Annotated in this window: 98 protein-coding genes and 1 pseudogene (2 of these 99 running past the window's edge); 43 read left to right on the top strand and 56 right to left on the bottom strand. The window is 62.1% G+C overall.

The genetic code is table 11. The features are described from left to right. On the top strand, window positions 1–98 hold the 3' portion of the coding sequence (locus ACJJVH_RS25375) for a ribbon-helix-helix domain-containing protein (protein ID WP_112798589.1). It extends 253 nt beyond the left edge of the window; only the last 98 of its 351 coding nucleotides appear in the window; its start codon lies off the left edge, out of view; its stop codon occupies window positions 96–98. 9 nt (window positions 99–107) lie between these two features. On the opposite strand, the gene ACJJVH_RS25370 is transcribed toward ACJJVH_RS25375, so the two are convergent. After that, on the bottom strand, window positions 108–725 hold the full coding sequence (locus tag ACJJVH_RS25370; RefSeq protein WP_412065472.1) for a TetR/AcrR family transcriptional regulator: 618 nt from the start codon (window positions 723–725) through the stop codon (window positions 108–110). 61 nt (window positions 726–786) lie between these two features. Between ACJJVH_RS25370 and ACJJVH_RS25365 the strand changes: the two genes are divergently transcribed. Continuing rightward, window positions 787–1704, top strand: a complete 918-nt coding sequence (locus ACJJVH_RS25365) for an alpha/beta fold hydrolase (protein WP_412066223.1) — start codon at window positions 787–789, stop codon at window positions 1702–1704. Between the two features lie 80 nt (window positions 1705–1784). Here ACJJVH_RS25365 and ACJJVH_RS25360 read toward each other — a convergent pair whose 3' ends face one another. Next, window positions 1785–2843 (bottom strand): NAD(P)-dependent alcohol dehydrogenase, encoded by a 1059-nt coding sequence (locus ACJJVH_RS25360; protein ID WP_112798585.1) that lies wholly within the window; start codon window positions 2841–2843, stop codon window positions 1785–1787. Between the two features lie 296 nt (window positions 2844–3139). On the opposite strand from ACJJVH_RS25360, the gene ACJJVH_RS25355 reads away from it, so the two are divergent. From ACJJVH_RS25355 to ACJJVH_RS25330, 6 genes are all read left to right on the top strand, one after another. Beyond that, window positions 3140–4147 carry an aldo/keto reductase gene (locus tag ACJJVH_RS25355; RefSeq protein ID WP_412065471.1) on the top strand — a complete coding sequence of 336 codons (1008 nt, stop codon included), beginning with the start codon at window positions 3140–3142 and terminating at the stop codon, window positions 4145–4147. A gap of 102 nt (window positions 4148–4249) precedes the next feature. Continuing rightward, window positions 4250–5752, top strand: coding sequence for a helix-turn-helix transcriptional regulator (locus ACJJVH_RS25350; protein WP_112798581.1), 1503 nt, complete (start codon window positions 4250–4252; stop codon window positions 5750–5752). 192 nt (window positions 5753–5944) lie between these two features. Next, entirely contained in the window at window positions 5945–6124 is a 180-nt protein-coding gene (locus ACJJVH_RS25345; RefSeq protein ID WP_112798579.1) for a CsbD family protein, read from the top strand. A 40-nt stretch (window positions 6125–6164) separates the two neighbouring features. Continuing rightward, window positions 6165–6500: a BON domain-containing protein gene (locus ACJJVH_RS25340; protein ID WP_112798577.1), complete on the top strand. Its 336-nt coding sequence runs from the start codon at window positions 6165–6167 to the stop codon at window positions 6498–6500. Next, complete coding sequence (locus tag ACJJVH_RS25335; protein ID WP_113357773.1) at window positions 6497–7015, top strand: DUF992 domain-containing protein; 519 nt, start codon at window positions 6497–6499, stop codon at window positions 7013–7015. The genes ACJJVH_RS25340 and ACJJVH_RS25335 overlap by 4 nt, the downstream gene beginning before the upstream one ends. A gap of 326 nt (window positions 7016–7341) precedes the next feature. After that, complete coding sequence (locus ACJJVH_RS25330) at window positions 7342–8367, top strand: acyltransferase family protein (RefSeq protein WP_412065470.1); 1026 nt, start codon at window positions 7342–7344, stop codon at window positions 8365–8367. A 44-nt stretch (window positions 8368–8411) separates the two neighbouring features. Here ACJJVH_RS25330 and katG read toward each other — a convergent pair whose 3' ends face one another. Further along, window positions 8412–10610 (bottom strand): catalase/peroxidase HPI, encoded by a 2199-nt coding sequence (gene katG / locus ACJJVH_RS25325; RefSeq protein ID WP_112798571.1) that lies wholly within the window; start codon window positions 10608–10610, stop codon window positions 8412–8414. 341 nt (window positions 10611–10951) lie between these two features. Here katG and ACJJVH_RS25320 point away from each other — a divergent pair, with 341 nt between their 5' ends. Further along, window positions 10952–11974 (top strand): LysR substrate-binding domain-containing protein, encoded by a 1023-nt coding sequence (locus ACJJVH_RS25320; protein WP_113452000.1) that lies wholly within the window; start codon window positions 10952–10954, stop codon window positions 11972–11974. A gap of 613 nt (window positions 11975–12587) precedes the next feature. On the opposite strand, the gene ACJJVH_RS25315 is transcribed toward ACJJVH_RS25320, so the two are convergent. The 5 genes and pseudogenes from ACJJVH_RS25315 to ACJJVH_RS25295 form a co-directional block, all read right to left on the bottom strand. Continuing rightward, window positions 12588–13769 carry a M20 aminoacylase family protein gene (locus ACJJVH_RS25315; RefSeq protein ID WP_412065469.1) on the bottom strand — a complete coding sequence of 394 codons (1182 nt, stop codon included), beginning with the start codon at window positions 13767–13769 and terminating at the stop codon, window positions 12588–12590. A gap of 75 nt (window positions 13770–13844) precedes the next feature. Continuing rightward, window positions 13845–14633 carry an amino acid ABC transporter ATP-binding protein gene (locus ACJJVH_RS25310; RefSeq protein ID WP_113394198.1) on the bottom strand — a complete coding sequence of 263 codons (789 nt, stop codon included), beginning with the start codon at window positions 14631–14633 and terminating at the stop codon, window positions 13845–13847. Next, a pseudogene (locus ACJJVH_RS25305) lies at window positions 14630–15582 on the bottom strand (amino acid ABC transporter permease). Before ACJJVH_RS25305 ends, ACJJVH_RS25310 begins: the two are co-directional and overlap by 4 nt. Then, the gene (locus tag ACJJVH_RS25300; RefSeq protein WP_412065468.1) at window positions 15579–16472 is read right to left on the bottom strand and encodes an ABC transporter substrate-binding protein; all 894 of its coding nucleotides are present in this window, start codon (window positions 16470–16472) and stop codon (window positions 15579–15581) included. Before ACJJVH_RS25300 ends, ACJJVH_RS25305 begins: the two are co-directional and overlap by 4 nt. A gap of 45 nt (window positions 16473–16517) precedes the next feature. Then, window positions 16518–17495, bottom strand: a complete 978-nt coding sequence (locus ACJJVH_RS25295; protein WP_412065467.1) for a nitrate ABC transporter substrate-binding protein — start codon at window positions 17493–17495, stop codon at window positions 16518–16520. A gap of 100 nt (window positions 17496–17595) precedes the next feature. On the opposite strand from ACJJVH_RS25295, the gene ACJJVH_RS25290 reads away from it, so the two are divergent. After that, window positions 17596–18924 carry a PLP-dependent aminotransferase family protein gene (locus ACJJVH_RS25290; RefSeq protein WP_113357766.1) on the top strand — a complete coding sequence of 443 codons (1329 nt, stop codon included), beginning with the start codon at window positions 17596–17598 and terminating at the stop codon, window positions 18922–18924. A 195-nt stretch (window positions 18925–19119) separates the two neighbouring features. Here ACJJVH_RS25290 and ACJJVH_RS25285 read toward each other — a convergent pair whose 3' ends face one another. The 4 genes from ACJJVH_RS25285 to ACJJVH_RS25270 all read right to left on the bottom strand — a co-directional run bounded on the left by ACJJVH_RS25285 (window position 19120) and on the right by ACJJVH_RS25270 (window position 23349). Continuing rightward, entirely contained in the window at window positions 19120–19935 is an 816-nt protein-coding gene (locus ACJJVH_RS25285) for a galactosyl transferase (RefSeq protein WP_412065466.1), read from the bottom strand. Window positions 19936–20016: 81 nt separating this feature from the next. Further along, window positions 20017–21507, bottom strand: coding sequence for a lipopolysaccharide biosynthesis protein (locus ACJJVH_RS25280; protein WP_412065465.1), 1491 nt, complete (start codon window positions 21505–21507; stop codon window positions 20017–20019). A gap of 329 nt (window positions 21508–21836) precedes the next feature. After that, a complete protein-coding gene (locus ACJJVH_RS25275; protein WP_113357825.1) occupies window positions 21837–22466 on the bottom strand; it encodes a DnaJ domain-containing protein in 630 nt (209 codons plus the stop codon). A 187-nt stretch (window positions 22467–22653) separates the two neighbouring features. Next, on the bottom strand, window positions 22654–23349 hold the full coding sequence (locus tag ACJJVH_RS25270; RefSeq protein WP_412065464.1) for an NUDIX hydrolase: 696 nt from the start codon (window positions 23347–23349) through the stop codon (window positions 22654–22656). 124 nt (window positions 23350–23473) lie between these two features. Here ACJJVH_RS25270 and ACJJVH_RS25265 point away from each other — a divergent pair, with 124 nt between their 5' ends. After that, on the top strand, window positions 23474–24487 hold the full coding sequence (locus tag ACJJVH_RS25265; protein WP_412065463.1) for an SPFH domain-containing protein: 1014 nt from the start codon (window positions 23474–23476) through the stop codon (window positions 24485–24487). 3 nt (window positions 24488–24490) lie between these two features. Next, complete coding sequence (locus ACJJVH_RS25260) at window positions 24491–25444, top strand: sugar kinase (protein WP_113391975.1); 954 nt, start codon at window positions 24491–24493, stop codon at window positions 25442–25444. Window positions 25445–25500: 56 nt separating this feature from the next. Here ACJJVH_RS25260 and ACJJVH_RS25255 read toward each other — a convergent pair whose 3' ends face one another. From ACJJVH_RS25255 to ACJJVH_RS25235, 5 genes are all read right to left on the bottom strand, one after another. After that, window positions 25501–27003, bottom strand: coding sequence for a DegQ family serine endoprotease (locus tag ACJJVH_RS25255; protein WP_112798549.1), 1503 nt, complete (start codon window positions 27001–27003; stop codon window positions 25501–25503). A gap of 261 nt (window positions 27004–27264) precedes the next feature. Continuing rightward, window positions 27265–27921, bottom strand: a complete 657-nt coding sequence (locus ACJJVH_RS25250) for a DUF2161 domain-containing phosphodiesterase (RefSeq protein WP_412065462.1) — start codon at window positions 27919–27921, stop codon at window positions 27265–27267. Between the two features lie 268 nt (window positions 27922–28189). After that, on the bottom strand, window positions 28190–31450 hold the full coding sequence (locus ACJJVH_RS25245; RefSeq protein WP_412065461.1) for a GH36-type glycosyl hydrolase domain-containing protein: 3261 nt from the start codon (window positions 31448–31450) through the stop codon (window positions 28190–28192). Window positions 31451–31626: 176 nt separating this feature from the next. Beyond that, complete coding sequence (locus ACJJVH_RS25240) at window positions 31627–34095, bottom strand: glycoside hydrolase family 2 protein (RefSeq protein ID WP_112798543.1); 2469 nt, start codon at window positions 34093–34095, stop codon at window positions 31627–31629. A gap of 28 nt (window positions 34096–34123) precedes the next feature. After that, window positions 34124–34825 carry a FadR/GntR family transcriptional regulator gene (locus ACJJVH_RS25235; protein ID WP_113370847.1) on the bottom strand — a complete coding sequence of 234 codons (702 nt, stop codon included), beginning with the start codon at window positions 34823–34825 and terminating at the stop codon, window positions 34124–34126. Between the two features lie 116 nt (window positions 34826–34941). Between ACJJVH_RS25235 and uxuA the strand changes: the two genes are divergently transcribed. From uxuA to ACJJVH_RS25220, 3 genes are all read left to right on the top strand, one after another. Next, window positions 34942–36120: a mannonate dehydratase gene (gene uxuA, locus ACJJVH_RS25230; protein ID WP_412065460.1), complete on the top strand. Its 1179-nt coding sequence runs from the start codon at window positions 34942–34944 to the stop codon at window positions 36118–36120. A gap of 184 nt (window positions 36121–36304) precedes the next feature. After that, entirely contained in the window at window positions 36305–38395 is a 2091-nt protein-coding gene (locus tag ACJJVH_RS25225) for a putative bifunctional diguanylate cyclase/phosphodiesterase (protein WP_412065459.1), read from the top strand. A 137-nt stretch (window positions 38396–38532) separates the two neighbouring features. Then, a complete protein-coding gene (locus ACJJVH_RS25220; protein ID WP_113357824.1) occupies window positions 38533–38964 on the top strand; it encodes a VOC family protein in 432 nt (143 codons plus the stop codon). Window positions 38965–39027: 63 nt separating this feature from the next. On the opposite strand, the gene ACJJVH_RS25215 is transcribed toward ACJJVH_RS25220, so the two are convergent. The 5 genes from ACJJVH_RS25215 to ACJJVH_RS25195 all read right to left on the bottom strand — a co-directional run bounded on the left by ACJJVH_RS25215 (window position 39028) and on the right by ACJJVH_RS25195 (window position 43948). Then, a complete protein-coding gene (locus ACJJVH_RS25215; RefSeq protein WP_412065458.1) occupies window positions 39028–39858 on the bottom strand; it encodes an alpha/beta hydrolase in 831 nt (276 codons plus the stop codon). A gap of 37 nt (window positions 39859–39895) precedes the next feature. After that, window positions 39896–41143 carry a kynureninase gene (kynU, locus tag ACJJVH_RS25210; RefSeq protein ID WP_412065457.1) on the bottom strand — a complete coding sequence of 416 codons (1248 nt, stop codon included), beginning with the start codon at window positions 41141–41143 and terminating at the stop codon, window positions 39896–39898. A gap of 19 nt (window positions 41144–41162) precedes the next feature. Further along, the gene (locus tag ACJJVH_RS25205) at window positions 41163–42086 is read right to left on the bottom strand and encodes an ABC transporter permease (RefSeq protein ID WP_113357823.1); all 924 of its coding nucleotides are present in this window, start codon (window positions 42084–42086) and stop codon (window positions 41163–41165) included. 7 nt (window positions 42087–42093) lie between these two features. Beyond that, window positions 42094–42873, bottom strand: coding sequence for an ABC transporter ATP-binding protein (locus ACJJVH_RS25200; RefSeq protein ID WP_112798533.1), 780 nt, complete (start codon window positions 42871–42873; stop codon window positions 42094–42096). An 88-nt stretch (window positions 42874–42961) separates the two neighbouring features. After that, entirely contained in the window at window positions 42962–43948 is a 987-nt protein-coding gene (locus ACJJVH_RS25195) for an ABC transporter substrate-binding protein (RefSeq protein ID WP_112800122.1), read from the bottom strand. Window positions 43949–44132: 184 nt separating this feature from the next. On the opposite strand from ACJJVH_RS25195, the gene ACJJVH_RS25190 reads away from it, so the two are divergent. Next, a complete protein-coding gene (locus tag ACJJVH_RS25190; protein WP_113357753.1) occupies window positions 44133–44879 on the top strand; it encodes a GntR family transcriptional regulator in 747 nt (248 codons plus the stop codon). Window positions 44880–45022: 143 nt separating this feature from the next. Next, window positions 45023–45976, top strand: a complete 954-nt coding sequence (locus ACJJVH_RS25185; RefSeq protein ID WP_412065456.1) for an NAD-dependent epimerase/dehydratase family protein — start codon at window positions 45023–45025, stop codon at window positions 45974–45976. Window positions 45977–45998: 22 nt separating this feature from the next. Here the strand turns inward: ACJJVH_RS25185 and ACJJVH_RS25180 are convergent, their stop codons facing one another. Further along, window positions 45999–47210 (bottom strand): TIGR03862 family flavoprotein, encoded by a 1212-nt coding sequence (locus ACJJVH_RS25180; RefSeq protein ID WP_412066222.1) that lies wholly within the window; start codon window positions 47208–47210, stop codon window positions 45999–46001. Between the two features lie 285 nt (window positions 47211–47495). On the opposite strand from ACJJVH_RS25180, the gene ACJJVH_RS25175 reads away from it, so the two are divergent. The 4 genes from ACJJVH_RS25175 to ACJJVH_RS25160 all read left to right on the top strand — a co-directional run bounded on the left by ACJJVH_RS25175 (window position 47496) and on the right by ACJJVH_RS25160 (window position 51533). Further along, window positions 47496–48203 carry a TetR/AcrR family transcriptional regulator gene (locus ACJJVH_RS25175; RefSeq protein ID WP_112800115.1) on the top strand — a complete coding sequence of 236 codons (708 nt, stop codon included), beginning with the start codon at window positions 47496–47498 and terminating at the stop codon, window positions 48201–48203. 128 nt (window positions 48204–48331) lie between these two features. Continuing rightward, a complete protein-coding gene (locus ACJJVH_RS25170) occupies window positions 48332–49486 on the top strand; it encodes a Gfo/Idh/MocA family protein (RefSeq protein WP_412065455.1) in 1155 nt (384 codons plus the stop codon). A 15-nt stretch (window positions 49487–49501) separates the two neighbouring features. Continuing rightward, a complete protein-coding gene (locus tag ACJJVH_RS25165) occupies window positions 49502–50677 on the top strand; it encodes a dihydrodipicolinate synthase family protein (RefSeq protein WP_113357750.1) in 1176 nt (391 codons plus the stop codon). A 31-nt stretch (window positions 50678–50708) separates the two neighbouring features. After that, window positions 50709–51533, top strand: a complete 825-nt coding sequence (locus ACJJVH_RS25160) for a sugar phosphate isomerase/epimerase family protein (protein ID WP_113391985.1) — start codon at window positions 50709–50711, stop codon at window positions 51531–51533. 84 nt (window positions 51534–51617) lie between these two features. On the opposite strand, the gene ACJJVH_RS25155 is transcribed toward ACJJVH_RS25160, so the two are convergent. Next, window positions 51618–52724 (bottom strand): branched-chain amino acid ABC transporter substrate-binding protein, encoded by a 1107-nt coding sequence (locus ACJJVH_RS25155; protein WP_113357748.1) that lies wholly within the window; start codon window positions 52722–52724, stop codon window positions 51618–51620. Window positions 52725–53134: 410 nt separating this feature from the next. Here ACJJVH_RS25155 and ACJJVH_RS25150 point away from each other — a divergent pair, with 410 nt between their 5' ends. Further along, complete coding sequence (locus ACJJVH_RS25150) at window positions 53135–53959, top strand: aminoglycoside phosphotransferase family protein (RefSeq protein WP_412065454.1); 825 nt, start codon at window positions 53135–53137, stop codon at window positions 53957–53959. 61 nt (window positions 53960–54020) lie between these two features. On the opposite strand, the gene ACJJVH_RS25145 is transcribed toward ACJJVH_RS25150, so the two are convergent. The 7 genes from ACJJVH_RS25145 to ACJJVH_RS25115 form a co-directional block, all read right to left on the bottom strand. Continuing rightward, window positions 54021–55406 (bottom strand): FGGY-family carbohydrate kinase, encoded by a 1386-nt coding sequence (locus ACJJVH_RS25145; protein WP_412065453.1) that lies wholly within the window; start codon window positions 55404–55406, stop codon window positions 54021–54023. Further along, the gene (gene rhaM / locus ACJJVH_RS25140; protein WP_412065452.1) at window positions 55403–55729 is read right to left on the bottom strand and encodes an L-rhamnose mutarotase; all 327 of its coding nucleotides are present in this window, start codon (window positions 55727–55729) and stop codon (window positions 55403–55405) included. Before rhaM ends, ACJJVH_RS25145 begins: the two co-directional genes overlap by 4 nt. Beyond that, window positions 55726–56739: an ABC transporter permease gene (locus ACJJVH_RS25135; protein WP_113370677.1), complete on the bottom strand. Its 1014-nt coding sequence runs from the start codon at window positions 56737–56739 to the stop codon at window positions 55726–55728. The genes rhaM and ACJJVH_RS25135 overlap by 4 nt, the downstream gene beginning before the upstream one ends. After that, window positions 56736–57740 carry an ABC transporter permease gene (locus ACJJVH_RS25130; RefSeq protein ID WP_112798510.1) on the bottom strand — a complete coding sequence of 335 codons (1005 nt, stop codon included), beginning with the start codon at window positions 57738–57740 and terminating at the stop codon, window positions 56736–56738. Before ACJJVH_RS25130 ends, ACJJVH_RS25135 begins: the two co-directional genes overlap by 4 nt. A 112-nt stretch (window positions 57741–57852) precedes the next feature. Beyond that, the gene (locus tag ACJJVH_RS25125) at window positions 57853–59388 is read right to left on the bottom strand and encodes a sugar ABC transporter ATP-binding protein (protein ID WP_412065451.1); all 1536 of its coding nucleotides are present in this window, start codon (window positions 59386–59388) and stop codon (window positions 57853–57855) included. Window positions 59389–59462: 74 nt separating this feature from the next. Next, a complete protein-coding gene (rhaS, locus tag ACJJVH_RS25120; RefSeq protein WP_112798506.1) occupies window positions 59463–60458 on the bottom strand; it encodes a rhamnose ABC transporter substrate-binding protein in 996 nt (331 codons plus the stop codon). A gap of 54 nt (window positions 60459–60512) precedes the next feature. After that, window positions 60513–61325 carry a DeoR/GlpR family DNA-binding transcription regulator gene (locus ACJJVH_RS25115; RefSeq protein WP_112798504.1) on the bottom strand — a complete coding sequence of 271 codons (813 nt, stop codon included), beginning with the start codon at window positions 61323–61325 and terminating at the stop codon, window positions 60513–60515. Between the two features lie 207 nt (window positions 61326–61532). On the opposite strand from ACJJVH_RS25115, the gene ACJJVH_RS25110 reads away from it, so the two are divergent. Both ACJJVH_RS25110 and rhaI read left to right on the top strand, forming a co-directional pair. Next, window positions 61533–63629, top strand: coding sequence for a bifunctional rhamnulose-1-phosphate aldolase/short-chain dehydrogenase (locus ACJJVH_RS25110; RefSeq protein ID WP_412065450.1), 2097 nt, complete (start codon window positions 61533–61535; stop codon window positions 63627–63629). Window positions 63630–63689: 60 nt separating this feature from the next. After that, a complete protein-coding gene (gene rhaI / locus ACJJVH_RS25105; RefSeq protein WP_113399990.1) occupies window positions 63690–64982 on the top strand; it encodes an L-rhamnose catabolism isomerase in 1293 nt (430 codons plus the stop codon). A gap of 151 nt (window positions 64983–65133) precedes the next feature. Here rhaI and ACJJVH_RS25100 read toward each other — a convergent pair whose 3' ends face one another. Further along, the gene (locus tag ACJJVH_RS25100; protein WP_412065449.1) at window positions 65134–65580 is read right to left on the bottom strand and encodes a VOC family protein; all 447 of its coding nucleotides are present in this window, start codon (window positions 65578–65580) and stop codon (window positions 65134–65136) included. 113 nt (window positions 65581–65693) lie between these two features. Further along, window positions 65694–66410 (bottom strand): helix-turn-helix transcriptional regulator, encoded by a 717-nt coding sequence (locus ACJJVH_RS25095; RefSeq protein ID WP_112798499.1) that lies wholly within the window; start codon window positions 66408–66410, stop codon window positions 65694–65696. Window positions 66411–66508: 98 nt separating this feature from the next. Between ACJJVH_RS25095 and ACJJVH_RS25090 the strand changes: the two genes are divergently transcribed. Both ACJJVH_RS25090 and ACJJVH_RS25085 read left to right on the top strand, forming a co-directional pair. Next, window positions 66509–66907 carry a VOC family protein gene (locus tag ACJJVH_RS25090; protein ID WP_113384044.1) on the top strand — a complete coding sequence of 133 codons (399 nt, stop codon included), beginning with the start codon at window positions 66509–66511 and terminating at the stop codon, window positions 66905–66907. A 442-nt stretch (window positions 66908–67349) separates the two neighbouring features. Beyond that, window positions 67350–68144: an aldolase/citrate lyase family protein gene (locus ACJJVH_RS25085; RefSeq protein ID WP_112798495.1), complete on the top strand. Its 795-nt coding sequence runs from the start codon at window positions 67350–67352 to the stop codon at window positions 68142–68144. Between the two features lie 141 nt (window positions 68145–68285). Here ACJJVH_RS25085 and ACJJVH_RS25080 read toward each other — a convergent pair whose 3' ends face one another. Next, window positions 68286–68432: a hypothetical protein gene (locus tag ACJJVH_RS25080; protein ID WP_412065448.1), complete on the bottom strand. Its 147-nt coding sequence runs from the start codon at window positions 68430–68432 to the stop codon at window positions 68286–68288. 230 nt (window positions 68433–68662) lie between these two features. Between ACJJVH_RS25080 and ACJJVH_RS25075 the strand changes: the two genes are divergently transcribed. From ACJJVH_RS25075 to ACJJVH_RS25045, 7 genes are all read left to right on the top strand, one after another. Next, window positions 68663–69724: a LacI family transcriptional regulator gene (locus ACJJVH_RS25075; protein ID WP_412066221.1), complete on the top strand. Its 1062-nt coding sequence runs from the start codon at window positions 68663–68665 to the stop codon at window positions 69722–69724. A 254-nt stretch (window positions 69725–69978) separates the two neighbouring features. Then, complete coding sequence (locus tag ACJJVH_RS25070) at window positions 69979–70908, top strand: sugar phosphate isomerase/epimerase family protein (RefSeq protein WP_162751633.1); 930 nt, start codon at window positions 69979–69981, stop codon at window positions 70906–70908. 11 nt (window positions 70909–70919) lie between these two features. After that, the gene (locus tag ACJJVH_RS25065; protein ID WP_412065447.1) at window positions 70920–72041 is read left to right on the top strand and encodes a Gfo/Idh/MocA family protein; all 1122 of its coding nucleotides are present in this window, start codon (window positions 70920–70922) and stop codon (window positions 72039–72041) included. A 207-nt stretch (window positions 72042–72248) separates the two neighbouring features. Further along, window positions 72249–73496: an ABC transporter substrate-binding protein gene (locus ACJJVH_RS25060; RefSeq protein WP_412065446.1), complete on the top strand. Its 1248-nt coding sequence runs from the start codon at window positions 72249–72251 to the stop codon at window positions 73494–73496. A 73-nt stretch (window positions 73497–73569) separates the two neighbouring features. Next, the gene (locus ACJJVH_RS25055) at window positions 73570–74508 is read left to right on the top strand and encodes a carbohydrate ABC transporter permease (protein ID WP_112800109.1); all 939 of its coding nucleotides are present in this window, start codon (window positions 73570–73572) and stop codon (window positions 74506–74508) included. A gap of 5 nt (window positions 74509–74513) precedes the next feature. Beyond that, a complete protein-coding gene (locus ACJJVH_RS25050; RefSeq protein ID WP_412066220.1) occupies window positions 74514–75416 on the top strand; it encodes a carbohydrate ABC transporter permease in 903 nt (300 codons plus the stop codon). Between the two features lie 3 nt (window positions 75417–75419). Beyond that, complete coding sequence (locus ACJJVH_RS25045) at window positions 75420–76505, top strand: ATP-binding cassette domain-containing protein (RefSeq protein ID WP_113370686.1); 1086 nt, start codon at window positions 75420–75422, stop codon at window positions 76503–76505. A 17-nt stretch (window positions 76506–76522) separates the two neighbouring features. On the opposite strand, the gene ACJJVH_RS25040 is transcribed toward ACJJVH_RS25045, so the two are convergent. From ACJJVH_RS25040 to ACJJVH_RS25000, 9 genes are all read right to left on the bottom strand, one after another. Further along, window positions 76523–77071 carry a glutathione peroxidase gene (locus ACJJVH_RS25040; RefSeq protein ID WP_113357735.1) on the bottom strand — a complete coding sequence of 183 codons (549 nt, stop codon included), beginning with the start codon at window positions 77069–77071 and terminating at the stop codon, window positions 76523–76525. Window positions 77072–77151: 80 nt separating this feature from the next. Next, window positions 77152–79002 (bottom strand): ABC transporter ATP-binding protein, encoded by a 1851-nt coding sequence (locus ACJJVH_RS25035; protein ID WP_412065445.1) that lies wholly within the window; start codon window positions 79000–79002, stop codon window positions 77152–77154. A gap of 58 nt (window positions 79003–79060) precedes the next feature. Next, complete coding sequence (locus tag ACJJVH_RS25030; protein WP_412065444.1) at window positions 79061–80848, bottom strand: gamma-glutamyltransferase family protein; 1788 nt, start codon at window positions 80846–80848, stop codon at window positions 79061–79063. 23 nt (window positions 80849–80871) lie between these two features. Then, a complete protein-coding gene (locus ACJJVH_RS25025; RefSeq protein WP_112798481.1) occupies window positions 80872–81750 on the bottom strand; it encodes an ABC transporter permease in 879 nt (292 codons plus the stop codon). Next, complete coding sequence (locus ACJJVH_RS25020; protein WP_112798479.1) at window positions 81747–82694, bottom strand: ABC transporter permease; 948 nt, start codon at window positions 82692–82694, stop codon at window positions 81747–81749. Before ACJJVH_RS25020 ends, ACJJVH_RS25025 begins: the two co-directional genes overlap by 4 nt. Window positions 82695–82765: 71 nt before the next feature. Next, window positions 82766–84274 (bottom strand): ABC transporter substrate-binding protein, encoded by a 1509-nt coding sequence (locus ACJJVH_RS25015; RefSeq protein ID WP_112800104.1) that lies wholly within the window; start codon window positions 84272–84274, stop codon window positions 82766–82768. 87 nt (window positions 84275–84361) lie between these two features. Further along, window positions 84362–85099 (bottom strand): FadR/GntR family transcriptional regulator, encoded by a 738-nt coding sequence (locus ACJJVH_RS25010; RefSeq protein WP_112798477.1) that lies wholly within the window; start codon window positions 85097–85099, stop codon window positions 84362–84364. Window positions 85100–85291: 192 nt separating this feature from the next. Next, complete coding sequence (locus ACJJVH_RS25005; protein ID WP_412065443.1) at window positions 85292–86734, bottom strand: M81 family metallopeptidase; 1443 nt, start codon at window positions 86732–86734, stop codon at window positions 85292–85294. A gap of 7 nt (window positions 86735–86741) precedes the next feature. Beyond that, entirely contained in the window at window positions 86742–87875 is a 1134-nt protein-coding gene (locus ACJJVH_RS25000; RefSeq protein ID WP_412065442.1) for an ROK family protein, read from the bottom strand. 382 nt (window positions 87876–88257) lie between these two features. Between ACJJVH_RS25000 and ACJJVH_RS24995 the strand changes: the two genes are divergently transcribed. After that, a complete protein-coding gene (locus tag ACJJVH_RS24995) occupies window positions 88258–89757 on the top strand; it encodes an MDR family MFS transporter (protein ID WP_412065441.1) in 1500 nt (499 codons plus the stop codon). Window positions 89758–89799: 42 nt separating this feature from the next. Here the strand turns inward: ACJJVH_RS24995 and ACJJVH_RS24990 are convergent, their stop codons facing one another. Beyond that, window positions 89800–90594 (bottom strand): FadR/GntR family transcriptional regulator, encoded by a 795-nt coding sequence (locus tag ACJJVH_RS24990; protein WP_412065440.1) that lies wholly within the window; start codon window positions 90592–90594, stop codon window positions 89800–89802. A 417-nt stretch (window positions 90595–91011) separates the two neighbouring features. Between ACJJVH_RS24990 and ACJJVH_RS24985 the strand changes: the two genes are divergently transcribed. Next, the gene (locus tag ACJJVH_RS24985; protein ID WP_412066219.1) at window positions 91012–92466 is read left to right on the top strand and encodes a DHA2 family efflux MFS transporter permease subunit; all 1455 of its coding nucleotides are present in this window, start codon (window positions 91012–91014) and stop codon (window positions 92464–92466) included. A gap of 24 nt (window positions 92467–92490) precedes the next feature. On the opposite strand, the gene ACJJVH_RS24980 is transcribed toward ACJJVH_RS24985, so the two are convergent. Then, complete coding sequence (locus ACJJVH_RS24980; protein ID WP_162751180.1) at window positions 92491–92631, bottom strand: hypothetical protein; 141 nt, start codon at window positions 92629–92631, stop codon at window positions 92491–92493. Window positions 92632–92887: 256 nt separating this feature from the next. On the opposite strand from ACJJVH_RS24980, the gene ACJJVH_RS24975 reads away from it, so the two are divergent. Continuing rightward, on the top strand, window positions 92888–93934 hold the full coding sequence (locus ACJJVH_RS24975; protein WP_112798467.1) for an NAD(P)-dependent alcohol dehydrogenase: 1047 nt from the start codon (window positions 92888–92890) through the stop codon (window positions 93932–93934). Window positions 93935–94080: 146 nt separating this feature from the next. Beyond that, window positions 94081–95823, top strand: coding sequence for a cation:proton antiporter (locus tag ACJJVH_RS24970; RefSeq protein WP_412065439.1), 1743 nt, complete (start codon window positions 94081–94083; stop codon window positions 95821–95823). Between the two features lie 113 nt (window positions 95824–95936). On the opposite strand, the gene ACJJVH_RS24965 is transcribed toward ACJJVH_RS24970, so the two are convergent. Continuing rightward, window positions 95937–96848: an acetamidase/formamidase family protein gene (locus ACJJVH_RS24965; RefSeq protein ID WP_113384034.1), complete on the bottom strand. Its 912-nt coding sequence runs from the start codon at window positions 96846–96848 to the stop codon at window positions 95937–95939. A 141-nt stretch (window positions 96849–96989) separates the two neighbouring features. Further along, complete coding sequence (locus ACJJVH_RS24960) at window positions 96990–97940, bottom strand: GlxA family transcriptional regulator (protein WP_412065438.1); 951 nt, start codon at window positions 97938–97940, stop codon at window positions 96990–96992. An 85-nt stretch (window positions 97941–98025) separates the two neighbouring features. Here ACJJVH_RS24960 and ACJJVH_RS24955 point away from each other — a divergent pair, with 85 nt between their 5' ends. The 3 genes from ACJJVH_RS24955 (at window position 98026) to ACJJVH_RS24945 (ending at window position 101116) form a co-directional block, all read left to right on the top strand. After that, on the top strand, window positions 98026–98715 hold the full coding sequence (locus ACJJVH_RS24955) for a DJ-1/PfpI family protein (protein ID WP_112800099.1): 690 nt from the start codon (window positions 98026–98028) through the stop codon (window positions 98713–98715). Window positions 98716–98887: 172 nt separating this feature from the next. Further along, a complete protein-coding gene (locus ACJJVH_RS24950; protein WP_412065437.1) occupies window positions 98888–99934 on the top strand; it encodes an alpha/beta hydrolase in 1047 nt (348 codons plus the stop codon). A 207-nt stretch (window positions 99935–100141) separates the two neighbouring features. Next, complete coding sequence (locus tag ACJJVH_RS24945; protein ID WP_412065436.1) at window positions 100142–101116, top strand: alpha/beta fold hydrolase; 975 nt, start codon at window positions 100142–100144, stop codon at window positions 101114–101116. Between the two features lie 82 nt (window positions 101117–101198). On the opposite strand, the gene ACJJVH_RS24940 is transcribed toward ACJJVH_RS24945, so the two are convergent. From ACJJVH_RS24940 to ACJJVH_RS24900, 9 genes are all read right to left on the bottom strand, one after another. Beyond that, window positions 101199–101372 carry a hypothetical protein gene (locus tag ACJJVH_RS24940; RefSeq protein WP_412065435.1) on the bottom strand — a complete coding sequence of 58 codons (174 nt, stop codon included), beginning with the start codon at window positions 101370–101372 and terminating at the stop codon, window positions 101199–101201. A 125-nt stretch (window positions 101373–101497) separates the two neighbouring features. Then, a complete protein-coding gene (locus ACJJVH_RS24935; protein WP_113357720.1) occupies window positions 101498–102004 on the bottom strand; it encodes a hypothetical protein in 507 nt (168 codons plus the stop codon). Between the two features lie 64 nt (window positions 102005–102068). Next, window positions 102069–103100, bottom strand: coding sequence for a CorA family divalent cation transporter (locus ACJJVH_RS24930; RefSeq protein ID WP_113357719.1), 1032 nt, complete (start codon window positions 103098–103100; stop codon window positions 102069–102071). Between the two features lie 207 nt (window positions 103101–103307). Then, window positions 103308–104360 (bottom strand): DUF2218 domain-containing protein, encoded by a 1053-nt coding sequence (locus tag ACJJVH_RS24925; RefSeq protein WP_412065434.1) that lies wholly within the window; start codon window positions 104358–104360, stop codon window positions 103308–103310. After that, window positions 104357–106333, bottom strand: coding sequence for a Fe(3+)-hydroxamate ABC transporter permease FhuB (gene fhuB / locus ACJJVH_RS24920; protein ID WP_412065433.1), 1977 nt, complete (start codon window positions 106331–106333; stop codon window positions 104357–104359). The genes ACJJVH_RS24925 and fhuB overlap by 4 nt, the downstream gene beginning before the upstream one ends. Window positions 106334–106340: 7 nt before the next feature. Beyond that, the gene (locus ACJJVH_RS24915) at window positions 106341–107231 is read right to left on the bottom strand and encodes an ABC transporter substrate-binding protein (protein WP_412065432.1); all 891 of its coding nucleotides are present in this window, start codon (window positions 107229–107231) and stop codon (window positions 106341–106343) included. 187 nt (window positions 107232–107418) lie between these two features. Then, window positions 107419–109605 carry a TonB-dependent siderophore receptor gene (locus ACJJVH_RS24910; protein WP_412065431.1) on the bottom strand — a complete coding sequence of 729 codons (2187 nt, stop codon included), beginning with the start codon at window positions 109603–109605 and terminating at the stop codon, window positions 107419–107421. 167 nt (window positions 109606–109772) lie between these two features. Continuing rightward, on the bottom strand, window positions 109773–110657 hold the full coding sequence (locus ACJJVH_RS24905) for a helix-turn-helix domain-containing protein (protein WP_112798446.1): 885 nt from the start codon (window positions 110655–110657) through the stop codon (window positions 109773–109775). 279 nt (window positions 110658–110936) lie between these two features. Next, on the bottom strand, window positions 110937–111587 hold the full coding sequence (locus ACJJVH_RS24900) for a hypothetical protein (RefSeq protein WP_412065430.1): 651 nt from the start codon (window positions 111585–111587) through the stop codon (window positions 110937–110939). A 319-nt stretch (window positions 111588–111906) separates the two neighbouring features. Here ACJJVH_RS24900 and htpG point away from each other — a divergent pair, with 319 nt between their 5' ends. The 3 genes from htpG to ACJJVH_RS24885 all read left to right on the top strand — a co-directional run. Next, window positions 111907–113796 (top strand): molecular chaperone HtpG, encoded by a 1890-nt coding sequence (gene htpG, locus ACJJVH_RS24895; RefSeq protein ID WP_112798442.1) that lies wholly within the window; start codon window positions 111907–111909, stop codon window positions 113794–113796. 271 nt (window positions 113797–114067) lie between these two features. Beyond that, window positions 114068–114841 (top strand): siderophore-interacting protein, encoded by a 774-nt coding sequence (locus ACJJVH_RS24890; RefSeq protein WP_412065429.1) that lies wholly within the window; start codon window positions 114068–114070, stop codon window positions 114839–114841. A 336-nt stretch (window positions 114842–115177) separates the two neighbouring features. Next, window positions 115178–115343, top strand: the start of a protein-coding gene (locus ACJJVH_RS24885) for a type I secretion system permease/ATPase (RefSeq protein ID WP_412065428.1). 1574 nt of this gene lie beyond the right edge of the window; 166 of the gene's 1740 nt are visible here — the first part of the coding sequence; the start codon lies at window positions 115178–115180; the stop codon falls past the right edge of the window.

Here is a 115343-nt window from a genome sequence, read left to right as displayed (position 1 = left end):
TGCAGCTTGCCGGCGATATTTCGAGAGATCTTTCCAAACCTATCGCCGGCGTCGACGCTCCTGCCATTCTGGGGCGGGAGCGTTTGAAATATCATTGATCGCGCCGGTCATGCCGCGCCTTTCGGGCTGCCCCCGTTTGCTTTTGCATCCGGCAATCGCTCGGCAATGAGCCGCACCACGGCCTCTGCCGCAGTTTCCATATAGCTCGGATCGCGATGGAGCAGGACGGCGGCAAACGAGCCGTCGAGGAGCAGCATGACCTGGCGTGCGAGTGACGAAGTGTCGCCATTCACGCCTGCTTCGGCAAGGACCGAACACAGCCAGTCCTCCACACGCTTCTTGTGGGCGCGGGCCGCAACCAGGGCCGGATGTCCGGGCAGGTTGACGAGCTCCACCGAGGTCCGCAGGAAGCCGCAACCCTTCCATCTGGCATTCCGTGCCGATTGCGCCAGATGGCGAAAAATGCCGGCAATCCTCTCGGCGGCATTGCCTTCAGCCTCATCGAACCAGCGTTTGAAGAGGGCAAGGTTCGGCTCGTCGCGCGCTTGAAGATGGGCGGCGATCAGATCGTCCTTGCTGCGGAAATGATAGTAGAGGGTGCGCTTGGTGACGCCGGCCTTCTCGGCGATGGCATCGACGCTGATTGCGCGGATGCCGTCGCGATGGAAGAGTTTTCCGGCGGCCTGAAGAATGCGCTCGCGTGTCGGCTGGGAGCTGTCTCTCATGGTTCAACGTATACCGGGTAGTGAATATACACAACGCGGCGATCGTTCCATCTTGTCGGCCATGAGCCGGCAACCTCTCCCATCTTCGAACGCAAGCAACCCGACGGTTTCCATCCGCTGCGAGGATGGGGTCGTTCTCGGCGGTCACTTCTGGCGGTCCGAGACGGAGAGGCCGGACGGCAGCGTGATCGTCAATCCGGCCACGGGCGTTCTCGCGCGTTATTATCATCGCTATGCGCAATTTCTCGTGCGGCATGGATTCGATGTCCTGACCTTCGACTATCGCGGCATCGGCCAGTCGCGCCCGCCGCAGCTGCGCGGTGCCGGCTATCGCTGGCGGGATTGGGGAGAGCAGGATTTCGACGCCGCGCTCCGGTGGATGGCCAAGCATCGACGCAATGGACCGCTTACGGTGGTGGGTCACAGCATTGGCGGCTTCCTTCCGGGACTGGCCGAAAGTGCCCCGATGATCGACAGAATGCTGACGGTCGGCGCTCAATATGCCTGGTGGGGTGATTATATGGCAAGCAGGCGGCTTGCCCTGCTGTTCAAATGGCATGTCGCCATGCCGATGGTCACGGCGGCTTGCGGTTATTTTCCGGGCCGGCGGCTCGGCTGGCTGGAAGATCTTCCGAAAGGCGTGGCAAATGAGTGGAGCTTTCGCGGCCGCTGCTTCGAGCGCAGCCATCCGGCCGGCGAGCGGCAGGCCGCGCTACGGCGCATGGCGGCGGTCAAAGCCCCGATTCTGGCCGTTGTGGTTTCGGACGACGAACTCGGCACGATCCCGGCAGTTCACCGCGCCCTGAATTATTACAAAGGCGCGCAACGCATGTCGGTGCTGCTGCACCCGGCGGATTTCGGCCACGATGCGATCGGCCATTTCGGCCTGTTCCATGACCGCTATACGGACAGTTTCTGGGCCGATACGCTTTCCTGGCTGCGGGAGGGCCGTAATCCCTGGCCCTCCCGTATTTCCTGAGCATCGGCCCGGAACGTCTCTCGACGCAAGAGAAATGCGGCGCCGAGACATTCGTCGGGCAAGCTCCGTCCGGCGGCCTCTCAGGCCGCGGCGGATACGGAGAGCGACGCCATGTCGATCACGAAGCGGTAGGGAATATCCGCACGCTGCAAGGTGGCGAAAGCGTCGTTGATTTCTTCCGGCCGGATGATCCGGCATTCGGGGAGAATGCCCTTGCGCGCGCAGAAATCGATCACTTCCTGCGTTTCGCGCATGCCGCCGATCGGCGAGCCGGCAATCCGGCGTCTGCCGACGAGGAGGGGAAGGCCGTTCACCTCACCCCAGGGGCCGACCTGTCCGACCACGACCAGCGTGCCGTCGACATCCAGAAGCGGCGTGTAGGTATCGAGATCGTGCTTGACGGGAACCGTATCGATGATCAGGTCAAAGGCGTTGGCGGCGGCATTCATCGCGCCCGCATTGGTCGAGATCAGGAAATCGTCCGCGCCGATGTCGCGGGCGATCTTCTCCTTGTCGGGCGAGCGCGAGATCATCGTCACCCTGGCGCCCATGGCAGCGGCAAGCTTGACGGCCATGTGGCCGAGGCCGCCCATGCCGATGACGCCGACCCGGCTGTGCGGACCGACATTCCAGGTGCGAAGCGGCGAATAGGTGGTGATGCCGGCGCACAGTATCGGCGCGGTGCGGGAGAGATCCATGCCCTCGGGCACGGTGCAGACGAACTCCTCGCGCACGACGATATGCTTGGAATAGCCGCCTTTTGTGATCGACCCGTCGATACGGTCGGGAGCGCTGTAAGTGCCCGTGTTGCCTTCGCGGCAGAATTGCTCTTCGCCGCGGCGGCATTGGTCGCAATGCTGGCAACTGTCGACCATGCAGCCGACCGCGCCGTGATCGCCGATCCTGAACTTGGTGACGTCGCTGCCGACCTCGATCACGCGGCCGACGATTTCATGGCCCGGCACGAGCGGATAGCTCGAAAAGCCCCAATCGTTGTGCGCCATGTGGACATCCGAATGGCAGATCCCGGCGTAGACGATCTCCATTACGACGTCGTTCGGGCGCGGCGCGCGCCGCTCGAAGGAATAGGGCTCCAGCGGAGTCTCCGCAGAAGTGCACGCATAGCCAATGGTCTTCATGTTCCGTCCGCCTTTTGTGTGTTGGGGAGCGCCTCTGCGCCACCCATTGATTTTCGGGAGAGAAACTAGCCGAAGCCAGCTTCCACGTTAAGACAGGCAATTGCGACCGATGTCATTCCGTTCTTCATCAACGGCATGAAGGCGCCCGGGCAAGCGAACGCGGAAGGCCGGTCGGTAAACCCCCATTATCCGGATTCGCGAATTCTAAAATCACAAATCTGTGCTTAATTCCTTTGTTTGACAAACTTACATATTGGGGTGGATATATGTCGCTTGAGCCGGTCGGGGGACCATACATGCATCTTGATGATTATGTCGCACTCGGCCGCTCGCAGTTGCGCGTCAGTCCGCTCGGGCTCGGAACGATGACTTTCGATGCGGATGCGAGCTGGCATTTGCGCGACAACGGGTATGCGGCAATTCTGGATCGCTATCTCGGTCTCGGCGGCAATTATCTCGATACCGGCAGCGGAGAGGTCAAAGCGGCTGGCCAGACGGTTGTCGGCAATTATCTTGCCCAGAGACCGGCCCAGCGCGACCGGCTTGTGATCGCCGCCAAATTCAGCATCGATCGGCAGGGCGTTGAGCCCGGCCGCAAGGCCGTGATCGCCGGCGTCGAGCAGGCATTGCGACGGCTGCGCACTGATCGCCTCGATCTCTATTGGCTGAACAACTGGGATATCCGGACCCCGCTGGAGGAGGTGCTGGCGGCTCTTCACGATCTCACCCAGTCCGGGAAACTGCGTTACTTCGGCATCGCCGACACACCGGCCTGGAAGGTTGCGCATGCGCAACTGCTTGCGCAATGCAACGGCTGGGCTCCGTTCATTGGTCTGCAGATCGAATATTCCCTGGCGGCACGGCTGTTTGAAATGGAACTCGTGCCAATGGCGCGAGGATTGGGGCTGGGCGTAGTTTCGCATTCGCCGTTGAGCGGCGGCCTCATCAGCGGCCAGTATACTCGCGCCGCCAATCGGGACGTAAAGGCGGGTCATGCGGCGCAGCTGGCGCGACGGCCCGACGAGCAGGACCTTGAAATCGTCGACGCCTTGTTGCGTATTGCCGGCGAGCTCGGCACCACCACCGCCCGCGTAGCCCTTGCCTGGGCAATGGCCCGGCCGGGAGTGGCTTCAACCGTCATCGGCATACATACGTTGGAACAGCTCGATGACGATATCGGCGCGCTGCTGGTCCGGCTTTCGCCGGAGCAGACGGCAACGCTCGACGCGCTCACGCTTCCAACGCATTCCGCTGCCCTGCCGCTACCCTTGCAGGATGCCGCGCCCTTGTGCTGCGTGGACTGAACCGCAGCCGGCGATCCTTGCGAGCGTCTGCCGGCGAAAGCAATGGGTTCTTTTCTCGCGCGGCCCTCCTATCTAAGTTGCCAGTACCAAGCGAGGCAAAAGATGAGCGATGGGCCACAGCCGCCGAATGTGAACCGAAACGTCCTGCGGGAACTCATTTCGGGATTGAGCGACGGCATCATCCTGCTCGATCCCGCCGGCACGATTTCGTGGGCGAACGGTGCGGCGCTGCAAATGCATCGGGTTTCGGCCATCGAAGATCTGGGCGGCGATGCGACCGGCTATCGGCAGGCTTTCACGCTGCGCTACCGCAACAACCATCTGCTCGAAGAGGGGCAATATCCGATCGAGCGCCTGCTGAAAGGCGAGACGTTCGAAGACGTGACCGTCGAGATATCGCCGGCCGCCGACCTGGATCTCGTCTGGGTACATACCGCCCGCAGCCTGGTCATTGCCGATTCCGGCAACCGCCCGGACGTGCTTGCTCTCATCATTCGCGACGAGACGCCGCTGTTCGAGGCGGAAGAGCGTTTCGAGCGGGCTTTCAATGCCAATCCGGCGCCGGGTCTCATCTGCCGCCTCGATGATCTTCGCTTCATCCGGGTAAACCAGGGCTTCGTCGAGATGACGACCTATGCCAAGGATGACATCATCGGAAAGACCATCGAAGAGATGAGGCTTTTTGCCAATTGCGATACCGGCGAGGACGCCTTGGCGAAGCTTGCGGAGGGTCGGCTGATCCGTCAGCGCGAGACGTTGATTCCATTGCCCGGCGGCGGCGACCGGCTCGTCATCATCGCCGGCGAGCCCATCGCCGTCGGCGAGGAGCCATGCATGCTCTTCACCTTCGCCGATCTCGACGCGCGGCGGAAAGCTCAGAACGCGCTTCGGCAAAGCGAGGAGCGTTTCTCGAAATCATTCCGGCTCTCGCCGGCGCCGGCGGCTATTTCGCGTCTCGACGGTTTCGTCTTTACCGAGGTCAATGACGCCTTCGTCCAGCTTTCGGGCTACGGCCTTGAAGAGATCGTCGGAAAGACGGCCAGCGAGCTGCGGCTGTGGGACGATGTTGCCGCCCGGCGCGGCATGGAGCGGAAGCTGATCGACAACATGCCTATTCGGGACGAGACGATGCGGATGAAGCAGAAGGACGGCGGGAGCGCGGATTGCCTCGTCTCGGCCGAGCGTGTCGAAATCAACGATCAGCAGTGCGTCATCTGGTCGTTGCAGGATGTGACCGAGCGCATGCGCAGCGAAGCCGAACTTGTCGAGGCGATCGAGAGCGTCATGGCCGATACCTCGTGGTTCAGCCGTTCCATCGTGGACCGGCTTGCGACCTTGCGGCAGGTATCCGACGGCAAGGTGCCGTCGGCCCAGATCCTTGATCTCAGCGAGCGCGAGAGGGAAATCCTCGCCTTGATCTGCCGTGGCCAAAGCGACGCCGAAATGAGCGAGACGCTACATCTGTCCAGAAATACGATCCGCAACCATGTGGCGTCGCTCTACGCCAAGATCGGAGTCAATCGGCGTTCGGCCGCCGTGATATGGGCGCGCGAGCGCGGATTCACAGGCATGCCGGGTGTTTCGAAGGGCCGGAAACCGAAATAGAGCGGTATTCGATGGGCCGAGCTGCGGCGGACGGTGGGCAATCGTGGCATCGAGCCTCAAAAAGGCTGTTTTCTACCAGTACAAATAGTAGTTTCTGCTCTGCAAGCACATGCATTGCCGCCCTACTTCATTGTTCATGGCCTCGGTCGATGACTGGCGCCTCCTCTTTTGAAAAGCTCAGGGAGATAAGACATGGACAAGAATCGCGTCAAAGGCGCAGTCAAGGAAGCAAGTGGCTCCATCAAGGAGGCCGCCGGAAAGCTGACCGGCAATGACAAGCTCAGGGTCGAGGGAGCTGTGGAAAAGGCCGAAGGCAAGATCCAGTCGCAAATCGGCAAGGCCACGGACGCCATCAGGAAGACGCTTCGCTGACGCCGCAAGGCGCGCGAACTTTGCTAGTCGAGGCTTTCCGATGCTCTTCCTGGCCAAGCTGTCATCGCTGACGACATCATCGAATAGCTGCGCCACCTGCGCGGCGATCCGATGCCTGATTGCCTATGCCGACGGGCTCGCGGATTGCCGCATCGACGCTGCGGTCGCGGAAGGCGCGATCCTGCTGACGGGGACCGCGCCGAACGACCAGGCACGCCAGCGAGCCATCGAGATCGCCGGTGAGTATGCCGGGACCCGTATCATCAGCAACATCGTGATCCAGGCCGATATCGAGCTGTCCACCCAGCCCGAAAACGGTCCGTCGAGCTCAACTGCGCCGACAGTGGCGCTCAAACCGCCGAAGGAGACGTCATGAAAAAGACCATCGTTGCAGCCGCGGCCATCGCCATGGCTTTCGGTTCTGTGGCTTCCGCCGCCAGCACCCATCATCATCCCAAGAAGCAGTCGGCGCAGGTCGCCTCCGAGCCCAAGCAGCGTCTCGGAACGCTTTCCTGCGAAGTTGCCGGCGGCGTGGGCATGATCATCGGTTCCAACAAGCAGGTCAGCTGCACTTTCAAGCAGCGGACCGGCAGGATCGAGCGCTATACGGGGACGATCGGCAAGCTCGGCATCGACATCGGCGTTACCCGCAAGACCTATCTGAGCTGGGTCGTCATCAATACCGCGCCGACCCGTGTCGGTGACGGCGCCCTGGCCGGCACCTATGTTGGTGCTTCCGCGGGTGCTTCCGTCGGTCTTGGCCTCGGAGCCAACGCGCTCGTTGGCGGTAACGCCAAGAATTTCGCCCTTCAGCCGCTGAGCGCGGAAGCAGGAACCGGCCTGAATGTCGCGGCCGGCGTTTCGCGCCTGCAGTTGCGCCCAGCCGGCTGACGCGACGTGAAGGCGGCGGCATAGCCGCGCTTTAGGCGTGCCGTCGCGGCGTGAGCCGGATGTTTCCGGCCAGCAAATGCGCCGCCCGCACCCGCAGGGGTGGGCGGTATGGAGTTGCGTCTGAAGCAATTGCCCTGTCACCGATCATCGGCTCCACAGCGGGGCTTTTCCCGGCATTGCTTCGGGTGAGGCCTGTCCAACATTTAAGAAGACGAACGATGATCAGCTGTGCGGTCTTCTGCCTCTCTTGATTGCATTAGCTATCGTTTTTATTAACGCATACATCCTAAAATGGTGGCCGTGGGGAAATACACCAATGGTCATCAATGTCGGAAACTGAAAAGCAAGCTCGTATTCCTGCCCTGGACGGTTGGCGGGGAGTAGCCGTCCTGCTGGTTCTTATGGGGCATTTCGGTGGAGATCGCCACCTTCCGCATCTCGGATCGGCCGGTGTCGATCTCTTTTTTGTTCTCTCCGGCCGCCTGATGGCTGATATCCTCTTCGTGAGGAGGATGCCTCTCGGCACTTTCTTCTTCCGCCGCTTCAGCCGCGTCTATCCGGCGTTGTTCGTATTCGTTTTGGTCAATGCGGCCATTTTCTCGCTGACGCCGCTGGCTCCCGGCGCCGTGGGCGTAATCTCGGCGCTTTCCTTCACATTGAATTACGTGATCATCGAAAGCCGTAGCTTCATACCGATATTCGATCACATCTGGTCATTGTGTGTGGAGGAGCACAGCTACGTTTTGCTTGGCCTGCTGGCTTTGCTGCTTCGTGGTGCCGCCAACAGGTTCATTGGATTTATAAGCCTGGCTTTGGGGGCTGCCGCGCTTGCCTATGGGATCTTGCAATATGACGTCTATGGAGAGAATCCATTCATCGTCTTTTGGCCGACGCATGCGGCAGCCGCGCCGATATTGATTTCAGCCACGTTCTTCCTGCTGATCGGTCGATATCGCGATTGGCCGGCTATGGAATGGCTGGTGCCTTTGGCGTTTTTCTGTGGTCTGACGGCGCGGCTGGCCGGCGATGCCGCCTGGTTGTTCTTCGGTGTAAAAACATTGCTGCTGGCGATCGCCGTCAACGCAATCGAGCGCGCCACCTATTTCTCCAGAATGCTGTTCGAGGGGAGCATTATCCGGCAAATCGGGCGGATGTCGTTTTCAATTTATTTATGGCAACAGCCATTTTACATCCTGGCCCAGCAAGGTTGGCTGCCATTGCCTGCCGCACTGGCTTTGGGACTCAGCCTTGCGGTGCCGAGCTATTATCTGGTCGAGCGACCGACCCGCGCAGGATTGAATGCGTGGCTGGATAGAGGCAAACGGCAAGGCGTCCTGTTGAAGGTCGGCTGAACCGGACGCGACCGAAACAGGTCGCGTCCGATGTCTTTAGAATATCAAGCGATGTCGAAGCGGTCTGCGTTCATCACCTTGGTCCAGGCGGCGACGAAGTCGTTGACGAACTTCTGGCCGGCGTCGGCCTGGCCGTAGACTTCGGCGATCGCGCGCAGCTGCGAGTTGGACCCGAAGACGAGGTCGAAGCGTGTCGCCGTCCATTTGACCTCGCCGGTTGCGCGGTCGCGCCCTTCGAACACGTCCTTCGCATCCGAAACAGCCTTCCACTCCGTAGCCATGTCGAGCAGGTTCACGAAGAAGTCGTTGGTCAGTGTTTCCGGACGCTTGGTGAAGACGCCGTGCTGGGTCTGGCCGACATTGGCGTTCAGCGCACGCAGGCCGCCGATGAGGGCCGTCATTTCCGGCGCCGTCAACGTCAGCAACTGCGCCTTGTCGATCAGCAGCTCCTCGGAAGAGACGCTGTAGGCTCTCTTCTGATAGTTGCGGAAACCGTCGGCCATCGGCTCAAGGACGGCGAATGCTTCGACGTCGGTCTGTTCCTGCGACGCATCGGTGCGACCCGGAGCAAAGGGAACGATCACATCATGGCCCGCTTTCTTGGCAGCCTGTTCGATGCCGACCGAGCCGCCGAGAACGATGAGATCGGCAAGCGATACCTTCTTGCCGCCGGTCTGGGCGTCGTTGAACTTCTGCTGGATGCCTTCCAGTGTCTGCAGCACGGACGCGAGTTGAGCCGGCTGATTGGCCTCCCAGTCCTTCTGGGGAGCAAGGCGGATGCGGGCGCCATTGGCGCCACCGCGCTTGTCGGAGCCGCGGAAGGTGGACGCGGAAGCCCAGGCGGTCGAGACCAGCTGCGGAATGGTGAGGCCGGATGCCGCAATCTCGCCCTTGAGCGCAGCGATATCGTTGGCATCGATCGGCGCGTGATCCGCAGACGGGATCGGATCCTGCCAGATCAGCTCCTCAGCCGGAACTTCCGGGCCGAGATAGCGGGCGCGGGGTCCCATATCGCGATGGGTCAGCTTGAACCATGCGCGGGCGAAGGCATCGGCGAACTCGTCCGGATTTTCGAAGAAGCGCCGGGAGATCTTCTCGTAGGCGGGATCGAAGCGAAGGGCGAGATCCGTGGTCAGCATGGACGGTACATGACGCTTGGACTTGTCGTGCGCATCCGGGATCGAGTTGGCGCCAGCGCCATGCTTCGGGATCCATTGATGCGCGCCGGCCGGGCTCTTCGTCAGTTCCCAGTCGTAACCGAACAGGTTCCAGAAGAAGTTGTTGCTCCACTTGGTCGGCGTCGACGTCCAGGTGACTTCGAGGCCGCTGCCGATCGTGTCGCCGCCCTTGCCGGTGCGGAAGGTGCTCTTCCAGCCGAGGCCCTGCTCTTCGATGCCGGCTCCTTCCGGTTCGGGTCCGACGTTGGCTGCGTCACCCGCGCCGTGTGTCTTGCCGAAGGTGTGGCCGCCGGCGATGAGCGCGACGGTTTCCTCGTCGTTCATCGCCATGCGGGCGAAGGTTTCGCGGATATCGCGCGCCGCCGCGATCGGGTCCGGATTGCCGTTCGGGCCCTCCGGGTTGACGTAGATGAGGCCCATCTGCACGGCTGCCAGAGGATTTTCCAGATCGCGATCGCCGGTGTAGCGCTTGTCGCCGAGCCAGGTTTCTTCCGCGCCCCAGTAGATGTCCTCTTCCGGCTCCCAGACGTCCTCGCGGCCGCCGCCGAAGCCGAAGGTCTTGAAGCCCATGGATTCCAGCGCGCAATTGCCCGTGAGGATCAGCAGGTCGGCCCAGGAAATGCTGTTGCCGTATTTCTGCTTGATCGGCCAGAGCAGGCGGCGAGCCTTGTCGAGGTTGACGTTATCCGGCCAGCTGTTGAGCGGCGCGAAGCGCTGCGTGCCGGACGAGGCGCCCCCGCGGCCGTCGCCCGTGCGATAGGTGCCGGCGCTGTGCCAGGCCATGCGGATGAAGAGGGGGCCGTAATGACCGAAGTCGGCCGGCCACCAGTCCTGCGATTCGGTCATGAGGGCGAAGAGGTCCTTCTTCAGCGCCTCCAGATCGAGTTTCTTGAACTCTTCGGCATAGTTGAATGCCTTGCCCATCGGATTGGACAGGGCGGAATTCTGATGAAGAATCTTGAGATTGAGCTGGTTCGGCCACCAGTCGCGGTTCGAACGGGCCGAAACGCTCGTGTTTCCATGCGGAAACGGACACTTGCCGGCATTTTCGACTTTTGTATCCATAATAATTTTCTCCCTTACGATGTCTTGAATTGTGATGGCTGGAGGAAGGGCTCTGCAAGCCCTTCAGGAAATGATCCGATTGTATGATGGGCGTGACGGCGGCATGTCAAGCACATGAAATCTCTCGTTGTTCTGGCTTCGCGCGAAACGGATCGACGAGAGCGGGCGGCGCATGCCTCGCTTTCCCAAAGATCCGCGCATCGATGAATTGAGCGCTGTCGATGCTCCCGGCGGGAGCGGCGTGTGACAGGCGGCCGCATCTCATTTTTGCTGCTGCACTATAGCCAAGCCCATCCATTAATTTAAGTTGGATTTCCTGATTGATGCGATAAGATAAACTTATGACGAACTTCACCCTCAAGCAACTTCGCTATTTCGAGGCACTGGCCCGGCATGGCCACTTTGGGCGTGCCGCCGACGTATGCGCCATTTCGCAGCCTGCCTTGTCGATGCAGATCAAGGAATTGGAGGAACAGCTCGGCACCGACCTCTTCGAAAGAGGGGCGCGTCAGGTCCGGCTGACCAATTTCGGCGAGGCATTTGCTGTCCGGGTTCGTGATATCCTGCGCTCGGTCGACGAGCTCGGCGATCTTGCCCGCGCCTCACACAATCAACCTGTGGGCCGGCTGCGGATCGGCATCATCCCGACGGTCGCGCCCTATCTGCTGCCGAGCATCATCGGTAATCTGACGCGGATATATGACGGGCTTGATATCCATGTGCGCGAAACCTTGACGTCGAAGCTGGTCGAGGAACTGGAGGAGGGGCGCCTGGATACGGCCATCGTCGCCTTGCCCATCTCCGAGCCGTCCCTGACGGAGGTGCCGCTGTTCGCCGAGAATTTCGTATTGGTGCGGCCGGGCGAGGATGAGGGCAAGCCTGTACCCAACCGGGAGGCGCTTCGAGAGATGCGGTTGCTGCTGCTGGAAGAGGGGCATTGCTTCCGCGATCAGGCATTGTCCTTCTGCAACATACAGTCCGCGCTGCCGCGGGAGCTCATGGACGGCAGCTCGCTGTCGACGCTGGTGCAGATGGTCGGTGCCGGTATCGGCGTCACCCTGATACCGGAGATGGCCGTGGCTGTGGAAACCCGTTCCGCCTCGGTGTCGACCGTCCGCTTCCAAAGCCCGCAGCCCTCGCGAACGATCGGCATGATCTGGCGCAAGACGAGCCCCCTGGCCAAGCAGCTCCTGCAGATTTCCGAAGTGGTGCGTGAGGCCGCAGACGCAATGCGCGAGCAACACGACCTGATGTGGCGCGCGCAGGATCTGGAATTTGACGGCCGCTTAGCGCGGCCTGCGGCCAGCCGAACCGCTCGAAGCATCTCGCCCGGAACTGCCGACGGTGAGGCACCGGGCTCGTAGCCGGCGAAGCTCGGCATTAACGCTGCTCCAAACTTTTCCACAGCTGCGGATATTTCAAACGATTGAAAGTATTTTAATCGTTTAAATAGTTTAATGCGTTGATTTACAAAGAAACTCTTCCATGGCATGCCATCGTTGCATGACAATGGAGGTCGTGATGCGAGAATTTGAAAACGTAAGAAATGAAATTCCTACGTATGTGATTGACCGGCTGGAAAATGAATGGCGCGTAATGCAGGATCAGGGCTCCCAGCCGAAGACCGGGCTGCGGACGGACATCCCCGCAAGCGACAGGCCCGCAGCATCCGACAGCCTTGGGTCAGCCGACAAATAATCGTTTCCGGACTCCGGATCGTGCCGTTCCCCGGGCCATGATGCTCGAGCGACGGTTATCCCCGGTATCCCTCCCGTTTCCATCATCACCGAAAACGGACCAGCTCCTGCCCTTGGCCAGGGGCTGTCGTTCGTCGTGCGGGCTTGCTCCGAGGTTTCGTGGCCAGCCGGGGAAACGCGCGCGGCGGCTTTCCGTCCGGATTTGCGCAGAAACGGGATCGGGCGGTTCAAGCTTCCATGAAAAAGCGAAACCGCACTCCTCCCACGCAACCTGCTTTCATCAGGCGTCGAGATAGCGCTCAGTGAGCCGTGCCCACATGGCGGCACCGGCGGTAAGGCTTTCGTCGGCGAAATCATATTTGGCGCTGTGCAGGACCGCCGAATTGATGCCGTTACCGAGGCGCAGGAAGCTGCCGGGCCTGTGTTCCAGAAAATAGGAAAAGTCCTCGCTGCCTGGAATGAGGTTGCAGGTGCTGACCTTATCGGCACCGACCAGCTCTTCCGCCACCATGCGCGCGAATTCGGTTTCCTCTTGCGAATTGACGACGACCGGATAGCCGTGGATGTAATCGATATCGGCGCTGGCGCCATAGCCTTCCGCGACGGCGTGCGTCAGCTTGCGGATTCTCGTTTCGAGGAGTTCGCGTATCTTGGGGTCGAAGGAGCGAACGCTCAGCGCCATCCTGGCGCTTTCGGGGATGACGTTCGAGGCCTCGCCGGCGTGGATGGAGCCGACGGTGACGACGGCTGTCTGCGTCGGGTCGATGCTGCGGGAAACGATCGTCTGCAGGCTGACGACGAGATTGCAGGCGACGACGACGGGATCGATGGTCAGATGCGGACGCGAGGCGTGGCCGCCCTTGCCCGTGATGGTGATCTCGACCGTATCGGCTGCGGCCATCATCGGGCCGGAGCGCAACAGAAAGGCGCCTTCCTCCGCGCCCGGGTGATTGTGCAGGCCGAAAATGACATCGATGGGGAAACGCTCGAACAGGCCGTCCTTGATCATCGCCTGCGCGCCGCTGACCGCGCCTGCCTCTTCCGCAGGCTGGAAGATCAGGTTCACCGTGCCGTTGAAACGGCGCGTGCGGGCCAAATACTCAGCGGCGCCCAGCAGCATGGTCGTATGGCCGTCGTGACCGCAGGCATGCATCTTGCCCGGCGACTTGCTGGCATAGGCAGCCCCCGTCTGCTCGACGATCGGCAGGGCGTCCATGTCTGCGCGGATCGCGATGCTCTTCTTGCCGGGTCCGACCGTCATGCGGGCGACGACGCCATGACCGCCGACATTGCGCGTCACCTCGTAGCCCCAGCCTTCCAGCTTCTCAGCGACGAAACGCGCCGTTTCCGCTTCCTCGAAGGAAAGCTCGGGATTGGCGTGCAGGTGCCGGCGGATGCCGGTCAATTCGGCCCTCATCGGTTCGAAATCCGAAAGACGGGCGAAATCGTTGTCGAGGGTCATGGCTATTCCAATGGTTCGCTTGAGCCGCCATCCGCCATAGAGCGTGCAGGCTTCGCTGATGATGGGGCTGCCGCGCTAGATGAAGCGCGACAGGAAGCTTCTGGTGCGGGGATGCTGCGGATTGCCGATGACGTCCTCCGGTTTGCCCTGCTCGACGATCTTGCCGCCGTCCATGAAGACGACGCGGTCGGCAGCCTCGCGGGCAAAGCCGATCTCGTGGGTGACGACGATCATCGTCAGGCCCTGGCTGGCAAGATCGCGCATGGTGGCGAGCACCTCGCCGACCAGCTCGGGGTCGAGCGCCGATGTCGGCTCGTCGAACAGCATCAGCCTCGGCTTGATCGCCAGCGCTCTGGCGATCGCCACGCGCTGCTGCTGGCCGCCGGAGAGTTGCCGCGGGTAGTTGTCGGCCTTGGCCGACAGTCCGACGCGATCCAGCAAGGCAAGAGCGTTCTCCGTCGCCTGCTTCCGGCTTTCGCCGTGGATGCCGATGGGCGCCTCGATGACATTTTGCAGCGCCGTCATGTGCGGATAGAGATTGAACTGCTGGAAAACCATGCCGATCTTGCGCCGCTGCAGCGCGATCGCGTGGTTGGACAGCTTTACCAGCCGGCCCTTGCTCAGCCGGTAGCCGATCTGCTCTCCATCCACCTCGATCGATCCGCGGTTGATCGATTCCAGGTGGTTGATGCAGCGCAGGAATGTCGACTTGCCGGAGCCGGAGGGCCCGAGGATGACGACGACTTCGCCCGGCGCCACGTCGAGATCGATGCCTTTCAGCACTTCGAGATTCTCGAAGGATTTGTGGACGTTGCGCGCCTGTACCAGCGGCGGCAGGGTGGCGGCATTCACTGGGGCGTTCATTGGCTCGCCTCCTGTGCCGGCACCAGCGCCGGCGTAGTGTCCTTTGCCGCCTTCGTCGCGCCGGAACGGCGGTCGGCGCGGTTATAATAGCGTTCGATGTAACCCTGGCCGATGTTCAGCACCGAGGTAATCAGCAGATACCAGATGACGGCGACGAGCAGCATCGGAATGACTTCGAAGGTGCGGTTGTAGATCGACTGCACGGAGTAGAGCAGGTCGGCCATGGCGATGACGCTGACGAGCGAGGTCGCCTTGATCATGCTGATGAGCTGGTTGCCTGTCGGCGGCACGATGGAGCGCATGGCCTGCGGAATGATGATGCGGCGCAGCGCGCGGATGCGCGTCATGCCGAAGGCTTCCGCCGTCTCGAACTGGCCCTTGTCGACCGAGAGCAGGCCGCCACGGATGATCTCGGCCATGTAGGCGGCTTCGTTGAGCGCCAGACCGGCGATCGCGGCCGTCATCGGGCTGATGACCGAATTCGTGTCCCAGCTGACGAAGGTCGGTCCGAAGGGAATGCCGATCGACAGCGTCGGGAAGAGCGTCGAGAGATTGTACCAGAAGATCAGCTGTACCAGCGCGGCGTGCCGCGGAAGAACCAGATGTAGAGCGAGGCGAGCGAGCTTGCCAGCGTATCCTTCGACAGGCGCGCGACCGCCAGAAGCAGGCCGAGCACGATGCCGAAGGCCATGGCGACGACGGTCAGGCCCAGAGAGACGTAGAGACCGTCGATGACGACGGGATCGAAGAAGTACTGGGCGACGACATGCCAGCCGAAGTTCTCGTTCCGGGCGATCGACCAGGCGAAATAGGCCGCGATCAGCAGCGTTACAACCCAGGCCGCGACGCGGCCCTTCGGGAACGGCGCATGGGCATTTGCCACATCGCGCCGCGCCGCGTCTGCACCGCCGCCTGCCGGCGATGCATTTTCTTTGGTAACGCCGGTCATTTGCCTGCCTGCGCGGCCAGGTTGATGCCCGGCTCCTTGATCATGTTGTTCTCGAGCCCCCATTTCTTCATGATGGCGGCATAGGTGCCGTTGTCGATCAATTCCTTGATCGCATCACGCAAGACTGGGCTGAGCGGCGAATTCTTCGGCAGCACGGCGCCCTGGAACAGGTCGTCGAAACCGTTCTTCTGGCCGACGCCTGCAAGTTCCAGCTGTCCGTTGGCCTGCGACACGAAATAGGTCAGCGGCGCCTGTGACGAGAAGAACGCGTCGGAACGCTTGGAGCGGACGGAAAGGATCGATGTCGGCTGGTCGGTGAAGGACTGGACCTGCAGCGCCGGCTTGCCGTCCTTCGTGCATTTTTCCGCCTGGGCCTTGATGACCTTCTCGGCCGATCCGCCCGCCATGACGGCGATGCGATGGCCGCACGCGGTATCGAGCGTGGTGATGCCCTTCGGGTTGCCCTTTTCGACAGCGAAGACGACGAATTCCTGCACGTAGTCGACGAAGTCATTGGCGCCTTCGCGCGAGGTGAAGTCGCCCACCGGGCCTTCGGCATATTGGAAACGGCCCGAATTGATGCCGCTGAGCAGGGCAGGCAGGCCGCCGACGGTCGCATGGGTGATCTCGACGCCAAGGATTTGCCCGATCGCCTTGGTTAATTCCGCACTCGCCCCTGTGACATCGGAGGCGCCGGTAACGATCTCGTAAGGCGGGAAGGAGCCGCTGTTGACGGAGACCATCTTGCCGGATGCGCGGATGTTTTCCGGCAACTTGGCGCGCAGCTGCTCATTGACCGAGAGTTTCGGCAGGCCAGCGTCTTCAGCGAAGGCCGGGCCCGAAATCATCAGGCATGCAGCAGCCATATAGGTTAGTTTTTTCAACGACATGCTCATTCCCCTTTTTGCTTTGCGTCCTTGAATTTCGGTTGATGCTCAGGGTGCGCTCGTCCGGCTGCCGTCGACATCGAGGGGAAACAGCTCCTCCGGCGTCATCAGGCGCGGCAGGATGCCCTGCACATGCAATTCCTCAGCGAAATCGGCGATCATCCTGCGATTGGCGGCAAAGCCGCTCGCATCCCACCCTTCCGGCAGCTCGGAGGCCGATTTCAGCAGCTCGTCGAGCATGAAGGGCGTCGTGTCGGCATATTTGCGCCGCTTGCTCAGCCAGACGCGCTGCGATTCATCGAGCAGTGCGCTCAGCTCCGCCATCACCCAGGGATGCTCCGCGACGAATTCCGCCTTCAATCCGATCAGGTGCATACCCGGTACATAGCCCACTTCGGCAAAATAGCGATGCTCTGCGGCGCGGAAATCCGGCAGAAGCTGGCGGAAGCCGGAATTGCCGGCGAAATAGCCGTCCGGCATGAAAGGGGTGAAAATCGCATCGAGCCGGCCTTCCTTCAGCAGCTCCATCATCGGCCTTTCGCCGGGTGCCGCTTCGATGCGGCCGGGGCGGCCGAAGCCGTCGAGGCGGTCGGTGATCGGATGCGCTTCGGTCAGGCGGCCGGCATACCACATGGCGTCCTCGACGCCGACGCCTTCGCGCCGGAGGGCAGCGCGCGTCCAGGTATTGCCGGAATCACGCCAGCCGGTGACGCCGATGCGCTTGCCGGCCAGCTCGGCGAAGGTGGTGATCGGGTTGTCCTTGGTGGTGATGACGCAGCGATGGCGGAAGCCCCGCATGATGAAGTTCGGCATGCCGACCACGCTGTCGTCACCGTCGATGCGCATCTGCGTGTAGCGGCTGAAGGAGGTTTCCGCGGCATCGTAGGCGTCGCTCTTGCCGACATGCGGGATCAGCGTGCCGACCCGGTCCACCTTGATGTCGAGTTTCGGGGAGGAGACATCGCCGAGGACCAATGGCGTGATGTAGTCCCAGTCGCGAAGGGCAAGGCGGAGAGTAAGGGGCATGAAATTCACTCGCGGGAAAACTTGTTTTCCAAGTGATTAAATGTTCAATATGGGTCGATCAAATGTTATTACGTTATTGAACATTAAAAATGGCGGATAAATGAGCGACGTGCGGGATGCGAACTGGTTTGCCGAAAAACTGAGCGATCGGACGATTCGCGGCATCGCATTGGAGACGAGCGCACTCATCCGCGCCGGTGCGCTTCCGGTCGGCACCAAATTGCCGCCCATCCGCGATCTTGCCTTCGCCCTCGGCATCAGCCCGGCGACCCTGTCGGAAGCCTGGAGCGAGCTCAGGCGCCAGAAGATCATCAGCGGGCGAGGCCGGAACGGCACATGGGTCAGCGGCGATCGCTTCGTCGCCAAGCCTGCGCGGCTCGCGAGCGTCGGGGATTATGGCTATGACGCGCTGAACCTGACGGCAGCCGTTCCCGACGTGCAGCTGCTGCCGAAGCTGGAGGCTGCGATGGCCTATGGCGCGTCGGCCGAAAATCTCAACAGCTACGAGCGCAGCCGCATCCTGCCGGAGTTGGAGGCGGAAGTCAGGAAGACATGGCCCTACGAGCCGGAGGCGTTCCTTGCGACCAATGGCGGCTACAATGCCGTCTATACGCTGATCAATGCCCTGGTCATGCCCGGAGCGCCCGTCGCGATAGAGGATCCGACCGGCATGCGTCTTCTGGATATTCTGGAGGATCGCGGCGCGCGGATCATTCCGGTGAGATGCGATGACGAAGGCCCGCTGCCGTCTTCACTGGAAGAGGCGCTGAAATACCGCCCTGTCGCCTTCATCTTCCAGCCGCGCATCCATTCCGTCACCGGCCAGAGCGTGAGCCCGGCACGCATGGCGAGCATGGCCGAGATCCTTAGGGACAAGGATACGCTCATCGTGGAGGACGACGGCGTCGCCGATATCTCGACGGCGCCGCGACATTCGATGGGACATCTCTATCCCGACCGGGTCATCCATATCCTTTCCTATTCGAAGACGCACGGACCGGATCTGAGGCTGGCGGTCCTTTCGAGCTCGCGGGCAATCGTCGACCAGATCCAGTCCTATCGCAGCTTCAGCGCCGGCTGGACGAGCCGAATTCTGCAGGCTGCCGCCGCCTGGTTGCTGCGCGATCCGGCGACGGCGGCATGCCTCGATCATGCCCGGCAGACCTATGGAGAACGTCGGGCCGGCCTGATCCGCGCTCTCGGCGAACGCGGCGTGGATGCGCTGCACGGCGGCGGGCTGTGCGCCTGGATACCCGTATCGTCGGAACCCTTTGCGGTGGTGACGCTTGCGGCGCGGGGCATCGCCGTGCATCCCGGCGCCAAGTTTTCGATCCTGCCCAGCAGTCATCTGCGCGTCGCTACGGCCAAGCTCTCGGAACGGCTTGAAGAGGTTGCGGACGCCATTGCGCTTGCAGCCGTCCACACCTGATGCTGCCGGCCGGAGCGGTTCCTCGCTTCACGGAATCGATGACCGTTCCATCTTTTTTGTCTTTTACGCGATTCCGGACGGAAAACCGCTGCGCACTTTTCCTGGAGTTGCTCTGCCCTCGCTGGCTTACCTCGGCGCTTTTGAGGGCGTCGGCCGGCGTTGCTGGAGACCTTGTTGGCAGAGGAATGGCGTCCGCTACCCGGCGGCACGCGCGCCGAAGAACTCGTTTCTGAGATTGCGGTCGAGCGGGCGCACGCGCGAAAGGTTGCCCAGAAGCTGGCGGGGATGGGTCAGCACCGACCGGTTCAGGAAATGGGTCCGCAACAGATTGGATGACTTGCTGTGGGCGCCGCTGTGCCCGACGCGGTAGATGGCGCCTCGGAAGGGAAGCGATCCGAGCGGGGAGCCGGCCTCGGAAAGCAGCTTGCCGATGCGAACATGGCTGCCGAGCATGGATTTGATGTAATCGGTTTCCGCCTGCTCGAAGGTTGGGGGCAGCCGGTAGAGATCGGACCGGATGATCAGCGACGTACCGCAAAAATTGGCGAAATCGTTATGATGCAGCAGCAGCCGGCCGCCTTCGCTCCAGAGGTAGCCGCGGTCGATCTTCCAGCCGTTGGCATCGCTGTTTCGGGCGGCGAAATCGACAATATTGGCGCTGACGAAATCGTCGTCGTCGACGATCATGAAGAAGCGCGTGTCGCGCGCGGAAAGCATGCCCGTCAGAATCCGGCGGCCTTTGTCCAGACGCACGGCTTCATAGACCTGTTCGCGCTCGGCGCTATGCAGATCATACAGCGGATTGGGCGGGAACGTCACGCGCTCGGCCGAGAAATTCGGCGGCAGGTCAGGCAGATCGGCCCCTTCATTGGCGACGATGACGCCGCGCCAGTTGCCGTTGGACTGCCCGGAAATCGAGGCGATGGTTTGCGCCAGCCGTCTTTTCAGCGAAGGCCAGTCATTGGAATTGGCCTGATGGCGGACGGGAATGATGAACGTAACCAGTGTCATGATGCGCCTTTCTGACATTCGGCGTTGTTTTCGCGGCGGCCGGGACCTGCGCTCCTCCGCGCGCCCTGTTCACGACGGCTGCTACTGCGCCTTTGCGCGTCGGCCTTGCAGCGTCGTCCGCACGAGGAAGAGAACCCTTTCCCTGCACAGAAGCAGGATGAGGGCCGAATAGGTGATGCCGCCGACCAGGATGTCGCAGACGAGACGTGCAGCCTGCGGCCAGTCGCTCAAGGCCGAGGATGTCGCCAGCACCGCGACCAGCATCCCCAGATAGGCTGCGATCGGGCGCAGGAACTGGCCGAAATATTCCGGAATGCTGAGGCCGATCAATCGGGAGACCATCCACAGCGTCGCCGGCCACAGCATCAGCACTTCGATCATCAGCGCGAACACGATGATCGTGACGCCATATTGATAGAGCAGCAGCACCGTCAGGATCGTGACGATGTTGCGCACCAGCTGATAGTAGAACCACCAGTCGGACTTGCCCTGGCTCGTGATCAGGGAGGCCTGGATGACGCCGATCCCGGCCATCAGGCCGATCACGCAGAAGAAGCGAACCGGCCAGATGGCGGCCGCCCAATGCGGTCCGAAGATCAGCGGAATGGCGTCGTCGGCGACGGCGGCAAGCCCCATGAAAGCCGGGAAAGACACAAGAGAGCAGCCGAAGGTCGCCATGAGGAAGGCTTCGCGCACCTTGTTCTGGTCGTGCTGTAGGGAAGATAGCAGCACATGGCTGACCGATGTCAGGCCGCCCGCCACCACATTGTTGAGCATCTCGTAGAGCCGGCGGGCGAAATTGTAGATACCGAGAGCGGCCGGACTGACCAGCGTGCCGATGATCAGCTGGTCGAGATTCATCGTCTGCAGGAAGCGGTTGCCCGAGGCGAAGATGCCGTAGTGCAAAAGCTCTCGCAGGCTTGCGAGCTTGATGCGGAAGCCCGGCAGCCACCCGGCTCCCCAGAAGGCGGCGATGCAGGCCGCCGCCGGCGCGGCGATCTGGGCGATCGCCAGCGCCCACAGGCCGAAACCGGCGAAAATCAGCGAAAGGCAAATGGCCGCCGAGACGCAGGTGGCGATCGCGGTGCGGGCTGCTGCGAGATGAAAGGACATCGTCCGGCCGATCAGGGCGTTGGGCACGATGATCATCATGTCGAAGAAGATTTTCAGTCCGATGATCGTCAACAGGCTGACGATTTCGTCATGACCCACCCAATGGGCAAGGAATGGCGAAAGCAGAAACAGCGCGGCGTAAAGGATGGCCGCACAGGAAAAGGACAGCCAGAAAACCGTATCGAGATGGCTGCGGCGGATCGACTTCTGCTGGATCAGCGCTTCGCCGAAGGCCGTGGGGCCGAAGCCGGCGGTAAAGCTGACGATGGCGAAGGCGAGAGCCACCAGGCCGAAATCCTGCGGCAGAAGAAAGCGGGATGTGACCACGAAGACCAGACTGTTGAGCGCCGTTGGGATCAGCGTATCCAGCGCCGACCAGAAGGCACCCCGCAGGGCGGCCCGAGACCGGTTTTCGCTCAGATGTTCAAAGACGATTTCATCCGCTTCGGAAGCCAGCAAACGTATACCTCGCCGTCCAGAGCGTTTCCGCTTTTCTTCGAATCGCGAAACCGCTCTGTCCCTTTGTTTTGACGCAATTGCAGGAAAACCGCCGCGCACTTTTCCTGCAATCGCTCCAGATCTTCGTTGGACGCCGAGTTCGGCGCCCGTCAATTGCCGTGCCGTCATCGTCCGCTGAGCGCGACGGCGTACTGGAGGCTTGATCTAGGCCAGGTCTTCGATTTGTCTAGGGATGATTGTTGCATTGCAACATAGCGTTGCTGAAAGTGATTCCGCGATCAAGGCAGACGCGAAATCCGTCCCTTCAAGACGGCAAAACGGCGCGGTAGCTATTGCGCGGCCGACCGAACCCGCGGCTCGTCCCATTCGATTTCGGCTGCGGCGTCCGTCTCATGCTGCAATTCGTCCATCTCATAGAGATAGCCCTCAAGCATGTCGCAGGCGCGCTCGCTGGCGCCGATCTTCGCTTCCGTTTCGCTGATGGCCGTCGCGATCGCCTTGATGCGGGCACGCAGCATGTGGCCGACCACATCCTTGCCGGGGCGTTTGCCAAGCCGGTCGAGGTGAAGGCCGATGCGGTTGGAATGCCGCTCAAGCTCGCTCTTGCTGAAGTTCGCCTTGCGAATTTCCTCAAGAAGGCTCGCGCGCATCTTGGCGACGGGATCGAAGGTCCCCGGTTCGCGCTCGTCCAGCACGATCTCGGTAATAAGCTTTTCGATGGCTACCAGCGCCTGAAGGTCGACGGCATCGGTCAATTCGACATCGTAACCCGTATCGTCGAAAACCTTGCGGCGCACGGGGTCGAGAAGCAGTTCGTAGGCTTTCTGCAATCGGGCGAAAGCGTCCGTATCGCCGCCGGAATCGGGATGAGCCGCCTTTGCGCGCTTGCGGTAAGCCGCTTTGACCTGCTCTTCGTTCGCATCGCGCGCAACGCCGAGAATATCGTATGGATCAGTCACTCCAACTCCTGCCGCCGCCATTCCTGTTTCCGAGGCCCTTTGCCACTGATCGTGCCGGCGGGTTTAAACGTGCCGCCGGGCTGTTTCAATTGGCTCCGGCGCTATTTGTACCATCACAAAGGCAGAGTTTGGACAAAAAGCGACATGTGTCAAAAGCAAACTGCCTCTTCTGTGGTAATGCGCTGCCTCAGATGGTCCGGTCGAAGAAGACGGTCGAGCCTGCCTGCTTGAGCCGGTAAAGCTGGGCAGGGCGGTTGCTGGCGCGACGCATTTCTCCTGCTATCGGCTCGATGAAATCCACCTCCGCGATGCGTTTGCGAAAGGCGGATTTATCGAGAAGGCGGCCGAGAAGCCGTTCATAGACAGCCTGCAATTCGCTGAGCGTGAACGCTTCCGGCAGGAGATGCACGGGCAGGGTCGAATATTCGACCTTGTTGCGCAACCGAGTGATGGCGGCCCTGAGAATGACCGCATGGTCGAAGGCCAAGGGTGCCATCGTAGTATCACCGTCGATCGGATGCCAGGCAACGTCGGTGACATTGCCGCCATGCCGCAGCGTTACGGCGTCCGGCGCGATCAACGCCATATAGGTCACGCTCAGGCTCCAGCCGCGGGGATCGCGCTCCGCATCCCCGAAAATGCCGACCTGCTCGAAATAAGGCGTCGCGACCCCCGTCTTGTCGCTGAGCACGCGCCGCGCCGCGGCTTCGAGGTTCCGGTCCTCATCGACATGGATCCATCCGCCCGGCAAGGCCCAATATCCGGAAAAGGGCTCCGTGCCGCGTCGCGCCAGCAAAACCTCCAGCCCCTCCGGCGCCAAGGCGAAGATTGCGAGATCGACCGACACGATCGGCCTTTGGGGGAGGTCTGCTGGGCTGTTCATATTGTCGACCATAGCGTAGTCATATCTTAGTGTAAAGTTTCAACTAACTTAGTTGACAAAATACAATAAGTCGTGTTTGTTGGCGCCATGACGGTTTGCAACCGTCGCTTTTCAGGAGACAGTCATGTTCGGATTTCGTTTCATCAAGGCCCAGCCGACCCAGTATGTGATCCAGTATCGCGGCGGCCGGCCGCAACGGGAAGGCGCGGGGCTCTCGTTCTGGTATTTCGCGCCGTCGACCTCGCTGGTCGTGGTGCCGACCGCCAGCGTCAACGAGCCTTTCATCTTTCCGGAGGTGACTGCGGATTTCCAGGAGGTGACGGTCCAAGGGCAGATCACCTATCGCATCGCCGAGCCGAAGCGGACAGCGGAGCTGCTCGACTTCTCGCTCAACGCCAGGGGGGTCTACGGTTCGGAAGATCCGCAGAAGCTGTCGCAGCGATTGATCGATCAGGTTCAGGTCGCAATGCGCGCCGAAGTGCATACCCTGTCTTTGAAGGAAGTGCTGGCCGCCGGCGAACTGCTGGTGGGGCGGGTGGCGGGCACGCTGCAGGGGCATCCCGCATTGCAGGCATTGGGCCTTGAGCTTCTGAGCCTGTCGATCCTGGCGGTAAAGCCCAAGCCGGAGACCGCCAAGGCGCTGGAGGCTGGCGCGCGCGAAGCGCTGCTGCGCAGCGCCGACGAGGCGATCTATGCCCGCCGCAACGCGGCCGTCGAGCAGGAGCGAACCATCAAGGAGAATGAACTGGCGACCGAAATCGCCGTCGAAAACAAGAAGCGTCAGGTCCGCGAAGCGCAGATGGATGCGGAACGCTCGGTGCAGGAGCGGCAGTTGCAGATCCGGCAGGAAGAGATGACCGGGAAGATCGCCCTCGAAGAGCAGAACAAGGCGCTCGTCGCCCTTGCTTCGGGCAATGCGCGCGAGGAGGCCGATGCGAAGGCCTACGGCCTGGCCGCCATGATGAAGTCGTTCGGCGATGCCGATCCCAAGATGCTGCAGGCGCTGGCCTCGGTCGGCATGGATCCCGGCCAGCTGATGGCGCTCGCCTTCCGCGATCTTGCCGACAACGCCACCAAGATCGGCCAGCTGAATGTGACCCCCGATCTCCTGCGCGAAATGCTGCAGCCGAGGGGATAAGCCATGCCGGTTTCAAACAGCGGGAAGGCCGAGGACAGGAAGATCGTGCTCATCGTGCGCGATACCCGTCTCGATGAACTCGTCGCGCGCTTCAACACCGTTCAGCAGGCGCAGTTCTATGTCGAGCACCTGGGGGCCGATTTCGGCGATTATCTTGCCGAGCAGCAGCATTACCAGGCGGCGGTGCGCGATGTCGAAGCGCACCTGCGCTCCTTGGCCAGAGTGCAGACGCTCAACCGGCGCTATCTCGGCAATTTCATCTTCGGCGCCGATGACGTGGTCGTCGTGCTGGGGCAGGACGGTCTGGTCGCCAACACGCTGAAATATCTCGACGGCCAGAATGTGCTTGGCGTGAATCCGGATCCGAAACGATGGGATGGCGTCCTGCTGCCGTTCCATGTTGCCGATGTCCGCAAGGTCATGCCCGAGGCCCTGGCGCAGCGCCGGCCGCTCAAGCGCGTGAGCATGGCAAAGGCTTCGCTCAATACCGGTGAGGTGCTCTATGCGGTGAACGATCTCTTCATCGGCCCGCGCAGTCACGTTTCGGCCCGTTACGATCTTCGGGTCGGCGAGCGGCATGAACGGCAATCGTCGAGCGGCATCATCGTTTCCACGGGCATGGGTTCGACCGGATGGCTGAAGAGCCTTTATGCCGGCTGGGCGGGTGCTGCCGCGAGTTGCGGCGTGGAGCTGCCGGCGGGGATCGCCGACGCCTCGTTTCCCTGGGACGCGGAATTCCTGCATTATTTCGTGCGGGAGCCTTTTCCGAGCCGGACGACGGGTGTTTCGCTGGTGTCGGGTGAGATCGGGGCCGAGATGCCAATGTCCATCGTCTCCGAGATGGCGGAACATGGCGTCATCTTCAGCGACGGCATCGAGGCCGATTTTCTCCCCTTCAATGCGGGAACGCTGGCAACCATCGGGCTTGCCGAGCGGCAGGGCCTGCTGGTGACGTGACGGCAACCGGCCCGCTCCCCTTGGGGAACGGGCCGGTTGCAGGGAGTTTCAGGTCCTCAGGCGGCCGAGAAGGGGACGGCGACGAAGGTCTTGTTACCATCGCGCTCGATCAGCAGCAGGACGGACTTGCGGCCGCTCTTGCCGGCCTGGGCGACGGCTGTCTGCACCTCATGGGCGTTGCGCACCGGCTGATCGTTGACCGAGACGATGATGTCGCCGGTCTGGATGCCGGCAGCGGCTGCCGGCTTGTCTGGGTTGACGCTGGCAACGACGGCGCCTTCGACGCCGCGCGGCAGGTTCAGCTGCTGGCGGACATCGGGCGTGAGGTTGGCAAGGCCGACGCCGATGCTCGGCTGGTTGGACGGCTGCACCTTGCCGTCGCCGCTATCGTTTGCAGCCTGCTTGCTATCGTCATTGCCACCGATGGTGACGTTGACGTCCATGTTCTTGCCATCGCGCCACAGCGTAACCGAGCGCTTGTCGCCGGGAGAGAGATCGGCGACGAGCCGCGACAGGTCTTTCGGCGTCTTGACGGACTCGTTGCCGACGGCAGTGACGATATCGCCGCTCTTGATGCCGGCGCGGGCGGCGGGCGTATCGTCATTGACGCTGGCAACCAGCGCGCCTTCGGCCTGCGGCAGGCCCACGGCGTTGGCGACATCGGAGGTCACGGGCTGGATCGCGACGCCGAGATAGCCGTGATCGATCGAGCCGTTCTTTTCCAGCTTGGCGACGATTGACTTGGCCTCGTCGGAAGGAATGGCAAAGCCGACGCCGACGCTGCCGCCGTTCGGCGAATAGATGGCGGTGTTGATGCCGACGACATTGCCTTCGCGGTCGACGAGCGGGCCGCCGGAATTGCCGTGATTGATCGGGGCGTCGATCTGGATGAAGTCGTCATAGGGGCCGCTGTGCAGGTCACGGCCGCGGGCCGAGACGATGCCGGCGGTGACCGTCGTGCCGATGCCGAAGGGGTTGCCGATCGCCAGGATCTGGTCGCCGAGCTTCAGCTTGTCGGAGTCGCCCCAGGCGATGGTCGGCAGTGCCTTTGGTGCCTGGATCTTCAGAACGGCGAGGTCGGATTTTGCATCCGCGCCCAGCAGCTTGGCGGGCAGTTCGGTGCCGTCGTCGAGCGTTACCTTGATGTCGACCGCGTTCTGGATGACATGGTTGTTGGTGACGATGATGCCATCCGGGCTGATGATGAAGCCGGAACCGAGCGCCATGGCGCGCTGGCTCTGTTGCTGATGCGGCATCTGCCTCGGGAAGGGGATGCCCTGATTTTCGAAGAATTGGCGGAACTGCTCGTCCATCGGCGAGTTGCTGCCGTCGGCGCTCGTGTCGGTGGCCTTCATGGTGGTGGTGACGGTAACGACGGCCGGCTTGTCGGCATCGACGATCGGAGCGAAGGAGCCGCCGGGCGCGATGATGCCGGCCGGTTCGGCGGCGGCGGCAACGCTGGCCGAGGTGCTGAAGGCAAAGGGCAATGCGCCGGCGCCGACGATGATGGCGGCGCCTACGATGGCGGCGGTGCGGTGTTTGCGGAGAAGAGATGACATGGCAAAAGTCCCTTACGAGATCGTTGGCAGATTGGCGTCTTGTCCATGTCCGGGACAGGCGTCGAATGGGTCCGCGTCAATTCATTCGGGAGGCTTTGTTTCCCTTTACTCAAGGGGCGCAAAGTATAAATCTGAATTGGCGCTGATGAGTAATATGATCCGCCAATTGACTTTTACAAATTAAATATCGATCATGTTTTTATTGCTAAAAGTTAAGATATTACATGAATTTAATGTTGGTCGACCGGAATTTTTCCATAATTAGCTTTGCGACAGCGGCCATCTCCTGAGAGCCTCCGTTCCGAGTTCGGTCAGCGCGTAAATGCCGCGGTCGATGCGCTCGAACCAGCCGTAGACGTTATCCCTCAGAATTTGCGGGGCCTTTGGCGCCGCGTCGCGCATATCCTTGGGGCGCTGCACGCCGTTTTCGATCGCAGCCGCGCAGGCGAGGGCCTGTTGCCGGTACGCCGTCATGATCGGTTTGCGCGTGCTGCCGCCCAGCGCCGGGTCGCCCTTGCGCCGGCGGTGTTCTTCAACAAGGCGTGATCTGCGACGCGCATTCTTGCGCGGCATCGGCGAGACGGGGCTGACGATGATGTCCACTACGTCGCTATCCGATACGGAAAGCATGCCGAAGCCCAGCCGGCGGCAAAGGTCTCGAAAGCGGCGGTCGCCTTCGCGCCCCTTGCCCTTTGCCGAGACGCGCGCGGCGATCCAGACCTCGTCGCTGGCCGCGGCGCGGTCAACGGCCTGCAGGATCAGTTCGAGATTGAAGCTCATCTTCAGCTCGCAGATGACGACGACCAGCGGCTCGCCATCATTCAGTCCCACGAGGTCGCAGCCGCCGATTTCGCCCTTCACGGCATAGCCGGCGGCTTCGAGAAATGCCTTGATCGGAAGATAGAGCGCCGTTTCCAAATCTGCCTCCGGCCTTTGAACATCCGGATGAGCTTTAACCGATTCGGTTAACCGGAAGGTCGATTACGTGCCGGATGGCAAACTTGGCAAGCTCTGCCGACGTCCAATGACGCCGTTGCGTTCCGATTGATGGAGGGACATTGCTTGTCCGCTTTCCGTCCGGAATCGCGTGTGGACAAAAAGATAGAGCGGTTCCGCGTTCCACGGAATCGCTCTGTTGGGTAAGAGAAAGGAGGCCGTTCAGCGTCTCCTTATAGCGCTTGACAGCTCAGGCCTTGAAATCGAGCTTGACCTCGCAGGCACCGATCGAGGCCGGCAGCAGCGGCTGGCGGATGCGCCGGCCGAACTGCCGCTTGAACCCGAAAATATTGCCGATCAGGCTCTTGGTGTAGAGACCGGGGCCGCTGGAATAGATACGCCAGCCGCCATCGACGGCAATATCGCCAGCCTTGACGCGCGCCCAGTCCGAAGACGCGTGATAACGGTCGGCGAAGGCGGCATCGCTGCTGCTGAAATAGGTATTGCGCTGGCGAAGCGACGCATGCTCCACCCGCCCGCTGACGGCAATCGGGTTGGCGAGCGCCAGCGCCTGCCATACGGCCTCCGCGTCGTCGTCGAGCGCCAGGGCCTCGCAGTAGCGCAGATGCGCATGCACATACATGAGCCCGATCTCGCGCCCGAAGAAGGATGAGGATTCGGCGCGGCGGAACAGCTTTTCCGGGCCGCCGGAATAGGTTGCCGGCTTCTCCATCAGCCGCACGCCGTCCGGAAACAGCAGGTTCTCGCGGATGATCTTCATGTGGGCGTGGCGCTGATCGGGCGTGAACAGGCCGCCGATCATCGGCTGGGTCATCGCGATCAGCGAATAGTGCAGGCCGGTCCTCGTATCTTGCGGATGCAGCAGCAATTCGACGCCGTCATGGCTCGGATCGAAGACGCCGTAGCCGGCGACGACGCCGTCCCGCATCAAGAGCCGGTTGAAATCGGCCCGCATGGCGGTGGCTGTGGCCTGCAGTGCCTGGGCCTCGTCGTTGCGGCTGGCGAGCGTGAGGATGCCGGCGTAGCGCACCAGCTGCTCGTAAAGCAGGGATACGGTCCAGCTGCTGACCATCCAGTCGCGCAGGTGCGGATCGGCCGGCTGCAGGCTGTCGTTCCAGTCGCCTTCGCCGTAGCGGATGAGGCTGGTGCCGGGCACGAAGCGGCTGCGCACGGTTTCCAGCAGCTTTTCGACGTGATCGGAGATCGTCGCATGCTCGGAGGTCCGCTGCATGGTGTCGTCGGCACGCCACGGCACCCTTTCGGCAAGGAAGGTGATGTCGCCTGTCGCCTCGATGTAATCGCAGAGTGCCTTCAGCGGCCAGACGACGATATCGCCATGCGCCTCGCCGGCGCGGATATTGGCGTAGGGCTCCAGCATGAACCATTGCGGCCAGTCGCCGCGATCCCGGTATTGCTCGGAAAAGAGCGTGCTGAGGATCTGGCGGACCTCTTCGTCATGCTCATAGGCGAGCAGGAATTCGATCGGCCCCTGGCAAACGTCGCGCGTCCCCCAGGCCGCTCCCGTATATTGCTCCAATCCGTGCGGCACGCTCAGATGTACGATGGCGTCATGTGCGATCCAGGGCAGCATAACTGCCTGGGCAACCACGTCGCGGCCGTCGCCCTCGATACGCGCGCCGCGCGTCACATGGCTCCAGAAGCGTCGCGCCGGCGCCAGCATATCTTCGCTTTCGACACCGGCGCTGTAGCGCGCAGTGAGAGCCTCGGCCGCATCCGGTTTGGTCATCGAGCCCGTGACGGCAAAGCGCAACTCTTGCGTCGGATGCGATTTCAGCGCGATGAACGGGCCGTTGCGGGCCACGCCATCGCCATAGAGCAGCTCATCGCCGCCAACGGCTTCGAAGGCGTCCGGCGTCGAGGTGACGAGATGATAGCCGGCCTGCGGATAACGATCCCAGAGCCAGGACGGCTGCGGACGGAAGGAAATGCGTTTGGCCGCCTTATCGACCGCGATGTTCGCCACGGCCTCATAGTCGCGTTCGCCGAGCACGATATGGCCGAACACGAGGAAACGGCAGGCTTCGCCTTCCACCGAGACGTTCCATTGCATGGCCGGATCGTCGCCGGAGGCGATTGCCGAAACGGTGATGGTGCGGCCGGGAAGCCAGTAGATCCAACGCGTATCGCTCAAGCCCATTTCGAATGCCGCGGGCACGCCGAGCAGGCGCCAGCCGTCGCCGAGATCGACAAGGATGCGCAAGCCGCTCGACCGCGTCAGATTGTAGGGATCGCGCGAGACGGAAAACAGCTTGTGGAACGATGTGTTGCCGATCGTTAGCTGCGCGGCGAAAATGCCCTGCATCCAGCAGGTCGCGGCCAGGGTCTGGTCGTCAAGCACCATGTTCTGGCCGCTGCGGACGATGGCGCCATGACGGCGCGCCACCAGACGCTCCTTTTCGCGCAGCACGACATGCCTGTTGTGCGGGCCGTCCGGCACGAAGAAGGAGAGCAGCTTCCCGTCGGCATGCTCTTCCAGCATCCGTTCGGGGTAGAGCGCATTGATGGCAGCGTCATCCAGCTCCTCGCTCTCGGCAAGAGGCGCGTCCTGCACGAGGCTGCGCGCCGCTTGCGCGGCCGATATCGTGTCTACGACGAGTTCGCTCTGAAGCTTGGACAGGCCATCGAGATGGGCAAGATCGGCATCGCTGGAGGCCGCCGGATGATCGGCGACGAAGAGGCCGAAGAAGGTGGTCGTATTGGCGTCGCCGGCTGCGAGCGAAAGCGGCTTCGACTGGATCGCCGGGCAGGCGACCTCGTGCTGACGGCGCGTGCTCGGCAGATCGTTGCCGAATTCCGGCACCATGACGCCGTCGCCGCCCTTAGACGGTACGAGGAGCTGGATCGCATCTGTCGCGTAGGCCGCAGCGCCGTCGAGGCAGCCTTGTGCGAGCCACGGATTCCGTCCGCCGCCCTGCTTGAGGTTCTGCCGGTTCATGACGACCGGGCCGAAGGCATCGTGGCTGGCGATGTGATGGTCGATATATTGCGAAGCATAGGCTTCGCTGTTCATCAGGAAGCCGCGATCGCCGAGCCCGACATCCTGAAGCAGGATGAGATCGGCAGAAACTGTGGCACTTGTCGCGTTTTGCAGCGATACCTGCCAGAACCATGCAGGCTGGCTCGGGTGCAGGCGGAGGCTCACCGTATGTCTGACGCCGGCCGTCTCGCCGCTCCAGGAAAAGCCTCCCTTGCCATGGCCGAACTGTACGGCTGCCTTGGGTCCGACGATCTCAGCCGTTGCCGGCTTCGCACCGCCGACGCGCAGATAGAGCCGTCCGATGCCGCCATAGACGGGCGAGCCGAGTACCTGGTTGATCATGACGGCGCCCTGCTGATCGGCGAAGTCGATCGAAAACAGCGTGCCGTTCGGCAGGACCGAAGCCGAAAGCCCGGCGGTATTGCCAAGCGTGATAAGACCGAGTTCTTCGCGACGGGGCGTTTGAAAGCTGCGATTGGAGTCCGAGGACATAAGCGGTGTCTCGCTGATTCATGGGTCGGATAGGCTGCACTAGATCACAAGGCGCTGCCCGATCATAGGAGGCAATTCGCCATTCGCCTGCGCAATCTTTCGTGACGATTTACGGAGGATCTGAGGGCGGATCCGGCGCGATGCGCCGGATATCCTGTTGCAAGCGTTCCGCGTTTTCAGGGATGCGGAGGCTCGGCGACCTGATTGGCCGTGCGGATAATGGTCCGGGGATCGGCATCGTCGAAAGCCTCCCTGGAGATGCCTTTCACCTCGAATGTCCTGCTTTCGCCGGGTGCGAGGTTGACCATCATGTCGTCGACTTCGGCGTTCGGGCTGATGCGATCGACGAACAGGCAGACATCGCGCAGAAGCGACTGGGCGGTGATGGTCACGGTGATCCCGTCGGTCGTCTGGGCGCTCTCGACGTCGAAGCGGGGCTGCGGATATTGCAGCTTCATGTCCTTCTCGAAGAACCACCACGCTTCGGCATCGCCGAGGCGGGCGCGCAGGAATTCCCGGCGCGGATCGCCCGGTGTCGCGACATCGCTCGGTATATCGATATCGGTATTTTCGAAGCGATCGCACAGAATGCGCCAGACGTGGTGGCGGGCAAGCAGCGTGCCGTCGAAATCGAAGCGTTCGACGGTGAAGGGCACGCGCCAGAACAGCGTTGCGTCGTTGACGGCAACGGCAGCCAGACCATCGCCGCGCGGCTGGATTGTCAGAAGATGCGGCGCGTAGCTATGCTTCAAGGCATACCAGAGCGGCTTCTTCCTGCCGGCACCGTCGACGGCGGCCCAGGAGGTGACGGGCCAGCAATCGTTGAGTTGCCAGACGATGGTGCCCATGCAGGTGGGGCGATGCGAGCGCATATGGTCGATGCCGAAGCTGATCGCACGCGCCTGGTTGAGCTGCGTGACGAAAAGCCAGTCGTCGAAATTTTGCGGGTGCGGGAACCAGCCTTCCAGTCCCATCAGCAGCTTGTCGTTGCCGCCGGTTGCCTTCTGGTGGTGCAGTACGCCCGGCGAGGCCGAGGCCCGGCCCTTTTCGCGAACGGACTGGGCAAGCGTCGCGAAGGTCGGCGGCGCCTGCCATCCGAATTCGGAGCAGAAGCGGGGGATATAGTTGCGGTAGGTCTCGTAGCCGACCTCGTTCCAGACATCCCAGATGTGCTTGCAGCCATGCTCGTCCGCGTTCGGCGCGATTTCCATGGAGCCGGAATAGGGGCTGCCTGCCCAATAGGGACGTGTCGGATCGATCTCGGCCACCAGCTTCGGCAGAAGGTCGAGATAGTAGCCGGCGCCCCAGGGGCGATTGCCGAGCACATCCTGCCAGCCCCAGTCGAAATAGCCCCAGATATTCTCGTTGTTGCCGTTCCAGATGACCAGCGAAGCGTAGGGCATGAGCCTTGTGATCGCTTCGCGCGCTTCCGCCTCGATCTCGCTGTAGACAGGTTCCTCTTCGGGGTAGGTTGCGCAGGCAAACAGGAAGTCCTGCCAGACCATGATGCCGGCTGCATCGCATTCCTCGTAGAAGGTATCGGTCTCGTAAATGCCGCCGCCCCAGACACGCAGCATGTTCATGTTGGCATCGCGGGCCTGGGCAATTCTGTCGCGATAGCGCTCGCGCGTCACGCGCGGCAGGAAGCAATCGTCGGGAATCCAGTTGGCGCCGCGGGCAAAGACCGGCACGTCGTTGACGACGAGTGTGAAGGCGGAACCGATTTCATCCGGTGTCGTATCCAGCCGCACCGAGCGGAAGCCGACGCGCCGCTTCCAGCCGTCGAGTGCCGCGCCGTCCGAGCCGAGCAACTGCAGGTCGAGATCGTAAAGCGGCTGGCCGCCCATGCCATGCGGCCACCAGACCTGCGGATTGTCGATGCGGCACTCGATCAGCGCATGGGTCTCGCCTTGCGCGACGCGAACCTCCGCGCGCTTGCCGCCGATGGACAAGACCAGCGCTGCGCTGTCCGTGCCCTTTTCCGCCCATTCGATCTCGACATGCAGGCGGGCAACGCCCTGGCTGCCCTGCAGCGTGATTTCCGGGCGGATCGCCCCGAGCCGGGCCTTCGACCAGCTCTCGATGAGGATCGGCTTCCAGATGCCTGCCGTGACGACGGTCGGTCCCCAGTCCCAGCCGAAATTGCAGGCCATCTTGCGGATGAGGTTGCTCGGGCCGGGATAATTCTGGGGGATATCGGCGGCGCTGCCGAGCTGCTTGCGCACCTCCTCGCCATGCTCGTAGGCCGATTGGAAATCGACGATCAATTCGTTGCGGCCGCTTTTCAGATATTCCCCGATCGCGAAGCGGTAGCTGCGATGCATGTTGCGGGTCTCGCCGAGAAGCGTGCCGTTCAGCTCCAGGCGCGCGGCCGTATCGAGGCCGAGGCAGGAGAGATCGGTGCGCTCGGCGTCCTCGCCATCCCAGTCGAAGGCCAGGCGATAGCGCCAGGCGGAGCGGCCGATCCAATCCTGCGAGATCTCGTTGACGTCGAGATAGGGATCGGTGATCAGCTGTGCGGCCATCAGGTCGAGATGCACGTTGCCCGGCACCGCTGCAGGGATGGAATTGGGCAGCACCGGTGCGCTGGAGGGCGCGCGAAGGCGCGAGATGGTCCAGCCGGTGTCGAGCGTCTGTCTTTTCATGTCATGTGTCCGTTATGAAATGGATGTTTCAAACAGCCTTTGGCGCGATGAATTGCAGGCCCGCCTGCAGGTGACGGTTCATGTGGTAGGCGTAGGCGATTCGATCGCGCAGTTCCAATGCCTCAATGATATCGCGATGGTCGCGATAGGCGCTGTCGACGGCCGTGCGGGAGCGTTTTCCCGCCTCCATGAGCCGCTGCAGCAATGGTTGCAGAATGCCATAGACTTGTGACAGGGTCCGATTGCCGGCGAAATCGACGAGAGCCGCGTGAAACTTGAAATCGAGCTCCGCGGCCTCGGCCAATTCCGGCGCCGCCTGCATTCGATCGTTGATCGAATGCAGGGTCGCGATACCTGCTGCGTCAACGGTTTCGAACAGAAGATCGCTGAGATTGATCTCGATGAGACGGCGAAATCCCTGGATATCGAGAAAATTCTCGGCCGAGATGTCTATGGCGAAGGAGAAAAGCTCCATCAAAGCCTGCTGGCGGCGGTCCGTTATGACCGCGCCGACCTTCTGACGGCTCTCGACGACGCCATAGGCTTTCAGGATGCGGATCGCTTCCCGCACCGTATTGCGGCTGGCATTGAACATGGAGGCGAGGTCCGCTTCCGAGGGCAGGGCGTCTCCGAGGCCGAGATTGCGCTCGCGCATCAGGCGTCGCAGCGCCTCGACCACCTGATCGACTGCCGAGCCTTTGTCCTCGATGTCAGCGGTCTGCACTGCCATGTCTTCCTCCATTGGCGAAACCATATTGTTGGTCAATAAGGCGTGTCAAGCAGCGGCCCGGGATGGACATTTGCCTTTTCAGCGATATTTTGACCGACAAATGGAGGAGATTTGGCATGGAAAGCTGCTGGCGTTGGTTTGGGCCGAAGGATCTCGTTCCGCTGTCGCATGCCCGGCAGGCGGGAGCGACGGGCATCGTCACGGCGCTGCATGACGTTTCCTATGCCCGCGTCTGGTCGCCGGCCGAAATCGAGGCGCGAAAAGCGCTGGTGGAGGCGGCGGGATTGCGCTGGAGCGTCTGTGAATCGATCCCCGTTCCAAGCGCCATAAAACTCGGGGGCTCGGGAGCCAGGGCAGCGATCGGCGTCTGGAAGGACAGTCTCGCCAATCTGGCCCGCTCCGGCATCAGGACGGTCTGCTACAATTTCATGCCGGTGGTGGACTGGACGCGTACGGATCTGCGCTTTGAAATGCCGACCGGCGCGCTCGCCCTGCGTTTCGACATGGCGGAGTTCGTCGCCTACGACGTCTTCGTCCTGCGCAGAAAGGGTGCTGAAGAAAATTATGCGCCGGATCTGGTGCGGCGGGCCGAGGAGCGCCTGAAGGGGCTGACGCCGGAGGACGTGCAGCGGCTGGAGAACAATATCATCGCCGGCCTTCCCGGCGGCGAGGACAGCTATGGCCGGGAAGCCATTCGATCCGCCATCGCCCTTTTCGACGGAATGGCTGCGCAGGATCTTCAGGCCAGCCTCGACGCCTTCCTGCGGGAGGTGGTGCCGGTAGCGGCAGAGCTTGGCGTCAGGCTTGCGATCCATCCCGACGACCCGCCGATTTCGCTTTTCGGCCTGCCGCGCGTCGTCTCGACGGCGGCGGATCTTCGTCGCATCGTCGGCAGCGTCGACCACGTCGCCAACGGCCTGACGCTCTGCGTCGGCTCGCTCGGGTCCCGCGCCGACAACGATGTACCGGCGATCGCACGCGAATTCGCCACGCGCATCAATTTCGCGCATCTGCGAGATGTCGCGATCGAGCCGGACGGGTCGTTCGTGGAGGCCGCGCATCTGGAGGGGCGAAGCGACATGTACGCGATCCTGAGGGCGCTGCTCGCCGAGGAAACGCGTCGCGGCAACGAGGGCCGGCAAGACCATCTGATCCCGATGCGGTCGGACCATGGGCATCTGATCGGCGACGACATCGATAAGCCGACCAATCCCGGCTACTCCCTGATCGGCCGCCTGAAGGGGCTCGCCGAGTTGCATGGCGTCATCCACGCGATCGGCAAAGCCGGGCTTTGAGCGCGGAGGCATCCTGCCCATGCCGTCGGGCTGCTCTACGGACGCGATAAACCGCCCGCTGCATATTCGATAGGCTTTTGCCTAAAGTTTAACCTCGTTATAATTTTGATTTTATTTAGTTTTTTCACCTATCACTAGCTAATCCACCGATCTCTCAACTCGAATTGGCAAGGCCGGCCCGTCCATGAATTCCGTTTGGCTCGACGCCCCGAACGATGATTTTCGGTCGCTTTTCAAGACGCATCCGTCGCCGATGTGGGTCTATGATCCCCACACGCTGAGGTTTCTGATCGTCAACGATGCCGCTCGCGATCTCTATGGCTATAGTCATGCGGACTTCGAGATCATGACCGTGCTCGATATCCGGCCGTGCGGGGAACGCGAGCGTATGCTCGACGCTTTGCACCGCCGCACCGATATGGAGACCGCACAGCGCTGGACGCATCTGAAGGCCGATGGCCGGACGTTCGAGGTCCTGACCTACGGGCGGGAGATCCGCTTCGATGGCAGGGCCGCCATTCTGGCGATCGTGCAGGACCGCACCGAAGTCAATGCGGCGCAGCGGCAGGTCGACGCTACCCAGTCGCTGCTCGACAGCATCGTCGACAATCTTCCAGTCGGCGTCTTCGTCAAGGACATGGAGAGGGATGGCCGCTATATCCTGTTCAACGAGGCATGCGGCGGCATCGTCGGGCAGGCGGCGCAGGAGGTGATCGGCAGATCGGATACGGCCATATTCTCCGATGAGCAGACGGCGATCTTCCGCGAGCAGGACAAGCTTGCCTTCGAGACCGCTGAAACGGTCTATTTCGAGGAAACCATTCATACGGTGGATGGAGCCACCCGCATCCTGAAGACGGCAAAGCGGGCGCTGCCCGCACCCACGGGGCAAGCGCCGCGCTACGTTCTCGGCATTTCCCAGGACGTGACCGAGGAACGCAGCGTCGAGGCGAGGCTTGCGCATCTCGCCATGCACGATTCGCTCACGGGCCTTCCGAACCGGGCTTTCTTTTCCGAGAGCATCGTGCGGCAGGTGGCCGCCGCAACGCCGGAGCGGCCGATCGCGCTGCTTTACATCGATGTCGATCACTTCAAGCATATCAACGACAGCAAGGGCCATGCCGCCGGCGACATGCTTCTGCGCCAGGTCGCCGAGCGCCTGCAGCAGCTGGCCGAGAAGAACGATCTGGTCGCGCGCCTGGGCGGCGACGAGTTTGCGCTTGTGCTGCGGATGACGGATGCCGGGCGAGCCCGGAGGTTTGCCGATTTGCTGCTGCTGTCGCTTTCCGCCCCCTTCGATCTCGATGGTGTCCGCGAACATGTGACCTGCAGCATCGGCATCGCCATGGCGCCGGAACACGGCAGCGATGCCGATGTTCTCATGCGGGATGCGGATCTGGCGCTCTACGCGGCCAAGGGCAGCGGCCGGTCCACCTATCGGTTCTACCAGACCGAGATGCGGCTCGAGGCGGAACGGCGTCACCAACTCACGCTGGAGCTTCGGGAGGCCCTGCAGAACGATGAATTCGAACTCCACTATCAGCCGATCGTCCGGCTGGACAGGGATGCGTTATCGGGCTTCGAAGCGCTGATCCGCTGGCGCCATCCCCAGCGCGGTCTCATTGCACCGGCGGAATTCATCCCCGTTGCCGAGGAAACGGGAATGATCGTGCCGATCGGCGACTGGGTGCTGCGGGAGGCGTGCCGGACTGCCATGGAATGGCCCGGAAACCTGAAAGTGGCCATCAACCTTTCCGTCTATCAGTTCCGCCATGCGAGCCTGCTCGCCACGGTCGTCTCGGCACTGGACGAGACCGGTCTCTGCCCCGGGCGCCTGGAGATCGAGGTTACGGAGTCCGTTCTTCTCACCGAGGTCGAGCAGAGCCTGTCGTTGTTGCGGGCACTGAAGGAGCTTGGCATTCGCATCGCCATCGACGATTTCGGCACAGGCTATTCGTCGCTCAGCTATCTGCGTTCTTTTTCCTTCGACAAGATCAAGCTCGATCGCAGCTTCGTCGCCGGCATGGAGACCGACCCCGGCAATCTGGCGATCGTGCGGGCTGTGGTCGGCATCGCGTCCGGCTTCAAGGCTGCGACATTGGCCGAAGGTATCGAGACGGAGGCGCAACTGGCGAAATTGCGGGCCGAGGGCTATGACGAGGTGCAGGGTTTCCTGCTTGGCCGGCCCATGTCACGCGAGAATGCCCTGGCACGGATCGCCGACGAAACCAGCCCCGCACGGTCTTTTCCTGTCCGCAAATCGGCGCATGGATGAGCGCGAAGGCGCTGCACTGGCCCGAGCGCGGACATGGATGAAAAATTTCGTTTCCCGTTGTCGGAATTCATGATCGGCCAGCGTCCTTGGAGCAGCCCATCGACAAGGGCGTAACGCGCAGAACCAAGGAGATGATCATGAGCGATGCAGCAGATCAGATACAATCCAGGCCGCCCCGTGTGCCGGTGCGCGGCGGTGTTGTGGCTTATCTTACGGTCGACGGCGCTGCAAAGGCGGCCGAATTCTACAAGCGCGCCTTCGGCGCGGAAGAAGCCTTCATGTTTCCGGTCGATGAAAAAGGCCGGACCATGCATATCCACCTCTATATCAACGGCAGCTCGGTGATGCTGGGGGACGCCTTCCCGGAACACGGCTATCCGCTCGAAAAGCCGCAGTCTTTCACGATGCAGCTTGTCGTCGATGATCTCGACGGCTGGTGGCAGCGTGCCGTCGATGCGGGAGCCGAAGTTGTCGTCGAGCCGCAGGTGATGTTCTGGGGTGATCGCTGGGGCCAGCTTCGCGATCCATTCGGTGTGGCCTGGGCGATGAACGCACCCGTGGAAGGCTGACGGGGTGTGCCCCCGGCGTTTGCGATGCGGCGGGGGCCTCATCCCGAGGTGATTGCGCGACCTCTATTCTGCCAGCAGGGTTCGCGTCAGCGAATGCCCGACATCCATAAGGCCGTCCAGCACGGAATAATGATGCTTGTCGGGTTCGATCACCGCTTCCGTCGCCGCGCCAAGTCCCGTCCAGATATTGGCGAGCAGCGCGTTCTGGCGGATGAACTCGGCACGCTCGGCGCCGCCGACCCAGCAGGTGAGGCGGATGGCATCCACCGGCTCCAGCAGGACCGGGCTTTCGGTCTGTGCTTCGGCCGCATCGATACGAAGTTCCTTGTTCATTTTGCGCTTCATGATGGGGCGCAGGTCGTGCACGCCGGAAATGGCAAGCACATGCCGGATACGCCTGAGGATCGTCCCGTCAAGCGGCGACGTCGTCGTCATCATGCGGGCGGCAAGCTGGCCGCCGGCCGAGTGTCCGGTGAGGACGATGGGGCCGTCGACCGACGCGGCAGCCGCCGTGATCGCGGCCGCAATCTCCTTGCCGATGCCGGTGATGCGGTTTTCCGGGCAAAGCGTGTAGGACGGGATTGCGACGGCGTAGCCGGCCGCGATTGAGCCGGCTGCGAAGTGCGACCAGTAGCTCTTGTCGAGCTGCAGCCAGTAGCCGCCGTGGACGAACACCACCAAACCCTTTGGCTGGCCTTCGGGCAAAAACAGATCGAGGCGATTGCGCTGCGACGGGCCATAGGCAATATCGAGCTTTGCGCGTCCCGCCGCGAGCAGATTGTCGCGGAAGGTTTTGGCCGGTTCGACCCAGGCCGATGGCCAGCGATCGCCGTCGACGATATAGGCGCCGTTGGTGTAGGCGCTCTCCCAATCGACGACCTTGAAATAGCTCATGTCCAGTTCCCTCTTTCCGGCCGCCGGCGTTTGCGGATCAGGTCACGGCCGAGCGCACGGCAAAGCGTGCTTCCTTCCATGATCCGCTGCTCAGGATGTCCTCCAGGACTTTTGCGGCCCGCCAGACATCACGATAGCCGACATAAAGCGGCGTAAAGCCGAAGCGCAAGGTCGAAGGCGCCCGGAAGTCGCCGATGACGCCGCTTTCGATCAGAGCCTGCATGATCTCGTAGCTGTTGCTGTGCTTGAAGGAGACCTGGCTGCCGCGCTTCCCGCTGTCGCGCGTCGTCTCCAGCTCTACGCCATATTGGCCGCACGTCGCCTCGACCAGCCGGATGAAGAGATCGGTGAGCGCTATGCTCTTTTGCCGCAGGGCATTCATGTCGACTTCGTCCCAGATGGACAGCGCGCCCTTCAATGCCCTCAGGGACAGGATCGGCTGCGTGCCGCAGAGGAAGCGCTTGATGCCGGCGTCGCCGTCAAAGCTTCGTTCGAACGCGAAGGGGCGGGCATGGCCCCACCAGCCGCTGAGCGGCTGGACGATGGATGTGTGATGGCGTTTCGCCGCATAGATGAAGGCCGGTGCGCCGGGACCGCCATTCAGATACTTGTAGGTGCAGCCGACGGCGAAATCGGCGCCTGCACCGTCGAGGTCCACCGGCAGGGCACCGGCGCTGTGGCACAGATCCCAGATGACAAGCGCACCGGCTGCCTGGATGCGCTTCGTCAGCGCAGCCATGTCGCGCAATTCGCCGCTCTTGTAGTTGACATGATTGATGAGCACGACGGCGACGCTGTCGTCGATGAGTTCCTCTATAGTCTCGGCATCCCGCCCCTCCAGGCGGAGCGTCAGGCCGGGGCGCGTCGAAACGACCCCTTCCGCCATATAGAGGTCTGTCGGAAAGCTTTCACCCTCGGCGGCGATGACGTTGCGGCCAGGCCGCATCGCGAGAGCCGCATGCAGGGTCTTGTAGATATTGATCGAGGTGGAGTCGGTGACTACGGTCTGGCCTTGGGCGGCGCCGACCAACCGGCCGATGCGGTCGCCAAGCTCGATCGGCAGCTGGAACCATCCGGCGCTGTTCCAGCTGCGGATCAGGCCGTTGCCCCATTCCTCCATGGCAGCCTGGCGCACCTCGGCAAAGACTTCGTGCGATGCCGCGCCGAGCGAATTGCCGTCGAGATAGATGACACCGGAAGGCAGGGCAAAGCGGCTGCGAAACGAGCGCAGCGGATCGGCCTCGTCCATGGCCTCGACGGCGGCGAGATCGGGTAGGCTATTCATACTGTTTTGCCTCTTAAGCTTATTCGCGAATGGTTTCTCTGGTGGCCGCTCCGCCACGGCTACGGCGAATGCTCGGCAGCGCCAGCATGATGAGCACGAAAAGGCCTGTTGCGAGCTTCAGGTTCGGCGGCGGCATGCCGGCGGCAAGGCACAGCGATACGAGCTGATAGTAGATGATCGAGCCGACGAAGGGCGCCAGCAGCTGACGCACGACTGTCTGCTTGCCGGTGAAGGCCTCGCCGATCATGAGCGCCGCAAGGCCGTTGATCAGGATGCCGATGCCCATGTTGACGTCGGCAAAGCCCTGCGACTGGACCATGAGGGCACCGCTGCTGGCGGAAAAGGCGCTTGCGATGCCGACGCCGCCGATGGTGGCCGCCCAGACATTGATGCCCTGGGCCTCGGCCATGTCGGGGTTGGAGCCGACGGCGCGCATGGCCGTGCCCTTCTCCGTCTTGAAGTAGAGATTGAGGGCGATCAGCACGACGATGGCGAGCAGGCCGGCGATGACGATCTTGCTGGCGGGAAAGCCGGGCGCCGTGAAGGGCACCCAGTCGAAGACCGTCGGCGAGCCGAAGACGGACAGGTTCGATTTGCCCATGATGCCGAGATTGATGCTGTAGAGCATGGTCGACATCAGAATGCCGGCGAGCAGCGTGTGAATGCGGAAGCGAAGATGTATGAAGGCCGTGCAGCAGCCCGCGGCGAGGCCGACGACAAAAGCCGCGGCGATGGCGAGCGGCGGCGTGACACCGGCAGCCAGCAATATGCCGCAGACGCAGCCGCCGAGCGGAAACGCGCCTTCGCTGGTCAGGTCCGGAAAGCTCAGCATTCGAAAGGGGATCATGATGCCGAGGACGACGAAGCTCAGAATGAAGCTCTGCGCCAGCGTGACCGGGATGAGCGAGATGAAGCTCGATACGGTTGTCTGAATGAAATCCATCATGATGTCAGCTCACCAGCAGCATTCGGTCGGTCTTGACGGCGAAGTGGCCGATCAGCTCGGGCACTGTGATGCGCTGCTTGCCTTCGCCGGAAATTTCGAGATGGACGCGGCCGGCATCGAGCATGATGATGCTGTCGCCGAAATCGACCGCGTGCTGCATGTTGTGCGTCACCATCAATGTCGTCAGCTTCAGCGCCTCGACGGTGCGCACCGTTGCCTGCATGACGATGTCGGCCGTGCGCGGATCGAGCGCTGCGGTGTGCTCGTCGAGCAGCAGCACATCCGGCGAACCGCCCACCGCCATGATGAGCGACAGCGACTGGCGCTGACCGCCCGAAAGCAGCTCCACCTTGGTATCCAGGCGGTTCTCCAGGCCCAGGCCGAGAACGGCGAGGCGTTCCTTGTAGGCGGCGAGGCGGGCGGCGTTGAGGCCCGGCCGAAATCCTCTGCTCTTGCCGCGCAGCTCGGCCAGAAGCATGTTCTCGCCGACGGTCATGCTGGCGGCGGTTCCCTTCATCGGATCCTGGAACACGCGGGCCAATCGTGCCGCGCGCTTATGAACGGGCATGTCGGTGACGTCGTTGCCGTTGATGAGGATCTGGCCGGAATCGAGACTGAGCGCGCCCGAAATCGCATTCAGCATGCTGCTCTTGCCGGCGCCGTTCGAGCCGATGACGACACCGAATTCGCCTGTTTTGAGGGAGAGCGTCAGGCCGTTGAGCGCGATTTTTTCGTCGGGCTGGCCTCTGTAGAAAACCTTGCGCGCGGATTTGATGTCGAGCATCCGTGCCTCCCCTGCAGTGTAGGGTTATAAAATGGCGGCGCTTTCAACGCCGCCATGGATCGGATTGATCCTTGGAAGATGCCGCCAATTACTTCGTGAAGCAATTGCAATCGGCAAGCGATGCGGGCACTTCTGCGCCGAATGCCTTCAGCACGGCCTTGTTGATCAGCGGCGCATGGTCTTCATAGGCGGGGAGCGCGGGCTTGATCGTCTTGGGGTCGGCACCCTTGAGGATCTGCACGGCGATCTTGCCGGCATTTTCACCGACCTGCTCGTAGTTCACGGCAAAGCTTGCCGGCACGACGCCATTGCGAACGGCGGCGTCGTCTGAATTGACGATCGGGATCTGCGCCTGGCGGGCGGCGGCGGCAACGGCGGGGATCGCCGGCTGCAGCAGGTTCGAAGCGGGCGTGTAGATGACGTCTGCCTTGCCGGCGAGCGATGCGATGCGCTGCTGGATGTCGTTGACGTTGTCGACGCCGACGGGCACCACTTCGAAGCCGGCGGCCGGTGCGGCCGCCTTGACCTTGTCGATCAGTGCGACGTCGTTGGCCTCGCCCGGGTTATAAGGCACGCCGATGCGCTTGGCATTCGGAAGCAGCTTCTTGGTGAAGGTCAGGATGGCGGAAATGTCCTGCAGGTCGCTTGAGCCGGTGATGCCGTCGTCGCCCGCATCCCACGATGGAACGAGCTTTGCGGCGACCGGATCGGTCACGGCGGTAAAGACGATCGGGATGCCGGAGCCGGCGAGCGCCTTCTTGGCGATCTGCGATACGGGCGTCGTGACCGTGTACATCAGCTTCGGATGTTCGGACTGCAGCTTGGCGATCATCTGCGGCACCAGCGAGGCGTCGAAGCTGGTGTTGCTTTCCGAGTAGACGACATCCTTGCCTTCGACGAAGCCGTTGTCGGCGAGCGCCTTCTTGAAGCCGGCGATCGATGCGTTGAGCTGGGGATGCTCGCCGAAATTGGCGATTGCGATCTTGATGGGCTCGGCGGATGCCGTGGTGACGCTTGCCATGAAGGCGCCGGCTACAACGAGGCCGGACAGCCACTTGGACGTAGATCTGCTCATATTTTCCTCCCGAATGTCAAAAGGAGCCGTCTTCCATCGGCCCTCTTGGGCAGGGATCATAGCGACTGCTGCAAGCCTGTCAATTTGTGATATATGATATTCACCAGACGAGGCTTTAATATATAATTTCCCGATTTGGGGATTTTATATATAATCTGGCATTGGGAGGATCGGGACGAGCACAATGCAGGACAAGGATGCCTTGAGCAAAACCGAAGCAGCCTACTGGCTGCTGCGACGCGACATCCTCAATACCAGGCTGAGGCCCGGCGCGTCCCTGCGGCTCAGTGCCCTTCGGGACGCCTATGGCGTCGGCTGGACTCCGCTGCGCGAGGCGCTGTCGAGATTGGAGGCGGAAAAGCTTGTCACCGCGATCAGCAATCGTGGCTTTGCGGTCGCCCCCGTCTCGCGCGCCGAGCTGGAGGATCTGACGAGGGCGCGCATGTTCGTGGAACTGCCTCTGCTGATGGAATCGATCGAGAAGGGCGGTCCGGATTGGGAATCGGCGGTCGTGACGGCGCATTATCGCCTGTCGCGCTGCAAGATCGTGGCCGATTCCGCTTCAGAGGAAATGGCGGACGAATGGGATGAGAAGCACACCGCCTTTCATGCCGCGCTGGTGAGCGCGGCAACCTCGAACTGGCTTTTGCGTTTCCAGTCGACCATCATCGACCAGCTGCGGCGTCATCATCGCTTCCTCGGCCTGGCGCCGACCCAGCGCGCGGCGGCGGGCCTGTCGATCGGTTATGAAAAGGCGGTCGCCGCCCTGCAGGACGCCATGGCGATCGAGCACCACACGGCCCTGATGGAGGCCGCCCTCGACCGCGATCTGGAGCGCGCCAAGGCACTGATGACCGAGCATATAGGTTACACGCTGGAGGTCTATATCCGTTCGGAGGACGAGGCTGAGGAGCCGGCGGTATCGAAATAGCGAGCCGCCGGGCGCTCCCGGCAAAATCGAGAGCCTCTTCATTGTTCAGGTGACAAAGCCGCTCGCTCTCCTATTCTTATGGGCAGATCCATCCTCGATTTTCAGTGGCAGGCGATTTCGATCTCGTTTGCCGGGAGACCATCATGACGCGCACAGTGGTTATCGGAGCGACCGGCCATGTCGGCACCTATCTCGTGCCGCGGTTGGTGGAGGCCGGACACGAGGTCGTGGCGATCAGCCGCGGGCAGGCGCAACCCTATTCGCCAAACAGGGCATGGGATGAGATCGAGATACGGACGATGGATCGCGCCGCGATGGAGAGGGACGGCAGTTTCGGACCGGCCATCCGTGCGTTGAAGCCGGATATCGTGATCGACATGATCTGCTTTACCCCCGACAGCGCAAAGCATCTGACGGAGGCGCTTGCCGACCATATCGGCCATTTCCTGCATACGGGCACGATCTGGACGCACGGCTTTCCCACCGTCGTTCCGACACCGGAGGAGGCGCCGAAGCGGCCCTTCGGCGACTACGGCATCCAGAAGGAAGCCATCGAAACATATTTGCTGGAGGAAGCGCATCGTAGCGGATTTCCCGCAACCGTCATCCATCCCGGCCATATTGTCGGACCCGGCTGGGCGCCTCTCAATCCTGCCGGGCACTTCAATCTGTCGGTATTCTCGACCCTGGCCCGCCATGAAACGCTCATCTTGCCGAATTTCGGTCTGGAGACGGTTCACCATGTCCATGCGGACGACGTCGCGCAGATGTTCATGGGGGCGATCGCCAACTGGCGCGCTTCGACCGGAGAGGCATTTCACGCGGTTTCAGGCGGTGCGCTCACGCTCAGAGGCTATGCGGAAGCCATGTCGCGCTGGTTCGGACACGAACCCAGGCTTGAGTTTTTGCCTTACGAGACATGGGCTGAAAGCCAGATGCCGGAGGATGCGCAGGCAACATGGGAGCATATTGCCAGAAGTCCGAATTGCTCGATTGCCAAGGCCGAGCGACTGCTTGGCTACCGGCCTCGCTACACGTCGCTGCAGGCTGTTCAGGAATCGGTCGCCTGGCTGATGGCGAAGGGCCGGATCGGCTGACGGGCCGCGCATCGAGGATGGCTCAATTGTTCATGAGCCAGGAATCCATGCCGTTGGCCGCGGCGCGGCCTGTCGCAAGGCAGGCCGTCAGGAGATAGCCGCCGGTCGGCGCTTCCCAATCGATCATTTCGCCGGCGACGAACATGCCGGGGAGTTTTTTCAGCATGTAGCCGTCATCGAGCTCATCCCACAGGATGCCGCCCGCCGACGAAATGGCCTCGGCAATGGGCCTGGGTCTCAGCAATGGAATAGGTAAGGCTTTGATCAGGCTCGCAAGCCGCTCCGGGTGCGAAAGAGCGGCGGCATCGGCAAGCTCGCGCAGCAGGCCGGCCTTGACGCCCTCGATACCGGCCCCTTTGCGCAGGCGGTTGGAAAAGCTGGCTTTCGGATCCTGCCGCGCCAGATCGCGCATCAGCCGCTGCTCGCTGCGTCCGGGCGCCAGATCGACCACGAGCGAAGCCTCGCCTTTTTTCGTCAAGCGATCGCGCAGCGAGGCGGCATGTGCATAGACGAGGCTGCCTTCGATCCCGGTCGTGGAGATGACGAATTCGCCTGGAAAAGTTCCCGCCTCCGACGTTGCCGTCACGGCCTTGAGCGGCTCGCCGGCGAAACGTTCGCCGAATGTCGCACTCCAGGTGACGTCGAAACCGCAATTGGCCGGCTGGAAAGCGGCGATCTTCACCCCCCTGTCGCGAAGCCAGCTCACCCATGCCGCATCCGACCCCAGCCGGGCATAGCTCGCCCCGCCCAGCGCAAGCAGAACGGCGTCATGGCGGATAAGCCGGCGTCCCCGGGGTGTTTCGAATGCCAGGAGATTGCCATCGAACCCGCACCAGCGATGCCGTGTCAGGATGCCGACGCCGCGTGCCTCCAGCCTTGCGAGCCAAGCGCGCAGCAGCGGCGATGCCTTCATGGCTTTCGGGAACACGCGGCCGGAAGAGCCCACGAAGGTTTCTGTTCCCAGCCCTTCCGCCCATGCCTTGACATCGTCGGGCCTGAATTCATCGAGCGCGGGGCGCAATCGGGCCGAAGTTGCGCCGAAACGACCGGCAAAAAGCCGGTAATCTTCCGAATGTGTGATGTTGAGACCGGATTTTCCCGCCAGCAGAAACTTGCGCGCGACCGTCGGCATACCGTCATAGACGGTGACGCGATGACCGAGCAGGGATAGGGTTTCCGCGGCCATCAGGCCCGCAGGCCCGCCGCCTATGATTGCAATCTGTTTTTCCGTCATGGTCATCCGGTGCCGCTCCCTGTTGTTCTCTAGGGCCGGACCGGCCCGGAAAGCAAGATCGCTGCAATGTCCCGGCCTGTCCGAAGCGCCGGCCGAGGCGGTCCCGGCGAATGCGGCAAGCTGTTTTTCCCGGCGGTCTTTCACGTCATATCCGCATTTAAATCGATATAACCGTATAGTTACTATGGCTCCGGATTCGCCAGGGACTGTCAACTTATGCGATGATCGTTTACTTATCGGCGCGAGAAGGGGCCGCATAAGCTCTGAGAAATGCCGGGAGCCATGATGTCGGAAGCCAAAGCCGTGAAGCGCAGCGCAAAGAGCCCGGATCTTGCGGATGCAGAACAAACCTCTTCGCGCAAGGCTTCGGAACGGCCCCGTCTGCGGGATGCGGAGCGCACCAGCAAGGCGATTCTGGCTGCCGCAACCAGGGAATTTGCCGAGCGCGGCTATGGCGGCGCGCGCGTCGATGCGATAGCCGAGCGCGCCAAGATCAACAAGCGGATGCTCTATCATTATTTTGGCGGCAAGGACGCGCTTTACGTCGCCGTTCTGGAAGGCAGCTATATCGCCATTCGCTCGGCGGAGGCGAAGCTCGATCTTTCCCACCGCTCGCCGGCGGACGGCATGCGCGAACTGGTGGTCTTCACCTGGCAGTATTTTCTGGATCACCCCGAATTCCTCGGGATTCTCAGCACGGAAAACATGCACAAGGCGCGCTTCCTGAAGCGTTCCGCCCGCATTTTCGAGCTGCATTCGCCGCTGGTATCGGAGATTTCGAGCCTGCTCGATCGCGGCGCCGCGACAGGCGTCTTCCGTGCCGGTTGCGATCCGGTCAAGATCTATATGAGCATCGCCGCGCTCGGCTCGTTCTTCCTGACGAACCGCTGGACGCTCTCGACGATCTTCCGCCGCAACCTCTCGGACAAGGCCGAAATCGACGCCTGGGGCGAGCATATCGTCGACGTCATCTTCGCGTATTTGCGTCCGTAAGACTCGCCGTGCGCTAGCATCCGCAACTGCCGATAACTGCCGCTTCGGCCATCGAGGATGGCCGTTGACAGGATGGTTTGGTCATGTCAGTTATGTAACTATATAGTTATTTACGGGAGGAAGAACTCATGGCAACGAAGCCGATCGGCATCATCATGCATGGCATCACCGGCCGCATGGGCTATAACCAGCATCTCGTGCGCTCCATCCTGGCGATCCGCGAACAGGGCGGTGTTTTGCTGTCGAACGGCGACAAGCTGATGCCCGAGCCGGTGCTTGTGGGGCGCAATGCCGAAAAGATCGAGGCCATCGCCCGCAAGCACGGTCTTTCCCGGACGACGACCGATCTCGATGCCGCTCTTGCCGATCCGGACAATACGATCTTCTTCGATGCCGGCTCGACGCAGATGCGTGTCGATCTGCTGGAGCGGGCGATTGCGGCCGGCAAGCATGTCTATTGCGAAAAGCCGATTTCCGAGACGCTTGAGGAGGCGTTGTCGGTCGCTGCTTCCGCTGAGCGCCGCGGCGTCAAGAACGGCGTCGTCCAGGACAAGCTGTTCCTGCCGGGCCTGCGCAAGATCGCCATGCTGCGCGACAGCGGCTTCTTCGGCAAGATCCTCTCCGTGCGCGGGGAGTTCGGCTACTGGGTCTTCGAAGGGGATTGGGGCGTCAAGGCGCAGCGCCCCTCCTGGAACTACCGAAAGAAGGACGGCGGCGGCATGATCCTCGATATGCTGCCGCATTGGCGCTATGTGCTCGACAATCTGTTCGGCGACGTCAAGTCGGTCAGCTGCCTCGGCGCGACGCATATTCCGGGCCGTGTCGATGAGAACGGCAAAGCCTATGCCGCCGACGCCGACGATGCCGCCTACGCCACCTTCGAGCTGGAGGGCGGCGTCATCGCCCATATCAATTCCTCCTGGGCCGTCCGGGTCCGTCGAGACGATCTCGTCACCTTCCAGGTCGACGGCACTCACGGTTCCGCCGTCTGCGGCCTGATGCGTTGCTGGACCCAGCATCGGGTCAATACGCCGAAGCCCGTATGGAATCCAGATCAGCCGCAGCCGATCAACTTCTTCGACACCTGGGACGAGGTGCCGGACACGCAGGTCTTCGACAACGGCTTCAAGGTGCAATGGGAAGAGTTCCTGCGCCATGTCGCCGAGGACGCGCCGTGGAAGTTCACGCTTCGCGAGGGCGCCAAGGGCGTGCAGCTGGCGGAGCTTGCGCAGAAGAGCTGGGCCGAACGTCGATGGATCGACGTGCCGTCCCTCTCCGCTTAGCAGGGGGCGGCTCTGATGACGAAAAGCCTTCGTTTGCCAACGGCCGGTGGCGCCATCGTTGCGTTTACTCCCGCCAGCGAGCCGCTGATAGCGCCGGTAAAGCCTGCCGGCGGCTATCGTTTCAATCGCGTCGCATACGCCGCCGCGCATGTCGTGGTCGATGCGCTTGCCGACAACGATCCCTGGCTCGACCGGAATATCGACTGGGAGCGCACAATCGCCTTCCGCGAATATCTGTGGGGTCTCGGTCTTGGCGTCGCTGAGGCGATGGACACCGCCCAGCGCGGCATGGGTCTGGACTGGACCGGCGCGAAGGAGCTGATCGCGCATGCGCAGTCGGCGGCCCGCGGACGGCCGGATGCGCTGATCGCCTATGGCGCCGGGACCGATCATCTGCAACCGGGTTCCGATGTCACGATAGACGATGTCATTGCCGCCTACGAAGAGCAGGTTGCCTATGTGGAAGGGCAGGGCGGCCGCGTCATTCTCATGGCGAGCCGGGCTCTTGCCGCGGCCGCCAGGAGCGCGGACGATTATGTCCGCGTCTACGACCGCATTCTCGGCCAGGTCAGGGAGCCGGTCATCATTCACTGGCTCGGTTCGATGTTCGATCCGGCTCTCGCGGGCTATTGGGGATCGGCCGACGACACGCAGGCCATGGAGACGGCGGTTGCGATCATCAACCAGAACGCGGCCAAGATCGATGGCGTGAAGATATCGCTGCTTTCGGCGGAAAAGGAAATCGTCATGCGCCGCCGGCTCGATCCGTCGGTCAAGATGTATACCGGAGACGACTTCAACTATGCCGAACTGATCGCCGGCGACGAGCAAGGCTATTCGCATGCGTTGCTCGGCATCTTCGATGCCATTGCGCCGGCGGCAAATGCTGCTTTGGCGAAGCTCGCGCAGAACGATCTCGACGCCTTCCATGCAATCCTGGCGCCGACCGTGCCGCTATCGCGCCATATCTTCAAGGCGCCGACGCGCTTCTACAAGACCGGTGTCGTCTTCCTCGCCTATCTCAACGGCTTCCAGGATCACTTCCAGATGCTCGGCGGCCAGCAGAGCGCCCGTTCGATCCAGCATCTTTCGGAACTGTTCCGCCTGGCGGATACGGCGCGGGTGCTGCGCGATCCCGACCTGGCGGCCTACCGCATGAAGGCAATCCTTGCCACGGTCGGCATCGAGTAGCGGATAAGAGGATCGGGGGAGGATCATCGCGATGGCCATAGAGGGTCTATCCATCAATCTGGCGACGGTGCGCCAGCAATACGACATGCGCCAGGCGGTCGAAGCCTGCCTGAAACAGGATATCGTCGCAATCGCCCCCTGGCGCGATCAGGTGCACAAGATCGGGCTTGCGGAAGCCGCGCGCATCGTTGCCGACAACAAGCTGAAGGTGACTGGTCTTTGCCGCGGCGGCATGTTTCCCGCCGCGAGCGCCGAAGGCCGGGCAGCGGCAATCGACGACAACAAGCGCGCGATCGACGAGGCGGCGGCGCTGAATGCCGATTGCCTCGTCCTTGTCGTCGGCGGATTGCCGGAGGGGTCGAAGGATATTGTTCAAGCCCGCGAGATGGTGGCGGATGGCATCGCCGCGATCCTGCCTCATGCCCGCAGCGCGGGAATTCCGCTGGCGATCGAGCCCCTGCATCCGATGTACGCGGCCGATCGCGCCTGCGTGAACACGCTGGAACAGGCGCTCGACATCTGCGATCTGCTGGGCGAAGGCATCGGTGTCGCCATCGACGTCTACCATGTCTGGTGGGACCCGAAGCTCCACGAGCAGATCGCGCGGGCCGGTGCCGGCGGCCGTATCCTGGCCCATCATATCTGCGACTGGCTCGTGCCGACGGCGGACCTGCTGCTCGATCGCGGCATGATGGGCGACGGCGTCATCGACCTCAAGCGCATTCGCGCCGAGATCGAGAAGGCAGGCTTTTTCGGCCTGCAGGAAGTCGAGATCTTCTCGGAGAACAACTGGTGGAAGCGGCCGGGCGAGGAGGTTCTCGCGACCTGCGTCGAGCGCTTCCGCACCGTCTGCTGAACCACTGCCGCTCCGGTGAAGAGCGGCAAAAAAAGCCGGGCCAGCAAGTGGCCCGGCGCTATTTCACAGCGTTGATGCGACGGCTTATTCGGCCGAAACGATCTTGCCGCCTTCCCACTTGTAGAGCGAGAAGCTCTGCGAGGTCAGGTCGCCGGTTTCGCCGTAGGTGACTTTGCCAATGGCGGTATCGATCGGCTCGCCCTTCTTCAGGGCGGTGCCGACGGCTTCGGCATCGTCTGCCTTGCCGGCCTTTTCGATGCCGGCCTTCAGCACCTGTACGGCGGCATAGGCGTTCAGCGTGAAGGCTTCCGCCGGGATATTGCGTGCCTTGAGGGCTGCAACGGCGCTCTGCGAATCCGGGTTCTTCAGCGCGTCGGATGCGTTGGTGAAGAGCGTGCCGGCAGCCGAATCGTTGGCGATTGCCCAATATTCGGTGTTGGAAAGGCCATCACCGCCGATGATCTGTGCCTTGACGGAGATGTCGTGCAGCTGGCGGGCAAGCAGGCCCGCTTCCGGATGATAGCCGCCGAAGTAGATCACTTCGACGCCCGCCTGCTTCAGCTTCGCGGTCAGGGCGCTGTAGTCCTTTTCACCGGGAGTCAGAGAGTCGTTGACGACCTCGGTGACGCCGCCCTTGTTGAGGGTCGCCTTGAAGGCATCGGCCAGGCCCTTGCCGTAGGCGCCCTTGTCGTTGAGGATTGCGATCTTCTTGTCCTTGAAGTGATTCAGGACGTAATCGGCGGCAACGGTTGCCTGCTGGTCGTCGCGACCGCAGGTGCGCAGGATGTTGGTCAGGCCGCGATTGGTCAGGTCCGGAGCCGTTGCGGTCGGCGTGACCATCAGGATGCCGTTTTCGGCCAGCGCGTCGGAGACCGGGATGGCGACGCCCGAGGTTACCGGGCCGACGACGAAGCGGATGCTGTCGCCGACGAAGCCGTTGGCGACGGATACGCCCTGCTTCGGGTCGCCGGCGTCGTCGCCGAGCTTCAGAACGAGCTTCTGACCGAGAACGCCGCCGCTCTTGTTGATTTCGTCGATGGCGGTCTGCGCGCCGTTCTTGACCTGCTCGCCATAAGCCGCGACCGGGCCGGTCAGCGGCGCGATGAGACCGATGGTGATGTCCGCATGTGCGAGAGGTGCGAAGGCCAGCGAAGCGACGAAGGTCGCGGCCGTCAATGTCTTCAGACTCATGTTAGCTCTCCTTGGATGGGCGCGGCAGCGCCCTTTGAACCCGCCTGCAATCACCTGTCCCGACGCGCAAACTGCCGTGAGGCGTTCTTTTCGAAAGAGACAAAGCTGATATCGAAGCCGATGATCGCTTTCGGACATTTTTTTTGATCTCGAAAGCGCCCATGAGGGTATTTTGTGTAGGAATATTGCGACGATTCCGCAAGAAAATAACCGTTGCGGCGACAATTTTGACGATTTTTCGCAAACTTTCAACGAGGGATGGTTGTTGTATCCGCGCGGCCAATGCCTAAGTGATATGGCGGTCCGCTACGGTGGGTCTAAGAACGGAAATCGTCGCCTGCAGGATCCCGTCCGTTGAGGTGCCAATGCCGCTTGTCGTGGGACGACGTAAGCCGGGGAGCTGATGCCGCGTGAATGAGAACAAAGATGCGGAAATCTATTTCGACCTCTGGCGGCTGATCCCGGACGGCGCCCCGTTTGCGACGCATTCCAGCCGGCTTTTCCCCGTCGGCCGGGACGGCCAGCCTGCCATGCTGAAGATCGCCGTCGAACCGGAGGAGAAACGGGGTGCCGCCCTCATGGTCCGGTGGAATGGCGTTGGCGCGGCCCGTGTCCTTGAGCATCAGGACGATGCCATCCTGCTGGAGCGAGCGCGGGGCCATCGATCTCTCGCTGACATGGCGAGGAATGGCCGGGATGACGAGGCAAGCCGCATCATCTGCGGAGCCGTTGCTGCGCTGCATGCATCGCGCGGCGCATCCTTGCCGCAATTGATGCCGCTAACCCATCGATTTCGTGCCCTCGAAGCCACGGCTTGTCGCGAGGGCGGCATCTTCGTGCGGTCTGCGGCCACCGCCGCCACGCTGCTCTCCGAGCCCCGCGATGTCGTGACCCTGCATGGCGACGTTCATCACGGCAATATTCTGGACTTCGCGGAACGAGGCTGGCTCGCAATCGATCCGAAAGGCTTGCAAGGCGAGCGCGGCTTCGACTATGCCAATCTCTTCTGCAACCCCGATAATGCCGTCGCAATCGCTCCCGGCCGCCTCGCGCGGCAGGTTCACGTTGTCGCCGAAGCGGCGCGCCTCGAACCCCGGCGCCTCCTGCAATGGATTGTCGCCTGGGCCGGCCTTTCGGCGGCGTGGATGATCGAGGACGGCCAGAGCGACCAGGTGCAGTCACCCCTCAACGTCGCGGACATCGCGGCGGCAGAGCTCGACGGGATGAGCGTCTAGAGCAACTCCAGGAAAGGCGCGCAGCGGTTGTTCCTCCGCAATTGCGTAAAAACAAAAGGTTCTAGTCGGCCAAGGCATCGCGCCAGGCTTGCCGATAGGGTCGCATTCCCTGTAGATCTGCGCGAAGCGGGGCCTTTTCCGCAGCCGCGGGCGGGCGAATTCCCGTCAGCAGGGCAGCGCCCTGGCTGGTCCCCGTCGAGCCCGGCAAGGCGATGACATCGCTGCCTGTCACCGCAGCCAACGCGGTGAGATAGGCACGATTGAGAGCAAAAGGCCCCTCGACGAACACCGGTCCCTTGGCGCCGATCAAATCGAGGCAGGCTTCCGTCATCAGGGCGAGGTACAGGTTGACGGCCGCGAGCCGTTCGGCCGCCTCTGCCGCGCTGCCGCCGGCCCATCGCATTTTCCTGCCCGGAAAAGGCCCGGAGCCCTCGACCACGTTGGGCAGCAGCATCAGGCCCTTCCCGATCGCGGTTTCAAGCGCGGCCTCGACGGCGCCGGACGGTGCGTCGCCGATTTCGGCAGCCAGAATCTCGAACTCGCGGCCGCCCATGAAACGGGCCGATGGCACGGCACGGCCATAGGCATCGACATTGGCAAGCGCGTCCCGTTTGGGATCGAGGTGCTCCAGATCGCCGCCGACACCGAAGCTGATGACCCATGTTCCCGTGGAAACCACGGCGAAGGGCGCCTCGTTTTCCACCAGATGCGGCAGAAGCGACGCGTTGGAATCATGGATGCCGCAATAGACGGGGACTGCCTTCGCAAGTCCCATCTCGCCGGCAAGCGCCGGCAGAACCGGCCCGAGCGCATCGAAAGCCGAGCGCACGGGCGCCATCAACGCGCGAATGCCAAGTGTGTCGACCAGGGACGAATAATTTTGGGTGTTCGGGTTCCAGAGATCGGTGTGGCAGCCGAGCGAGGTCACTTCGTTGGCCGCGACGCCGCTCAGGCGGAATGCCCAATATTGCGGATAGGTCAGGATCGTGGCGACGCGGGAGAAGTCTGCGGGAAATGTGCTTTTCAGATAGTGGATCTGCGCACCGACATTGAGCCCCATCGACAGGCGCGGCGAAAACGTCTCGGCAAATTTTGGCCGCAAACGCTCATAGGCGTCCGCTATGGCCCGGGGATAGCCATGCTCATAGTCGAGAACCGGCATGGCAAGACTGCCATCGGCTGCAAGCATCGCCGCCGATGCGCCATGGGTGGTGATCGATATGGCATCGAACCCCGGCGTTTGGGCGAAGTTTTTCAGGGCCGAGACGATGAAACCCCACAGTCCTTCGATGTCGTAGTGCGGGTATGGCCCCGTCTTCAGAACGCCGTTGGCGGTCTTGACGGCGGCAATCTCGGCGCCGGTTCCGGCGTCGAGCACGACCACCTTGGCGTTGGTCTTGCCGATATCGATCACGGCGATATGGCGGTAAGCTTTCGCGGTGCTCATGGCAGATGAAAGACCGTGACGAGATCGCTCTGAATCGGCGAGTTATCGGGATTGGCCGCCATGATGTCGGACATATGCGTCCACCATTTCTTCATGACGGGGTGTTCCGGCAGGCTCGCCATGGTGTGATCCTTCGGCCGTGTCAGCACGCCGAAAAGCGTGTTCGTCTCGCGGTCGAGATGGATGGAATAGTCGCTGACCCCGGCCTGATGCAGCAGGTCGACAAGTTCGGGCCAGATCTCGTCGTGGCGCTTGCGGTATTCCGCTTCCATGCCGGGATTGAGCGTCATCTTGAAGGCGTGGCGTTCGAGAGCCGATGTCATTTGGAGCTCATGGTCTTGATGCGCCTGGCCACGATCGGAAGCGCGATGGTGATGATAAGGAGGAGGCCGATGAAGATCGACATGACGATGCCGGGAACGTTGAGCAGACCGAGGCCGAAGGTGACGAGGCCCATCACGAAGGCGGCGATGACGACCCCGCCGATGGTGCCCGAGCCGCCGAGGATCGACACGCCGCCGAGCACGACCATCGTGACGACCTCCAGTTCCCAGCCGAGCGCTATCGACGGGCGCGTGGAGCCGAGGCGCGAGGTGAGGCACACGGCGGCGACGCCGCTCATGATGCCGGTCAGGAGAAACAGGATGAACTTGACCCGCTCCACCGGGATGCCCGAGAAGCGCGCGGCGAAATCATTGTTGCCGATGGTATAGACCTGACGGCCGAAATTCGTCGCATGCAGCAGGATCGCAAAGGCGATCGCCAGAACGATGAACAGGACGAATTCGAACGAGAAGACCCAGACGACGTAACCCTGGCCGAAATAGGCGAAACTATCCGGGTAATTGCCATAGGCCTGATCGCCGAGCACGATATAGGAGATGCCGCGGAACAGGCTCATCGTGCCGATGGTGACGACGATCGACGGCAGTTTCAGCACGGAGACCAGGAAGCCGTTGAAGATGCCGCAGACGAGGCCGACGCCGAGGCCGATCGCAACGAGGCCGGGCGTGTCGACACCGACCTGCGCGGCGGCCCCCATGGCCGTCGAGGCAAGCGCGATGATCGCGGCGACCGAAAGATCGATCTCGCCCGCGATGACCAGCAGCGCCATGGCAAAGGCGATCATCGCCTTTTCGGTGAAATTGAACGTGGCGTCGGAGAGATTGTAAGGATCGAGGAAATAGGGCGAGGCCAGCGAATTGAAGATGAAGATGGCGATGGCCACACCGAAGAGCAGCATCTCCCAGCTCGACATGATGCGCTTGAAGGGCGTGCCGAGGCGATCTGGAATGGCGCGCTTTTCCGTCGACGTTTGCGAAGGGCTGCTCATGCGCTTGCTCCCTGGCTGGCGGTATCCTTTGCGGCCTGATCCCTGAGAATGATGCGGCCGCGATTGCGTTCGCGCCGGGCGTTGAAGACGACCGCAAGGATAATGACGGTGCCTGATATCGCCATCTGCGTGAACGGCGAAATGCCGATGACCGGAAGGGCATTCTTGATGACGCCGAGGAACAGGGCGCCGAGCACGGCGCCGGCCACCGAACCGACCCCGCCGGCAATCGAGATGCCGCCGATGACGCAGGCTGCGACGCTGTCGAGCTCGAAACCGTTGGCGATATCGACATAGGCGACGGCATAGCGCGACACCCAGAGATAGCCGCTGAGTCCGGCGAGGGCGCCGGAAAGGACGAAGGCGAGGAAGCGCGTCCTGCCGACATCGACGCCGGCATAAACGGCCGCGACCGGATTGCCGCCGCTCGCGTAGGCCGAGCGGCCGAACTGCGTATAGCGCAGCAGCAGATACATGATCAGTACGATGGCGATGCCGATCCATGCAAGCACGGGCAGGCCGAGAAGCGGCGTGCGCGGCACGTTGAGAAAGACCGGGGTGAACTGATGCGCGTTGACCCAGGCGCCGCCCGACAGCACGAAGGCCATGCCGCGATAGATGGTCAACGTCCCGAGCGTCACGACGATGGGCGGGATCTCCAGCACCCAGACGAGATAGCCGTTGATGGCGCCGAGAACCGCCCCCATCACGACGGCGGTGACGACGAGCGCGATCAGCGGAATGTCGGGATAGGCTGCATTCAGCATCGCGACGGCCATGCCCGTCAGCGCCAGGTTGGCAGCGACGGACAGATCGATCGATTTCGTCAGGATGACCGTCATCTGGGCAAGCGCCAGAATGATGAGGATCGATGTGTCGTTGAAGATATTGGCGAGATTGGCCGGCTCGGCAAAGCCGGCAGCACGCGTTGCGAAGCCGGCGATCATCACGACGATGATGATGGCAAGCAGTGTTTCGCGCTTTTTGAGGATGCGTGGCATCCCGTCCTCCCTAAAGCATTCCGCGGCCAGGCGTCCTCACCCGGCGCCGCGTCAATGCGGCAAAAACAAACAGTGAGAGCGTTCTGGCTGATCGAAGAAAAGCCGTTGCGCCCTATGCGTTGCCCGTGGCGGCGCGCACCAGCGTTTCCGGCGTCAGCCCCTCGCGCTCGAACAAGCCTGCCGACAGGCCTTCCTTCATGACCAGCACACGATCCGACATGCCGAGGATTTCGGGCAGTTCGGAAGAAATCATGATGATGCTGAGGCCTTCGGCCGCAAGCTCGCTGATGAAACCGTGGACGGCCGCCTTCGAGCCGATATCGATACCCTTTGTCGGCTCGTCCAGAATGATGATCTTCGGCTGCGTCGCCAGCCATTTGCCGATGACCACCTTCTGCTGGTTGCCGCCGGACAGCGTGCCGACCGGCACGGAGAGGGCTGCGGCGCGAAGATCGAGCCTTTCGGCATATTTGCGCGCGAGGGCGAATTCGTTGGCCGCCTTCAGGAAGCCTTTCCGCGAGGTGCGCCCGAGCGAGGGCAGCGACATGTTCTGGTAGATCGGCATCGGCAGGGCCAGGCCGTGGCGTCCGCGTTCTTCCGGCACATAGACGATGCCGGCGCCGATAGCGTCCTGCGGCGAGCGGACGTGAATTTCCCGGCCGTCGAGCATCAGGCGTCCGGACAGCGGTCTGGTAATGCCGAAAAGCGACTGGCAAAGCTCCGAGCGTCCGGCGCCGATCAGGCCGTAAACGCCAAGGATCTCGCCGCGCCTGAGCTTGAAGGAAATGTCCCGGAATTCCGTGCGGTGACAGTATTTGTCCACCTCGAGAACGGTGTCGCCGATGGTAACCGCCACTTTCGGAAAGGCGTCCTTGACGTCGCGTCCGACCATCATGCGGACGATTTCGTCCTGCGGCGTCTCCTTGAGCGCCCCGTGGCCGACGGCCTTGCCGTCGCGGAAGACGACGAAATTGTCGGCGATCTCGTAGAGTTCGTCGAACTTGTGGCTGATGAACAGGATAGTCTTGCCCTGCGCTTTCAGCCCCTCGACGATGCGGAAAAGATCGTCGATCTCCTTGCGCGAAAGGGCGGCGGTGGGCTCGTCCATGATGACGATGCGTGCCTCGATCGACAAAGCGCGTGCGATTGCGACAAGGTGGCGCTGCGCGATGGAGAGGTCTTTCAATCGGGTTGTCGGATCGATCGCGCTTTCGAGGGATTGAAGAAGCTCTTTCGACCGGCTGTTCATCGTCTTCCAGTCGATGGTGCGCCAGGATGTGCGCGGGGCATGACCGAGGAAAATGTTTTCGGCCACGGTCAGCTCGTCGAAGAGCACGGTCTCCTGATGAATGGCCGTGACGCCGGCATCGATGGCGGCCTGCGCATTGGCGAAAGTTGTCGGCTTGCCGTCGACGAGGATCTCGCCCTCGTTCGGGCGGTAGATGCCGGTCAGGATCTTGACGAGGGTCGATTTGCCCGCGCCGTTTTCGCCGATCAGGGCAGTGACCTTGCCGGGATAAAGCGAAATGCTGACGCCATCCAGCGCCTTGACGCCGGGAAAGATCTGGGAAATGCCGCGCATTTCCAGAATGGCCTGGTTATTCGCGGCTGGCGCATCCGCCAGGGATCGTTGAAGGACTGTGGTCATCAGCAATGTACCGGATCATTGAAACCAAGTCCGGCGGCTGACGCCGCCGGAGAGCTGCGGATGCTTGTTTTCGATCAGAAAACCTTGGAGAACTGATCGATGTTCGAGGCGTTGTAGACGAACGGATCGGCCATGGCGGCTTCGCCGTTCTTGTCGACCTTGATCTTGCCCATGCGGCCGGCATTGATCTCGCTGCCCGGCTTGCCGTCGGTCTCGCCCTTGACGAGGCGATAGGCGATCTGCGTTGCCGAATAGCCGAGATCGATCGGGTTCCAGATCGCGAACTCCTTCGTCGCGCCGGACTTGATCGCGCCGGCCATTTCGGACGGCAGGCCGAGGCCGGTCACATAGACCTGGCCGATCTTGCCGGCGTCCTTGACGGCCTGCGAAGCGGCGAGCACGCCGACCGTCGTCGGGGCGACGATGACCTTGACTTCCGGATGCGAAGTCAGGAGGCCTTGGGCTTCACGATAGCTCTTGTCGGAGAGGTCGTCGCCATAGACGGTCGTGACCAGGTTGAGGCCGGGGAAATCCTTGAGCTGCTTCTTCATCTCGCCGATCCAGATGTTCTGGTTGGTCGAAGTGGTCGTCGCCGACAGGATGGCGAAGTTGCCCTTGCCGCCGTCGAGATGATCCTTGGCGAGCGTCAGGCACATCTTGCCGATCAGCTCGTTGGACGACGGGTTCAGCTGCAGGATGCGGCCGGCCTTGGCGACGCCGGAATCCCAGGAGATGACCTTGATGCCGCGCTGTGCCGCCTTCTTGAGTGCCGGCACGACCGCATCGGGATCGTTTGCGGAAATCGCGATGGCATCGACGCCCTGTGCGATCAGCGAATTGATCACTTCGATCTGGCCTTCGGCCGTGGTCGAGGTCGGGCCGGTGTAGATCACCTGCACGCCGCCGAGTTCCTTGGCTGCTTCCTGCGCACCCTTGTTGGCGGCCTCGAAGAAGCCGTTGCCCAGCGACTTCACGACGAGACCGATCTTGATGTCCTTCGCACTTGCCGCACCGGCGAAAAGCGTGGCGGCGAGCGCAACGCCGAGCGCCAGTTTCTTTGCTATATTCATGTCACTTCCTCCCAAAGTTGATAGGCTATGCTCACCCCGCCGAAGCTGCGCGTCTCATGCGACCGACGGGGAATCTTCTTCTTCGGCCTGAGCCGAAACGTTTGCGATAACAAGCGATACGCCGGCATCCTCGATCATCCGCACCGTATCGGCAGTCACCCCGTCGTCGGTGATGATTGTCGAGACCTGCTCGAGCGGGCAGAGGATCAGGCTGGAGCGCTGACGGAACTTGCTGGAATCGACCATGACGATCAGCTCATCGGCCTGGCGCATCAGCTTCTGCTCGCTCTGGATCAGCAGCCCGTCGGCCTCCATGATGCCGAGCGGACCGACGCCCTGCGCGCCGAGAAACATGCGGCGTGCGTAGAAGTTGCGGGTCGTGTCGTTGTCGAACGGCGACAGGATCAGGCTCTGCTCGCGATAGATCGCGCCGCCTGGAACCGTCACCGTGTTCTTCGAATGCTTGACCAGATGCTCGGCGATCGCGAAGGAGTTCGTCATCACCTGCAGCCGGAAGGCCGAGATGTAATGCACGAGCTGGAACGTGGTCGTGCCGCCATTGATGATGATGGCGTCGCCGGGATTGCAGAGTTCGGCCGCCTTGCGCGCTATTGCGCGTTTCCTATCGATATTGACGGCTTCTGAAACGCGGAACGGTCGGCCGGCGAGATTACCGAGTTGCGGCGGATGGATCGATTCCGCTCCGCCCCGCACGCGCCTGATCTTTCCCTGTACATGCAGGGCGGCGATATCACGGCGTATTGTCGCTTCCGAAGCCTCTGTCAGCTCGGAAATATCCTGAATCGTCACGACAGGTTTTTCCTGTACGGCGCTCAGAATAATGCGATGGCGTTCACGTTCGTGCATCGGCTCCTCCTTGTCGGCGGTTATTTCGCAAATATGACAATGTGTCAATCACAAACGATCATAAACTTTCATATTGCATCGCAGCATTGTCGAATTTGATCGTTTTCGATTGACAAGATGACTGTACGTGAGCGATACCCTGCTCACAAAGGGCGGTTCCATCATGATCCGGTCCGCTCGCAAGACCTGATTTCAAGGGAGGACGACATGGCGGCTGATGTTCAGCTTCTGAAAAACCGTTGGGATGACGCATATGCTGATGGGCTCGATGAGCCGGGCAAGCTCCTCTATCGGTCGAATCTGCTGGGTGCCGACAAGCGTATCACCAACTATGGCGGCGGCAACACATCGGCCAAGGTCATGGAAACCGATCCGCTCTCCGGCGAAAAGGTCAAGGTTCTCTGGGTCAAGGGCTCCGGCGGCGATGTCGGCACCATCAAGCTCGACGGCTTCGCCACGCTCTATCAGGACAAGCTCGACAGCCTGAAGAATATCTATCAGGGCGTTGCCGACGAGGATCGCATGGTCGGCTTCCTGCCGCATTGCACCTTCAATCTCAATGCCCGCGCCGCGTCGATCGATACGCCGCTGCACGGCTTCGTGCCGTTCACCCATGTTGATCACATGCACCCCGATGCCATCATCGCCATTGCCGCCTCGAAGAATTCCCGCGAGCTGACGCGCGAGATCTTTGGCGACGACATTGGCTGGCTGCCCTGGCGTCGTCCCGGTTTCCAGCTCGGCCTCGATCTGGAAGCTTTCGTCAAGGCGCATCCGAATGCCAAGGGCGTCGTGCTGGAAAGCCATGGCCTCTTCACCTGGGCCGACGATGCCAAGGCCTGCTACGAGCTGACGCTTGCCATCATCAACAAGGCGATCGAATGGTTCGCCGTCAAGACGGAAGGCAAGACCATTTTCGGCGGCGCCGTTGCCCAGAGCCTGCCGCAGGCGGAGCGCCGGGCGATCGCCGCCCGGCTGATGCCGGAAATTCGCGGCCGCATCGGCAAGGCCGAACGCAAGCTGGGTGATTTCGACGATCAGGACGCCGTCCTCGAATTCGTCAACTCGAAGAATCTCCGCCCGCTCGGCGCGCTCGGCACAAGTTGCCCGGATCACTTCCTGCGCACCAAGATCCGGCCGTTGATCGTCGATTTCGATCCGGCAAAACCCGATGTCGATGCGGTCATTGCCGGTCTCGACAAGGCGCTCGAAGATTATCGCGCCGACTACGCGCGCTATTACAATGATTGCAAGCACGACAATTCGCCCGCGATGCGCGATCCGAACCCGGTGATCTTCCTCGTTCCCGGCGTCGGGATGCTGTCCTTCGCCCGCGATAAGGCGACCGCCCGCATCGCCGGCGAGTTTTATGTCAACGCGATCAACGTCATGCGTGGCGCATCCACGGTCTCCGAATATCAGGGCCTGCCGGAACAGGAGGCTTTCGATATCGAATACTGGCTGCTGGAAGAGGCGAAACTGCAGCGTATGCCGAAGCCGAAGAGCCTTGCCGGCCGCGTTGCCTTCGTCACCGGCGGCGCCGGAGGCATCGGCCGTGCGACGGCGGCGCGTCTGGTGAGCGAGGGCGCATGCGTCGTGCTGGCGGATATCGATCAGGCGGCTCTGGAGAACACGCAGGCGGATTTCGCCAGGAAATACGGAGCGGATGCCGTGCGCAGCGTCAAGCTCGACGTGACCAGCGAGGATGCCGTCATTTCCTCCTTTGCCGAAGCCTGCACCGAATTCGGCGGCATCGACATTCTGGTATCGAATGCCGGCATCGCCTCTTCCGCGCCGATCGAGAGCACCGAGCTTTCGATGTGGAACCGCAATATGAATATTCTCGCGACGGGCTATTTCCTCGTCTCGCGGGAGGCATTCCGGCTGTTCCGGCGTCAAAATCTCGGCGGCAACGTCGTGTTCGTCGCATCGAAGAATGGTCTTGCATCCTCGCCGAATGCCGCAGCCTACTGCACGGCAAAGGCTGCGGAAATCCACCTCGCACGTTGCCTGGCACTGGAAGGCGCGGAGGCCGGCATTCGTGTCAACACGGTCAACCCCGACGCCGTCCTGCGCGGTTCGAAGATCTGGAACGGCGAATGGCGCGAGCAGCGCGCCGCCTCCTCGAAGATCGAGGTGGACGACCTGGAGGAACATTACCGCAAGCGCTCGATGCTGAAGCTGAATGTCTTCCCCGAGGACATTGCCGAGGCGATCTACTTCCTGGCTTCGGATCTCTCCGCAAAATCGACCGGCAACATCATCAATGTCGATGCCGGCAACGCGCAGAGTTTCACGCGCTGATTTCAAATGGCCCGCGCCGCATCGTTGCCGGCGCGGGCCTTCATTGTTTGGGAGGAAAGAATGGCCGAATACAGGATTGCGCCCGATCTCGTAGCCGCGGAAAACGACAAGCGTGCCGCCGCGCTGAAATCCGATTATGAGGCGCTAGGCGCCATGCTGGACCGTCGTGGCGTTGATATCGACGCCGTTACGAAAAAGGTCTCCGAATTCTTTGTCGCCGTTCCCTCCTGGGGTGTCGGCACCGGCGGCACGCGCTTTGCCCGCTTTCCGGGAACCGGCGAGCCGCGCGGTATTTTCGACAAGCTCGACGATTGCGCCGTCATCCAGCAATTGACGCGCGCAACGCCCAAGGTCTCGCTGCATATTCCCTGGGACAAGGCCGACGTCAAGGAATTGAAGGCGAAGGGCGATGCGCTCGGCCTCGGCTTCGACGCCATGAACTCCAACACGTTCTCCGACGCGCCCGGCCAGGCGCATTCCTATAAATTCGGCTCGCTCAGCCATGTCGATGCGGCAACGCGCGCGCAGGCCGTCGAGCACAACATCGAATGCATCGAGATCGGCAAGGCGATCGGCTCGAAGGCGCTGACCGTGTGGATCGGCGACGGCTCGAACTTTCCGGGCCAGACCAATTTCACCAAGGCGTTCGAGCGCTATCTCGCCGCGATGGCCGATATCTACAAGGCGCTTCCGGATGACTGGCGGCTGTTTTCCGAGCACAAGATGTACGAGCCGGCTTTCTATTCGACGGTCGTTCAGGACTGGGGCAGCAACTACCTGATCGCGCAGACGCTCGGGCCCAAGGCACATTGCCTCGTCGACCTCGGACATCACGCGCCGAACACCAATATCGAAATGATCGTCGCGCGGCTCATCCAGTTCGGCAAGCTCGGCGGCTTCCACTTCAACGATTCCAAATATGGCGACGACGATCTCGATGCCGGCGCGATCGAGCCCTATCGGCTGTTTCTCGTCTTCAACGAGCTGGTCGATGCCGAGCGGCGCGGCGTCAACGACTTCAACCCGGCGCATATGATCGACCAGTCGCACAATGTCACCGATCCGATCGAAAGCCTGATTTCCAGCGCCAACGAGATCCGCCGGGCCTATGCGCAGGCCCTGATCGTCGACCGCAATGCGCTGGCCGGCTATCAGGATGCCAATGACGCGCTGATGGCGTCGGAAACGTTGAAGCGCGCCTATCGCGCCGATGTCGAGCCGATCCTCGCCGAAGCCCGCCGCCGAGCCGGCGGCGCCATCGATCCGGTTGCGACCTACAGGGCGAGCGGCTATCGCCGCAAGGTCGCCGCCGAACGTCCGGCCTCAGCTGCCGGTGGCGGCGGCATCATCTGACACGACAGGGTGCCGACACGCAACGGCGTCGGCACCCCATGTCCATCATTCCGACTATGCTCGCGTTCGTGATCGATGCTGATCGTTCATGAGCGAAGGACAAACCTCGGACGGGATTGCCGGCATCGGCCGCTCTTCATCATCCGTCTTTCTATTGCTCTCCGCCCAGTTCCTGGGCGAGCCCGATGAGAAGCCCTTCAGGTCCGCGGACGTAGCAGAGCCGATACGCCTCTTTATACTGGACGATTTCGCCCACGAGCTGCGCGCCGTGCGTGCGGAGCCTTTCGAACGTCTCGTCGACATCGTCCACGGTGAACATGACGCGGAGGTAGCCCAGGGCGTTGACCGGGGCGTTCCGGTGATCTGCAACGACAGGCGGCGCCAGGAAGCGGGAAAGCTCGAGCCGGCTATGGCCGTCCGGTGTGCGCATCATGGCGATCTCGACATGCTGATCGCCCAGTCCGGTAACACGTCCGGCCCATTCTCCTTCGATCGTGGCCCGCCCTTCGAGCTCAAGGCCGAGTTCGCGAAAGAAATCGATCGCCCCTCCAAGGTCCTCGACGACGATTCCGACGTTGTCCATCCGCTTGAGCGTCATGTTTGCGATCTCCAGGGTGTCGTTCCGATTCTACAGGGTGTCGCCCGGTCTAACAACGGATGCTCGAAACACCCTGCCGTTGGCGTGAGCCGGAGGCTGCTTGGCGCCATTGATCAGCGAGGAGCGGGCAGCCCGGATACGCCGAGCTGGGATTCTCGCCACGCAGACCAGCGACGACGCAACTCGCCCGGCCGCAGGCCATGGCCTTCGCACAGCATATCGGCCTCGATAATCCGGTCCGTGCGGAAATGTCGGAAGCCTTGCCGCAGCTCGCACCACGCCACCAGAATTCGGCTGGTGTCGGAATAGCCGAGGATGACGGGCCACACGGTTCGCGCGGTTTCCTCGCCGATATCGGACCGATAGCGCAGCCGAAGTTTTCGCCCTTCACGGACGGCTGCCCGCAGCATCTGCGCGTCGATATTCTCCTCTTCCGCTCGCTGGACCACCGGTCTGGCGCCCACGCTCGGCTCGGCGATGAAGGGGCGCAGGTGCGCCGGAACAATCGCGGCGATCTTAGCAACAACGTCGCGTGCGGCATTGGCGAGGGTCTTGTCGGAGCGGCCCGCAACCCACTGCGCTCCGAGCACCACCGCCTCGATCTCTTCGGGGGTCAACATCAGCGGCGGCATCGAATAGTCAGGCGATAACAGGTATCCGAAGCCGGCCTCTCCCTCGATCGGGACCCGCTGGCTCATCAGGTCGGCGACGTCGCGATAAACCGTCCGCTTCGATACTTCGAGTTCGTCCGCCAGTGCGGCGGCGGTGATCGGCCGGCTCGAACGACGCAATATTTGTATGATCTGAAACAAACGGTCGGCGCGGCGCATTCGTACTGACTCCTGCTGCCAGTATGCTGGCAACAGCGTCATGCGACAAGAGCCTTCCAGCAGTCGGCAATCGGCCGGCCTCGTGAAGGAGTATCCTGGTGAAACTAGCATCCACGCGTCTGATCGTTGCCGACGTCAAAAAGGTCGTCGGTTTTTATGAGATGGTTACCGGCCGGGCAGCCGAATGGCTGGCCCCGGTCTTTGCCGAAATCGTCACCCCCGCGGCAACGCTGGCCATCGGAAGCGCCGAGACGGTCGCCCTGTTTCGCGAGGGCAGTGCGGAACCCTGTGCCAATCGCTCGCTCGTCCTAGAATTCCAGGTCGACGACGTCGATGCCGAATTCGCCCGGCTGAGGGACAAGGTGGAGGTCGTGCACGAACCGAAGCTGATGCCATGGGGCAACCGGGCAGGCCAGATTCGCGACCCTGAGGGAACGCTCGTCAGCCTCTACACGCCCGTCACCGACATGGCGAAACAGCGCTTTGCCGGTCGCTGACCGTTCCGGTCCCGCCGAGATGCTACAGGGGCATCCAGCGCGGTCCGAGAGCCTCCCTTCTTGAACAGCTTGGAAGAGGCTTCCGCCATGTTCCGCCGCGCGCTTGTGCATGAAGAGCGCCTGGCGGACTGATGTTGCCGTCCGGCGCGGGGCAGCCGTTTGCCGGCAGCCATATCTTCGTCGCATTGGCAGCGAGGCCGATCGGCTAAGCAACGACGATGCCTGCATATTTGTCATGTTTGTCCGGCAGATTGGAAATCGGCTTTCGGCCGGATAACCGGAGCCGGCGATGCCGCATTTTCGTGATTTGGGTGTGTCGGCTGTTCACTTTCGAGTGGTTCGGCAATCAGAATTGAGTATTGTCGATTGCAACGGCTCGCCATGATTTGGCGGCCGAGGCTGCCTTGAAGCAGGGCCTGTTCTTGATAGGTGAGGATACACGATGACGACTGACATTAACGGTTTTGCCGGACGCCTGAAGCGCCGCGAGAGTGGCGGCATGATTTCGGCCTGGATCGGTACGCCCGACCCGATGTTCGTCAATCATCTGGCGCAGGAAGCTTTCGATACCGTCGTGCTGGATATGCAGCATGGCATGTGGGACATGGCGTCGGCCGCCAGCGGCATCGCCCACGTCAGGCTTGCCGGCAAGCCGGCGATCGCCCGCATTCCGGTCGGCGACTTCGCATCCGCCTCGCGGCTTCTGGATGCCGGCGCTTCCGCCATCATCGCTCCGATGATCAATTCCGCAGACGATGCGCGCGCGCTGGTGAAGGCGACGAAGTATCCGCCGCTCGGCGAACGCAGCTGGGGGCCTTCGCTCGCTCTCAATCATTTTGGCATTCCTGCCGAAGACTATCTGCAGAGTGCCAACAGCCTGACCGTTACCATCGCCATGGTGGAAACTCGCACGGCGCTCGATGCGATCGACGAAATCCTGGCCGTTGACGGGATCGACGGCATTTTCGTCGGCCCGTCCGATCTTTCCATCGCGCTTTCGAACGGCGCGCGGCTTGCGCCCGACAGCGCCGCCATCGATCAGGCGCTTGCGACCGCGCTCGCGCGTTGCCGCGCCCACGGCAAGGTCATCTGCGCCTTCGGCGGCGATGGCGACCGTGCCGGGCAATATCTGAAGCTCGGCCTTGATCTGGTCATAGCCGGCACGGAAACGGCACAGCTGCGCGCCGGCGCGCGCACTGCCATTCAGGCTGCGCGCAGGATCGCAGACCAGCACTGACGCCTTATCGGCTTGCCCAGGAAGTTATCGGGCAAGCCGATAATCACTCTGCGATATTGAACGATGGTCTTGGACCCGCCGCCATCAGCACGGCGGCAGATCCAAACATTGAGGATCTTGAGCGATGAGCGCTATGCCCTGTCAGTTTACGAGCTTCACGTAGCAGGGATTATACGACTCTTCGCCACAGCTGCCGCGGGCCTTTGCCGGTGTAATCGTATTCTGCGTTGCGATCAGCACCAGCGCGACGGCGATGACGGTCAATACGGTCTTGGTATACTTGTCCATGAGTTCCCCCAGTGATGGAATAATCAACGATATGCATCTTAAGATTGCTTTTCTGAATGCTGGCTGAATATTTGTGCTTAAGGTTGCAATCCTGATCCCGCATAACCGTTGCTGGAGCGGCGTCCAATAGGCGACTGCCTATCTCATTTTGACCGGCGCCCGCGCTTGCATCATCGGTCGCCTGCGGGCATTCTCGCGCCGACATGGCGGAGCGGAATGATTTGTCGAAGGTGCAGGGATTGGCCGCAGGACGCAGCTTGCGGCGCGAGGCAGGTCAGCGCGTGACCTTGCGAACGGTTGCGACGGCGCTCGGCCTTTCGGTCACTACCGTCAGCCGCGCCCTGAAGGAAGGCCCCGAGGTCAATCGCGAGACGATCGAGCTCGTCAAGCGTGTGGCGGGCGAGCTTGGCTATCGTCCCAATCTCGGCGGCATCAACCTGCGCACCGGCAAGACCCATGCCATCGGCATCGTGCTGCCGTTCGGGCGCGAGGGCGAGATGAACATCGTCGTCGCCTCGCTGATCGAGGGCGCCTCGCGCTACATGAAGGCGCGCGGCTACCGGACGACGATCGTGCCGCAGCTGCAGGCGGACGATCCGTTGGCGACAGTGCGCGATATCGTCGAGGAGGGATCGGTCGACGGCATCGTCATCACCCACACGACCCCGCAGGACGATCGCGTCAAATATCTGCTCGAAGTCGGCATGCCTTTCGTCACCTTCGGGCGCACCGAGCTTTTGAGCGTCCATCCGAGCATCGATCTCGATCACGAGGAAATCGGCGCGGAGGCGGCGCGTCTGCTTCTCGATGCGGGCCATCATATGCCGTTGCTGATCGCGCCCAGCGATCAATTCACCTATAGCCTGCAATTCGTTCGGGGCTGGCGCAGGGCCTTTTCCGAACGCCATCTCCACGTCCCGGACGATTGCATCCATTTCACGGCGGCAACACCGGACAATGGCCGCGAGACGGCAAAGCGCATAGCGGCCCGCAATCCCGAAGCGACCGCCGCCTTCGTGGCGAGCGAGGAGGCGGCTCTCGGTTTCCTTGCGGGTCTGCGTGATGCCGGGCGGCAGGCCGGCAGCGATTTCGCGCTGATCACCTATGGCGGTACCGCGCTGCCGGATTTCTTCAACCCGCCGCTCAGCACCTTCTATTATTCGAACCATGCCATAGGCGAGCGATTGGCCGCCTTCCTGCATCGCGCGATCGCCGGCGAGGATTGCGCCGATCTGCGTGAAATCGTCCGTGCGGCGTTCGTCGATCATCAAAGCCAGATCCTTCGCAGGTGAGTGACGCGGCAGCTCGCAGCAAGAGCGAGTATCCGGCAAGTAATTCGTAACGTTACGAATTCCGTAAATTCGCGACGATGATGCTGCAAGGCAGCGAAAAATATCGCATTGACAGCCGCCCAATTTTCCATAATCGTAACGTTACGAATTGCTGGCCGAGGCGGGGAGGCCTTCGGCAAATCTCTAGAAGCCTTAATCTGTGCAGGCGCGGAGCCATGCCGCGGGCAGGCAGCCGCATTCCAAGGGAGGATGACGTGAGCGACGGCTCGCTTTTTTTCGGATCGCCAATCTGGACGTTCAACTGGAACCCGCCTTATCAGGCGCCGCTCAGGCGGCTTGCCCGCACGGGCTGCAAAGGCTTCGAGCTCACCGCATGGTCGGTGGATATGCTGGCCTACTATACGCCCGAAACCATTCGCGAATTGAAGCAGATCGCGGACGGAGAAGGGCTGGTTCTCACCAATTTCTTCTTCAATCTGCCGTTCAGCCGCGCCGCGGATGCCGCGGTTTCGACGGTCGATCTTAATGGCTACAGGCGCGGAATGGACGTTGCGGCCGCCATCGGTACGCCTATCGTCACCAGCATGACGCCCTATCCGTTTCAGTCCGATGTCAAGCCGATCCTGCAGCGCCCGATCTCACAGGAATGGAGTGCGGCAGTCGAGCCGCAATGGGACTGGACGGGCGAATATGATGCGGTGGTGGACGGCTTCGCCAAAGCCTGCGAAATTGCGGCTTCCGCCAACCTCCGGGTTGCGATCGAGCCGCATCCATATCGCTGGGTCAGTTCCGGCCAGGGCATGCTGCGCCTGATCGAGCGCACCGGCGCTGCCAATCTGGGCTTGAATTTCGATCCGAGCCACCTCTTTCCGGCCGGCGACATGCCACATTATGTCGTGCTGGCGCTTGGCAGTCGCATCTTCAATACGCATTTTTCCGACAATGAGGGCCATACCAACGCCCATTGGCGGCCAGGACGCGGCAAGATCGACTGGAAGGCGATTTTCGCGGCACTGAAGGCCATCGGCTATTCCGGCCCGATCACGCTTGAGCTGGAAGATGCGCCGGGGGCCTCCCACTGGACGCATTTCCGCGAAGCGACATCGGAATTCGATGATGAGATGCGGCGTGGCATGGATTATCTGCGTGCCGCTGCCGCCGAACTCGATATCACCATTTCATAAAAGGCAACCCAATGAGCAACGAGCCCATGAAAGTCGGCATCGTCGGCGCCGGCAATATCAGCGCCACCTATGTCGCGACCCTGCATATGTTCGATTTCATCCGCGTGAAATCGGTCTACGATCTCTATGATGCGTCGGCGCGCAAACTCGCCGAGCAGTTCGGCATTGAAGCCGTGACACTCGATGCGATGCTTTCCGATCCGGAAATCGGCCTGATCATCAACCTGACGACGCCGGTCTCGCACTACGCCATCAGCAGGAGGGCGCTTCTTGCCGGCAAGCACGTCTATTCGGAAAAGCCGCTGGGCGTCTCCATGGCCGAAGCCGAGGAGCTGATGTCGATCGCGCGGGCAGGGGACCTGCGGCTCGGCTGCGCACCCGACACCTTCCTCGGCGGCGGCCATCAGCTGACGCGCCGGCTGCTGGACGAGGGGCGCATCGGCAAGACGATCTCCGCCACCGCCATGCTGCTGCTGCCCGGTCATGAACACTGGCACCCCAACCCGGCCTTCTTTTACGGCCGCGGCGGCGGCCCGATGCTGGATGTCGGCCCCTATTACGTCACCAATCTGATCGCGCTGCTCGGGCCCGTGCGCGAGGTGTTCGGCACGGCGAAGATCACCCGCATCGAGCGCACGGTGAAGACCGATCCGCATCGCGGCGAGACGATCAAGGTGTTGGTGCCGACACATCTGACAGGGGTGATGGAGTTCCACAGCGGCGCGACCGTCACTATCGCCACCAGCTTCGATGTCATCAAGCACAAGCATAATCAGATCGAGCTTTACGGCTCGGAGGGAACGATGGTGACGCCGGACCCGAATAATTTTACCGGAAAGGTCGAGATATTCCGCGATGGCGGCGAGGCATGGGAAGAGATTCCGGTCGACCATCCCTATACCGAGGGCGTGCCCGGCCACCTCGGATTGCGGGGGCTCGGAGCGGCGGAGATGGTGGATTCGCTTCGCTCGGGCCGGCAGCATCGCGTATCGTCGGAACTGGCTTTCCATGCCCTGGAGGTCATGACGGCATTCGAGCGCTCGGCCCAGTCGCGCGGCGTGGTTGCAATCCACAGCAGCTGCGGCCGCCCCGATCCGATATCGCCCGCAATTAATGAGGGACGTTTCGTATAGGGTGCGCTATAGAGTTGGGAAAATGCAGTCCTTTCGGACTGTGGGCTTGACGAAGGGGCATGCCTGAGGAAGCATTGCCTACCTGCCGAAGGGAGTGGAGGCCCGGCGGCGCGATTTTGGAGGATCGTTGAATTCGGCATCCGATGTCTGGGACGGCGGCGGCTGAGCACAGGCGTTTGGAAAACGCCATCAAAAGAGGAGGAACGCATGCGCAAATTGATGATGGCATTGGTCGGCGCTACGGCGCTGGTCGCGGCGAGCGTGACCGGCGCGTTGGCCGATGGCAAGAAAGCCGAAGTCTTGCATTGGTGGACTTCCGGCGGCGAAGCCGCTGCCGTGAAGGAACTGGCCAAGGCCTTCAACGCCGCCGGCGGCGAATGGGTGGATACCGCCATTGCCGGGTCCGGCTCGACCGCCCGTCCGATCGGTATCAACCGCATCATCGGCGGCAACCCGCCGACGGCCATGCAGTTCAACACCGGCACGCAGATGAACGAACTGGCCCAGCAGGGCCTGCTGCGGTCGCTCGACGATCTTGCCAAGGAACAGGACTGGAAATCGGTGCTGACGCCGGCCTTTTATGAGGCCATTCAGTTCCAGGGCCATATCTACGGCGCTCCGATCAATGACCACGGCCAGAACTGGGTCTTCTATTCCAAGCCCGTCTTCGCCAAGGCAGGCGTGACGGAAGAGCCGAAGACATGGGATGAAATGTTCGCCGCGCTCGACAAGATCAAGGCCGCCGGCCTGATCCCGGTCGCCGTCGGCGGCCAACCCTGGCAATTGCAGTCGATGTTCAACGCCATCCTGCTCGGCGAGGGCGGCAAGGAGCTCTACGGCAAGGTATGGAAGGATCTGGACACGGATGCCGTCAAGTCCGACAAGTTCAAGCATGTGGCGGAAGTCTTTGCCAAGCTGCGCAACTATCAGGACCCGGGCAGCCCGAACCGCGACTGGAACGTCGCAACCGGCATGCTGATCGACGGCAAGGCCGGCATCCAGTTCATGGGTGACTGGGCCAAGGGCGAATTCATTCACGCCGGTCTCGTCGCCGACAAGGATTTCGGCTGCATCCTCGGGCCGGGCGAGTCCAACTTCATGATGGGCGGCGATATTTTCGTCTTCCCGGTCCTGAAGGACAAGACGGCCATCGACGCCCAGACGCTGCTGGCGACGGTCATCATGTCGAAGGAGGGCCAGCTTGCCTTCAACTCCAAGAAGGGTTCCGTGCCGGTGCGGCTCGACGTCGATACGTCGAAGCTCGACGCCTGCGCCCAGAAGGGTCTGAACGCGCTCAAGGATCCGAGCCGCCAGATCCTTGCGCCGGATGTGCTGACGCCGCAGGACATCGTCCAGACCGAGGGCGATCTCATCGCTCAATACTGGACGACGCCCAGCATGACGGCCGATCAGTTCGCCGACCAGTTTGCGCAGGTGATTGAACAGGCGAAGTAAGCTTCGATCGACATCCATGCGGCGGCAGGCAGTCCTGCCGCCGGCTTCCATGAATGCTGAGGAGGAGCGCGTCATGAGCACCCCAGACACGAGCGCCGCCGCCGTAAAGACGGTCGCCGCGCCTGCGAGCGCCAGCCGCAGGAAGATTCATATTTCGCCCTACGTGGCCCTGTTCCCGGCTTTCGCCATCGTGCTTCTGGCCTATGTCGTCACCGTCGTCTGGAACATCTGGATATCGTTCACGGACAGCAAGGTGCTGCCGGTCAACATCTTCGTCGGGACCAAGCAATACGAGCGATTGTTCTCGACGGCACGCTGGCTGATATCGTTGCAGAACGTCGTGGTTTTCGGCATACTGTTCATCGCGGGTTGTCTGATCCTCGGCTTTCTCCTGGCCGTCGCGCTCGATCAGAAAGTCCGGTTCGAAAACACCTTCCGGACGATCTTTCTCTATCCCTTCGCCATGTCGTTCATCGTCACCGGGCTCGTCTGGCAATGGATCATGAATCCGACGCTCGGCCTGCAGAAGGTTGCAGACAGCATCGGCTTCACCTGGTTCCGCTTCGACTGGATCGTCCAGAGCGATCTCGCGCTTTACGTCATCGTGCTTGCCGGCATCTGGCAGTCGTCCGGTCTTGTCATGGCGATCATGCTGGCGGGGCTGCGCGGCGTCGACCGCGAATTGTGGAAGGCGACGCGCATCGACGGCATACCGAGCTGGCGCGTCTACCTCCACATCGTCATCCCGATCCTGAGGCCGACCATCATCACCGCCAGCGTGCTTCTGGCGATTGCCGTCGTCCGGGTCTACGAGCTGGTTCTGGCGACGACGGGCGGCGGTCCGGGCATATCGACCGAGGTGCCCGGCAAGTTCATCATGGATTACCTCTTCGGGCGCGGCAACATCGCTCTTGCCACGGGCGCATCGACCGTCATGTTCGTCACGGTGGTCATCCTGGTGACGCCCTGGCTCTATTATGAATATTTCCGCGAAAAGCCGAGGGGGAACTGATGACCATGCCATCTTCCGTCACCGGTGCCATGCAGGGTCCGACCGGGCGCAAGCCCCAGCATCTGACTCCCGGGCGCATCGGCCTTTATCTCTTTCTCGCCATTGCGGCCCTGTTCTTCCTGCTGCCGCTCTACGTGATGCTCGTCACGTCGTTCAAGTCCATGCCGGAGATCCGGCAGGGCAATATCTTCGCCTTTCCGCAAATGTGGTCGGCGGACGCCTGGGTGCAGGCGTGGAGCTCGGCCTGCACCGGGCTTGAATGCGGCGGCATCAGCGTCGGTTTCTGGAACTCGGTGAAGATCCTCATTCCAAGCATGATCCTGTCGATCCTGATCTCGTCGCTGACCGGCTATGCGCTGTCCTTCTGGCGGGTCAAGGGTGCGAACGTGCTCTTCGCCATCCTGCTGCTCGGCGCCTTCATCCCCTATCAGGTGTTCATCTATCCGCTGGTGCTGATTTATCGCGATATCGGCATCTATTCGACGCTGCCCTGCATCATCATCACCCATACGGTCTTCGGCCTGCCGGTTCTGACGCTGCTGTTTCGCAACTATTATTCGAGCCTGCCGATGGAGCTTTTCAAGGCGGCCCGTATCGACGGCGCGGGACTGTGGCAGATCTTCTTCCGCCTGATGATCCCCATGTCGATCCCGATTCTGGTGGTGGCGTCGATCCTGCAGGTGACAGGCATCTGGAACGACTTCCTTTTCGGCGTCGTCTTCGCCGGCCGGGAAAACTTCCCCATGACGGTGCAGCTCAATAATATCGTCAACTCCACCCAGGGAGAGAAGCTCTACAACGTCAATATGGCGGCAACCATTCTCACCGCCCTGGTGCCGCTGATCGTCTACTTCGGCTCGGGTCGCTGGTTCGTGCGCGGCATCACCGCCGGCGCAGTCAAGGGATAGCTCATGGCCAATGTTTCCATTCGTGAACTTGCAATCGATTTCGGTAGCGTCAGCGTTTTGAAGTCGCTCAATCTCGAGATAAAGTCCGGCGAGTTCATCGTGCTGCTCGGCCCCTCAGGCTGCGGCAAGTCGACCTTGCTCAACGCGATCGCCGGGCTGACCGATATCACCGACGGCCAGATCTGGATCGGCGACAAGAACGTCACCTGGGAGGAGCCCAAGGATCGCGGCATCGGCATGGTGTTTCAATCCTACGCGCTCTATCCGACGATGACGGTCGAGGGAAATCTCTCCTTCGGGCTGCGCATCGCCGGCATGCCGAAGGATGAGATTGCTCAGCGCGTCGACCGTGCCGTGCAGATCCTGCAGATCGATCCCTTGCGCAAGCGGCGGCCGGGAGAGCTGTCCGGCGGCCAGCGCCAGCGCGTCGCCATCGGTCGCGCCCTGGTGCGCGACGTCGATGTCTTCCTGTTCGACGAGCCGCTGTCCAACCTCGACGCCAAGCTTAGAACCGAACTGCGCGTCGAACTGAAACGCCTGCATGGCGGCCTCGGCTCGACCATGATCTATGTGACGCACGACCAGATCGAGGCGCTGACGCTTGCCGATCGCATCGCGGTCATGAGCGGCGGGGTGATCCAGCAATTCGCCACGCCGAAGGAAATCTACCGGCGCCCGGTCAATCGCTTCGTCGCCGGCTTTGTCGGCTCGCCCTCGATGAATTTCCTGTCCGGACAGGTGAAGAGCAATGGCGGCGTGCCGGCCTTCACGCTGCCCGATGGCCGCACGATCGATCTCAACGGCTACGAGTTTTCCGGCACACCCGGCGACGGACGCAAGGTGACGCTCGGGGTGCGGCCCGAACAGATGCAGTTCCAGCCGGCCGGCGGACGCGTCTCAAGCCTGCCCGGGACCTTCAGCATCGTCGAGCCCATGGGTTCGGACAATCTGATCTGGGGGCAGGTTGGCAAGGAGACGCTGTCCGTGCGGATCGACGCCGACGAGGATGTCGCGCTCAACAGCGAGCAGCCGGTCTATTTCCAGCCGGCTCTGGCTTCCCTGTTTGATGAGGAAGGACGCCGGCTTTAGCGCCTTTCCTGCAAGTTTCAGGCGCGCGCGAGCTCTTTTTCCAAAACGGCGAGCAGGCGGGGATCGTCTGCCGTGACGTCCGGAGCAAACCGGGCGGCAACCTTGCCGTCGCGGCCGATCAGGAATTTTTCGAAATTCCACACGATGCCGCCGTTCTCGCCGGTATGCAGGCCGCGCTCGGCCAGACGCGTGCGCATCGGTCCGTCCCCGATCGTCTCGACGCCGGAGGCGATGAGGGCGTCATAGAGCGGATGACGCGCCTCGCCGGTGACGGCGATCTTGGAGAACATCGGAAACTGGACGTCGTAAGTGAGCGTGCAGAAGCTGAGGATCTCCTCATCGCTGCCGGGCTCCTGACCCTTGAAATCGTTGGCAGGAAAGCCCGCGATCACAAGACCGTCGCCGCGCTTTTCCTCATAAAGCTTTTCCAGCCCTTCGTACTGCACCGTCAGGCCGCATTTGGACGCGACGTTGACGACCATGATGACCTTGCCGCCGTAGTCGGCAAGCGTCGTCTCGCTGCCATCGATCCTCTTTACCGGGATATCGAGCACGCTGTCGGTCATTTCATTCAACTCCAGATGAGATGGAAAACGGAGCCTCGATATTTGCGCGGATTTCGACGCCGTCAAGGCCGGAAACCGGTTCAGGCGGCTTCTTCGATCCGGACCAGATGACCGCTGGACACTTCGCGGTATTGCCGGGTCGGCGCAACGTATCCGACCGGTCGTACCGGGCTCTTCAGTTCGTCGACCGCGAGATTGCGCCTGACGCCGCGTCGCGAGGGGTCGGGCACGGGAACGGCTGCCATCAGTTTCCGGGTGTAGGGGTGCTGCGGATTTTCGAATACGGATGCGCGCGGGCCGATTTCGACGATCTCGCCGAGATACATGACCGCGACGCGATGGCTGACGCGTTCGACCACGGCCATGTCGTGCGAGATGAAGAGATAGGATAGATTGAGGCTTTGCTGAAGATCCATCAGCAGGTTGCAGACCTGCGCCTTGATCGACACGTCGAGCGCCGACACGCTTTCGTCGGCGACGATCACCTTCGGATCAAGGGCGAGCGCACGGGCGATGCAGATGCGCTGGCGCTGTCCGCCCGAGAATTCGTGCGGGTAGCGGCCCATCATGTCCGCCTTCAGGCCGACACGCTCCAGAAGGTCGGCGGCCTTTTCGCGGGCCTCGGCGCGCGAGCCCAGACGATGCTCGATGAAGGGTTCGGCCACCGTCGCCCCGATCGTCATGCGCGGATTGAGGCTTGCAAACGGGTCCTGGAAGATCATCTGGATGCTGCGCCGCATCCGGCGCAGATCGAGCGCATTGAGCTTCATCACGTCATAGCCGTCGAGGCGCACCTGGCCCGACCTCGGATCTATGAGCCGCATGATGGAACGGCCGGTCGTCGACTTTCCGCAGCCGGATTCGCCAACCAGCGACAGGGTTTCTCCTTGGGAAAGATCGAAGGAAACATTTTCGACCGCATGAATGGCGCCGGTCGGACGGCCGAGTAGGCCGCCGCGGAGATCGAAGCGGGCGACGAGGTTTTTCACCTCGAGCACTGGCGTTTTGTCGTGGGCAACGGTATCCGCAAGCGGCTTTGGCTCGTTGCGTTCGCCGGTATGGATATCGACGCTCGGAAAGCGTAGCGGCTGCGGCTGATCCCTCATCGAACCGAGCCGCGGCACGGCCGACAGCAGCGCGCGGGTATAGGGGTGCTGGCCGCGATGAAAAATATCGTCGGTCCTGCCGGTTTCCACGGCCTCGCCGCGATACATGACGATGGTGCGATCGGAGATTTCGGCGACGACGCCCATGTCGTGGGTGATGAAGAGGACGGACATGCCTTCCTCTTCCTGCAACACCTTGATGAGATCGAGGATCTGTCCCTGAATGGTCACGTCGAGCGCGGTCGTCGGTTCGTCGGCGATCAGCAGTTTCGGGCGGCTGGCGAGCGCCATGGCGATCATCACGCGCTGACGCATGCCGCCGGAAAACTGGTGGGGATATTCGTCGAAGCGCGAGGGCGCGTTGGGGATACGCACCTTTTCCAACAGACGGATCGTTTCCGCCTTCGCTTCGGCCTTGGAAATATTGCCGTGGCAGGTCAGCGCCTCGGAAATCTGCCGGCCGATGGTGAAGATCGGATTGAGAGAAGTCATCGGCTCCTGGAAGATCATCGCGACATCCTTGCCGCGCACCTTGCGCATTTCGGCCTCCGGCAAGGAGAGGAGATCGCGGCCGTTGAGCCGGATCGAACCTTCGATGCGGCTGCTGGCTCTCGCAAGCAGCCGCATGACCGAGAGGGACGTCACGCTTTTGCCGGAGCCGCTCTCGCCGACGATAGCGACCGTTTCCCCCGGCATGACGTCGAAGGAAATGTCCTTTACGACCGTGCGCCACTCACCATCGACGAGAAACGACGTGGTCAGATTGGAAACGGAAAGGACGGGCTGCCCATTCGGATCGATCGTCGGCGCGGCGGTGGTCGTCATCGGTTCCCCATTCGTCATCTTGCGCATTGGTCGGACATTTCAGGAGCCGCTCAAAAGGCTATCTCCCGATGGCATAGGCCTGCATCAGGCGCGGCGTCGCTGCGGCGCGCAAAAGCCCCGATGCGTCGCGTCGAGCGGCGGTCAGCCGGCCTACGGTCCATTCCGGCGCGACGGTCAGCTGGTGGCCCTTCCTGCGAAGTGCTTCGAGGACATCGGCGCTGAAATTCGCCTCCGCCGTCAGGCCGCCCGGCTCGCGGGTGCGCGGATAGAAGGAGCTCGGGAAATGGGTGCTGTGAAACAGGGGCTTGTCGATCGCCTCCTGCAGGTTCAGTCCGTGATGGACATAGCGCAGGAAGAAGGAGAGCTGCCATTGCTCCTGCTGGTCGCCGCCGGGCGTGCCGAAAGCGAGCGTCGGGCGCCCTTCATGCAGCGCCAGCGTCGGGGTGAGTGTCGTGCGCGGCCGCTTGCCGGGAGCAAGCGAGGAGGGCAGGCCGGGTTGCAGCCAGAACATCTGGGCGCGTGAGTTCAGGCAGAAGCCGAGGCCGGGCACGATGGGGGAGGATTGCAGCCAGCCGCCGGAAGGCGTTACCGACACCATGTTGCCTTCGCGGTCGATGACGTCGATGTGCACGGTGTCGCCGCGCTTCTCGGTAAGATGCGACATTGTCGGCTCATAGACCGCTCCGCTCTTGGCTTCCGGCGCTTCGAGCATTTTCATGGTAAGATCGTACTGGTCCTCGAAGCCGGGCAACTTGCCCGGGCGCAAGGCGAGCGAGGCCTCCGATGCAATCAGCCGACGGCGCTTTTCGGCGTAGGCGTCCGACAGCAGGGTCTCGAGCGGTATGGTCGTGAAATTCGGATCGCCATAATAGACCTCTCGGTCGGCGAAGGCGAGTTTCATGGCCTCGGTGACGATATGGACGAAGTCGGCCCCGGCCGGGTCCATGCCGGCGAGGTCGAAGCCCTTGAGCAGCGACAGCGCCTGCAGGAATACCGGTCCCTGCCCCCAGGGGCCGATCTTGGCGACGGTCCAGTCGTGATAATCATAGGTTTGCGGCGCCTCGATGGTAGCCTGCCAGTTGGCCATATCGTCGGCGGTCAGCACCCCTTTATGACGCTCGCCGCTCGCGTCCATGACGGCTGTCTTGCCGACGTAGTTGTCGATCGCTTCCGCCACGAAGCCGCGGTAATAGGCATTTCGTGCAGCTTCGATCTGCACTTCGCGGTCGCTTTTGCTTTCCGCCTCGGTAACGACACGCTTCCATGTTTCGGCAAGCACGGGGTTCCTGAAGTTGGACCAGGGTTCCGGCACGGCTCCGCCGGGAAGCCAGGTTTCGTAGGAGGTCGGCCATTCCTTGCGGTAGAAATCGGCAAGCCCCGCGATGGTGGCCGAAACGCGCGGCAGGACGGGATGCCCGCTTTCGGCATAGTGGATCGCCGGTTCGAGCACGTCGCGGACGGATAGCCGGCCGTAATCGCGCAGCATCAGCATCCAGCCGTCGAAAGCGCCGGGGATGACGGTGGCAAGCAGGCCGTCGCCGGGAATGAGCTTCAGTCCCTCGCGCGTGTAGTGCTCGATCGTAGCGCCGGCGGGTGCCGGTCCCTGAGCGCAGATGACCTCGACCTTGTCCTTCTTCTTCGAATAGAGGATCGCCGGCATGTCGCCGCCGGGGCCGCAGAGATGCGGCTCGACGATTTGCAGCACGAAGCCGGTCGCCACGGCCGCGTCGAAGGCATTGCCGCCCTTTTCGAGGATGCTCATGCCGACGGCCGACGCGATCCAGTGAGTCGAGGTGACGACGCCGAAGGTGCCGAGGATTTCGGGGCGGGTAGTGAATGCGGTCATTGCGGGCATCCTTTTCAGTTTATTCATGCTTCGCGCGGGTCGAGCGCATCGCGCAGGCCGTCGCCGAGGAGGTTGAAGCCGATCACGACGAGAAAAATGGCGGCGCCCGGCCACATGGCCATCCAGGGCGCCTGTTCGAGATAGTTCTTGGCCACATTGAGCATCGAGCCCCAGCTCGGGGACGGCGGCTGCTGTCCGAGCCCGAGGAAGGAGAGGCTCGCTTCCGCAATGATCGCGGTCGCGATGGTGAGCGTCGCCTGCACCAGAATGGGCGCAAAGACGTTCGGCAGGATGTAGCGGGTGATGATGCTGAAGTGGCGCAGGCCGATCGACCGGGCACCCTCGACATATTCCTCCGTCTTGACCGCCAGCACCTGGCCGCGCGTCAGCCGCACGAAGACCGGTGTCGCCGAAAGCCCGATGGCGATCATCGCATTGGTGAGGCTCGGCCCCAGAAAGGCGGCAAGTGCAATGGCGGTAATCAGGAACGGCATCGCCAGGAAGGCCTCGGTAATGCGCGAAATGATCTGGTCGATCCAGCCGCCGTAGTAGCCGGAAATGAGGCCGAACGGCACGCCGATCGCGACCGCGATGGCAACCGAGAAGATGCCGGCCATCAGCGACGCCTGCGCGCCCCAGATCATGCGGGACAGGATGTCCCTGCCGAGATCGTCGGTGCCGAGCCAGTGCGCGGCCGATGGCGCCTTGCGGATTGCCGACCAGCTGGTGGCGACCGGGTCCGGGATCGGCAGGAGCGGCGCCAGCGCGGCGAGAGCGGTGAAGAAGAGGATGATGGCGAGCCCGACCAGGGCCCCCTTGTTGGCCCTGAGCTTCCGCCAGGCCCGGTTGGGCGCGCGTTTGGCGGTGGGCGCGGCTGCGGTCGTCTGGACGATCGTGCTCATAGCGTTGCCCTCATGCGCGGATTGAGGAGGACGTAGAGAATATCGGCAATGAGGTTCATGATGATGAAGCCGATAGCCGTGCACAGCACGACGCCCTGAACAACGGCGTAGTCCCGGTTGAAGACGGCATCGACGATGAGCTTGCCGAAGCCCGGAATGGTAAAGATCTGCTCGGTGAGCACGGCGCCGGCCAGAAGCTCGCCGAAGAGCAGGGCGCTGACGGTGACGACGGGCAGGATGGCGTTGCGAAAACTATGTTGCAACACGACCGCCGTTTCCGGAAGGCCCTTGGCGCGGGCGGTGCGGATGTAATCGGCACTGAGCACGCTCAGCATGGAGGAGCGGGTATGACGCATCAGCGTCGCGGCCAGCGCGTTGCCGAGGACGAAGGCCGGCATCAGCATGGTCTGGATCGAGCGCCAGGGGTCCTCGAAGAACGGCTGGTATCCTGAGGCCGGCAGCCAGTGGAGCTTCACCGAGACGAGCAGTATGAGCATGATGCCGAGCCAGAAGTTCGGCACGGACAAGCCGCACAGGGCGACGATATTGGCCAGGAAATCGATGACGGTATTCTTCTTCACGGCCGCCAGTATGCCCATGGGAATGCCGATGGCGAAGGCGAAGATCATCGACATGACGGCCAGCTGGATCGTCACCGGCAGCTTTTCGGCGACGAGCGTGAGAACAGGCTGGTTGGTGCGCAGCGAAACGCCGAGATCGCCCCTGGCGACACCCTGCAGCCAGTAGCCATACTGATAGATGACCGGGTCGTTCAGCCGGTATTTCTCTCGAAGCAGCTCCAGGACCTGCGGATCGCGCTCCTCGCCGGCCATGGCCAGAACGGGGTCGCCTGGCAGAAGCTTCTGCAGCGAGAAGACGAAGATCGAAATGATCAGCAGCGTCGGTATGGCGACCAGCAGCCTCTTTCCGATATAGCTATACATGGGCAGTTCCTCGACGCGGCATCGAATACCGGAAAAGCCATGCGGGAGAGAGCCCGCATGGCGTTGTTGGCTCAGCCGCTCTTCTTTACGCCCACGAGGCGGATCATGCCGTCAGGCGAGGGTACGAAGCCGGAGACCTTCTTGTTGTAAGCCCAGATCCAGGCCTGGTGCCCGAGGAAGATGATCGGCAAATCCTGGTTCAGGATCGCCTCGGCTGCATCGTATTTCTGCTTGCGCACGGCATTGTCCTGCGACTGGCGCGCCTCAAGCAGCAGTTTGTCGACGTCCGGATTGCTGTATTTGGAATCATTGAGGCCGGCGCCGGTCGTGACGAATTGCTGGATGTTGCCGTCGGGATCGGAGCGGCCGGACCAGTCGGATCGGCTGAGCTGGTAGTTGCCGCTCGACTGCGCGTCGAGCAGCGTCGCGAACTCGGTCGTCTTCAGCGTCACGTCGAATCCGGCTTCGGCGACCATCGACTGGATGATCTGCATCATCTGCATGGAAACGGGGTTGTTGGCGACGGCAAGCTCGACCGGAACGCGGTCGAATCCGGCTTCCTTGACCAGCGCCTTGGCCTTGTCGACGTCGCGGGCCGGCACCGGAATATCCTTGTCGTACCAGGGGCTGTTGGGCGCGAACGGCTGGTTGCCGGCAAGTCCGGTGCCGTCGAAGACGATCTGCATGGCCGCTTCGCGGTCGATCGCCAGCGAGAAAGCCTGGCGCAGGCGCTTGTCCTTGCCCATCGGGTTGTCGGCGCGCGGGCCGTTGCCGATATTGGTATAGACGCCGAGCCAGCCGGTGCCGACGGCATCGGCATAGACGAGATTGGGATCGCTCTTGACTGTGCCGGCATCGGATGCGGCCACGCGCTCGATCATGTCGAGATCGCCGGAGCGCAGATTTGCCAGGCGAACCGTCGTATCGGGGATCGGCAGGTAGGTTAACTTGTCGATGAAGATGTTGTCCTTGTTCCAGTAATCCTGGAATTTTTCGAGCACGATGCGGTCCTGCTGCACGCGCTCGACGAATTTGAACGGACCGGAGCAGACGGGGTGATCGCCGAATTTCGCGCCGGCAGCCTTTGCCGCCGTCGGCGAAACCATCATGCCGGAGCGGTCGGAAAGCTGGGCAAGCAGCGTGACGTCGGGCGCCTTCAAGGTGAACGTCACCTGATATTCGCCCGAGGCCTCGACCTTCTCGACGGAGGAAAGCTCGCTCTTGCGGCGCGATTCCGGCAGGGTCTGATAGCGCTGGATGTTGTCGACGACCGCCTGCGCGTTGAACGGCGTCTCGTCCTGGAATTTCACGCCCTGGCGCAGCTCCATGATCAGTTGCTTGCCGTCCGCGGACCATTTCCAGGACGTGGCAAGCTGCGGCACGAACTGCAGGTCAGGCGTCACGTCAACGAGCTTGTCGCAGAGTGCGGTATAGACGATGCGGCCGACGAAGGTACGCGATTGTGCGGGGTCCAGTGCATCGGCGTCGTCCTGCAGGCCGATCTTGAGCTCGACGGCGAAGGCCGGCAACGCGATCAGGGCGCCGGCGGCAAGCGATGTCAGGAATCTGGCGATCTTCATTTCGTTCTCCTGTTTATGGTTGTCGTTCACCGCGTCTTCGACCGCTTTCCTCTCCGGTCGTTATTCGTCGCCGTGTCGTGCCGATGCTCAGCCCACCTCCTCGGTCACTCGCAGCTGCGGGTTTTGCGCGTCGAGGGAGGTGATGCGGACCAGGCTTTCCTGCAGCATCAGCAGGTGTTCGCGCATGGCTTCGGCCGCCTGCATCGGATTGCGCGCGGCAATCGCGTCGATGATGGCCATATGCTGGGCATAGGAAGCCGGGCGCGTCTTGTTGGTGCTGCGGGCCAATTCGCGAATGGTTTGCCAGGCTTCGTCCTGACGAACATGGTTGATCACGTCGAAGATGGTCAGGAAGAACTGGTTGCCGGCGCTCTGCGCGATCAGCCGGTGCAGCGCTCCGTCCCAGAGTTCGCGGCTATCGGCATCGTCGCTGGCGGTGATCTTCTTCGCCAGCTCATACATGCGCTCGATGTCGCCTGGCTTGGCGCGCATGGCGGCGAGCTGGGCCAGTTGCGGCTCGACGCGCAGGCGGACCTCCATGACCTCCATCAGGTCCGTGCCGGCGACAAGGGTGCTGACATGCTGGCTCCAGTCGTCCGGACGCTGCCCGACATAGGTTCCGGAGCCCTGGCGCCGCCAGACGCGGCCCTCGGCCTCCAGCACTTCGAGCGCCCGCCGGATCGCGCGCCGGCTGACGCCCAGCGTCTCCGAAAGGGCGCGTTCCGTCGGAAGCTTTCCGTCCGCCGGCAGATCGGCGGAGTTCAGAAGCCCCCGGAGCCTTTCCAGGGCGTGAACCGAATTCTCCGGAAGGCTGCTGGCTGCCATGACAAGGAGTGAACCAATTTGAAATTGGTTCAATAAAAATTCAACCCGATCCCGCCGTCAAGCGCTTTTTTGTGCAATTTTTGCGATGCACAATGTTTGTGCGCAACGCGAAAGGCCGCCCGCGAAAACGGGGCTGCCTTTCTGAGCCTGCAATGCGATGACGACCGACGTTTTTCGCGGCCTGCCGAATGTTCAGCGCCCGAGGCTGCGCGTGGAAAGCGCCGTCTCGGGCGTGAAATCGAAATCCTTGTCGAAGGGGTAGGTCGGTCTCGTCTTGCGCAGCCGCGGCAGTCGCTCGACGAACTGGTCGACGACGCCGGGCGACAGCGCCATCAGGTTCGGATCGGCGATCGGCGCCAGCTCCGGCGAGAGGTAGCCGGACTTGACGACGACGATCCTGGCCTTGTGCGGATCGAGGCCGAGGCGGGTGAAATCGGCGATGTTGTGATAGGGGCGGCGCTTGGCCGACAAGACGAGGTCGATCCCGCCGATGGAAACCACGGCTTGCGCGTCGCTCGCCTCTGCGACATCAAGCAGGTACGTGACGGTGAAGCTGCCCCTGACCGGCTGGCTCCCCTTGGTGTCGAGCGATGCGCCGACGGAAAGGGAAAGGGTGGCGCCGAGGCCGGCGGCATAGCAGGCTTCCGTCGCGGCCTTGTCGGCGATGCCGGCGAAAATCACGCCATCGGCTCCTTTGGCAATCAGTTCGGCCAGCACATCGGCGCGGTCGCCGACGCCGCCGCCCGTCGGATTGTCGCCGGATTCGGCCAGAATTACCGGCGCGGTCGTGCTGGCAATCGCTTGAGCGACGCATTCCTCGATCGAGCCCGTCTCGCAGCCGAAAACGAAGTCCTTGCGCACATCCCAATAGGCTTGGGCCAGCCGCTTCGCCTCGCGCTCGAGCACGGCGCGGTCCGTGCCGGTCATGATGACGGCAGCCGTGGTGCGGGGCTCGTCGGCCCAGACATAGCCGACCATCAGCGACGCATCCCAGACGCCGTCGAGCGCATCCATTTCGGGCAGCATGTCGTAGAGGCTTTTCGCCGGCTCGTCGACGGTGCTGGTGCGCTCGCCCGGCAGGACCACCGGGATCGGCGCCCATAGCAGGATCGGTTTCACGCCGGTCTTCAGGCTTTCCGTCAGCATCTTGACGGCGCGGCGCATGGTCTCCTCCACATCGATATGCGGCGCGGTGCGATAGGTGGAGTACATGTCGAGCGCATCGATGATGCGCTGGGTGACGTTGCCGTGCAGGTCGTAGCTCGCCGAGACCATGCAGGCGTCGCCGACGACGGCGCGCGCGGCACTGATCCAGTCGCCCTCGGCGTCTTCCATGCCTTCGACATACATGGCGCCATGCATGGCGAGATAAAGTCCGTCGAGCGGCAGCAGCGGCTTCAGCCGCTCCAGGAATTCGGCCTTGAAGGCTTCGTATGTATGGCGGGCAACCGGACCGCCGGCGATGGCTCTGGCATGAATGGTCGGCAGGAACTCGCCATCGTAATCCCTAAGGAAAGCGAAGTAAGGTGCGGCGGTCAGGTCGGCGCCGCGCAGAACGCGAAAATCCTTCTCTTCGTTCAGGACGGGATTATAGGTGCTGCATTCGATGTGAATGCCTCCGATGGCAATGCGCATGGGAACCTCAACAGGGGTTAGGACCAATCAGAAAATTATGAGCGGCGATGCTGGCGGCGCCGCGTGCCCAGACGTCGCCGTCGACGCGCTGGGTGCGGATCGGCGTCCGGCCGGCGCAGCGCGGCAATACGTTCGCCTCGGCTGCCTGCCGCATGACGGTGCCGAAAAGGCCATCGAACCGGCCTTCGACATGGGTGATCAGGATCAGGCCGGGATCGTTGAACTGGATGAGATGCGCAATCGCCAGCCCAAGCGCGCTGCCGGCGCGATGCAGGATGCCGATCGCCATGACGTTGCCCCGCGATGCCTCCGTCTCCAGCTCGTCGAGGGACCGGCAGGCGAGCCCCTCCGCCTTCGCCATTTCCTTGATCGCCTTCAACGAGGCGACTGTGTCGAGGCAGCCGCGCTTGCCGCAGCGGCAGGGCGAGCCATTGGGCTCGATGGTGCAATGGGCGATCTCGCCGGCGCCGCCATGGTTGCCGCGGTAGAGTTTCCCGCCGACGAAATGGGCGCAGCCGATACCGTTGTCGAACGAGACGACGCTGAAATTCTGCATCTCGCGGGCGCTGCCGAACAGTTTTTCGCCGACGGCGACCGCCTTGGCGTCGTTCTCGATGAAGGTGTCGATGCCGGTCTTGTGCTTGACGATGCTGGCCAGCGGCACGTCCTGCCATCCAAGCAGGGTGGATTGCACGCAGCTTGCCTGCTTCTCGTCGACGAAGCCGGAGAGCGCGATGCCAAGGCCGGCGAGCTTCCGGCCGGCGTCCTTACGCTCGCAAAGCAGTTTCGGCAGCGCCTCGGCGATCATCTCCGCTATGGTTTCCGGATTGCGCGAAAGGGGCATGGTTCGGCGCGCGACGACATTGCCGTTGAAATCGCTGAGCACCAGCGGCGCAGGCTCCTCGATCAGCGAAATGCCGACGAAGAAAGCGCCTTCCGGATGCAGATCCAGCAGGATCGACGGGCGACCCTGGCCATAGATCGTCTCGGTCTCGCGCAGGACGCCGAGGGAAATCAGATCGCGCGCAATGCCGCTCATGGCAGCCTTGCTCAATCCCATGGATGCCGCCAGAACAGTGCGGCTCGACGGACCCGACTGGCCGATAACCCGCAGAAGCTGCTGCTGAGAGGACGTAAGCAATTCGATGTTCCGTCTGGATTTCTGCGTCTTTGCCGCCATTAAGTTCAAAAAATAAACTAACAGGCGACTATAAGTTCAGTATGGTCCTATTGATGCAGTGCCGTCAATGCGTTTGCGGGCCTGCATGGTTCACGTCGATCCGGATTTGCAAATCATCTTGCCGGACCGGCATCGGGGGGCGATTGGGCGGCAGCACGCTTGCGTATAAGCAGTTGACATCGCCGTCTACCAATATGCAAAGCTTACTATAACGATTCCGCGGCCATCCCTGCCGATCGTTTCGTCCCTGGACTTCAGATCCCAGCAGTCAAGCGCTCGACCACGGCCGCTGCAAAGGCCCATGCGTCTTCGGAATCGAGCGCAGCAGTCAGAAAGGAATGCCATGTCCAGCACGGTCGATCGCTCGAGGCGTCCGTTCGTCATCGCCTCGATCATGCTGGCGACCTTCATGGTCGCCATCGAAGCGACCATCGTCGCCACCGCCATGCCGCGTATCGTCGGGCAGCTCGGCGGATTCACCTATTATAGCTGGGTCTTCTCCGTCTTTCTCCTGGCGCAGTCCACCACGACGGTCATCTATGGCAAGCTTTCCGATATTTTTGGCCGCAAACCCATGCTCATCTGCGGCATCCTTATCTTCCTCGCCGGCTCGGCGCTGGCGGGTTTCGCCTGGTCGATGGCCTCCCTGATCGTCTTCAGGCTTCTGCAGGGTCTTGGGGCCGGCGCCATTCAGCCCGTGACGATGACCGTCGTCGGCGATCTCTACAAGCTGGAAGAGCGCGCCAAGGTGCAGGGCGTGCTTGCCAGCGTCTGGGCCATATCCGCCGTCATCGGACCGCTTGCCGGCGGCATCATCGTCGACAATCTGTCCTGGGCCTGGATTTTCTGGATCAACCTGCCGATCGGGGTGCTCTCCATCGCCGGCTTCATGGGTTTCCTGCACGAGTCCATCACCCCGCGCAAAGCGAAGATCGATTATTTCGGCACGATCCTGTTTTCGATCTCGATCGTGTCGCTGCTCGTCATCCTGACGGAAACCGATGCGGGCTTTGCGGTTCTCTGTCCGCTCGCAATCGTCTTTGTCGTGTCCGGCATCCTGTTCCTGTGGCAGGAGCGGCGCGCGCCGGAGCCGATCATCTCGATCGCGCTCTGGAGCCGGCGGTTGATCGCCACCAGCAACGCCGCCACGCTGCTTGCCGGCATGGCCCTGATCGGGCTGACGACGGTCCTGCCGATCTATGTTCAGGGCGTGCTCGGCCGCTCGCCGCTCGAAGCGGGCTTCACTTTGACGATGCTGATCGTCGGCTGGCCGCTGGCCGTGATGCTGTCGAGCCGCTTCTTCCGGGCTTTCGGCATCCGCCGGACCCTGCGCGCCGGCAGCCTGATGTTTCCCTTCGGTGCGGTCTTTCTCCTGTTCCTGACGCCCGACAGCAGCCCGGTAATCGCGGGTATCGGCTCGTTCCTGATGGGCTTCGGCATGGGTCTTATCAGCCTCACCAGCGTCGTGCTGGTGCAGGAGAGTGTCGAATGGGCGATGCGCGGCAGCGCCACGGCGTCGATCATCTTCTCGCGCAGTCTCGGCAACACCCTTGGCGCCACGGCGCTCGGCGCGATCATGAACGTCGGCATCGCGCATTATGGCAGCGGGGAACTGGCGGACAGGCTTCACGACATCCTCAACCAGCCGACCGGCCTTTCCGATCTCGTCGGCGATCCCGCGATCAGAGGGGTTTTCGATGCGGCGCTGCATTGGAGCTTCTGGGGCGTTGTCATCGTTGCCCTGACGACTTTTGCCACCATCTGGCTCATCCCGGTCGCCCATGACGCCGGCCGCAAATCTCCGGTCTCCAAGGCGGATGCCCGGGATGCAATGACCCATTAGAGCAGTTCAGGAAAACTGTTGCGCTCGTTTCCTCGAACAGCTCTAGAAACCGTAGTCGCGGGCGAGCCAGGCATCCAGCAGGTTTCGTGACGCCTTCATGGCGGCGTTGGCATCCTGGGTGACGATGGCCTCCAGGATGGCTTTATGAAGGGGCAGGGAGCGCCTTTGGCCCTCGGCGATGTCTTCGTGGCCGGAAAGCGTGCGGTTGGCGTAGATGCCGACGGCGATCAGGTCTATCAGCTGCGAATAGATCATGTTGTGCGTGGCCGCGAAGATCGCGGTGTGGAAGCGCAGGTCGGCATCGGCATTGCTGTTGACGTCGCCGATGGTGGAAGCCATCTCCTCGTAAGCCGAGGTGATGGCGGCAACGTCGCTCTCGCTACGGCGCAGGGCCGCGCGCGCCGTCGCTTCCGGCTCGAGCGCCAGCCGCAGGTCCTTGATCGACTGCATGATCTCCACGGAAGGCCCTGTCTCGTAGTACCAGACCATGACGTCCGTATCGAGATGATGCCAGTTGGTGCGCTCCTTGACGCGCGTGCCGACGCGGGTCTTGATCTCCACCAGCCCCTTGCCCGCAAGGCATTTCATCGCCTCGCGGATGACGGTGCGGCTGATGCCGAATTGTTCGACCAGATCCGGCTCGTTGGGAAGCGTCGTGCCGACGGGATAATCTCCGCGAACGATGCGCCGGCCGAGTTCGTGGACGAAATAGCCGAAGACGCCGCGCCGCGGGATCGTGCCGTATTTTCGCACAAAGGCGTCGAAGGGCGAGTGCGTTACGGTCAGCTTCGACTCCGGAGTAGCCGGAGAGGTCATTGCGTCCTGGCCATGTTTCATTATGCGGGGCTCTCGTTCCTTATTGATGCGCCGTTTCGGGAACAAACGTCGGCTTATGTTCGGTGGGGGCTTTATGCGGCTGTGTCAGCCCGTCTGGGCGGTTCCATAGTGTTCCGATGTCGATCCTGTCGTCCCTTTTGCGGCATGTCCCGGCAAAATCCTAGCATGCCTTGCGCATGGATGCCTACTGGCCAGGATTGAAGGATCAATTCGGCCGCATGAACGCGCTGGGAAGCCGTCTTGCTGCTGGATCGTCACGAGCGCGCATTCCGTGATCAAATTGCGCACCGATCGTCCGGTGAAACGTGATCGGCCAATCGATTGATGGGAGGATTTCTGTCTATCGTAAACGTTGCCGAACCGTTTAAATACGGTGAGGATGAGAGGCGGATTCGGAGTAGCTGATCGATGAACGACATGTCCACGCGTGGGCAAAGGGAAGGCGTGCAGGAGGCCGGCTCGCGCTCGCTCCTGATTGCTCTGCTCGTGGCCGGGGCCTTCTTCATGGAAAATCTGGACGGCACGGTTATCGCCACGGCGCTGCCGCAGATGGCCGTTTCCTTCGGTGCCCGTCCGGTGGATCTCAATATCGGCATGAGCGCCTATCTCCTGACACTCGGCGTCTTCATTCCCATCAGCGGCTGGATCAGCGATCGCTTCGGCGCGCGTCTGGTATTCACGACGGCGGTCGTCATCTTCACGCTCGCATCCGTCCTTTGCGGTTTTGCCAATGGCGTCGGCTCTTTCGTCGCCATGCGCATCCTGCAGGGCGTCGGCGGGGCGATGATGGTGCCGGTGGGCCGGCTCGTGGTTCTGAACAACACGCCGAAGGACAAGCTGATCTCGGCCATTGCGACGATCACCTGGCCTGCGCTGGTCGCGCCGATCCTCGGGCCGCCGCTCGGCGGCTTCATTACCGATCATGCGAACTGGCGCTGGATCTTCTTCCTCAATCTGCCGCTCGGCGTTCTGGCATTCGTCTTCGCGCTCATGCTCATTCCCGAAACCAAGAGCACGGCGCGCCCGCCTTTCGACTGGATCGGTTTCGTCGTCAGCGGCATCGGTCTGGCCAGCCTGATGTACGGCCTGGAACTGATCGGGCGGCCCGATCCTGTCTGGCTTGAGGCATGGGCCTATGTGCTCGTCGGCATCGTCCTGCTCGCCGTCGCCGTATTTCATTTCCGACGGACGGACCATCCGCTGATCGATCTCTCCGGGCTCAGGCTTCCGACCTTCGCGATCACCATTTCGGGCGGATCGCTGTTTCGCATCGCCATCGGGGCCGTGCCCTTTCTGCTGCCGCTGATGTTTCAGGTGGGGTTCGGACTCAGCGCCTTTCATGCCGGGATGCTGACGCTGGCGGTCTTTGCCGGAAATCTGGCGATGAAACCGGCAACGACGCCGATTCTGCGGCGTTTCGGCTTCAAGCCGGTGCTGATCGTCAACGGCATCCTCAATGCCGTCTTCATCGCAGCCTGTGCGCTGTTTTCGCCCGATACGCCCTTGTGGTTCATCGTGCCGGTGCTGTTCATCGGCGGCATGTGCCGGTCGATGCATTTCACCGCGCTGAACACGATCGCCTTTGCGGATATTCCGCCGCAGCAGATGACGGGGGCCAATACGCTGTTCAGCACCGCCTTCCAGCTGACGATGGGCATGGGTATCGCCGTCGGGGCGATCGGCATCCGCATCGGTCAGGCGATCAGCGCGCCGCTTGGCGCAGGCGGCATCGTCGCCATCGAGTTTCGGCTGGCCTTTGTGCTGCTCGGCATTATCGCGCTGCTTGCCGTGCTGGATTGCCTGCCGCTGGACGGCAAGGCCGGCGACAATGTTTCCCGCAAGCCGAAACCCGGCGCAAGGAAAGCGGCGTGACGACAATCGTTCTCGAAATGACGCTCAGTGCGGATAGTGGATCAGATTGTAGTGCAGCAAGATCGCGGGTATCGCCATCAGAATGATCAGAAGCATTGCAAAGCTCGCCGCACGCAACATCTTTATCCGGCGGGCACGCTGACCGGTCCAGTCATATACTGCCATGATGAGCCCCTCCTTCTCCTCGCCCGTTAAAAAGGCAAGAAATGGAACTCCAGTCAATATCGGCAATAGGGTGTTAAGCAATAAGTATTGCCTAATATTGGAGCCGAATACCTATCCGCTCGCAATCGGGCGCTCGACAATTTTGAAGAGATTGCATGAAGATCGTTTTGCGGCGCCCGTTCAGGCGGTATAACGGCTAAGAATTTCGTCCCTGCTGATCCGGGACGATCGGTTGCTTTGGAAAGAGGAAGTGGCAATGAGCAAGATGCGTGCCCTGGTGTTGGAACGCCAGCATGAACTGGCGATCCGTGATATCGATCTGCCGCAGGAGGTCGGACCGGGCAAGGTGAAGATCAAGATCCACACGGTCGGCGTCTGCGGGTCCGACGTGCATTACTATACGCACGGCAAAATCGGTCCGTTCATCGTCAATGAGCCGATGGTGCTCGGCCACGAGGCGGCGGGCACCGTCGTCGAAGTCGGCGCCGGCGTAACGCATCTGAAGGTCGGGGATCGCGTCTGCATGGAGCCCGGCATTCCCGACGCAAATTCCAAGGCCAGCCGGCTCGGCATGTACAATGTCGATCCCGCCGTTACGTTCTGGGCAACGCCGCCGATCCATGGCGTGCTGACGCCTTTCGTCGTCCATCCCGCCAACTACACCTTCAAGCTGCCGGACAATGTCAGCTTTGCCGAGGGCGCGATGGTCGAGCCGTTCGCCGTCGGTATGCAGGCCGCCACCAAGGCGCGCATCACCCCCGGCGATACGGCCGTGGTGCTTGGCGCCGGCCCGATCGGCATCATGGTGGCGGTTGCGGCCCTTGCCGGCGGTTGCGCGCGGGCGATCGTTGCCGATCTGGCCCAGCCGAAGCTCGATATCGCCGCCCAGTATCAGGGCGTCATCCCCGTCAATATTCGCGAGAAGGATCTCATCGAGGAGGTCGATCGCCTGACCGACGGCTGGGGCGCGGATGTCGTCTTCGAATGCTCGGGGTCGCCGAAGGCCTGGGAGACCGTCATGGCGCTTCCGCGCCCGGGCGGCGTCATCGTCGCCGTCGGCTTGCCGGTCAATCCGGTCGGCTTCGATGTTTCGACGGCATCGACGAAGGAAATCCGCATCGAGACGGTCTTCCGTTACGCGCACCAGTATGAGCGTTCCATCGCGCTGATCGCCTCCGGCCGCGTCGATCTCAAGCCGCTGATCTCCGAAACCTTCGGTTTCGAGGATTCCATCAAGGCTTTCGACCGTGCCGTCGAAGCCCGGCCGACGGACGTCAAATTACAGATCGTCCTGGAGCAGTAGGCTCCGGACTTCGCATCGCCTTGTCTCGGCAAGGCGATGTTTCCCTCCCGCTTCGCGGCACCCCGTAGACGGTCCGGCAAAAGCGGTGCTAGGTAGCCTTCATCAAAGGAAACAGGCTTTAACGCCGTGAAACGGGAAGGACAGCCGTGCCGCACGACGTTGCATTGATCGCATTGATTGCCGCCGGCTTCGTGTTTGCGGCTGTTTTCGGCTATCTTGCCGACAGGCTGCATCTGCCGCCGCTGGTCGGTTATCTGGTGGCGGGCGTCATCATCGGCTCCTCCACTCCCGGTTTTGTCGCCGACGTTTCGCTGGCATCGCAATTGGCCGAAATCGGCGTGATCCTGCTGATGTTCGGCGTCGGCCTGCATTTTTCGGCCGCAGATCTGCTGGCTGTGCGCGGCGTCGCGATTCCCGGCGCCATCGGACAGATTGCAATCGCGACGTTGCTGGGTGTCGGCTTGACATCGCTTTGGGGCTGGAGCGTCGGCGCGGGCCTGGTTCTCGGCCTGAGCCTTGCCGTTGCCAGTACCGTCGTGTTGCTCAAGGCTCTCGAAGAACGCAATCTTGTCAGTTCGACCAATGGCCGCGTCGCCGTCGGCTGGCTGATCGTCGAGGATCTGGCCATGGTGCTCGCGCTCGTCCTGCTGCCGGCCTTTGCCGGTGTTCTGGGCGGACACGGCGATGACGGCGAGCATGCCGCTTCCGGCTCCATCTGGCTGACCATCGGCATGACGCTGGTCAAGGTGGCGGCGTTTGCGGCTGTGGCCATCTTCATCGGCCCGCGCATCGTGCCCTGGCTTCTGACATCCGTTGCCCGTACGGGCTCGCGCGAGCTCTTCACCCTGTCGGTGCTGGCGATCGCGCTCGGCATTGCGTTCGGCGCGGCCCAGATATTCGGCGTTTCCTTCGCGCTCGGTGCCTTCTTTGCCGGCCTCGTGATGAGCGAATCGCATCTCAGCCACAGGGCTGCTGCCGACTCCCTGCCATTGCAGAATGCATTTTCCGTTCTGTTTTTCGTGTCCGTCGGCATGCTCTTCGATCCGTCGGTGCTGATCCGCGAGCCGCTGATGATTATCGGCGTGCTTGCGCTCATCATGCTCGGCAAGTCGTTGATCGCTTTCTGCGTCGTGCTGTTGCTGCGCTATCCCGCCAGCATCGGCTTCGCGGTGGCGGCGGGTCTTGCGCAGATCGGCGAATTCTCCTTCATTCTCGCGGGGCTCGGCGTTTCGCTGGGACTGCTGACGCGGGAAGGGCAGGATCTCATCCTTGCCGGGGCGATCCTGTCGATCACGCTCAACCCGCTGGCCTTCTTCGCCACCGAAAAGCTGGAAAAATGGGCGTTCTCCCGTTGGCCGTTTCTGGCGAACAAATACGGCATGGCCAAGCAGGAAAGCCTGCGCCGCCAGTTGGCCGTCATCAACAAGCAGCGCGAGGAACGGGATCGCCAGCATCATCTCGAGATCGAGCAGCTTATCGAAACCTTTCCGATGTTCGCCGAGCTCGACGACAATGCGCACGAGGAGCTTCTGCTGCTCTTCCGGCCGCGCTCGGCCTCGCCGGGCGACCGTGTCATTCGTACCGGTGATCGCGGCGACAGCATGTTCTTCATCGCGTCCGGCGCCGTGGAAGTGCAGCTGGAGGACGAGGAGATTCCGCTCGGCGCCGGTTCCTTCTTCGGCGAAATGGCGCTGTTGACGGGCGCGCGCCGCACGGCCGATGTCGTCGCCGTCGATTTCTGTCAGCTCTTCGTGCTGGACCGTCGCGATTTCAACCTGTTCATGTCGCGGCACCCGCAATTGCGCGCTGCCGTCAGCCGCATGGCGCGCGAGCGGCAGGAGAGCAACGTCTCGCGCCAGCGGCGCGATCAGTCGCTGGATGCAAGCTGAGGCCCTGGAGCCTCGAGCGGTTCCGGGTTTCCCGGAATCGCCAAACCGCTCTATCTCTTTGTTTGCACGCGATTCCGGACGGAAAGCCGCTGCGCGCTTTTCCCGGAATGGCTCTAACGGCGCTTGAGCCAGTTTTTCGAAACCCGGCAGGCCATGGTGTAGGCGGGGTCGAAGACGTTGCCGACGTCATAGCGCACGACCTGACCGAGCAGATGGCTGGCGGCCGTCTTGTCCAGGCCATAGTCGGCGCCAAGCCAGCGCAGCATCTCGCTGGTCGCGTGCTGCAGGGCCTGGTCGAGCGGCCGGGCATTGCCGATGGTGAAAATATCGTCGGCCGTCTCGCCGCGCGGCCAGACGATCGTCTTTTTCTTTTCCACGCTTAGCCGGACAGTGACCTCGAAGGTGGTTTCGATCCCGGTGCCGACGATCTCGCCGTCTCCCTGCACCGCATGGCAATCGCCCAGGAAGAAGAGTGCGCCGGGCGCGAATACCGGAAACCAGACGGTCGTGCCCGGCCCGAGCAGGCGATAGTCCATATTGCCGCCGAACTCGCCGCTGGTGGCGGTCGATATGGCCTGGCCGAGCGAGGGCGCGACCCCGAAGCAGCCGATCATCGGCGAGAGCGGCAGGGTCAGGGTTTCGAGACCCGCTACGGGCTCGGCCAGCCGTGTCGTCAGTGCCTCGCGGTCGATCTGCCAGATGGCCTTTTTACTCTCCGGCAAGGCGCGCACGTCCTGCGGATCGACCACATTGCTCGCGACGACGCTGCGGGTGAAGCCCGTATCGCGCGTCGGCCGCATGGCAAGAATCTCGACCTTGAGGGCATCGCCCGGTTCCGCGCCCTCGACGAAGATCGGCCCGTTCATCGGATTGGGGCCGGAGATGCGGTGAGTGTCGTGCTTGTCGTAGCCGGCGGCATCGAGCGTTTCGGTCACGACCGTATCGCCGTCGGCGATATGCAAGGCCGGCGGCAGCGAGCCGATGACATTGTGATACACGGTGGGGGAGAAGCGGTGCGTCGCCATTCTGCTTAGCCTTGTCCTGAATCCGGTTCGGTCAGACTATGATGACTGAACCGGTTTCGGAAGATTGCCGCGGCACTATTTGTGCAAGGCAGCTCAGCTTGCTCCGGAGCGAGCCAGATCGCGGCGGGTCCTGGAATGGCATTAGGCGAAATGATCGCGGAACGCCTGCGGCGTGGTGCCGAATTTTCGCACGAAGTTGCGCCGCATGGTTTCTTCCGAACTGAAACCGCATCGCATGCGCACCTGATGCACCGTCAGGCCTTCTTCCAGAAGACGGCGCGCGGCTTCGATGCGGATCTCCTCCACGGCTCGCGCCGGCGTGCGGCCGGTCGCCTTCAGATAATGGCGGGAAAAGCTGCGGGCGCTCATATTCGCCTGTTCGGCCAGCGCCGGCAGCGAAAGGTCGGCGCGCAAATTATCCGTGATCCAGGCGTGCAGACGATCGAAGCGCTCGCCGTTTTCCTGCAGGCGCAGCGCCGAACTGAATTGCGCCTGGCCGCCGGGACGCTTGAGAAAGACGACAAGCTCGCGCGCAACTGCAAGGGCCAGCTTGCGCCCGAGGTCCGCTTCCACCAGGGCGAGCGAAAGATCGATGCCGGCCGTCACGCCGGCCGAACTCCAAATCGATCCGTCCTGAACGAAGATGGGGTCGGGTTCAAGCCTTACCTTTGGAAAGCGTCGCGCGAATTCATCGCAGCGATTCCAATGGGTTGCGGCACGCCGCCCATCCAGAAGCCCGGCTTCGGCGAGAAGAAAGGCGCCGCTGCAGACGCAGGCGGTGCGCCGGGCGCTTGCCGATCGTCTGCGTATCCATTCGAGCAGGGTGCCCTCCTCGCAGGCCTTGTTGACACCCCAGCCGCCTGCGACGATCAGCGTATCGATCGGGCCGTCCGCATCGCCAAGAGGGATCGTTACGAGCGCAAGGCCGGAAGTGGTTCTCGTCTGCGTTCCCATGGCGACGGCGATTGCGTCATAGGGTCTTGCCAGCCCAGCTTCGACTGCGGCCTCATTGGCGCTGGTGAAGACCTGCAGCGGCCCGGTGATATCGAGCAGCTGTGCGTTGTCGAAGGCGAGAATTTCGATGCGGCGCATGATTGGCACAAAATGGCGGTGGTTTGGCAAATACGCCAGAGTGTTGTCGAATAAGCTTGCCGGTGTCAATCATTGGAGATCCGTCATGACTATCCGTTTCGGCCTGCTTGCCTTTCCCGGCGTCCAGCAACTCGATCTGACCGCGCCCTATGAGATATTCGCTTCCATGGAAAATGCCGAGGTTCATCTGGTCTGGAAAGATAAGGATCCGATCATTTCGGCGACAAAACTGGTGTTGCAGCCGACGACGAGCTTTGCGGAATGCCCGCAGCTGGATGTCGTCTGCGTGCCGGGCGGCGGCGGTGTCAATGCCTTGCTCGAAGATGACGCCGTTCTGTCATTCGTGCGGACGCAGGCGGCCGGGGCGCGTTTCGTGACATCCGTTTGCACCGGCTCCCTTGTCCTTGGCGCCGCGGGCCTGTTGGAAGGCAAAAGAGCGACGACCCACTGGAACGCGCATGATTTTCTTGCCGGCTTCGGAGCGATCGCCACGCCCGGCCGCGTCGTTCGGGACGGCAATCTCTTCACCGCGGGCGGCGTTACCGCCGGCATCGATTTCGGCTTGACCATCGTCGCAGCCCTGGGTGGCCAGCGAGAAGCCGAGGAGATCCAGCTTTCACTGGAATATGCGCCGGAACCGCCGTTCCACTCGGGAACACCCGACGAGGCAAGCGCGGATGTGCTGAAGACCACAAGGCAGCGTCTTTCCGGTTCGCGAGCGGCAAGAGAAGCAATCATGGCTCGCCTGTCGCATGCAAATCGCCGGGCCGGCTGACCCGCCCACATCGGCCCGCACAATCATCTGAGCGCAATGGTGGGCCGAAGGCAGGCGAGCGAACCGCTGACCCTATCGGCCTTTCCCGCCGTCCCTCCCGCTTGACACGAACCGTGTTTCTGCGACCGTAGCCTTGCGATGTCGTGTTCGGTTGCTGGAAAAGGCTGCTCTTATGAACGAGTTCCGACCATTTCGCTATGGGTCCCGTTTTGTCATGGCGGCGATCGTCGTAAGTGCCGCAACCCTTCTGCCGGTATCTTGGGCCGTTGCTGCCGAGATGCCCGAGATGGCGCCGCAGACGAAGGCATCGATCCAGCAGGTCGAGATGCTGGTCGGCACATTGCGCGACAGTGGCGCCATGTCCGGCCCCGATCTTCGCCAGAGGAGGGCCCGCTTCGAGGCGCTCATGGCATCGACACCCGATCCGACGCGCGTGCAGATCCGGCGCGTCGATGCCAACGGCGTGGACGGCAATCTGATCTGGCCCGCGCGGCTGCATCACCCGATCGGCCGGCGCGCGATCCTCTATCTGCATGGCGGCGGCTTCTATAGCGGCTCGCTCAGAACGCACCGAAACGTCGCTGCCGCACTTGCCAAAGCGGCTTCGGCCGACGTGCTGCTGATCGACTACCGCCTCGCGCCCGAAAATGGCTTTCCCGCGCAAAGAGACGATGCGGTCGCAGCTTTCCGCTGGCTCCTGACGTCGGGATACAAGCCCGGCAACATCGTCGTCGCCGGCGAGTCGGTGGGAGCGACGCTGGCGATCGAAGTCGTCCTGAACCAGCTGCGTCTTAGGGGAACGCTTCCTGCAGCCGTGGTGGCGATGAGCCCGATTGCCGACTTTTCCGCGACGGGGGCGTCGTTGACTGCCAACGCGTCCAGCGATCCGTTCATGGGCAAGAGCGAGCTGGCCCTGATCGCCGGTGCATTCGCCGGGGATCGATCTCCTGCCGATCCGGACATATCGCCCCTCTACGGCAATTTTTCCGGCTTTCCGCCGTTGCTGATCCAGGTCGGCTCGCATGAGACGCTGCTCGATGACGGCATGCGGCTGGCGGACAAGATACGGCAGGCGGGCGGCAATGCGAGCGTGGAAATCTGGCCGGGGATGATCCATCAATGGCAGATTTTCCCCTTCTGGCTCAGCGATGCGCAGAAGGCGATCGGCAAGGTTGCGGAATTCGCGATCGCGCATTTCGCCGACAAGCCTGCGCAGTAAAGCGCGGGTCGGCCGTCTTTTCACAATCAGGGGTAATCGGAGGCAAGGCGGTTTGCCACATGTTCGGCAGCTTGCCCGCAATTCCTCTATTTATATATAGCGATAAATAATCGCAAAATAATTTTATTGTAGACAGAAGGGGTCGAAGGGCATATGCATATTTTATCGCGACAATAAATCGTGTGATAACAAAAAGCGGAGATTGAAATGAGCCAGTCGATCCATCAAGCTACCCGCCGAGGGGTTATGGCAGCCGGGCTCGGCCTTGCCGCCGCTGCGGCCACCCCCTTCGCTCAATCTGCACAAGCCTCTACAAAGCAACCATCTTCGAAAGGTAAGGACACAATGAGCAGCAGCACGATCACCACCAAAGACGGCACTCAGATCTTCTACAAGGACTGGGGTTCCCGCGATGCCCAGCCGCTCGTCTTCCATCATGGATGGCCGTTGAGTTCCGACGATTGGGACGCGCAGATGATGTTCTTTCTGGAAAAGGGCTATCGCGTGATCGCGCACGATCGCCGCGGCCATGGCCGCTCCAGCCAGACGGAGACCGGCAACGAGATGGATACCTATGCTGCCGATGTCGCGGATCTTGCCGAGCATCTTGACCTCAAGAATGCGGTTCACATCGGCCACTCGACGGGTGGCGGCGAGGTTGCCCACTATGTTGCCCGCGCCGGCAAGGGCCGCGTCGCCAAGGCCGTGCTGATCGGCGCCGTGCCGCCGATCATGGTCAAATCGGACAAGAACCCGGGCGGCTTGCCGATCGAAGTCTTCGATGGCTTCCGCGCGGCCCTCCTCGCCAATCGGGCGCAATTCTTCCTCGACATACCGACGGGTCCCTTCTACGGCTTCAACCGGCCGGATGCGAAGGTCAGCCAGGGCGTGATCCGGAACTGGTGGCGGCAGGGCATGATGGGCGGCGCCAAGGCGCACTACGATTGCATCAAGGCCTTCTCGGAAACCGATTTTACCGAGGACCTGCAGAAGATCGCTGTGCCGACGCTCGTCATGCATGGCGAGGACGACCAGATCGTTCCGATCGCGGATTCGGCGCTGCTGTCCATCAAGCTTCTCAAGCACGGCACGCTGAAGACCTACAAGGGCTTCCCGCATGGCATGGCGACTACCCATGCCGATGTCATCAATGCCGACCTGCTCGAGTTCATCAAGGCTTGATGAAGCTGAAGCGCGATAGCGGAGCGCCCGCCGAAAGGCGGGCGCTTCACAGTCTGCCGGGTGCTGTACCGCCTCCGCCGCTTCAGCTGTCGAGTTTCAACGAAAGCTGAACGGCGCGTGGCAGGGGCGGTAGCGGCCGGCTGATTTCGACCCGGCGCGTCCAGTTGGCGCGACGTTCCTGTTCGCGCTCCCGAAGCGCCTTCGAGACAGCGACAAAGGCCATTGCACGTTCGATGACTTGTTCGGCTTTGGTCATGGATATCTCCATATGTTCCTTTTATGTTCTCATATTGTTCCAATGGAGTCAAGCAGGCTGTAAGGCTTGGCACTGCGACGCCCTTGATGTTTCAGGCTCCCGTTCCCTGTCCGATTGCCGGATCGTCATTGCCGCCGCAGGTCGATCTCGCTCGTCACGACCGATTTGCCGGAGGTCCGGTCCTTGTCGATGGTCTCGATGGTCAGCTGGCTGCCGCCCTGCCTTCGGATCGTCATGCTGGCATTCCGGTCGCCATTGACCGGACGTGCCCAGCGGACCGCCAGATTGATGACGCTGCCCTGCCGAGTGCCCGACAGCTGCGACGCCGCGCCGGACGGGCCGATATAGGTGCCGGAATAGCGTGTTCCTCGTGCCGCCAGCTCGGCGGAGATCGGACGATTGACGACCAGAAGGCCGCGGCAATTGCCCTTCATCGAAATCGAGGAACCCGGTGCGCTGATATTGAATTTGCAGGAGACATTGATGGGTGCGCCGCCGATCTTGCGCAGCACCTTGCCCGTTCCTGTCCAGTTGCCGTTGAGCGGCTGCAGGAATCCGGCTTCGTCGGCTGCGGCGGGTATCGCGGTGCAGAGCCCGGCGAGAATTGCGAGGAGGCATGCTTGGCGATGCATGGTATCAACCCCTTGGATGCAATAAATGGAGAACGCCGCAGGGACGTCGGCGGTTCCGATGCGATCAAAGCCAGTTGACGCGTTTCAATACGTAAAGCGTGACGATGGAGGTGATGGCGACCAGCGCGACGATGACGATGAACGCCCATGTATCGTTGACGCCGGGAATACCGCCGACGTTCATGCCGAAGAGGCCGGCGACGACGCTGGGCGGCAGAAGCAGGGCGGCAAGCGCGGCAAGCCGGTTGGAGTTGCGGGCAATGCGCTCGCTGATGACGGTGGAAAGGTCGTCGTGCAGAATGCTTGTCCGGTCGCGGATCGCGTCCAGATATTCGATGCAGCGCATCAGCTTGTCGATGACCTCGCGCATCCGCAGCTTGTCGCGCTCGGTAAGCCATGGCGCATCGTCGTGCTCGATGCGGGTCAGGGCATCGCGTTGCGGAGAAAGATAGCGCCGCAGCTGCACCGCCCGTCTGCGAAGCAATTTCAGACGTTCGCGGACCTCGGCAGCCTCGCCATGGAAGATCAGCTCGTCCAGTTCGTCCACCTCCTCGTCCATCTGGTCCAAAACGGGTTCCAGGTCCCTCACGAGTTTGTCGCTGACGAGCGCAAGCAACTCGCCGGCACGTTTCGGCCCCTTGCCTTTTCCGAGAGCCTGGCGAATGTCGCGAAGCGCGGTGATGTAGTGCCCGCTGTCGCGGAGCGTCACGACACGGTGCTCGTCCACCCAGGCATGAAGCGGCACGAGATCGAGCTCTTCGGCCGTTTCGTCCGCTTCCTGGGGAGGGGAGGCGCAGACGCCGCGAAGAATGATCAGCAGGCCATCGTCGACCGGCTCCACGCGCGGGCGGGATTCATCTTCCAAAAGCGCATCGGAAACGAGGGGATCGAAGCCGCCGCTGCTCGTCACCCATGTCGCCGCCGCATCGTGGTCCCGTTCGAGGTGAACCCAAAGAACGCCCTCTTCGGGAGTCCAGCGCTGCAGACCCGCCGCGCCGATTTCACGGCAACCGCCATGGCCATCGAGCAGGACGGCAAAGCGAATGCCGGGCTCGACGCCATAACTCAATTGAACCTTCCCGCCTGCAGCCTCCATCCGTCCCGATCCCTCCCCGGTGCTCAAGAGGAGAAATCATACGGCTAGTTATCAGTGAGGGCAAAGCGCTTCTGCGGCCGCTGGCAATCGGCCCCGGCATCAGCCGCCGGGCGATGCCGAGATCGCGTGGCCGGACCATGGCGTTGCGAAGCGATTGACGGTTGCCGGAGTTCCGGGGCGCTCTGCCGCAACCCGGATATCTCCTCGTCAGCGCTGCCAATAGGCGGCGATGCTGAAAGTGCCGGGATCCCTTGCCAAGCCGCTCTTGACGAAGGTGCGGATGGCACGCGCCTGTTTCTGTTCGCAGGCGGCCCAGACGAAAGTTTCAGGATCGCAGGCGGGCACGATATCCCGCAGGATGCGCTCCAGCGTATCCGTCGTCCCGGCCGCCGCGCCATTGCGATGCAGCCATGTGACGTCCATCGCCGCCTCCGAGGTCAGCGGCTGCTCCTCTTGCCTGTCGGCGACTTCGAGAAAGATGCGCAGATTTGCTTCGGCAGGCATGGCCGCCGCGATCCGGGCGATGGCGGGCAATGCGGTTTCATCGCCTGCCAGAACCAGTTTGCCTGCCGCCGGCACGCCGCCGCCGCCGGGACCTATCAAACCGGCGCGATCGCCGTTGCGCGCGGTCATCGCCCATGTCGCGCCCGGAACGTTGTCGCCTTCGTGCACAAGGAAATCGATGCTCATTTCACCGCGGGCGCGATCGATGCTGCGGATCGTATAGGCGCGGATGGTCAGCGCATCGTCGCCTTTCGGCCAATGTATGCGGCCGTCCGGCTCCGCATGCGGCCAGACAGGCTCGCGGCCCTTCGGCGGAATGAGCAGGCGGACATGCAGCCCGCCCTCGCAGAAATAGCTGACGTCATCGGTAGCGACCACGACGCGGCGCATGTGCGGCGTAACGTTAAAGGCATCGACGACTGTGACCTCGCGGAAGTTCGGAATAGCGGACGGCTGCGGCCCGTCAGCCCAGTTCAGATCGAGCGCATGGCCGGCGGAAAGTTCGAAAAGGTTTTCGGCGACCATGCTGCGCACGGTAAAGAGCATGGCCGCGGTCGGGCAACGCAGCTTGATATCGAGGCGGTCGTTGCTGACGGCGATGTCGGCGCTGCCGATGACGGTTTCGAGGCGGGCCCCCGCCGCGCGTCGCCTGATCGTGACGTGCTCGGCAAAACGCGCGCAGAACTGGTCCAGCAATTGGCCTGCGTCCCTGTGCGTGGCAACGCCGGAAGCGGTAAAATCCCTGGCATGCATCATTGCTTAGTCTCCTTGCGGGTCAGGAACCAGATGAGATAGGGACCGCCGATCAGGGCCGCGAACAGGCCGACGGGAACCTCATAGGGAAAGATCACCATGCGCGACAGCCAATCGGCGAGCGTCAGCAGCATGGCGCCAAACAAGAGGCTGGCGGCCAGTTGCTTGCCGGTCTGGCGGAAGCCGACGAGCCGGGCGAGATGCGGTGCGATCAGCCCGGTCAGGCTGAGAGGGCCGACGAGGAACGACGGGATGGCGGTCAGGAGGGCGGCCAGAACCGACAGAAGGAGCCGGCTGATTGCAACCGGCAGGCCGACGGAGCGTGCGACGCCGCCGCCGAGCGGCAGGACATCGAACCACCGCCGCAGGATGGGCAATAGCGGGATAAGGAGGCCAACCGCGACGATGCCGGTCCACGCCTCGAACGAGCCGGCACGGTTGGTGGAGCCCGAAAGCCAGGTCAGCAGCAGGTAGCCGCGCAGATCGCCGCGGGCGAGAACGACCGTGACGATCGCCATGCAGAGGGCGCCGATCGCAATGCCGGAGAGAAGCAGACGTTCCGGGCCGAAGCCGCCGCGGGCGCTGATCGCCAGCATGGCAAGAAAGGCGATGAGCGCGCCGATCGTCATCGCCGTGATCGTGATTGCGGGCGAAGGGAACGAAAACAGGAAAAGTGCCGCCGTCAGACCTGCGCCCCCGCCGGCGCTGACGCCCAGAACCTCGGGGCTCGCAAGCGGATTGCCGGTCAATCGCTGCATGATGAAGCCCGCTGCGGCCAGCATGGCGCCCGCTGTGGCCGAGACGAGCGTGCGCGGCAGGCGGAAGGGCAGAAGCTCCCAGAATTGACTGCCGATGGCCGCCTGCCAGCTATCGACGTTGCGCCCAACCGACAAGGCCAACGCAATGAGGAGCATGAAGCCGAGGGCGAGCAGGGCCAGGGCTCGATTGGGCGCGATGAGCGTCCGCCGCACGAGGGGAGCGCCGCCAGCACGCAGCGCATGGGCCGAATGCAGCCGTGGCAGCAGCAGAAGCAACAGCGGCCCGCCGAGAAGCGCGGTTGCCGCGCCCGTCGGTGCGAGATCGGTGAAGCCCGGCGAAAGGAGTTGCACCGCGCAGTCCGTGAGAAACAAAAGGCCGGCGCCGGCAAGCGGAGCTGCGATCAGCAGCTGCCTGGTGCGGCGTGCGCCGCAAAACCTTGCGAGGTGAGGCGCGGCAAGGCCGAGAAAGCCGATGATGCCGACCTGTGCCGTCACCGAGGCCGCGAGCCATACGGCAAGAGCCAGAACGGCGAAGCGCATGCTGTGCAATGCGAGGCCGAGGCTCCTGGCGCTTTTGTCGTCCAGGCTCATGATCGTGAGAGGGCGAACCAAAAGCACGGCGGCCGCAATGCCGATGGCAAGGCGAGGGCCAAGGCTGATGACGCCGTCCCAGCTTTGCTGGTTCAGCGCACCGGCGCCCCAGATGAAGACGGACATGGCATATTCGCCGCGCGCCAGAATGATGGTGACGCTGAGGGCGGTCGCGACCAATGTCACCATCATGCCGCACAGCGCCACCGTGACCGGATCGAGACCGCGGCGCCAGCTCAGGGCCAGCACGATGACGACGGCGGCTAGCCCGCCGGCAAAGGCCGAAATCTCCCGCGGCAGGCCGATGAGCAGCGGAAAGAGGCCGACTGCGATCGTCATCGCCAGCTGGGCGCCGGCAGCGATCCCGAGGGTCGAGGCGTCGGCAATCGGATTGCGCAGGACCCTTTGCAGCAAGGCGCCGGAAAGCCCGAGCGCCGCGCCGGCGATGAGCGCAATGGCGGAGCGCGGCAGCAGGCTGTCGACGAGCAGGATGCGGTTGAGGACTGCCGCGTCGCTCATATCCGCGGAAAGTTGCGGACGCATGACGAGCAGCGCAGCAAAGGCCAGCATGCAGGCGATGCCGAGCATGGCGCCGTTGAATGCCAGCGGCCTGCGTCTGGCGATCATGGGCCGGTCAACCATTCCATGCACGGGTCAGCCCTCCGGCCAGGAGATCGGCGAAGCGTCCGGCCGCCGGCAGCGCGCCATAGGGATTGATCGAATCGAGCAGGAGAACGCGGCCCTGCTTCACCGGCGGAAGCGCTTTCCAGAAAGCGCTCTGCCGGAGCTCGGCAAGCGCTTCCGCCGGGTGCGGCGGAATGAGGACGATCCATGCCTCGGGCATGGCGGCCAATCGCTCTATCCCGACCGGGGCGGTTGCCGAATAGCTCGTCAGCTCGGGCCAGGCGTTGGTGAGGCCGGTGCGGGCCAGAACTTCACCGAACATGCTGTCGGAGCCGAAAACGCGGAAATGCCGGGCATCGCCCAGATTGATCGGCAGGATAGGGCGATGATCGCCTTTGCCGAAGCCGAGGCGATAGGCTTCGAGCTTTTCCCGCGTGGCATCGACGAACGCGCGGCCGGTGGGCAGGCCCAGCCGTTCGCCGATCGCAAGCGTCATCTCTTCGGAAAGCCGATAGGGACTGGCGCCTGGCTGATAGACGGCATGGCTCTCGACCGGCGCGATCAGGCGCAGGCGATCGTCGGCCCAGGCATAGAAATTCGAGTTGAAGATCAGATCCGGCCTGGCGGCATACAGGACTTCGAAGTTCGGCGTGCCGCGCAGGCCGAGATCGGCGACGCCTGCGGGAATGGCTGGCGTCACCGCGACGTCGCGGAATTGCAGCAGCTCGGTTCCGGCGACCACATCGGCGCCGATCGCAAACAGAGTTTCCAAAATGGCCCAATCGAGCGTTGCCACGCGCGGGCTCGTCGCCGCGCGTGCCGGTTTGAGGCCAATCGCGCCGGCCGCGGCCATGGCCAGAAGCTGCCGGCGCGACAGCATATGAGCGTTCGTTGCGGTCATGGAAGGTCGCTGATCGGTTGACGCTGCGGACGAGGGAAAGCGCCGATGCCCATGCTGAAAATTCGCTGCAGCTGTTGCGCCGTCATGCTCGTTTCGTTCCTGGTTTCAAACGAGTTCGAGGATTGCCTTGCGGCAATCCCCGGCTCTTTGCCACGATCGAGAAGGAAAGTGTACTATATTTATCAACTTACCACTTCTTGCTGAGCTTGAAGGTAATGGTTCTAGCATCGCCATAGCCGCAGACATTCTCTCCGGCGCAACCAGAGACGTATTCCTTGTCGAACAGATTGGCGACGTTGAGCGAGGCGCCCCATCCCTTCTTCTCGTAGCGAATGCCCGCGTCGAAGAGCGTTGCCGAAGGCACGCGCAGGGTATTGGCTTCATCCGCCCAGGACTTGCCCTGGTAGCGCACGCCGGCGCCGATGCTGAGGCCGTCGAGCGCATCGCTGGTGAAGGCGTAATCGAGCCAGAGCGAGGCGGTGGAGTTCGGCACGAGATAGGGCGAGTTGCCGACGATGGAGGAATCGATGTCCTTGGTGATCTTCAGGTCGGTGTAGGAATAGGAGCCGAGCAGTTTCCAGTTGTCATCCAGGTTGACCTTGCCCTCGAATTCCACGCCGCGCGAGCGGACCTCGCCGACCTGGCGCTGCAGGAAGGTGACGGGATCGGTGAGGGCCATGTTCTTGCGGTCGATCTGGAAGATGGACGCCGTGAACAGGCCGTCGATGAAGTCGGGCTCGTATTTGACGCCGGCTTCGTATTGCTCGCCCTTTTCCGGAAGCAGCCCGCCGCCGCTGACGCTGGTGCCGACTATCGGCCGGAAGAAAGTGCCGGCGCTGACATAGGGCGTGATGCCGTTGGAGAATTCATAGGCGAGGCCGGCGCGGCCGCTCGGCGCTTTGTCGTTCGAACTGTAGGTCGTGCCGACCGTCGCGTCGGAATTGGTGTCGACAAAATCGTAGCGGCCGTTAAGCGTCAGCAGCCAGCCGCCGCCGAAGCGCATCTGATCCTGCGTGTAGACGCCCAGCTGCTGTTGTGTCAGCACCTGATCGAGATAGACGAAGTTCGTGCCCTGCGCCGTGCCGTAGACCGGATGGGTGGCGCTGATCGGATTGGAGCCGCAGCAGGCCTGGACCTGATCGAGACGGTAGATCGAGTAATCGGTGCCGATGAGGAGATCATGGCTGATGGGGCCGGTGTCGAACTTGTTTTCCGCACGCGTGTCGACCGAGAAGGTATCGACCTTCGAACGTTCGAAAAAGCCGATGCGGTTCAGCATGTAATCCGGATCGTCGTAGGACGGGTCGAGCGGGTTGCCGTCCACGTAGCCGTTCAGGTAGGGGCCTTCCTCGCGCTTGTAGAGGTGGCCGTAACGCGCGTTCTGCGACACGGTCCAGCCGCCGTCGAAGTCGTGCGAGAATTCGTAGCCCAGCATCTGCTGGGCGTATTTCAGATTGTCGATGCTCCGCTCGCCATAGAAGGCATCGCGCTTGATCTTGCCGAAAGGCGCGTCGACGACCGTGCCGACATAGGGGAAGAAGCCGTTGCCGCTATGGATTTCGTCAAGGCCGCTCAGCGAGCCGAAAACGGTAAGCTTGGTGGAATCGTCGGGCGAGATCGTCACCTGCGGCATGATGAAGCCACGCAGGTCGTGGGTGCCGTCGCTATAGGTGTCGCCGCCTGCAACCTTGCCGGTGACACGGTAGCGGTAGACGCCGTCGGCTGACAGCTTGTCGGAGAAATCGAAGCCGACGAAGGCGTTGCCGAGATTGTTGATGCCGATCTCGGTATAATAATAGGGATCGTCGGTGGGCTCCTTGCGAACCATGTTGACGAGGCCGCCGGGATTGGAGCCGCCGTAAAGCACGGAGGAGGGGCCTTTCAGCACTTCGACGCGTTCGAGCATGAACGGATCGATCTGGAAGCCGCCGAAGCCGTAGCTAAAGAGCGTCAGGCCATTCATGAAGACGCCGGTCTGCGTCGCATCGAAACCGCGGATATAGAACCAGTCGGTATCGCCGTCATTGCCGAAGGGCTGGGCGGTGACGCCGGGCGTATAGCGCAGCGCCTCGTCCACCTTGTTGGTGATGCCGCGATCCTGCATTTCCTGCCGGCCGATGACGGATACCGATTGCGGGACCTCGGTGATCGGCGTATCCGATTTCGAGCCCGACGTCGTCTTCTTGGCGACATAGCCCTTGACCGGCGCCGTGCCGCTGGCTTCGTCCTTTTGCTGCGATCCCTGGATGACCAGCGGCTTCAGTTCCGTCGGTGTTTCCTGGGCCGAGGCTTGTAAGCCCCACAACAGTGCGGTAATGGCTACGCCCGTCGCCAAGAGCCGCGCCCGCGATACGTCTTTCTTCAATCCCTGCATTTCCGTCGTTTGTCCCGATTTTACGCCTGCCCGGCCGAGGCGGCCGATCCCTCAATAAGATGAGTAGTTAACTCATATTTACTGGTGCGGCTTGTCTGTCACGAGGGAAATTGAATGTTTTTGGGCAATTCTCCGCGAAACGTACAATTGCCCGCGAACTGTGGTTTTCAGGCAAGCCTGCTGCGCTTCCAGCTCGCCGGCGCCGTGCCGACATTCTTGCGGAAAACGCGCGTAAAATGCGCCTGGTCGGCAAAGCCGGTTTCGACGGCGACGGTGGTGAGCGGCAGCTGGCTCTTCAGCAGCAGATGCTTGGCCCGCTCAAGCCTGGCTCGCGTCTGCCATTGATGCGGCGGCATGCCCGTTGACGCCTTGAAGGCATGGCTGAAATGCGACTGGGAAAGACCGGTCAGCGCCGCCAGCTCTTCCAGCCGGATAGCCCGGGTGCAGTGCTCTTCGATATAGTCGACCGCGCGGCGCAGCTGCCAGGTGGCAAGGCCGCTGCGCTTGCGTGGCTGCGTTCCATGCAGCTGCAGCACGCCGATCAGCAGCGACAGCGTCAGGCCGTCGCCGTAGAGGTCATGCAGCGGTTCGGGATTTTCGCATTCCGCAGCGATAAGCTCGGCGAGCGCCATCACGCGCTGGTCGGTGAAATGCAGTTGCGGGCGATCGAGCCGCGAGGGGTCGATATTTTCCATCAGCCGCTGGCCGATGATCTCCGCGTTGAAGTGAATATCGAGGTGGCGCACGAACTCGACGCCGGAGATATCGACCCATAGCTCCATTCCGGCGGGAATGTAGGAAATGCGTCCGCTATCGTTATCCTGTGCGCGGCCCCGTGCATGCGGCGACTGCCGAACGTTGGTCGTGCCGGAGCCGCGTTGCTCCAGAAGAATGAACAGTCGCGGATCATGCGCGACATAGTATCCGCCGGCATGTGCCGCACAATTGACATTCCAGATGTCGGCGACGATGCCGTTCCACTGGCGGCGATGCATGCCGCCGATGACGGAAAAGCCTCCGATCTTGTTCTGCATTCTCGGCTGAAACGTCATTCGCAGCTTCCGGCGTTGCTCTCGCGCAATAATCCTTCCAATTAAACTCAAGTTATTATAGCAACGGAGTGCGGATGGCAATTGGGCGGCGGCAATGCAAATCGGCATGCCGCACTTGCGCATATGCAAAGGGGACGCTCTTGTCGAGCGTCCCCTTTGCCGGATTACATTGGCTGCGGCCGCAGGGCCTTCCCCGGCAATTCTGGCCTAGGTAATTCTGGCCCAGGCAACTCTGGAAAGACGGATGACGAGCCGTGGCGGTTCGAATGCCGGACCTCTCTAGAAAAGCCCTGCCGTCTTGATCGCCTTCGAATTCGGGTGATACGAAGCTTCGATCACGTTGGCAGGCTGGTGCCCGGGTGAGGGGCGGGGGCCGATGACATGCGCGGGCTCGGCAGGCGAGCGCTGGGCCATGCCACAGCTTCCCGAGCTGCTCGTCCTGACCTGCGGCTTGCCGGTGCCGGAGCTGTAATATTCCGTGGTCTGCGTGCAGGTGCCTTTACCCGACGTCGTCGAGATCATCGTATAAGCCTGTGCGCCTTTCGGCAGTTTCGACAGGTCGATGTTCATGAGATTGCCTGCATTGGCCGATCGTTGTGTGAGAAACCGCGCATCGTTCAACATGGCGGCCGTCTCACGGTCCATCGCTGCCGAGATGCGCTCCATCTCGGCGAAGGGCGAAGCCGAGTCGAAAGGTTCAAGGGCCGCGGCGAACGGGAATGCCGGATCGGGATCGCCCTGGAACGTGACGGCCGGAGGCTGATCGCCGCTATAGCGGATCACCTCCAGCGAGCCGTCCGGCAGGTGGACCGTCATGCGGTGCATGGCGGTGGAGCGGTCGATGGGCTGCTGAGCGAAGGCCTGGCCCGCCAATCCCGCGGCTGCGACGAGGCCGGCTGTGATGAGAAATGCTTTGCTAAGGCTTTGCACAATGGTCTCCTTTGCTGGAAGAACATATCCGATGCGGCTCCCGGTGCATGGCCTCTGGAGCCGCTCAATGTGACCCCATCGATCTTGGGCGCGCCTTGGCCAAATTTATGGCATGTTGGTGCGACGCCGCGCCGCATATGCGCCGGCTGGGGTAAAACCTGTGTGATCGGCGAAGAGCCGGCCCCGTATGCAGACCCGTGCGCAGAAAAGGGCCGCTTGCTCATTCGCGGCACGATCTGACAACGCGTGCTTGAAATTTGCCTCGTCTTCCGCCACCTGTTCGGCGCGAGTTTTAACATTCCCAGGAGACTAGACGCACATGACGACCAGCACCGCAGAAAAGACCGCCGAGAGCCACGTCTTCGAGGCCGACGTTGCCCGCCTTCTGCATATGATGGTTCACTCGGTTTACTCGGATAAGGATGTTTTCCTGCGCGAGTTGATCTCGAATGCGGCGGATGCATGCGAGAAGCTGCGCTACGAAGCGATCGCGCAGCCCGGCTTGCTCGCCAGCGATCCCGATAGCCGCATTCTGCTGACGCTCGATGCCGATGGCGGCAAGCTTATCGTGGAAGACAACGGCATCGGCATGAGCCGTGACGAAATGATCGAAGCCCTCGGCACGATCGCCCGCTCCGGCACGCGTGCCTTCATGGAACGCATCGAGGCTAACAAGCAGGGTGAGGGTGCGCAGCTCATCGGCCAGTTCGGCGTCGGCTTTTATTCCTGCTTCATGGTCGCCGACCGCGTCGACGTCGTTTCCCGCCGTGCGGGCGCCGAGGATGCCTGGCTCTGGTCTTCCGATGGAAAGGGCGGCTACAGCGTCGCTCCTGTCGATACGAGCGAGGCTCCGGCGCGCGGCACGCGTATCACGCTGCACCTGATGGAGGATGCCAAGAGCTATGCATCGCGCTGGACGGTCGAGCGTATCGTCAAGGAGCAGTCCGGTCATGTTCCGGTGCCGATCAAGATCGCCGAGAAGCCCGGCGAGGAAGCCACCCAGCTCACGGATGGCACAGCGCTCTGGACCAAGTCGAAGAACGACATCACAACCGAGGAATACACCGATTTCTATCGCAGCGTGTCCGGCCAGTACGATGAGCCGGCGCTGACGGTGCATTTTCGCGCTGAAGGCCGCCACGAATATTCCGCTCTCGCCTTCGTACCCGGCTCGCAGCCCTTCGATCTCTTCGATCCGGATCGCAAGGGGCGCATGAAGCTCTATGTGAAGCGTGTCTTCATCACCGACGAGGCGGAATTGCTGCCGCGCTATCTCCGTTTCGTGCGCGGTCTCGTCGATACGTCGGATCTGCCGCTCAACGTCTCGCGCGAGATGATCCAGGAAAGCCCGATCCTGACGGCGATCCGCAAGGGTGTCACCAACCGCATCATCACGGCGATCGAGAAGCAGGCCGAGAGCGATCACGACGCCTTCCTGAAGATCTGGGAGAACTTCGGCAGTCTGATCAAGGAAGGCATCTACGAGGATTTCGAGCGCCGCTCGCAGCTTCTGGCGCTGTCGCGCTTCCGCACGACGGCCTCCGGGGATGGCTATCGCTCGCTTGCCGACTACGTCAAGGATGCCAAGGAAGGCCAGCAATCGATCTACTATCTCGTCGGCGGCAGTCTGGAGCAGCTTAAGGCCTCGCCGCAGCTCGAAGGGTTCCGCGCCCGCGGCATCGAAGTGCTGCTGCTTACCGATTCCGTCGACAGCTTCTGGGTCACCAACGCCCCGGAATTCGAAGGCAAGAGCTTCAAGTCGATCACCCAGGGGTCCGCGGATCTCGCGCAGTTCAAGAAGCAGGATGAAGACAGGCCGGAAAGCGAAAGCGCGCCGGCCGACGTGCAGGCGTTCCTCGATTATGCCAAGCAGAAGCTTGCCGACGAGGTCTCCGATGTGCGCGCGTCCGACCGCCTGATCGAAAGCGCCGTCTGCCTCGTTGCCTCCGAACAGGGGTATGATCGCCAGCTGGAGAAGATCCTTCAGGGGGCGGGCCGTCTGCAATCCGGCGCCAAGCCGATCCTCGAAATCAACATGGATCATCCCGTCGTCAAGGCTATCGCCGCCAAGGCGGATGCGCCGGCGCTGCGCGACGATGCCGCCTTTCTTCTGCTCGATCAGGCGCGGGTTCTCGATGGCGACAAGCCGGCCGATCCGCGCGCGTTCGCCGAACGCCTGGCGCGGCTGATGGAAAAGGCGCTCCAGTAATCCAGCGGGGTCGGCGCGGGCTCGAAAGGGCCGTGCCGACCCACTCGAAGATCGCAACGCATTCCCTCGCATTTCATAATCTTGTCTCCAATACTCATCTTTTCGTTGCCAGATGGGTATTCCTCTTCTATAGACAGTTCCAATTGGCCGGGTTTTTCCCGGACACGTAAGCGTTAACGTCACTCAACGCGTATGATCGAACGGCTCTGCGGCTTCGGTCTGCGCGACTGTGTCCTGCGGATCGAGATCGAAGCGCCTCGAAAGGACACACATGGATACTCCCCAGACCTCCAATCCGACTGTCTCTGCGCCGAGGATCGAGCGCGTGCGCCATGAGCTGAAGCGGCGTTCCCTGACGGTAGCTGCCGCCCGGAGGATCACGCCCGGCATGCTGCGCATCGAATTGACCGGCGATGACCTCGCCGATTTCATCAGCCTTGCGCCGGACGATCACATCAAGGTTTTCGTGCCGGGTTCGGGCGAGGAAATGGAGCGGCGCGACTATACGCCTCGCCGTTACGACACCGATGCCCGCACGCTGGTTCTCGATTTTGCTCTTCATGAAGCGGGGCCGGTCACGAAATGGGCACTCGGCGCCCTCCCGGGCGACAGGCTGGAAATCGGCGGGCCTCGCGGTTCGGCCATGGTGTCAAGCGATATCGAAAACTGGCTGCTCATCGGCGACGAGACGGCATTGCCGGCAATCGGCCGCCGTATCGAAGAAGCGGGAGCAAGGCAGCGCATCACCGCGATTGCAGCGGTTGCCGATGCGGCCGAGCATCAGGCGTTCCAGACCGACGCGCAACTGGATGTTCGCTGGGCTCATCGGCCGCTCTCGGCGGCAACGGATCCCTCCGCATTGATAGGAGTTCTCCGGTCGATCGAGCTGCTGCCCGGCACCTTCGTCTGGATTGCGGCCGAGGCCTCCGTCACGCGCGCTCTGCGCGCCTATCTCGTCGAAGAGCGCGGTTATCCGCTGAGCTGGATCAAGGCATCCGGCTATTGGGTAAAGGGCAAGGCGGATACGACGGAGAAATTCGACTGAATGCGGATGAGGCAGGCGGCAACGCCGCCTGCTCCTCTCGATATGACGGCCAGGGCATCTTGCCGAAGCAGGCGGCTGCTCCATCTCATGGCACAGCTGTCCCGTAACAGGACAAGGTGCCCAATGATAAGATTGGGTTCACCGAAATCGCATTCCGGGCAGATTTCGACTTTCTAAATTATTTGAGATCGCAGAAGGTTAGATGCGAAGTGATGATGATGGCCAAGGCTATCGACAATCGCTTTGCAGGTTCGCGGCGCCGAGCGGGAGGCGGTGCCGGGAGCGTCATGTAAACCCCTGCCGTACGCGACGGCCAATGTTGAGGATCGAAGCAAGGTGCTTGCCGTCCCGAAAGACCCGCCGCAGACATTCCTAGCGCTGATGCTGTCGACGCTTCGCAAGGCCTTCGTCGGTATCGGTCTGGCGAGCGCCGCCATCAACGTGCTCGCCTTGACCGGCTCCTTCTTCATGCTTCAGGTGTATGATCGGGTCATTCCGAGCC

This window comes from Rhizobium sp. SYY.PMSO (assembly GCF_046840415.1).
In the GTDB taxonomy this organism is placed as follows: domain Bacteria; phylum Pseudomonadota; class Alphaproteobacteria; order Rhizobiales; family Rhizobiaceae; genus Rhizobium.
This window is presented reverse-complemented; position numbering and strand designations above follow the sequence as displayed.

Coding starts and splice junctions, on each gene's coding strand:
- ACJJVH_RS25295 (WP_412065467.1), bottom strand. CDS start 17,495: ATGCCCCTTACTCTCCGCCTTGCCCTTCGCGACTGGGACTACATCACG.
- htpG (WP_112798442.1), top strand. CDS start 111,907: ATGACGACCAGCACCGCAGAAAAGACCGCCGAGAGCCACGTCTTCGAG.
- ACJJVH_RS24990 (WP_412065440.1), bottom strand. CDS start 90,594: ATGAAACATGGCCAGGACGCAATGACCTCTCCGGCTACTCCGGAGTCG.
- ACJJVH_RS25365 (WP_412066223.1), top strand. CDS start 787: ATGAGCCGGCAACCTCTCCCATCTTCGAACGCAAGCAACCCGACGGTT.
- ACJJVH_RS25260 (WP_113391975.1), top strand. CDS start 24,491: ATGCCGGTTTCAAACAGCGGGAAGGCCGAGGACAGGAAGATCGTGCTC.
- ACJJVH_RS25300 (WP_412065468.1), bottom strand. CDS start 16,472: ATGTCGTTGAAAAAACTAACCTATATGGCTGCTGCATGCCTGATGATT.
- ACJJVH_RS25055 (WP_112800109.1), top strand. CDS start 73,570: ATGAGCACCCCAGACACGAGCGCCGCCGCCGTAAAGACGGTCGCCGCG.
- ACJJVH_RS25125 (WP_412065451.1), bottom strand. CDS start 59,388: ATGACCACAGTCCTTCAACGATCCCTGGCGGATGCGCCAGCCGCGAAT.
- ACJJVH_RS25185 (WP_412065456.1), top strand. CDS start 45,023: ATGACGCGCACAGTGGTTATCGGAGCGACCGGCCATGTCGGCACCTAT.
- ACJJVH_RS24925 (WP_412065434.1), bottom strand. CDS start 104,360: ATGATGCATGCCAGGGATTTTACCGCTTCCGGCGTTGCCACGCACAGG.
- ACJJVH_RS25135 (WP_113370677.1), bottom strand. CDS start 56,739: ATGAGCAGCCCTTCGCAAACGTCGACGGAAAAGCGCGCCATTCCAGAT.
- ACJJVH_RS25035 (WP_412065445.1), bottom strand. CDS start 79,002: ATGACGACCACCGCCGCGCCGACGATCGATCCGAATGGGCAGCCCGTC.
- ACJJVH_RS25015 (WP_112800104.1), bottom strand. CDS start 84,274: ATGAAGATCGCCAGATTCCTGACATCGCTTGCCGCCGGCGCCCTGATC.
- ACJJVH_RS25110 (WP_412065450.1), top strand. CDS start 61,533: ATGGCGGCTGATGTTCAGCTTCTGAAAAACCGTTGGGATGACGCATAT.
- ACJJVH_RS24890 (WP_412065429.1), top strand. CDS start 114,068: ATGGATACTCCCCAGACCTCCAATCCGACTGTCTCTGCGCCGAGGATC.
- ACJJVH_RS25215 (WP_412065458.1), bottom strand. CDS start 39,858: ATGAGCTATTTCAAGGTCGTCGATTGGGAGAGCGCCTACACCAACGGC.
- ACJJVH_RS24965 (WP_113384034.1), bottom strand. CDS start 96,848: ATGGCGACGCACCGCTTCTCCCCCACCGTGTATCACAATGTCATCGGC.
- ACJJVH_RS25050 (WP_412066220.1), top strand. CDS start 74,514: ATGCCATCTTCCGTCACCGGTGCCATGCAGGGTCCGACCGGGCGCAAG.
- ACJJVH_RS25170 (WP_412065455.1), top strand. CDS start 48,332: ATGGCAACGAAGCCGATCGGCATCATCATGCATGGCATCACCGGCCGC.
- ACJJVH_RS25085 (WP_112798495.1), top strand. CDS start 67,350: ATGACGACTGACATTAACGGTTTTGCCGGACGCCTGAAGCGCCGCGAG.
- kynU (WP_412065457.1), bottom strand. CDS start 41,143: ATGAATAGCCTACCCGATCTCGCCGCCGTCGAGGCCATGGACGAGGCC.
- ACJJVH_RS24945 (WP_412065436.1), top strand. CDS start 100,142: ATGAGCCAGTCGATCCATCAAGCTACCCGCCGAGGGGTTATGGCAGCC.
- ACJJVH_RS24910 (WP_412065431.1), bottom strand. CDS start 109,605: ATGCAGGGATTGAAGAAAGACGTATCGCGGGCGCGGCTCTTGGCGACG.
- ACJJVH_RS25265 (WP_412065463.1), top strand. CDS start 23,474: ATGTTCGGATTTCGTTTCATCAAGGCCCAGCCGACCCAGTATGTGATC.
- ACJJVH_RS25220 (WP_113357824.1), top strand. CDS start 38,533: ATGAGCGATGCAGCAGATCAGATACAATCCAGGCCGCCCCGTGTGCCG.
- rhaI (WP_113399990.1), top strand. CDS start 63,690: ATGGCCGAATACAGGATTGCGCCCGATCTCGTAGCCGCGGAAAACGAC.
- ACJJVH_RS25310 (WP_113394198.1), bottom strand. CDS start 14,633: ATGAACGCCCCAGTGAATGCCGCCACCCTGCCGCCGCTGGTACAGGCG.
- fhuB (WP_412065433.1), bottom strand. CDS start 106,333: ATGATCGCCAGACGCAGGCCGCTGGCATTCAACGGCGCCATGCTCGGC.
- ACJJVH_RS25320 (WP_113452000.1), top strand. CDS start 10,952: ATGACGAACTTCACCCTCAAGCAACTTCGCTATTTCGAGGCACTGGCC.
- rhaM (WP_412065452.1), bottom strand. CDS start 55,729: ATGACATCGGCTCTCGAACGCCACGCCTTCAAGATGACGCTCAATCCC.
- ACJJVH_RS24985 (WP_412066219.1), top strand. CDS start 91,012: ATGTCCACGCGTGGGCAAAGGGAAGGCGTGCAGGAGGCCGGCTCGCGC.
- ACJJVH_RS25270 (WP_412065464.1), bottom strand. CDS start 23,349: ATGAACAGCCCAGCAGACCTCCCCCAAAGGCCGATCGTGTCGGTCGAT.
- rhaS (WP_112798506.1), bottom strand. CDS start 60,458: ATGAATATAGCAAAGAAACTGGCGCTCGGCGTTGCGCTCGCCGCCACG.
- ACJJVH_RS25010 (WP_112798477.1), bottom strand. CDS start 85,099: ATGGCAGCCAGCAGCCTTCCGGAGAATTCGGTTCACGCCCTGGAAAGG.
- ACJJVH_RS25315 (WP_412065469.1), bottom strand. CDS start 13,769: ATGACCCTCGACAACGATTTCGCCCGTCTTTCGGATTTCGAACCGATG.
- ACJJVH_RS24955 (WP_112800099.1), top strand. CDS start 98,026: ATGACTATCCGTTTCGGCCTGCTTGCCTTTCCCGGCGTCCAGCAACTC.
- ACJJVH_RS25330 (WP_412065470.1), top strand. CDS start 7,342: ATGTCGGAAACTGAAAAGCAAGCTCGTATTCCTGCCCTGGACGGTTGG.
- ACJJVH_RS25255 (WP_112798549.1), bottom strand. CDS start 27,003: ATGTCATCTCTTCTCCGCAAACACCGCACCGCCGCCATCGTAGGCGCC.
- ACJJVH_RS25155 (WP_113357748.1), bottom strand. CDS start 52,724: ATGAGTCTGAAGACATTGACGGCCGCGACCTTCGTCGCTTCGCTGGCC.
- ACJJVH_RS25360 (WP_112798585.1), bottom strand. CDS start 2,843: ATGAAGACCATTGGCTATGCGTGCACTTCTGCGGAGACTCCGCTGGAG.
- ACJJVH_RS25065 (WP_412065447.1), top strand. CDS start 70,920: ATGAGCAACGAGCCCATGAAAGTCGGCATCGTCGGCGCCGGCAATATC.
- ACJJVH_RS24940 (WP_412065435.1), bottom strand. CDS start 101,372: ATGACCAAAGCCGAACAAGTCATCGAACGTGCAATGGCCTTTGTCGCT.
- ACJJVH_RS25005 (WP_412065443.1), bottom strand. CDS start 86,734: ATGCGCATTGCCATCGGAGGCATTCACATCGAATGCAGCACCTATAAT.
- ACJJVH_RS24960 (WP_412065438.1), bottom strand. CDS start 97,940: ATGCGCCGCATCGAAATTCTCGCCTTCGACAACGCACAGCTGCTCGAT.
- ACJJVH_RS25345 (WP_112798579.1), top strand. CDS start 5,945: ATGGACAAGAATCGCGTCAAAGGCGCAGTCAAGGAAGCAAGTGGCTCC.
- ACJJVH_RS25165 (WP_113357750.1), top strand. CDS start 49,502: ATGACGAAAAGCCTTCGTTTGCCAACGGCCGGTGGCGCCATCGTTGCG.
- ACJJVH_RS25290 (WP_113357766.1), top strand. CDS start 17,596: ATGAGCGACGTGCGGGATGCGAACTGGTTTGCCGAAAAACTGAGCGAT.
- ACJJVH_RS25245 (WP_412065461.1), bottom strand. CDS start 31,450: ATGTCCTCGGACTCCAATCGCAGCTTTCAAACGCCCCGTCGCGAAGAA.
- ACJJVH_RS25355 (WP_412065471.1), top strand. CDS start 3,140: ATGCATCTTGATGATTATGTCGCACTCGGCCGCTCGCAGTTGCGCGTC.
- ACJJVH_RS25240 (WP_112798543.1), bottom strand. CDS start 34,095: ATGAAAAGACAGACGCTCGACACCGGCTGGACCATCTCGCGCCTTCGC.
- ACJJVH_RS25175 (WP_112800115.1), top strand. CDS start 47,496: ATGTCGGAAGCCAAAGCCGTGAAGCGCAGCGCAAAGAGCCCGGATCTT.
- ACJJVH_RS25350 (WP_112798581.1), top strand. CDS start 4,250: ATGAGCGATGGGCCACAGCCGCCGAATGTGAACCGAAACGTCCTGCGG.
- ACJJVH_RS25235 (WP_113370847.1), bottom strand. CDS start 34,825: ATGGCAGTGCAGACCGCTGACATCGAGGACAAAGGCTCGGCAGTCGAT.
- ACJJVH_RS24915 (WP_412065432.1), bottom strand. CDS start 107,231: ATGACCGCAACGAACGCTCATATGCTGTCGCGCCGGCAGCTTCTGGCC.
- ACJJVH_RS25160 (WP_113391985.1), top strand. CDS start 50,709: ATGGCCATAGAGGGTCTATCCATCAATCTGGCGACGGTGCGCCAGCAA.
- ACJJVH_RS25060 (WP_412065446.1), top strand. CDS start 72,249: ATGCGCAAATTGATGATGGCATTGGTCGGCGCTACGGCGCTGGTCGCG.
- ACJJVH_RS25370 (WP_412065472.1), bottom strand. CDS start 725: ATGAGAGACAGCTCCCAGCCGACACGCGAGCGCATTCTTCAGGCCGCC.
- ACJJVH_RS25205 (WP_113357823.1), bottom strand. CDS start 42,086: ATGGATTTCATTCAGACAACCGTATCGAGCTTCATCTCGCTCATCCCG.
- ACJJVH_RS25195 (WP_112800122.1), bottom strand. CDS start 43,948: ATGAGCAGATCTACGTCCAAGTGGCTGTCCGGCCTCGTTGTAGCCGGC.
- ACJJVH_RS25180 (WP_412066222.1), bottom strand. CDS start 47,210: ATGACGGAAAAACAGATTGCAATCATAGGCGGCGGGCCTGCGGGCCTG.
- ACJJVH_RS25225 (WP_412065459.1), top strand. CDS start 36,305: ATGAATTCCGTTTGGCTCGACGCCCCGAACGATGATTTTCGGTCGCTT.
- ACJJVH_RS24935 (WP_113357720.1), bottom strand. CDS start 102,004: ATGCATCGCCAAGCATGCCTCCTCGCAATTCTCGCCGGGCTCTGCACC.
- ACJJVH_RS24930 (WP_113357719.1), bottom strand. CDS start 103,100: ATGGAGGCTGCAGGCGGGAAGGTTCAATTGAGTTATGGCGTCGAGCCC.
- ACJJVH_RS25130 (WP_112798510.1), bottom strand. CDS start 57,740: ATGCCACGCATCCTCAAAAAGCGCGAAACACTGCTTGCCATCATCATC.
- ACJJVH_RS24975 (WP_112798467.1), top strand. CDS start 92,888: ATGAGCAAGATGCGTGCCCTGGTGTTGGAACGCCAGCATGAACTGGCG.
- ACJJVH_RS25100 (WP_412065449.1), bottom strand. CDS start 65,580: ATGACGCTCAAGCGGATGGACAACGTCGGAATCGTCGTCGAGGACCTT.
- ACJJVH_RS24980 (WP_162751180.1), bottom strand. CDS start 92,631: ATGGCAGTATATGACTGGACCGGTCAGCGTGCCCGCCGGATAAAGATG.
- ACJJVH_RS25030 (WP_412065444.1), bottom strand. CDS start 80,848: ATGACCGCATTCACTACCCGCCCCGAAATCCTCGGCACCTTCGGCGTC.
- ACJJVH_RS25200 (WP_112798533.1), bottom strand. CDS start 42,873: ATGCTCGACATCAAATCCGCGCGCAAGGTTTTCTACAGAGGCCAGCCC.
- ACJJVH_RS25020 (WP_112798479.1), bottom strand. CDS start 82,694: ATGTATAGCTATATCGGAAAGAGGCTGCTGGTCGCCATACCGACGCTG.
- ACJJVH_RS25190 (WP_113357753.1), top strand. CDS start 44,133: ATGCAGGACAAGGATGCCTTGAGCAAAACCGAAGCAGCCTACTGGCTG.
- ACJJVH_RS24995 (WP_412065441.1), top strand. CDS start 88,258: ATGTCCAGCACGGTCGATCGCTCGAGGCGTCCGTTCGTCATCGCCTCG.
- ACJJVH_RS25045 (WP_113370686.1), top strand. CDS start 75,420: ATGGCCAATGTTTCCATTCGTGAACTTGCAATCGATTTCGGTAGCGTC.
- ACJJVH_RS25040 (WP_113357735.1), bottom strand. CDS start 77,071: ATGACCGACAGCGTGCTCGATATCCCGGTAAAGAGGATCGATGGCAGC.
- ACJJVH_RS25095 (WP_112798499.1), bottom strand. CDS start 66,410: ATGCGCCGCGCCGACCGTTTGTTTCAGATCATACAAATATTGCGTCGT.
- ACJJVH_RS25340 (WP_112798577.1), top strand. CDS start 6,165: ATGCTCTTCCTGGCCAAGCTGTCATCGCTGACGACATCATCGAATAGC.
- ACJJVH_RS25115 (WP_112798504.1), bottom strand. CDS start 61,325: ATGCACGAACGTGAACGCCATCGCATTATTCTGAGCGCCGTACAGGAA.
- ACJJVH_RS24950 (WP_412065437.1), top strand. CDS start 98,888: ATGAACGAGTTCCGACCATTTCGCTATGGGTCCCGTTTTGTCATGGCG.
- uxuA (WP_412065460.1), top strand. CDS start 34,942: ATGGAAAGCTGCTGGCGTTGGTTTGGGCCGAAGGATCTCGTTCCGCTG.
- ACJJVH_RS25335 (WP_113357773.1), top strand. CDS start 6,497: ATGAAAAAGACCATCGTTGCAGCCGCGGCCATCGCCATGGCTTTCGGT.
- ACJJVH_RS24905 (WP_112798446.1), bottom strand. CDS start 110,657: ATGACGTTTCAGCCGAGAATGCAGAACAAGATCGGAGGCTTTTCCGTC.
- ACJJVH_RS25025 (WP_112798481.1), bottom strand. CDS start 81,750: ATGAGCACGATCGTCCAGACGACCGCAGCCGCGCCCACCGCCAAACGC.
- ACJJVH_RS25285 (WP_412065466.1), bottom strand. CDS start 19,935: ATGACACTGGTTACGTTCATCATTCCCGTCCGCCATCAGGCCAATTCC.
- ACJJVH_RS25080 (WP_412065448.1), bottom strand. CDS start 68,432: ATGGACAAGTATACCAAGACCGTATTGACCGTCATCGCCGTCGCGCTG.
- katG (WP_112798571.1), bottom strand. CDS start 10,610: ATGGATACAAAAGTCGAAAATGCCGGCAAGTGTCCGTTTCCGCATGGA.
- ACJJVH_RS25145 (WP_412065453.1), bottom strand. CDS start 55,406: ATGAGCACCGCGAAAGCTTACCGCCATATCGCCGTGATCGATATCGGC.